We start from the raw sequence: 115,343 nt of genomic DNA on the forward strand, positions 1-115,343 counted from the left end.
GGGGCAACGAACCCAACGCCATGGCAAGGCTGGTCATGAGAATGGGACGCAAACGGAGACGCGAAGCTTCCAGCACGGCATCGAGCCGCGTCATGCCCTCTTCACGTTTTTGGTTGGCAAACTCCACGATGAGGATACCGTTCTTCGTCACCAGACCGATCAGCATGATCATGCCGATTTCTGAAAAAATATTCAGGGTTTGTCCAAAAATGAAGAGCGCAATAAATGCTCCGGCAAGTGCCAATGGCACGGTGAACATGATGGTGAGTGGATCGACAAAACTTTCGAACTGCGCAGCCAGAATAAGATAAATCAGCACGAGCGCCAGCAAAAAGGCAAACAAAATGTTGCTGGAACTTTCAGCATAGTCGCGCGAAGTTCCGGCTAACGATGTTGTGAATGTATCGTCGAGCAATTGTGTCTTGATCTCTTCCATCACCTTGATGCCATCGCCAATGGTTTTTCCCGGAGCCAGACCGGCAGAGACAGTAGCCGATTTGTAGCGGTTGAAGTGAAAAAGCGAGGGTGGTGTGGTGGATTCCTCCACGGTCACCAGGTTGTCGAGCGACACCAGCTGACCTGAGTTGGTGCGCACATACAAGCTCTTCAAATCGTCGGGGTCGTCGCGATCCAGACGTGCCACCTGGCCCATCACCTGATATTGTTTTCCTTCTTTTGTGAAATAGCCAAAGCGCAGGTTGCTATACGCCAGTTGCAACGTCTGGGCTATATCCTGTACGCTTATGCCCAGCTGTGCTGCCTTCAGGCGGTTGATCTCCACCTTGAGCTCGGGTTTATTAAATTTCAAATCGATGTCCACGCCCTGCAGCACGGGGTTGTTGTTTGCGGCTTCCAGGAATTTTGGCAGCACCTGTTGCAGTTTTTCAAAGTTGTTGTTCTGAATCACAAACTGCACCGGCAAACCTCCACGGCGATTCACAGATATGGTCTGTTCCTGAATGGGAAACGAACGACCCTGTGGAAAACGTCCAAGGTTTTTGCTGACTGCGTCAACAATCTGCTGTTGCGAGCGCGAACGATCGGGCGGGTCGGATAATGTGACACGAACAAAACCGCTGTTGGCCGAACCCGAACCTGAGAAACTCGGCGCCGTTACCGACAAGGCGGTTTTATATTCAGGAATGGAATCCTGAATGTAGGTCACCATATCCTGAACGTATTCATCCATATAGTCATAGGACGTTCCCTCTACGGCCGACATCTGCAAGCGGAACTGGTTACGATCTTCCATGGGCGCCAGTTCAGATTGCATGTTCATCCAAATGTATATAGCAGCACCGAGGCACACTCCAATGATTACAAACGACACCCACCGCACACGCATGAACGACGCCAGCATTCTGCTATAGCCATTTTCCATGCCTGCAAAGAACGGCTCGGTGACGCGATAGAACCACGAGTGTTCATGATGACTGCGTGTGAGCTTCACACTGAGCACGGGTGTGAGTGTGAGCGACACAAAACACGACACCAACACCGCACCCGCCACCACAATTCCAAACTCACGGAAGAGGCGTCCAACAAAACCCTGTAGAAAAAGAATGGGCAGGAACACCACGGCCAGCGTGATAGAGGTGGAAATGACTGCGAAGAAAATTTCTTTCGAACCTTCGAGCGCTGCCTGATATTTGTTCATGCCCTGCTCGAGTTTTTTGTATATGTTTTCCGTCACCACAATACCATCGTCCACCACAAGACCGGTAGCCAACACGATGCCCAGCATGGTGAGCACGTTGATGGAGAAGCCCAGCAGGTACATGATGAAGAACGTAGCAATGAGCGACACCGGAATGTCGATGAGCGGGCGGATGGCGATGATGAAGTCGCGGAAGAACAAGTAGATGATGAGCACCACCAGCAGAAACGAGATGATGAGCGTTTCTTCCACTTCTTCGATAGACCGGAGAATGAAGATGGTCTGGTCCATGGCGATGCTCAGCTGGATGTCTTCCGGAACTTCTTTCTTGATCTGGTCGAGGCGTTTGTAGAATTCGCTGGCGATCTCCACATAGTTAGAACCCGGCAACGGCACAATGGCCAAACCGATCATGGGGATGTTGCTTTCGCGCAAAATAGACTCTTCATTTTCCGGACCCAGCACGGCCTCGCCAATGTTCTTCAGACGAATGTCGCCCTGCGGTGTCGATTTGATGATGACATTTTCGAAGTCGTCTTCCGTATAGAGTTTTCCGAATGTTCTCACGGTGAGCTCAGTGGCATTGCCCGATATTTTTCCGGAAGGAAGTTCAACGTTTTCTTTGTTGAGTGCGGCCTGCACATCCAACGGTGTGAGGCTGTAGGCGCTCAGCTTCGAGGGGTCGAGCCAGATGCGCATGGCGTATTTTTTTTCGCCCCACACCTGCACACTGCTCACGCCAGGTATGGTTTGAAGACGTTCGACCAACGTGTTGTTACAATATTCCGCGAGCTGTAGCGGATTTCGCGTGCTGCTTTGCACCGTCATGGAAATGATGGCGTCGGAGTTGGCATCGGCTTTCGACACCACGGGGGGATTGGTGAGATCCTGTGGAAGCGAGCGCGACGCCTGCGACACTTTGTCGCGCACGTCGTTGGTGGCGGTCTCCAGATCAACGCCAAGTTCGAACTCGATGTTGATGTTGCTGTTGCCCTGGCTCGACGACGAGGTGATGTTCTTGATGCCGGCAATGCCGTTGATGGATTTCTCGAGCGGCTCGGTGATCTGCGATTCGATGATGTCGGCATTGGCACCCGAATAGTTGGTGCGCACGTTCACGTTGGGCGGATCGATGGCGGGATAATCGCGAATGCCCAGAAATTTAAAACCGATGATCCCGAACAGCACAATGATGATGTTCATCACAAACGCCAGGACCGGACGTTTTAAACTTAGCTCTGATATGTTCATACTTTCAGGACGTTTGAAAAAAATGATTCGTTACCGCTGGCGCGACACCCGGGTAATCTTAATCTTTATGTTCGGCCGAATGGCCATCAAGCCTGTGGTGATCACGGTGTCACCTACTTTCACTCCTTTCAAAATCTGGACGAAAGCCGAATCGCGTATCCCGGTTTCCACAACCGTGTAGGATGCGCTGTCTTTGCGGAGCACGATAACCTGTTTGTTGCGGGCGGTGGGAATGATGGATTGTGTGGGCACCATCAAGGCCTCATCGTCTTTGCCCAATTGCAGGTTCACTTTGGCAAACACACCCGGCACCAACTCGCGGTGATTTTCGTTTACCACGGCACGCACTTTCAGGGTGCGTGTGTTTGCATCTACGCTGTTCTCGGTGGCCATCACCGTAGCTTTGTGATAGTTGTCGCCGCCATCTACTTTAAAGCTCACCACATAGCCCTTCACAATTTCTTTGGCATACTTCTCGGGAATGGAGAACTCCAGCTTCAGTTTGTCTACCTGGCGAATGGTGGTGATGATGTCGGCCGGCGCGATATATGAACCGAGGCTGATGCTGCGCAAGCCCACGGTGCCTTTGTAGGGCGCGCGGATTTCTGTTTTTGATATGGATATTTTTGTGGCTTCGATGTCGGCCCGAAGGTTCTCAACATCCAACGCACTGAGGTCGTAGTCTTGCTGGCTGATGCCGTTGATCTTTAACAGTTCGGCACTGCGCTCTTCTGTTTTTTCTTTGATCTGCAATTGCACCTGAAGTTTCCGGAGCTGTGCCTGCAGGTCTTTGTCGAACAGTTTCACCATAATAGTACCTTCGCTCACCTGGCCACCTTCCTGAATGTTCAACTGCACAATGCGGCCACCCACTTCGGCACGAATGGGTGTTTCTTCGAAGGGAAGCAACGATCCGGGCACTTCAATGTTTTCGCTCACCGAGCGTGGCGACACCACAAAACCGTCTACGGCAAGTGGTCCCCTTGCTTTCTGGGCATTCCCTCCCCCGGCACCTTCTTTTTTCTTTCCGCACGACACCAGCACCGCCAGGGTCAAACCTATTCCAACAAATCTCAAAACTGAATGCATATACGTAATGGTCTCGATAGCGTAATTAAAAAAGGGCAGATGTTTTTTCAGGAACGTGAAGAAGCCGTAGCGGAGAGAAACTGATGATGCAACGCCACAACCTGTGGAATCAACAACTCGGTTTCGTTATTAACGATGACATGATCGGCGCGTTTCATTTTTTCTTCTTCCGGCATTTGATTGCGGATGATTGCTTTTATCTGTTCGGTTGTGCGTTGCGGATCGCGCTGCAACACACGTTCAATTCTCAACGCTTCCGGAGCCACCACCACCATCACCTTGTCGAGTGTTTGATGCGATCCTGCTTCAAACAACAATGCGGCTTCCTTCAACACATAAGGAGAATTCGCGTTTTGATTTACCCACCGCGCGTAGTCTTCGCCTACCCGCGGATGCACCAAGCGGTTTAATCTTTCGAGCTTGTCCACATCGTTGAAAACCGCCTTGCTCAGGTATCCACGATTCAGGCTCCCATCCTCATGGAACGACAATTCTCCGAATTCTTTCTTGATCTGTTGCACGAGTATTCCATCGGTGGTCATTAGTTCTTTCGCGTGGCTATCAGCATCATACACGGGAATACCCAAGGCCTTGAATATGCTGCACACCAGGCTTTTGCCCGATCCGATGCCGCCTGTGATGCCAACTTGAAGGGGGTGTGCCACGGCGCTAGAATTTGACATAAACAGAGTCGAGACCCACCACGCGCGAATAGGGTGGAAGCCCTGTGAGGTAGGGCAGAATTCGTTGCTCGCCCCGTGCAAAATTTTTGAGGTCAATCACCGCCTTCACCGAGTCGAGATTAAACGCTTTCACTTCTTTTTGCGGAACGGCCACGATGCAGGGAATTTTTTTTCGCTCGATAAAAGCCCACGCGCGCTTCGGTGCATTGATCACTTTCAGCGAAACCGAGTCGGTCACTTCCATCAGCTGATCGACCGAGAAGGTCACCGACACCGTGGGCGGGTCGCGCTTGATGAGTTCGTCGTTCAAAAATTTAACTTCCACATCGTCATGAAAATTTTCGTCGAGGTTGCGCTCCTGAAGTTTCAGGTATACGGGATCGCCCAGGCTGCGGATAAGCTTTTGGGGTCCTTCAATAAACACCGAGTCGGGCACAATGGAAACGGGGCTTGTCATGGCAAAACCACCGCGAAACAAAATGGAGGGCGAGTCGAGCCGCAGCTTCACCCACCGCGTGGCCTTGGGTTCGATGGCCAGGTGAAGCGTGTCGGTGATCACAAAGTTGATTTGAAATTCTTCGAGCTGTGTAGAGAACAAGGCGGGGAGCGCGCTGCCCACAATCTTCTTCACATCGGCCGGCCGGTCGAGGGGAATGACCAACGCGGGCACCTTGAGGCCGGCACTGCGGCGAAAAAGATTCCACCCGATGCCCGACACGTTGATGCGCACCTGACGGGGCAAGGGACGCACGGGCACAAAGTTCTCGTGGTCGTAATCAAACGCTAACGGAAAATTAATGTTGGTGGTGTAGTTCTTGTTGAGCGCATTAAAAAACCAGAACACCATCGCTGCAAAAATGCACAGCAAAATGGCGTTCCAGTTTTTCCGGTTGAAGCGAAGGATGTTGAATATGGATTTGAAAAAACTCATTGCTTAAACCCGCCGAATTATTTTCACAGTCCACATGCGTTCCATTCACAGCGCACCGCCGGGAGGTTATTCCCTTGTTAAATTTTTAGCGGCCTATTTTTTTGCGTTGGCTGCCTTGGTGGCTTCCAGCGAAATGGCAGACCGGTTGAACTTGATACGTCCGCCTTTTTCCACTTCAAGGATAAACGTTTCCGAATCAATCTCTGCTATATAACCATGAGCGCCGCCGATGGTTACGATATAATCACCTTTCTTGATCTCGTCGATGAATTTCTTTTGGTCTTTGGCTTTCTTCTGCTGCGGGCGGATCATGAAGAAGTAGAACACGATAATGATACCCGCAAACACCAGAAGTTGTGGTTGGAACCAGCCCTGTGGTTGCGCTTGGGCTTGCAATACGATTGAATACATATGTTGATTTTTTAAGGGGTCAAAGGTATCTCAATTAAAACAAACATCCCAACCTGCCCGGGCAGATTGGGATGCTCTATGCTATTGGGTGACTGCTGCTTACTTGGCAGGGCCGGCTGCAGCCTTGGGTGTTACCATCGCTTTGAAGCGCAACACGGTCTGTTTAGGCCAGGTGTTGGCTGTTACGGTCACCGTTTTGTTCTGAATCTGTGCTTTGCCGTTGCTGTCGAACTTGGCCTTCACAAAGCCTGTTCCGCCCACGGGAATGGGATCTTTTGTCCAGTCGGGCACCGTGCATCCGCAAGAGCCTTGTGCGCCCTGGATGATGAGGGGTGCTGCACCAGTGTTCTTGAACGCGTAGGTGTATTCCACCACGTCGCCTTCGTTAATGGTGCCGAAGTCGTGGTCCATGGTTTTAAATTCCATGGTGGGCAGCGGACCTTCGGGTTTTGCTTCCGGGGCCGGGCTGGTGGGCGCGGGGGTCGACACGCCGGGAGTTACAGTGGGTGTCGCTGATTTTTTTCCTTCCAATTCGGCCAAACGGCTTTCGAGCTGGGCAATTTTTTTCTCCGCATTCTTGTCCTTGCAGGCGGTGGTCATCACGGCCACAAACGCCAGGAGCATGACAGACTTCACTACATACTGTTTCATATTCATTTCTGATTTATCGATTCTATAATTTTTTTTACGCTTTAATGCTTACGCCTTCTTGCCACGGATTTGTTCCAGCAGTTCGTCCACATCTTCCAGCAGGCGCTCGGCTTTGTTCTTGGCTTCGTCCACCACTTTCTGTCCCTGCGATTTTGCTTCACTGGTGAGCGGCGTTTCCTTTCCCGACACAAAATCGTTGATCAGGTCCTGGAGCATATTACGGTACTTGTCAAGTTGGAATGACAACTTTTCGCGGGTATTCGTTCCCTTGTCGGGCGCATAGAGAATGCCAAGGATTGCTCCGGCTGCCGCTCCGAATAAAAAAGCCATCAGTGTGTTTCCGCTCTTTTTGCTCATAAAGGTTTAAAATTAATTAGGGTTCCTCCGCAAATTCAAAATTTTAACAATTTTTAACAAATCGACCTTCTTTCTTCCCGGATCTTCAGGCGATTGACGCGTCGAAAAGGATGCTTACTTGTTGTCGATCAACCCGCGACCGCTCTTTTTCATGGTGCCGGTGTCTTTCAGGTCTTTGGCAATCACATCCAGGATGCCGTTGATGAACTGGCGGCTCTTGGGTGTGCTGTAGTTTTTGGCAAGCTCAATGTATTCGTTCATGGAAACTTTCACCGGAATGTTGGGGAAGATGAGCAGCTCGGCGATGGCCATTTCCAGGATCACCCGGTCGGTGAGCGGCAAACGGTCCACTTCCCAATTGCGTGTGTTGTTGGCGATCAGGTCCTTGTATTTCACGTCGAGGCCAGCCGACGTGTCGTAGAGGTTTTCAATAAACTGCTTGTCGTCGTCCCAGTTGATAGACAGGGTGTGCAGTGTCAGCGGTGTGTTCGCTTCGGGATCGTATGACTTAATGGTTTTTTCGACCATGCCCTTCACAATGTCTTTATCTTCGGCCCAACGCAACACTTCTTCTTCGAAGAAATCGTTGATCACGGTTTTGCCGAGCACCACTTTTTTGTAGAGGTGGTTCACAAATTTTTTCTGATCATCGAGCGACGGGCTTTTCTTGTCGAGGTAGTTCAGGTATTCATTTTCCTGACGCACCACATCGCGGAACCACACTTTCACACGGTCGGCTTTGTCTTGCCAGTGGCGGCCCAGCTTCAGCGCGTCTTTGCGCAGGGCTTCGCTTTCCACAAGGCCTTTGATCCAGAGGTTGCTCACAAAGTTTTTGTGGCTCACCTTTTTGTCGGCCGCGGCCAGTTCGGCAAACACGGGCACCAGGTTGAGCACCTCGATGTATTGATCGTAGATCCGCTCTACTTCACTCACCAGGTTCTTGCGAAAGAAATCGGTGTCTTTTTTAGATTGCTTGGTGTAGAAAAGGAAACAGTCGTTCACCACCTTTTTCACTTTCACATCTTCGTGATCGACGGAAGTTTCGTGGTTGGCGAAGGCGGTTTCAAAAAGTTTGGTGGCTTTTTTCTTCTGGGCGTTCAGGGCGGGTTTGTCCTGCACCTCCATGGAGTTTAAATCGGGAAGAAAGGCTTCGGCGATGTTTTCGAGGCACAATTCATAGTTCGCATCCTTGCATTGCTGCAGGGCGAAAAGGTTCTGCATCACTTTGATTCGAAGGCTTCTTCTGTTAAGCATGGGAAAGAACAGCGTTAATTAAAAAAATTGCATCCGAGTGGTTTGCCCTTCTCCGAAAGCGGGCGCAAGCAAGTTCAAACGGTTGTTATGTCCCATTGTTATTCCACCAAAGGCAACGGGGGCACAAAAATAAAACATCCCGTCAGGTTTCACTAACGGGATGCAGATTTGTTTCACGATAACGTTTTCATGGGCACGCCATCGCCCCAGGCCTTGACCTAGCGCGACACCTTCACCAGGCTCATGTCGGCAATACGCTTTTCGCACAGCTTGATGGCCGCTTCCTGGCTCGACAGCTTTTCTTGCGACGCCAGGTTTAGGATGCTCAAACACGTGTCGTAGATCTTCTCGGTTTGCTCCATCACACGCTGACGGTTGTAGTGGCCCAGGTATTCGTTGTAGACATTGATGAGGCCCCCGGCGTTGATGAGGAAGTCGGGTGCGTAGGCGATGCTGCGGTCCACCAGCATGTAGCCGTGGCGCATTTCGTCTTTCAACTGGTTGTTGGCGGCACCGGCAATGATGCTGCACTTGAGGCGTGCAATGGTGTCGTCGTTCACCGTGGCTCCCAGGGCACAGGGAGCATAGATGTCCATGTCGAGGTCATAAATGTCGTCCTGGCCCACGGCTTTCACACCGTGCTTGCGCACCACATCGGCCACTTTGTCGGCATAGATGTCGGTGATAAAGACCGACGCATTTTCTTTCACCAGATGTTCCACCAGGTGCATGCCCACTTGCCCGATGCCTTGCACACCGATCTTCTTTCCGGCGAGGCTGTCGTTGCCATACACTTTCTTGGCGGTTGCTTTCATGCCCAGGTAAACGCCATAGGCCGTAACGGGCGAAGGATCGCCTCCGCCACCCATCGATTCGGGAAGACCGGTCACGTGTTTTGTTTCCATGGCCACATATTCCATGTCGGCCGTTTTCATGTTCACGTCTTCTGCCGTGATGTATTTTCCATTGAGGCTGTTCACAAATTTTCCGAAGCGACGCAGGAAGGCTTCTGTCTTCATGGTCTTGGCGTCGCCAATGATCACCGCTTTGCCACCGCCCAGGTTCAGTCCGCTGATGGCCGCCTTGAAGGTCATGCCGCGCGACAGGCGCAAAACATCCGTGAGTGCTTCCTGTTCTGAAGCATAGTTCCACATGCGCGTTCCTCCCAGTGCAGGTCCCAGCACCGTGTTGTGAATGGCAATGATGGCTTTGAGGCCGGTGGCCGCATCCTGACAAAACACGACTTGCTCATGACCCAGTTGTGCCAGCGTGCCGAAGATGCCCGCGTGCTGCACTTTTTCAAGTTCTTTAATTTCCATCGGATTTGTTTTACGTTTGATTGTTGTAGTTTTAAATCCCTGTGAAAGGAGCCCCTTTATCTAAAGGAATACGCAAAATTACATCGTTTCAAACGTTTGCGAGAACTATTGGAAGGATATTTCGTTTTACAGATTGCCCACCAAATTTTTTTGAATGAAAGAATTAAAGTACCTCAATAAATACCTGTTAAAATATAAATGGCATCTCCTCCTCGGAACGCTGTTCGTCATCATCTCCAACGTTTTTCAAATCATTCCGGGCATCATCGTGCGTCACTCCATCGATCTGGTGGTCGACAACATTCGTATCTATCAGGCCTTTCAGGGCACGCCTCAGCAACAGGACTATTTTAAAGTGTTTGCCTTTGGCATCCTTATTTATGCAGGACTCATTTTGCTGATGGCATTGCTGCGTGGCCTCTTCCTGTATTTTGTGCGACAAACCCTCATTGTGATGTCGCGCCTCATTGAGTTTGATTTGAAGAATGAAATTTTCGAACACTATCAAACGCTTCCCCTCAGCTTCTATAGACGCAACAACACCGGCGACCTCATGAACCGCATTGCCGAAGATGTGGGCCGTGTGCGCATGTATCTCGGTCCTTCTATTATGTATGGCCTCACACTCTTCACGCTGTTCCTGATTCTCATCCCCATGATGTTTCAGATCAACGCCGAACTCACGTGGTATGCACTCAGCCCCTTGCCGTTTCTTTCCATCAGCATTTTTCTGGTGAACAATAAAGTGGAGAAACGTTCAGAACAAATTCAGAAAAGCCAATCGCGCTTGTCCACGTTTGTGCAGGAAGCGTTCAGTGGCATCCGGGTGCTCAAGTCGTTCAACCGCGAGAAACAGTCGCTCTCCAAGTTTGAACTGGAAACCGACATCTATCGCAAGCAGTCGTTGAAGCTCACCAAAGTGCAATCGCTTTTCTTTCCGCTCATCATGGCCCTCATCGGCATCAGCACCATTCTCACGGTCTATGCCGGCAGCATGCAGGTCATTAAGGGCAACCTCACGTTTGGCAACATTGCGGAGTTCATCATCTACGTGAACCTGCTCACGTGGCCCGTCGCCAGCCTGGGGTGGACCAGCAGCCTGGTGCAGCGTGCCGAAGCATCGCAGAAACGCATCAACGAATTTCTGAAGATCCAAACCAACATTGTTTCCGAACAACACCTGGAGCGCGAGCTGAAAGGAAAAGTGGAATTCAAAAACGTGAGCTTCACCTATCCCGACACGGGCATCAAGGCATTAAAAAATATTTCGTTCACCATCCGGCCCGGCGAGTCGCTGGCCATCATCGGCACCACGGGCTCCGGCAAAAGCACCGTGTCGTCGCTGGTGTCGCGCATGTATGATGTGCGTGAGGGTGAAATTCTGATCGACGACACGCCCATTGCCTACTACGATCTTCACAGCTTAAGAACCCAGATCGGTTATGTGCCGCAGGATGTTTTTTTGTTCAGCGACACCATCTATAACAACATCGGCTTCGGCATCAAAGACCCCGAAGAACACAAAGTGATTCAGGCCGCCAAAGACGCCGATGTCTACGAAAACATTGTGGGCTTTCCCAACGGGTTCAGCACACGCGTGGGCGAACGGGGCATCACGCTCTCGGGCGGCCAAAAGCAGCGCGTGTCTATTGCCCGCGCCATTGTGCGCGAACCCAAAATTCTGATGCTCGACGACGCCCTTTCGGCCGTGGACACAAAAACGGAAAACAACATTCTCAACAGCCTGAAGCGCATCATGCAGGGCCGCACCACCATCATCATTTCACACCGCGTGTCGTCGGCCAAGCTGGCCAACAAAATCGTGGTGCTGGTCGATGGCAATGTGGTGGAAGAAGGAACACACGACGCGCTGCTGGCACGCGACGGCATGTATAAGGATCTGTATGAAAAACAAATGCAGCTCGACGAGGCCGAAGCCAAAGACTGAAAATCTGTCGAAAGAAAATTTCTTTGAAGCTTAGAATATAAGGCGCGCACCCACGGCGCCAAACGGTCGCGGCGTGAACCGGTCGGCGAGTTCCATCATGACGCTCACTTCGCCATACACCATCAGCGGGATGTCTTCGAACGTGTATTCCACACCACCAATGCCCTCGGGACCAAAGTCGATGTCGGTTTTTGTTTTGGAAAGAATTTGAGATGGCACTGTTCGTTCATCGTAGGTGTAGCGCACGCTGGCAAATTTCACCATGGCGCCAAGTCCCCAATACCAACTTGCCTTGCCCTCGTCGATGCCATCGACCTGGAGGTCGTAGTGAAAAAGATAACGCGCCTGCAAATACAGCGCACTCTTCAGGTCGTGCGAGAGATAGTCGACATTGTCGAAGTAGTGATCGAATGATTTTTTATAGTACGACCCACCCCATCCCGGAGGTGCCACGCCTACGCCAAATTCAATAGCCCGGTCGTTGTCGAAATATTTCTTATAGTTCACGGCCAGCGGGTTGCCCAGGCGCACACCCACCGCTTGCTTTTGTTGTGCCCATGCCGCAGTTGTTCCCAAAAGGAATAGAAAAACGCTGAGTCGTTTCATAAAAAAGTAAGAATCAAAAATAAGTGAGTATCAGAAAATATAGCGCAGTCCTACGCCGCCTTCGGCACGACGCCAGCCCGGATCGGCCTGGATGTCGGCAAAGTATTCCAGCTCCATGAACGCGGAGATCGGAATTTTGAAATTGGCGTATTCAATTCCCACGACAGCCTGCGGCCCCATGGTGAAACGCGTGCGTTCGAAGCGACCGAATTTGTCGGGTGAAAAAACGTCGGCTTTATAGGTGTAGTCGTACTGCAATTTGGTGTTCTTCCACTCCCAACCTGCCCCCACATAAACCTGCAGTCCTTGCGACACCATGGAGGCGTCGATGTGATAGAGCAGTTTCACTTCGCCGATGATGTCGGACAGCACTTTGTGGGTATAATAGTCGATGGAGGCGTCGCTGGTGGCGAAGGTGTCGCGGATGACGTATTGATCAAATTTTTCGCGGAAATAGCGGTTGTAGAGGCCGCTGGAGGCTTTTCCGACGTCTATGGCAACAGCCATTTTCTTGTTGAAATAATATTTGTAAGTAACGGCAAAGGGGTCTCCCAGTTTAATGCCTAGCCCCTGGTAAGGATATTTGCTGGTCACAAAAATGGGGCATATCGTTTTGGCTTTTGCGCCTCTGACCTTATTCGCCGGCCCGTAACGTTCGCGGGTATACATGCTTTTGCCGCCATTGTAGATACGTGCCTTCTGTGGGAAGGTCGTAAGCGCGGAAAGGCACAAGCCCAGGACGATGAGAGTTTTTTGAAAGTGCATTAAGGACAAATATAAACGTTTTGTCATTCTCAGCAGGACTTCAAACGTTTATTGCGCCGATGCCTAACTCAAACAAACTCCTTATACTGCATCTTGTGGAGCTGGGCATAAAACCCTTCCTGCACCAACAGGTCTTCGTGACGTCCGATCTCCTTTATTTCGCCGTGGTCGAGCACGATAATCTTGTCGGCCTTCTGGATGGTTGACAGGCGGTGGGCAATCACGATGGACGTGCGGCCGTTCATCATTTTGGCAATGGCCTGCTGTATCATTTCTTCCGTCTCGCTGTCGACCGACGAGGTGGCCTCGTCGAGAATCAGGATCTTGGGATCGTAGACCATGGCACGGATAAACGATATCAGTTGGCGTTGCCCCACACTGAGGGTTGCGCCGCGTTCCATCACATTATAATTAAGTCGCCCCGGCAGGCGATCGATAAACTTTCGCGCGCCCACAAGGTCGGCGGCGTGCCACACCATGTCTTCTGTCACTTCCGGATGCCCCAGTGTGATGTTGTTGAAAATGGTGTCGGAAAAAAGGAACACATCCTGCAACACCACCCCTATGTTTTTTCGCAACGCACCCAGGTCGTAGGCCTTGATGTCGACGCCGTCTATCTGAATGGATCCACGGTTGATTTCATAGAACCGGTTCAGCAGGTTGATGATCGACGACTTGCCGGCGCCGGTAGCCCCCACGATGGCCACGGTTTGGCCCGGGTGGATGTCGAGGGTTATGTCTTTGAGCACATAGTCGGGATCGTTGTAGGCAAACCACACGTGATCGAATTTCACAGCACCTTGCACATGGTCGGGTTTAAGCGCGCCGTTTTCCTGCACGTGTTCTGTGGCATCCAGCAAATTCATGATGCGGCTCGAGCTCACAATGCCCATCTGCAACGTGTTGTAACGGTCGGCAATCATACGAATGGGCCTAAAGAACATTTGAATGTACATGATGAACGCTATGAGCTTCCCAATGGTGAGCCCGGTAGCTTCGTAGTTAACAATGCCTTTCGCACCATACCACACCAGCAACCCGATGCCTGCGGCGGCAATGATTTCGGCCACGGGATAATAGATTGAATAATAGAGCACCGAGCGCAAGTTTGCCTGCTTGTGGTCTTCGTTGATCTCCTTGAATTTTTCGAACTCGCGTTTCTCGCTGCCGAAAATCTGCACGATGTTCATGCCCGTGATGTGTTCCTGCACAAACGTGTTGAGGTTGGCCACCGCGTTGCGCACATCGTTGAACGCTACTTTTATTTTCTCCTTAAACACATAGGTGCTGATAAGCAATAGGGGTATGGTTGACAAGCTGAGCAACGCCAGGCGCCAGTCCTGATAGAACATGAAGCCGAGAATGAACACGATTTGCAACAGATCGCCCACCATGGCCGCCAGTCCTTCGCTAAATACATCGGCCAGCGTTTCTACATCGGAGATGGTGCGCGTCACCAACCGGCCGATCGGGGTCTTGTCGAAAAATGTCAAGCGCAGGCTGATGATGTGTTCGTATAGTTTTGCGCGGATGTCGCGGATCACCTGCTGGCCAAGCCAGCCCGACACGTAGGTGTGAATGTATTGCGCAATAGATTGAAAGATGAGCAGCCCGAACAAAATCCACATCATGTTCACCATGGCACCGTAGTCGCCAAAGGCCACGTCGTGGTCGAGTGTGTATTGAATGAGGAAAGGGCGCGTGGGGGTGAGCACGCCCAGCACAAAGGTGAGCACCACCACCACGGTAAACCGCCACCGGTAGGGCGTCACAAACTTCATCAGGCGCCGAAGCACCGACCAGTCGATGATGTTTCCACTGCTTACTTTTTCTTTCTCCACCGTGTAGTTTCCTCGTTATGCGTTGTGGTCGGAGCCATTGAACAGCCCAGGCCTTAAATTTCTTTCACAAACATCGAAGGCGGATATTTCACCTTCGATAGATACAGGCCGTAGGGAGGCACGTTGGCGCCGGCTTTTTTACGGTCGTGGCTTTGAATGATGGCCTGAAATTCTTTCACCGTGGTTTTTCCCGTTCCCACATCCAGCAGCGTTCCCACCACCGCGCGCACCATGCCCCGCAGAAACCGGTTGGCTGTGATGGTGAACTCCAACCCATCGCCATCGTCGCGCCACGATGCCTTTTTGATGTCGCAAAGAAAGTGATTTACATCCGTTTTCACCTTGCTGAAACACTCAAAATCATGCTCGCCCACTAATAACGCAGCGGCCGTGTTCATGGTTTGAACATCGACGGTCTTAAAATAATGCCACGCGAGCTCGTTGCGAAAGGGATTTTTTTTGCGGGTGATGCGATAGTGATACGTGCGCTCCACGGCGTCGTAGCGCGCACTGGCGTCGTCTTTCACGCGGCGGATCGATTGAATGGCGATGTCGCGCGGCAAAAAGGAGTTCACTTTCTGGATGAGCGATTCCGTTTCGAAAGGCTTTTCGATGTCGCAGTGAAAAAACTGTTGCTCGCAATGCACGCCCGTGTCGGTGCGGCCGCTTCCCACAATTTTGACTTCTGTGCGAAACATCTTCGACAGCGTGTCTTCCACCACCGCCTGGATGCCGGTGGCGTTGGCCTGACTTTGCCAGCCTGCATAATTTTTACCGTTGTAGGAGATCTCGAAGAAGTAGCGCATCTCGGAATATCAGGAAGAGGGATGTGTAATGCTAAAAAAGTTGTGCGTATTGATGATGTGCGATAAATGTCCAGGCCTGTCTAAACGAAACGTCGCCATCAACTCAATATCTCATATACCACGGCGGCGCCTTGCCCCACGCCAATGCACATGGTGGCCAATCCATATTTCACACCGCGCTTGCGCATCTCGTGAAGAAGCGTGCCGCTGATGCGAACACCACTGCACCCCAGCGGATGGCCCAGCGCGATGGCCCCGCCGTTCACATTCACGATGTCGGGATTGAGACCCAGATCTTTGAGACACGCCAGCGACTGCGACGCAAAGGCTTCATTCAATTCTACCAGACCAATGTCGTTAATGGAAAGGCCCGCGCGCTTCAGCGCTTTTTGTGTGGCGGGCACCGGGCCTACGCCCATATAGGCCGGATCGACACCGGCCACGGCCATCGACACAACCCTCGCCATAGGCGATAGCTTATAGTGTTTCACCGCGGCTTCGCTCGCCACAAGGCACGCGGCGGCGCCGTCGTTGATGCCCGAAGAGTTTCCGGCGGTGACGGTGCCGTTCTCCTTAAAGGCAGGCTTCAGAGTGGACAGCTTTTGCAGGGTTGTGCCCCGGGGATGCTCGTCTTTTTCAAACAAGGTGAACTCGTCTTTGCCGTGCGGAATGCTGATGCCCACCAACTCTTCGCGAAACCTTCCAGCTTCATGGGCCGCGATGTATTTTGTTTGGGATTGAAAGGCAAACTCGTCCTGTGCCTCGCGGCTTACCTTCCAGGTGGACGCTACGTTCTCTGCCGTCTCGCCCATGGAATAAGGATAGTAGAGCGACGACAATTGAGCATTGATGAAGCGCCAGCCCAGCGTGGTGTCGAAGAGTTGGGGGTTGCGCGCGAAAGGTTCGTGGGCTTTGGCCATCACATAGGGCGCGCGGCTCATGCTTTCCACACCGCCGGCAATGTATAGGTCGCCATCGCCGTGCATCACAGCGCGGCTGGCGTCCATGATGGCTTGCAGACCCGAGGCGCACAAACGGTTCACGGTGACGCCACCAACTTCCACGGGCAGGCCCGCCAACAGCAGGGCCATGCGGGCCACGTTGCGATTGTCTTCGCCCGCCTGATTGGCCGCGCCAAAGATCACGTCTTCGATGCGCTTCGGGTCAACGGCTTCGTTGCGCTCCAGCAGCTTGCGGATTACGTGTGCCGCCAGATCGTCGGGCCGCACAGACGCGAGCGATCCCCCATACTTGCCGATGGGCGTGCGAAGGATGTCGATGATGAAGGCCGTGTTCATGGTGGACGTGCTGGAAAAATTCGAAAGCTTTACACGATGAATTTTATTTACTTTGCCGGCAAGTTAAAGCAACGCACCTATGTGGCAAAGAATTCAAACTGTATTTCTGGTAATCGCAATCATCGCCCTGTTGGGCAGCGTGGTGTTCCCCATCTGGTTTCTGGAACAAAACGGAGAGCAACACGTGCTCACCGCCTTCTATTATAAAGTGGGCGACAACTATCAATATAATCCCTATTCGCTCACCGCCATCCTTGCCGTTGCCTCGGCCACCGTGGCCCTCATCGAGATCACAAAATATAAAAACCGCCTCACCCAAATGAAGCTTGGCGCCCTCAACTCGTTGTTTATGGCCATGACCATTGGGTTTGCGGTTTACTTCGCCATTCAAATGATCAATTCGCTGCAAGCGGGTGGTCAGTATGGGCTGGGCCTGTGGCTTCCGGGCATCGCCGTGATCTGCAACCTGGCTGCCAACTTCTTTATCCGCAAAGACGAGCGCCTGGTGCGCGACTCCAACCGGCTTCGCTAAGCTCTGACATCCTGTCACACCCGGTGTGCTGGAACAAAGTTTGCCATCCCTGTCATTCACAGGGATTTTTTATTATTTCCCGTCATTGTTATCCTTAACCAGAAAAAACTGAACATATGGCAGCCGTAACAGAAGAAAAAGGTACCATCTCGATTCACACCGAGAACATTTTCCCCATCATCAAAAAGTTTCTCTACTCCGACCATGAGATCTTCCTCCGCGAGCTGGTGAGCAACGCTGTTGACGCCACGCAAAAGCTGAAGAAGCTTGCCGCACTGGGCGAATTTAATGGCGAGCTGGGCGACCTCACCATCGAGGTGAGCTTCGACAAAGACAAGAAGACCATCACCGTGAGCGACAAAGGCCTTGGCATGACCGGTGAAGAGATCAAAAAATACATCAACCAGATCGCCTTCTCGGGTGCTGCCGAGTTTGTGGAAAAATTCAAAGACAAAACCGACGCCAAAGACATCATCGGCAAGTTTGGTCTGGGTTTCTATTCCGCCTTCATGGTGGCCGACAACGTGGAGATCATTTCGCGTTCGTTTAAATCGGCCGAAGACGAAGCGGCCCGCTGGATTTGCGACGGCTCAACAGAGTTTCAACTCTCCGCCGCCACCAAAGCCGAACGCGGCACCGACATCATCCTGCACGTGAATGCAGACTCCGAAGAGTTTCTGGACGAGTGGAAACTGAAAGGTATACTCGACAAATATTGCAAGTTTCTTCCCGTCGAAATCAAGTTCGGCACCAAATCCGAAAACGAGGAAGACGGTGTGGACGAAGCCGGCAAACCCAAATACAAAACCGTTACCACCGATCGCATCATCAACAACCCTTCGCCCCTGTGGGTGAAGTCGCCCAGCGATCTGAAAGACGAAGACTATCTCGCATTCTACAAAGAACTTTATCCCTTCTCGGAAGATCCGTTGTTCTGGATCCACCTCAACGTGGACTACCCGTTCAACCTCACCGGCGTGCTTTACTTCCCCAAGGTGAAGAACGACTTCGAGATGCAGAAAAATAAAATCCAGCTCTACTCACGCCAGGTGTTCATCACCGACGAGGTGAAAGACGTGGTGCCCGATTTCCTCATGATGTTGCACGGCGTGCTCGACTCGCCCGACATTCCGCTGAACGTTTCGCGCAGCTACCTGCAAAGCGACGCCAACGTGAAAAAGATCAGCGCCCACATCACAAAGAAAGTGGCCGACAAACTGTCGGAGCTCTACAAGAAAGATCGCGCCGACTTCGAGAAGAAGTGGGACGACATCAACATCTTCGTGAAATACGGCATCATCAGCGACGAAAAATTCTATGACCGCGCCAAGGACTTCACGTTGTTGAAAAACGTGGACAAACAATATTTCACGTTCGACGAGTACAAAGAAAAAGTGAGCGCGACCCAAACCGACAAGGACGGCAACGTGATCTACGTCTACGCTTCCGATGCGGGCAAGCAAGACAGCTTTATCCAGGCGGCCAAAGCCAAGGCCTACGATGTGCTGTTGCTCGACGGCGTGCTCGACAACCATTTCATCAACACCCTGGAACAAAAACTGGAAAAGGTGCAGGTGAAACGTGTTGACAGCGAAACGGCCGACAAACTTATCGACAAAGACGAAAAACTGGAGAGCGTGCTGAGCGACACCGAGCAGGAGACCGTGAAAGGTGTGTTCGAAAAAGCCATTAACAGCAAAGCCATGACCGTGGCCGTTGAGTCACTTTCACCGCAGGATCTGCCGGTGGTCATCACCATGAGCGAATTTATGCGCCGCATGAAAGACATGGCGAAGTTGGGCGGCGGCGGTGGCTATGCCTTCATGGGCAACATGCCCGACAACTATAACGTGTCGGTGAACGCCAACCACCCCATCATCCAGAAAATTCTGAAGGCCGAAACCGACGACCAGAAAGCACGCCTGGCCAAACAAGCCTACGACCTGGCCCTGCTATCGCAAAACATGCTGACGGGCGCGGACCTTACCAACTTTATCCGCCGCAGCGTGGATATGGTTTCGTAAGAAACTTGTCGACCAAAACGATCATTCAAACCCCCGGAGTTTCAGAAAGCCCGGGGGTTTATTATTTTTACAATATCACAAACGCCCGACCGTTAAATTCCCTATGAAATTGCTTCGGAAAATATCGTTCCTCGCCATGCTCGTGCTGCCCGCGCTGTCGTGGGCGCAACAGCAGCCCGAAGAGCAACCGGAACAGCGCTTCACCATCGACACGCCCGCCAGCCTCGATTTCACGAAAGAGGAAGAACCCGTGAACACGGGCAAGAAAAAGAAACCCAAGAAAAAAGTTTTCTACGGAGTGAAAACCAAGAAGGGATTCACCCGCAAAGGCGTTGACGACAAAGTGACCTATGAGCTCTTCTTTTACCTGAAGAAACCCGAGAAACCGCAGACGTTCGTGCGCGACATCTATTGGTATGACTATACCCGCCGCGAGATCAGACGCACCACCACCTTTGATCCCGAAAAGGGTGTGTTGCTGCACGGCCCCTACGAAAAACGTCAGGGCGATGTGGTGCTGGAGAAAGGCATCTTCTACAAAGGCACCAAGCACGGCCGCTGGATGAAATATCATCGCGACAGCGTGCTCTATGACAAAGAGAAATTTTATCGCGGCTGGCCACGCGAATCGACGGTGACGTATTACGATCCGCACGAGCGCAAGCACATGAAAGAAATGACGCCCATCGAGTTTGGCGAGAAAGAAGGCTACTACTATTTCTTCCACGAGAACGGGCAGCTTGCCGTGCAGGGCGAATATCAGTGGGACGAAAAAGTGGGCGACTGGACCGAATACTACGCCAACGGGAAACGCAAAAAAATTGTGGCCTATCCCAAAGAGCCGTTCGACGAAAAGATGCAACCCTATGTGAAAGCCGAATGGAACGACAAGGGCAAAGAAATTTACCGCAACAACAAAATGGCGAAGTGACCCTTCGCCATTTTCTTTTCCCCGCTGCTGTCCTTCAAAATTTTACGCACCCGGCCCGCGCAGCTGAATCTTTTTTGCCAATTTGCGACCACCAGTTTCTTTAACCTTTCCCGCCATGCCCATTCCCGACAGGACCACGATCGAAGCCGCCCACGAACGCATCAAGCCCTACATCCACCACACCCCGGTGATGACCTCGGCAGGGGTTGATGAAGCCGCGGGGTGTCACATTTTTTTCAAGTGCGAAAATTTTCAGAAGATCGGAGCCTTCAAGGCACGGGGCGCCATGAACGCCGTGTTGTCGTTGTCTGATGCCGAGCGCGCCAAAGGTGTGGGCACGCACTCGTCGGGCAACCACGCGCAGGCCCTGGCACGGGCGGCGAAAATTATGGGAACAAAGTCCTACATCGTTATGCCCCGCACGGCGCCGGAAGTGAAGAAGCGCGGTGTGCGCGGTTTTGACGGTGAAATTTTTGAATGCGAGCCCACACTCGCAGCGCGCGAATCGACACTGGCCGAGGTGGTGAAAAAAACCGGCGCCGCCGAAATTCATCCCTTCAACAACTATGAAGTGATTGCCGGCCAGGCCACCGCCGCCAAAGAACTGTTCGAAGAAGTGAACGACATCGATGTGATCATCGCGCCCGTAGGCGGTGGCGGACTGTTGAGTGGAACGGCTCTGGCCACAAAATATTTTTCGCCAAAAACAACCGTGATCGCGGCCGAACCCGAAGGCGCCGACGACGCGTTCCGCTCCATGCAAAGCGGCAAGATCGAACCCTCCCAATCTAACTCCATCGCCGACGGCCTGCTCACTTCGCTGGGCGACAAAACATTTCCCATCATTCGCGAGAACGTGAAGGAAGTGATCACCGTGTCGGACGCCGAAATTGTTTCGGCCATGCGCCTGGTTTGGGAGCGTATGAAAATTGTGGTGGAGCCGTCGTGTGTGGTGCCACTGGCGGCCGTGCTGAAATCGAAAGCAAAATTTGCAGGCAAACGCGTCGGCATCATTCTCTCCGGTGGCAATGTGGATCTGGAACGGGCGCTGAAGCTCATGACCGAATGAAACTCGACACGCACCCTTTCGAACGCTACCATCATCCGTTGTTGCCGCAGCAAAAGTTTTTGATGCGGCAGGCACGCTATGGGTTGTTCACCGTAGTGCTCATTGTGGCCTCGCTTCTCGTTGGCGTGTTGGGCTATCATTTTTTTAACGAGTTGTCGTGGATTGATTCGCTCGTGAACGCTTCCATGATCCTCACGGGCATGGGACCCGTGGACCCGCTAAAAAACGATGGCGCAAAATGGTTTGCGTCGTTCTATGCCATCTTCAGCGGCGTGGCCTTCCTCAGCATCGTGGCCATTTTTTTGTCGCCGCTCGTGCACCGTTTTCTTCACAAGTTTCATCTCGACGATGGCAAAAAATAGAAAAACCATCGCCTTTCGACGATGGTCTTTCACACCTGTAAACTAAAATCGTCCGTCTATTTCGCTTTGAACTGATCGAAGCGCGACGGTATATCTTTCTTTGGAAAAACGTTGTTCTTCATTTCTGTGTCGGCCAACTCGAAGTTGGGATCGAGCACAATGTTAGTCACTTCTTTTTCTTTGATGAAAACTTTTGTGATCGTGTTCTCATTGGTTCGCCAGATTTCTGCGGGGATGCGCTCAATTTCTTTCGACCCGTCTTTGTAGGTCCACTCAATGACCAGTGGAGTAACCAACCCTCCCACATTTTTAAACTTCAACTGATAAATGTTTTTGCCCTCCAATCGCTGGCGGATGGCGTTGTCGTCGGTTTGGCTTCTGAACTCACCCTTCAGGGCTTCGGAAGTGTTGGTGAGCGTGAGCGGTTCGGGTCCCTGGCTGAAATCGTTCTTGCCGTCTTTTTCGGTGGCGAGGTCGCCGCGTTTTGTCTTCAGTTGTTTTTTTTCCGGATCGGCGGTTTCATTTTTCAATTGATACCACTTCACATCGGCCAGGTCAACATCCACATTGTCGTTGGTATAGAACCAGCCACGCCAGAACCAGTCGAGGTCCACGGCCGAGGCGTCTTCCATGGTGCGGAAGAAGTCGGCAGGTTTGGGATGCTTGAAGGCCCAGCGCTGGGCATATTCCTTAAACGCCCGGTCGAACAGTTCCGGACCCATCACCGTTTCGCGTAGCACGGTGAGCGCCGCCGAAGGTTTGGAGTAGGCATTGGGCCCAAACTCCGAACGCCGAATGTTGTCGGACGTGGTCATGATCGGTCGCATCTGGCTCTTGTCGCCGCGCATAAACGGAACGATCCCTTTAGGCGTGCCGTGTGTGCCGAACAATTCGGGATAGCGTGTGCGAATGGTTTCTTTTTCCAGGAAGGTATTCAACCCTTCGTCCATCCACGACCATTGGCGTTCGTCGGAGTTCACAATCATGGGAAAGAAATTGTGACCCACTTCATGCACCACCACCTCCACGAGGCCGGTGAGTGTTTGTTTGGAGTATTCCCCTTTTTTGTCGGGACGTTCGCCATTGAAACAAATCATGGGATACTCCATGCCCTGGTGCGCTGTGTGCACCGAGTAGGCCACAGGATACGGATAGTCGATGGTGCGGCTTGAATAGAGTTCCAAAGCGTTCTTGATGGCCTTGGTCGACTCGCGTTCCCAAAGAGGATTGCCTTCTTTTGGATAGAGCGATTGCGCGAGCGGCGTGTTGTTGCCCACCTTCACCGCCTGTGCGTCCCAGATAAATTTGCGCGATGTGGCAAACGCAAAGTCGCGCACATTGTCGGCGTGAAATTCCCACGTGCTCTTCTTAGTCGACTTTGTTTTTTCTTTTTGCGTCGCTTCTTCCTGCGTCACAATAAGCACGGGCTTGTCGAACGTTTTCTTTGCGCGCTCCAGGCGTTCCAGTTGTTCTTTGGTCAACACATCCTTGGGATTCTGAATGGTGCCCGTGGCGCCCACAATGTGATCGGAAGGAACTGTGATGCGAACTTTGTAATTGCCAAACACAAGGGCAAACTCTCCCTGACCCAAAAACTGTTTGTTCTGCCAGCCCTGGTAGTCGTCATACACACACATGCGGGGAAACCACTGCGCGCAGGTATACACATAGTTGTCGTCGTCGGGAAAATATTCGTAGCCGCCACGACCGTCATACACCTGGTGGTTGTACTCGGTATAGCTCCATGCCACGCTGAACGTAAATTTCTCGCCGGTCTTCAACGGTGCCGGCAAGTCAACACGCATCATGGTGTAGTTGATGGTGTGAGGCAGAGTTTTACCCGTTGCGTCTTTCACGTGTTGAATGGTGTAGCCTCCGGTGTAGTCAGACACGGCCACACCTGTGGTGTTGTCGAAGAAACTGGCGGGGATTGAATCTTTCACCACGCCTGTTTTTGTTTCGCTGGTCATGCTCTTGGGCGCAAAGATGTTCTGGTCCAGTTGCAGCCACAAAAAATTCAGGGCGTCGGGTGAGTTGTTATAGTAGGTAATGCTTTCGGTGCCGGTCAGCTTTTGTGTTTTGTCATCAAGCTCCACGCTGATCACATAGTCGGCACGTTGTTGCCAGTAGTTTTGCCCCGGTGCGCCGGAGGCTGTGCGGTAGCTGTTGGGTGTGGGGAGTGTTTCTCCCAGCTGTTCAAACTTTCCCTTCCATTCCGGTTGCTGTTGGGCTTGCAGTGTGTGTGTCAGGCCCAGGGCAACGATCCAAACAAAAATCCTCTTCATCACTTTTCTTTCTTATTTAGAGCTGTCTTTATAAAAACCGAAGCGTGCCGGAAACAAATCCGGCACGCATCGGGTCAATGCTGTTTATCTTTCTGCGGTTCACCATCGCGGGTGAACTACTTCGTTTTCTTTTTGAACTCGTCGAACTTCGTTTCGGCCTGACGCTTGGGGAACACGTTGTCCTGCACGTTAATGTCGGAGATTTCAAAATTAGGATCCAGCACAATGTTCACCACTTCTTTCTCCTTCACAAACACCTTCGTGATCTTCTGTTCGTTCACGCGCCAGATCTCGGCGGGAATTTTGTCGATCTCTTTCGTGCCGTCTTTGTAGGTCCACTCGATGATGACCGGCATCACCAGGCCACCTTTGTTCGACAGCGTCACTTCATAGATGTTTTTGTTGTCGAGCTTCTGCATGATCGCCTTGTCGTCTACGCGGCTGGCGAATTCGCCATTGAGACGCGGGTCGGTTTCGATGAGGCTGAACGGCTCGGGGCCATTGTTGAATGAATCATACTTCTTGCCATCGCCTTGCGCGAGGTCGCCTTTCTTGGCCGTCACGTCTTTCTTCTCCAGCACAGGCTGCGAGGTGCGGAGGCGATACCATTTCACCTGGTCGATCGATTGGTCAACATTGTCTGTGGTATAGAACCAGCCTTTCCAGAACCAGTCGAGGTCAACGGCCGACGCGTCTTCCATGGTGCGGAAGAAATCGGCAGGCTTGGGATGCTTGAACGCCCAACGCTGCGAATATTCTTTAAAGGCCTTGTCGAAAAGCTCGGGGCCCATAATGGTTTGACGCAGCATGAACAACGCTGTGGCAGCTTTTGCATATTGCTCGGAGCCAAACTGGATCACTTGCTCGGAGTTCGTCATCAAGGGACGCATCTGGCTTTTGTCGCCCTTCATGTAGGGAACCAGATCGGCGGGCTTGCCGCGTGTGTAGTTCAATTCAGGATAGCGTTCCAGTTCGGTGAGCAACTGCACGAAGCTGTTCACTCCTTCGTCCATCCAAGTGGTTTGGCGTTCGTCGTTGTTCACAATCATGGGAAAGAAGTTGTGGCCCACTTCATGCACCACCACGCCAATCATGCCTTGTTTTGTTTTTGTGCTGTAGGTGCCGTCTTTGTTGGGACGACCAAAGTTGAAGCAGATCATGGGATACTCCATGCCGATGCTGGCCGCGTGCACCGAGATGGCCACGGGATAGGGATAGTCGAGCGTGTAGCGTGAGTATACTTCCAGGGTGTTCTTCACTGCCTTTGTCGATTCTTTCTCCCACAGCGGGTTGCCTTCTTTGGGATAGAACGACATGGCTAAGGGTGTCTTGCTGCCGATTTTCACGGCTTGTGCATCCCAGATAAATTTACGCGAGCTGGCAAACGCAAAGTCGCGTACGTTCTCGGCGTGAAACTCCCATGTTTTCTTTTGGGCCGATTTTGTTTTTTCTTTTTGTGTGGCTTCGGCCTGTGTCACAATCACCACGGGGGCGTCGTAGGTGGTCTTTGATTTTTCGAAGCGTTCAATTTCTGTTTTTGTCAAAACGTCGGCAGGGTTCTTCAACACACCGGTGGCGCCAATGATGTGATCGGCCGGCACAGTGATGCGCACTTTGTAGTCGCCAAAGGGAAGCGTGAACTCGCCGCGGCCCAGAAACTGTTTGTTCTGCCAGCCTTCGTAGTCGTCATACACACACATGCGCGGGAAGAATTGCGCGATGGTGTAAACATAGTTGCCGTCTTCCGGAAAAAATTCAAGACCGCTGCGTTGGCCATACACGCTGCGGTCGACGATGTTGAACGACCACTCCACGTTGAACGAATATTTTTCGCCGGTGCGCAACGGCTGTGGAAGATCCACGCGCATCATGGTGTTGTTGATGAAAAACGGAAGGGGTTTGCCATTCACTTCTTTCACACCTTTCACATTGTAGCCTCCTTTGAAATCGGAAACCTGCACGGCATAGGTCTTCGCTGCTGCTGAGTCTACCACAGCGCCGGTGCCGGTAGTGTTCAGCGAATTTTCGGATGCAATGATGTTTTGATCCAATTGAAGCCACAGATACTTCAACACATCGGGCGAGTTGTTGGTGTAGGTGATGGTTTCGGTTCCGCTGATGCTTTGATTGTTGTCGTTCAACTCCACACTGATCACATAGTCGGCCTTTTGCTGCCAGTATTTTGTGCCGGGTGCGCCCGAACCGGTGCGATACTCGTTGGGCGTGGGAAGCGTTTGTTCAAGCTGCTCGAACTTGCCCTGCCACTGCGGCGCCGTTTGCGCAACCGCTACGTGAGCGAGTATGACGAGCGCATACATCAAAACATGTTTCATAGAAAAATATATTAGGTTAATGAGTTCTACTTTTGAATCCAAAACATATGGTCCTTCATGAGGATGAGGGCTATGCCCGCCACCGCCGATGATATAACCATCTTCCAGTCTCTCCTGTTCACATTAAACAAATCGACCAGGATAAAACAAACCGACATAAACAACACCACGATGATGATCTGCCCAAACTCCAACCCTAGGTTGAAGGCCAGCAACGGGGTGAAAATGTTTTCATGTTTTCCCAGAATGCTGCGCAGGTAGTTCGAAAAACCGAGTCCGTGCACCAGTCCAAAAAACAGGGCATAGAAATAATTCATCTGCATCGCTCCCCCCGACAAATTGTTTTCGTTTTTGAAAAGGTTTGATACCGCGGTGATGAAGATGGTGAGCGGAATAAGAAATTCGATGAGGTCGGCCTTCACGTTCACAATGTGCAGCGTTGACAGGCCCAGGGTGATGGAGTGCCCAACGGTGAACGCCGTTACCAGAATGAGAATCTGTTTCCAGTCGCGTGTGATGTAGAGTGCGCAGAGCGCTACGATGAAGAGGATGTGGTCGTATCCGTTTGCATAGTCCAGGATGTGATCCTTGCCCAACATGAAATACACTTGAAATTCCGTCATAAACGCCAATCTGTCCCTGGAAAAGAGAGCAAGTATAATAGATATTTTTTATTTACGGAATGACAAATGAGCAACCGGATGGCTTTTTACGATGAGCGGCAAAGCTAGTTTGCGCACCCTGATATTATTCGAAATTAGGCTCGGTATTTTATTCGGTATTTTAGCGGAAAGCATAATCTTTGTGCCGTTCCCAACTTCAAACGAATGCTCTCACTTTTTGGCTTCATCTCGACACTGCAAGGGCTGCTTTTTTCGGTCATGCTTCATCCCCTTCACGTTTCGGTGACCGAAATTGAAATGGACGAAAAAGAAAAACGACTCGAGATCATGATGCGCGTTTTTGCCGACGACCTGGAGACGTCGTTGCGCGAAGACTTGAAACAACCCGCGTTCGACATCGAGAAACCCGATGCCACAGCCCTGGATGCCATCGTGGGCAGCTACCTGAAAAAACATTTCACACTCACCCTCGACAACAAGGCGCACGCGCCAAAATATCTCGGCCACGAACTGGAAGGCGACGCCTATATTTTTTACATCGAAGTGACCGGCGTCAAAAAATGGAAGACCATTCAGGTGCGCAACGACATCATCATGGAAGCGTTCGATGACCAGTCGAACCTGGTTCATGTGACGGTGCGCGGAACCGTGCGGAGCCTGCGCCTCACCAAAAGTGTGCCGGCCGATAAGCTCACATTCGATGTGAAGTAAAATCGTGCGCCGGATGCGGCGCACCATAGCGTAAAAAGTCCCATCTTCGCGGGAAAATTTCCTTGGCTTATGCAGAAGATCCTTGTGGCCGTGATATTCCTCGGCGTGTTGCTTGCGGGTTGCAATCGTGAGAAAGACGAATGTGTGTTTGTGCCGCCCGTCGAAGACAAGGTCACGCTCTCGGTTCAGCAATTCCAGGATTCACTGGTCAACCTAACCTCGAAAGAACAGATGGTGGGTTTGCTCACGCGGCAGCCGCTGCTGCGCGACTATATTTTCAGGCGCACCGAATATCCCTCCGATTCTGTTTTCATCAACGACCTCTACGCCAAGCTCAGCAGCCCGCACATGGACACCCTGGTGCTGGAAACCAAGCGCGTGTTTGGCGACCTCTCGGGCCTGACACAACAATTTGAAGAAGCCTTCAGCAACCTGAAATATTATTATCCCGACTTCACACCGCCCAAAATTCAAACGGTTGTTTCAGGTCTTGAAACCGACATGCTGGTGTCGGACACCCTCATCATCGTGAGCCTCGATTTCTATCTGGGACAAGGCGCAAAATACCGGCCCAAGATGTATGACTACCTGCTGCGCAAATACGATCCCAACGACATCGTGCCGTGTGCCATGCTCATCTACGGCATCAGCGATCGCTTCAACAAAAATCTTTCCGGCGACAAAACCGTGCTGGCCGACATGATGGCCTTTGGCAAATCGTTCTACTTCGCCAAACACATGCTGCCCTGTGTGGCCGACAGCGTTTTCATTTGGTATACACCCGACGAAACCCGTGGCTCGCGCAACAACGAAGACCTCATCTGGGCGCGCTTCATCGACAGCCAGGTGTTGTATGCCACCAGCCACAAAGTGAAACAGGACTATCTCGGCGAACGGCCCGTCACGATTCAGGTGGGCGAAAAATGTCCGGGGCGCATCGGGCAATGGGTGGGCTGGCAGATCGTGAACAAATATGCCGAAACACATCCCGACGCCACGCTGCCCCAGGTGATGAAGGCCGCCAACGCGCAAAAACTCTTCAAGGACTCGAACTACAAACCGAAAAAGCGATAACCTTTTAGGCGATAAAGCCAAAAGCTCAACTATCTTTGACGGTCAAAAAATCATCCAATCAAATTATACCATACTTATGCGCCAAAAAATTGTAGCAGGCAACTGGAAAATGAACAAGACCCTCGAAGAAGCCAACATCCTGGCTTCCGAAATCAAAGGCATGGTAGCCGATGAAGTGAAGGGCGATGTGAAAGTTATTTTCTGCGTGCCCTTTCCGTATCTGGTTCCCCTCAAAAATCTTTTGGGCGCGGATCCACGCATTTCCCTTGCCGCACAAAATTGCAGCGAACACGAGTCAGGTGCCTACACCGGCGAAGTGTCGGCAGCGATGCTGAAATCTATCGGTATACCCTACGTAGTGTTGGGTCACAGCGAACGTCGTCAGTATTTTGGTGAAGACGGAAAATTGCTGGCCAAGAAAGTTGATGTGGCATTGAAGCACGGTCTCTTGCCGATCTTCTGCTGCGGCGAACCATTGGAAGTGCGCGAAAGCAACGGCCACGAAGCACTCGTGAAAAAACAAATTGAAGAAAGCCTCTATCACCTCGATGCGGCGGGCATTCAAAAAGTAATTATCGCCTACGAACCCGTTTGGGCCATCGGCACCGGCAAGACGGCAACATCGCAGCAGGCACAAGACATGCACGCCGTGATCCGCAGGTCGCTGGCCGCAAAATATGGCGAAGCGGTTGCCAACGAAATCACCATTCAATATGGCGGCAGCGTGAATGCAGCCAACGCCAAAGAACTCTTCTCGCAACCCGATGTAGACGGTGGTCTGGTGGGTGGCGCGTCGCTGAAGTCGCGCGAGTTTGCCGACGTTATCAAAGCCATGTAAATTCATTTCGGCGCCGGCAGCGTTTCGCTTGCCGGCGCTTTTTCTTTTTCCCTGATTTCTTTTCCGGTTTTTCCCATCACGCCATTTCTGTTTCTCTATGTACTACTCTCGTCTGCAGGTGATCTGCGATCTCGATTTTTCTGAACTCATCATGGCCGAAGTTGCCGAAGCGGGGTTCGACACGTTTATGGAAACAGAAAAGGGATTCGAGGCTTATGTGGAAATGGAGAAGTATGACAAAGAATACTTGCAGGCCATCAAAGACAAATATGCGGCCCTCACCCCCGTGGTGTTTTTTCAGGACCGAATCCAGAAACAAAACTGGAATGAAGAGTGGGAAAAAAATTACGAGCCCATCATTGTCGACGACCGCTGCCTGATTCGCGCCGACTTCCATAAGATCGAAAAGAAATATCAATACGAACTCATCATCACACCCAAGATGTCGTTCGGCACGGGCCATCATCAAACCACCTACCTGATGATAAAAAGCCAGATGGACATCGACCACCAAAACAAACGCGTGATGGACGCCGGGTGTGGCACATCCATCCTGTCGGTGATGGCCTCGAAGCTCGGCGCGCGCGAAGTGGAAGCCTTCGACATTGACGACTGGAGCGTGAGCAACGGCCAGGAAAACATCGACGTGAACGGCTGCACCAACATCCACCAGCAGCAAGGAAAGCTGAGCGACCTCACTTTCGAAGGCACATTCGACATCATTCTCGCCAACATCAACAAAAACGTTTTGCTGGACGAGATCAAACTCTATCAAGGCTACCTCGCCCCGGGCGGTCATCTCCTCCTCAGCGGATTCTTTACCAGCGACATCCCCGACCTGTTGCAAGAAGCATCACCCTTCGGCCTTCGCGAAGTGACGCGCGACGAACGTGAGCAATGGGCTTCGTTGCTGTTGCAGAAGTAAACGAAATCGATTTCCCATTTACGGCACGTGTGTGAAACGCACAAGATGAATCGCGCCTAAAAATTATACAGGAGGTTTATAATGCTTCGTGGCATCCTGTATCTTACAGATGATTCATTTTCCCCTTGCCCTATGAAGCCTTTGCTACGCATTCAATTGTCGGCCATGATGTTTCTCCAGTTTTTCATTTGGGGCTCATGGTACGGGCAAATGAGCAAGTACCTCACCAACCAACTGCATGCCACCGGCGACCAGGTGGGAAGTGTCTATGCCGCGTTCTCATTTGCCATGATGGCATCGCCTTTTTTTGTCGGGCTGCTTGCCGATCGCTATTTCGCCGCACAAAAAGTGTTGGGCGTGCTCAACCTGCTGGGCGCGGCCATGCTGTTCGTGCTGGTGAATACCACCGACCCCGATGCTTTTTTCTGGATCATGCTGGTGTATTGCTTCACGTTCACACCCACCATTGCGCTCACCAGCTCCATCGCCATGCAGCAAATGAGCAATCCGCAAAAAGAGTTTCCGTCCATTCGTGTGTTTGGCACAGTGGCCTGGATCGTGGTGGTGAATTTTATCGGCTTCATGTCTTTGGGCGATAAGGTTGCCATCTTTCAAATCTCTATGATCGCGTCTGCCCTGCTGGGTGTGTTTGCGTTCTTCCTTCCCAACACACCGCCATCGTCTACCGACGCGGCAAGTTTTGCACAGATTATCGGCAAGGATGCGTTTGTGCTTTTCAAAGATCGTTCGTTCAGCATTTTCTTTCTGTCGTCCATTCTCATTTGCATTCCGCTGTCGTTCTACTATACGTGGGCCAACCCTTCGCTCACCGATTCCTACAAGGCTGCGTTTCCAACCGCAGACCCGACAGGTTTTAACATCGAAAACAAAATGTCATTGGGGCAGGCATCGGAAGTGATTTTTCTTTTGCTCTTGCCGCTGGCCTTTCAGAAATACGGTGTGAAAAAAATTCTCATCATCGGCCTGGTGGCATGGATCACGCGGTTCCTCTTTTTCGGCTATGGCTCGGCCGACACGTCGTCGTGGATGCTCTATGCTGCCATCCTGCTTCACGGAGTGTGCTACGATTTCTTTTTTGTGACAGGACAAATCTATACCGACCTGAAGGCGGGCGAAAAAATTAAGTCGCAAGCCCAGGGTCTGATCTCGCTGGCTACCTATGGCGCCGGCATGTTCATCGGTTCCATTGTGGCCGGCAAAGTGAAAGATGCCTACACCTCGGGCGACCCGGCCATCACTAACTGGACCAATGTGTGGCTGGTGCCGGCGGGCATCGCCGTGGTGGTGCTGCTACTGTTTGTTTTGTTCTTCCGCGACAACACGCGGAAGGCGACCGGCTGAGAAAATCAAAACTATTTCATAACGACAACTACAACCAACGCCAACGAACTATGAACATCGCCATGCTAGGCTCGGGCTTTATCGGCCGGTTCTATGCCGAATCCATTCAAGGCTACCGAAGCAAAGACAAAATTGTGAGCATCTATTCCCGTCGCGAAGAAAGCACGAAGAAATTTGCCGACGACTATAACGTTGCGTTCTCCACCACCGTCATGGAAGACGCCATCAACCGCCCCGAGGTAGACGTGGTGTGCATTGCACTGCCCAACAACCTCCACGAAGAAGCCGTGATGCTCTGCTGCAAACACAAAAAGGCAGTGATCACCACCAAGCCCCTTGGCCGCAACGGCGAAGAAGCCAAACGCATGCTGCTGGCCGTAGAGAAAGCCGGCATCTTCAATGGCTATCTCGAAGATCTGGTATACACGCCCAAGTTCATCAAGGCACAGGAGAGTGTGAAGAAGGGCGCCCTGGGTCGCATCCTCTGGGCCAAGTCGCGCGAAACACACCCCGGCCCCCACAGCGATTGGTTCTGGGATATCGAACAAGCTGGCGGCGGCTGCATTCTTGACCTTGGCTGCCACTGCGTGGAAATTACCCGTGGCTACATCGGCAAAGACATCCTGCCCGTGGAAGTGATGTGCTGGGCCGACACGCAGGTGAAACCCATCGATGCCGAAGACCACGCCATTGGCCTGATCAAATACGAGAACGGCGCCATCAGCCAGTTTGAGGTGAGCTGGACTTTCCGCGGTGGCCTCGACCTGCGCGACGAAGTGATGGGCACCGAAGGCACCATCTGGATCAACAGCTTTATGCGCACCGGCTTCGAAATTTTCACCACCGGCAAAAGCGGCGACTACCTGGCCGAAAAATCAGAGAGCGATTCGGGCTGGATTTTCCCCGTAGGCGACGAGCTGAACGAGCTGGGCTACAACCACATGTTCATGGACATGTTCCAATCGATCGAGCAGAACAAAGAACCCAAAGAAACTTTCTACGACGGCTATGTAGTGAACGTCATTTTGGACGCCGCCTACAAGTCGGCCAAAACAAAACTATGGGAACCCGTGAAGCTCGACATCTGGCGCGGCCGCACCGGCGTTTCCAAAGACAGCCACCTCGAAGAATACGATGCCGAACATTATCTGGTGAAGGAAGAAGTGACACACTATGGCGCCAAAAAACTGATTCTGAAAAATAAAGCAAGTGGCAAAATCATTCAGCGCACACTCTGATGGCTAGCGGAAAAGTGAAGCGAATTTTTCGCCGAGTATAGCGCGCGAATATTTTCTTTCGGCCAGCAGGCGTGATGCTTGCTGGCTTTTTTTTAGCCGCTCCACATCGTCGAGGAAGGGTCTTATTTTAGTCACGAAGTCTTCGGGATGCTGGCGGTCCACATACACGCCGCATTGGTTCTGCTCAATTTCTTCGCGTATCCAGCCCCCAAAATTCACCACCATGAGCTTGCCCGCCGCAAGACCATCGAAGTATTTGTTGGGCGAGCCCGTTTCCAGAATGGGCAGCGGCTTGTAGCACACAAACGACGCATCGGTCACGTTCATAACCTCCTTCACCCCTTCCCGATTTTGAAAGGGAATAAACGAAAAATTAGCAAGACCAAGCTGTTTCGCGACGGTCTTCAGGTTTTCGAGCACAGCGCCATCGCCACACACCACAAAATGAACGGGCAGCGATGCTTTCTGTGAGGCGCGTGCGCAGTCCATAAAATAATCGAGGCCATTGGCCAGCCCCACGGCGCCGATATAGGACACCACAAATTTTCCGGCCACGCCAAATTTCGCCTCCAAAGCCGGGTCTTTCACCGACGGCTGGTAGAATTCCGTGTCGGCCATGTTGGGTACCAGGTGCACGGGTGTGCCGGGTGTTTTCTTCACGATTGCCTCCTGTATCATGGGCGAAAGTGCCACCACCGATTGGGCGCCCCGATAGGTGGATTTCTCGAGGTCGTAGAGAAATTGTTTGAAAAAATAGTTCTTCACAAACCCCATTTGTATGGGGGCGTCGGGCCATAGATCGCCCACTTCAAAAATGTAGGGAATGGCATAACGCGTCTTCAGCAGTCGTGCAGCCAGCCCCACCGTTAGCGGAACAGAAATGGCATAACAAACCCCAATGCCTTCAAGCTTCGCCGCCAGACTCACCGCCGCCCGCACATAGCGCAGAAAAGCCATGCTTCGTTTGCCAAACCCGAAGCGATTGTCGTAGGCAATGGGCAGGTAGTGCACTTCAATTCCCTCTACGCCCCGCTTCACGTACGCTTTCTCGTTGTGCGCCGTGATCACCACCGGTGTGTGGCCGGCGACCACCAGGGCTTTTGCCAGATAGTACGACCGCAGGGCTCCACCGGACTGAGGCGTGTTGAAATGCTGGTGAAGAATCAAAACTTTCACGGTGCAAAGAAAACAATGTTTCACAGCCCGGCCGCGCACCGTCCGCATTTTTGTGCCCCCAACCGGTCGTCCTGAAACGGTTTTATTTTATGGGCCTCACGTCGTAGTTTCAGGACAAACCAAAATTAGTATATGAACAAACCCCTGATCACCCTTCTGCTGGCGACGCTCGCGCTGGGCGCCGCGCATGCCCAAACAAAACTCTTCAACGGAAAAGACCTCACCGGCTGGAAGGTGGCCGGCACCGAAAAATGGTATGTCGAGAAAGGCGAACTGATCTGCGAGAGCGGTCCGGACAAGCAATATGGCTATCTGGTATCTGAACAGGAGTTCAAAAACTTCGAATTGACCGTAGAATTCAAGCAAGAGTCGAATGGCAACAGCGGTGTGTTTTTTCACAGCTCCGTGGAAGGCACGAAGATCAGCGGGTGGCAGGCCGAGGTTGCGCCCCTCAACAAACACACCGGCGGCATCTATGAAAGCTATGGCCGTGGATGGCTGATACAGCCCAAACCCGAGCTGGAAAGCAAATTAAAGGAAGGTGATTGGAACCGCATGGTTGTGCGGGTGCAAGGCGGCGAAGTGAACACGTTTTTGAACGGCGTTCAGATGATCACCCTGAAAGATGATAAGATCGGGGAAAGTACAGGAAAAATAGCGCTACAGATACACGACGGTGGTGGTGTAAAAGTGCGTTGGCGCATCGTTGAGGTGAAGGCCTTATAAAAGAAACATCCGGGAAGGGCCTTAGCGCCCTTCTTTGCTTTGCCCGACGCTGCGGGCGTAGCTCATGATGTTCAATACGGTGCCGGCCGAAGGTTCAAGCTGCGCGGCATCCATGTTCTTTTTCAGGACATACAGCTCATTATAAAGAGCTTGCAAATCGCTGTCACAAATGAGGGCTTTGTCAATCTCCCTCGTCTCCTTCTCCGTAGTCTCGTGGTATAAATACCTGATCAAGTCCGTTTGAGTAAAAGTTTTTATCATTGGCTCTGTGTTTCACCATCTTTTTCCGCAGATTGATGAGTGCATAGCGCATTCTTCCCAATGCCGTGTTGATGCTCACCCCCGTGCGTTCCGCGATCTCCTGAAAGCTCATTTGTAAATAATGCCGCATGATGAGCACTTGCTTCTGTTCTGTCGGCAGTTCTTTGATGTAATCTCTGAGCTTCGTTCGTGTATCTTTAAAAATCTGCTTCTCTTCAATCGACTCTTCTGCAAACTCCATAGAGTTAAAGAGTCGGCTTCCGTCTTCCAGTACTACCTCGGGGTAACGTTTGTTTTTTCTGAAGTTGTCGATCGCCAGGTTATGCGCGATGCGGCTGATCCACGGCAAAAATTTTCCTTCCTCGTTATAGCGGCCACCACGGATGGTGTTGATCGCTTTGACGAAGGTTTCTTGCAAAAGATCTTCTGCGGTGTACCGATCTTTCACAATCAGGTAAATCGCTGTATAGATCCTGGATTTATGCCGGTGTAGGAGCATATCGAAAGCTTCTTCGTTACCGTTTTGATAGAGCGACACGAGCTGGGAGTCGCTTAATCTGCTGTCAATCATTCTTTCTCACTTTAAGGTAACGTAGAGATCTGTTTCGATATTGTTTTGGGTTAGTGGAACAAATAGGTTTGAAAAGATAGAAATATTTTGAATCAGCGCAAAAAATTTTCAAAAAATTCTTGCCTCTCATACAATTTCTTTAGCTATTTGCTCGCAAATTCTGCGTCTTCAATAGTATGGCCATCAGCAAGAAAAAAGTTATCAAAAGTCTCGAAAATCTCTCCGAAGACCTTCAGGAGTTGATTCGCGACCAATATCCAAACGGATATGAGGGAAGCATCACACGCATCACCAATGCCAAGCGTGAACCCATCTTTGTTTTCCCCCTGGAAACCGAGGATGCCACGTATCTGGTAAAGGTGCCCGCCACCAAAAACAGCGATGGCGAATATGATGTGGAGTCAAAAGGAGGAGAGCCCGCGGGCGACTTCGAAAAAGAGGACGACAATTTCGACAATAGCAGCGACGACTTCGAAGGCAACTCTGCCGAAGGCGATGGCGACGACTATGACGAAGAGGGTGGCGGCCGCCGCGGGCGCGAAGCCAGCTACGATCCGGACTTTGACAGTTGATTCGAAAGAATATTTCATAAAAGTGAACACCATTCCCACGGATGGTGTTTTTTGTTTCCGCTGCATCCTCTCCACATTCGAGTGAAATGACGGCTGAACGCCGCGGGATTTTTTCGTCGATTTTTTTTGTGCCCCTTGTCTTGTGAATCAGCAGGGCAAGGCCCATTTTCGTTTACTTTGAATGACCACTAAAAAACAATCCGTGTCTAAGACCCTCGCTGCCAAAACAAACGATTCTCACCTCGACGACCTTGACCCTCGCGAATTCATCATCATCAAACGGGCGCGGGTCAACAACCTGAAAAATCTGAGCGTGGCCATACCACGCAACAAGCTGGTGGTCATCACCGGGCTGTCGGGCTCCGGAAAATCGTCGCTGGCATTCGACACGCTTTTCGCCGAGGGGCAACGCATGTATGTGGAAAGTCTTAGCGCCTATGCCCGCCAGTTTCTGGGCCGCATGGAAAAGCCCGAGGTGGACTATATCCGGGGTGTGTCGCCGGCCATTGCCATCGAACAAAAGGTGAACACCCGGAACCCCCGCTCTACCGTGGGAACCACCACCGAGATCTACGACTACCTGAAACTGCTCTTTGCCCGCATCGGAAAAACCTATTCGCCCATCAGCGGCAAGGAAGTGAAACGCGACACGGTGACGTCGGTGATCGATTTTGTGAACAAACTGCCCGTTGGCACCCGTGTGATGGTGGCTTGCCCGCTGCACATAAAAAAGGGCCGCAAGCTGGCTGATGAGCTGAATCTGTTATTGAGTAAAGGTTTTGCAAGGGTTCTTATCAACGGCGAAGTCAAGTTTATTGAGGAGTTGGCGGCCCCGGCCGAGGGTGGCAAGAAAAAGAAGGCCGCCGCCGCGTCAGACGACCTTGTGGAGATTCTTATCGACCGGGCGTCGGTGAATCCCGAAGACGAAGACACCACGTTCAGGCTATCCGACTCCGTGCAGACGGCCTTCTTTGAAGGTGAGGGCGATTGCCTGATCTATGCCGAGGGCCAGGACAAAACCCGATTCTCAGACCGATTCGAACTGGACGGTATGCGGTTCACCGAGCCGTCTATTAACTTCTTCAGTTTCAACAACCCGTTTGGCGCCTGCCAGACCTGCGAAGGTTTCGGGAAAGTGCTGGGCATCGACGAAGACCTGGTGATTCCGGACAAGTCGCTGTCGGTCTATGAAGGCGCCATTGCGCCGTGGCGGAGCGAAACCATGAGCGAATGGCAGAAGCCATTGTTAAAGAACGGCATCAAGTTCGATTTCCCCATCCACCGCCCCTACAACGAACTGACACGTGAGCAGCAGGACGTGCTGTGGAATGGCAACACCTACTTCGAAGGCATTCATAGCTTCTTCAAGTCTCTCGAATCCAAAACATACAAGATTCAATACCGTGTGCTGTTGTCGCGCTATCGCGGCCGCACCAATTGTCCCGATTGCCGTGGCACGCGTCTGCGCAAGGACGCCCAGTATGTGAAGATCGCGGGCCTGTCCATCACCGACCTGGTGCTGATGCCCATCGAAGACATGCTGGCACTTTTCCCCACGTTGTCGCTGCCGGAATTCGATAAAAAAATATCCGATCGCATTCTCACCGAAATCACGTCACGCCTGGAGTACATGGCCAAGGTGGGCCTTGGTTATCTCACCCTGAACCGCCTCACGTCCACGCTGTCGGGAGGCGAGTATCAGCGCATCAAGCTGGCCACGTCGCTGGGAAGCGCGCTGGTGGGGTCTATGTATGTGCTGGACGAACCCAGCATTGGCCTGCATCCCAAAGACACCGACCGCATGGTGGGCGTGCTGAAGTCGCTGCGCGAGCTGGGCAACACCGTGATTGTGGTGGAGCACGAAGAAGAAATTATGCGGGCGGCCGATCAGATCATCGACATCGGGCCGGATGCCGGAAGCCATGGCGGCGAACTGGTGTTTCAGGGCTCGGTAGACGACATCGACGGCAAGGTTAACTCACACACCACCGACTATCTCAGCGGCCGCGAATCTATTGCCGTGCCCAAGGCGCGGCGCAAGTGGAAAGATTCCGTGACGGTGGCCGGCGCCAGAGAAAACAACCTGAAGAACCTGACGGTGAAATTTCCGCTGGGCATTTTAACGGTGGTGACGGGCGTGAGCGGCTCGGGAAAATCGACCCTCATCAAAAAAATTCTATACCCGGCCATGGGGCGCCTCTCGGGCACCGTGTCGGAAACGCCGGGCAAATACGACAAGCTGGAGGGAGACTTTGCGCGCATCACGCAAGTGGAGTTTGTGGACCAGAATCCTATCGGCAAATCGTCGCGTTCGAACCCCATCAGCTATGTGAAAGCCTACGATGCCATTCGCACGCTCTATGCCGACCAGGCGTTGTCGAAGCAACGCGCCTACAAGCCTTCGCATTTTTCATTTAACGTAGAGGGTGGACGCTGTGAAACCTGTCAGGGTGAAGGCGAGATCAAGATTGAAATGCAGTTCATGGCCGACATCTATCTGAAGTGCGAAACCTGTCAGGGCAAACGCTTCAAGCAGGAAGTGCTGGAGGTGGAAGTGAACGGCAAAAACATTTCCGACATCCTGGACATGACGGTGGAAGACGGTCTTGAATTTTTTAAAGACAAGAAACCCATCTACGAAAAAATCCTTCCCCTGAATGAAGTTGGGTTGGGCTATGTAAAGCTGGGGCAATCGTCAAACTCCCTGAGCGGCGGCGAAGCGCAACGCGTGAAGCTCGCTTCTTTCCTCGGCAAAAACTCAACCGAAGGCAACATCCTTTTCATCTTCGACGAGCCCACCACGGGGCTTCACTTTCACGACATCTTCAAACTGCTGAAGGCCATCAACGCCTTGGTAGACGAGGGGCACTCGGTCATCATCATCGAACACAACCTGGAGGTGATTAAGTGCGCCGACTGGATTATTGATCTTGGTCCTGAAGGCGGCGAGAAAAAAGGAGGAACGCTTATGTTCGAAGGCACGCCGGAAGAAATGGTGAAGAAAGGAAAAGGATATACGGCGGAGTTTTTGAAAAAGAAGCTGAAGGGCTAGCTCATTTGCTAAAGCTTTGTAACGCGCTTTGGTGAAAATAAAAATGGAGGTCACAAATTGTGACCTCCATTTTTATTGTGTCATTCCAAATAAGGGGATGGAAAGCTGATTGAACAAGGTCAAATTTTTAGCGAACGGTTTTACCAAGTGAACTCGATAATCACACCTGCCGCGCTATCAACGCTTCTGTGAAAGATCTTATCGCTTTCTTGTTTTCGTCGCGACCATTCACGGCCTCAAGGCTGCGGAAACCTTTGGCAAAATAATAGTCAATTTTCTTCTCGGTGAGCGATTGAATTTCAAGTGCGTCGTAGAGTGACTTTACGGCTGTTACTTTCTCCTGCTTTTTGAATTTTTTGGCCGTCAGCCATGTGTTCAGTTCTGTTTTCTGGCGGCCTTTTGCTTTTTCGAGTGCCTTGATGAGCAGGAATGTTTTTTTATTGGCAATGATGTCGCCGCCCACTTGTTTGCCGAATTTTTTTGGATCCGCGTAGGCGTCCAGCAAATCGTCTTTCAGTTGAAAGCCGATGCCGATGTTGGTGCCGAACGCTCTCAGTGCGCGACATTCCTTTTCGTCGGCACCCGCCAGAATTGCTCCAAGCTCCAGACTGAAACCCAGCAGCACGGCGGTCTTCAGCCTGATCATGTTGATGTATTGTTCTTCCGAAACGGTAGGCTTCGACTCAAACTCCATGTCCCATTGCTGGCCTTCGCATACTTCGGATGCGCACTTGTTAAACGCTTTCAGTACGCGGTGCAGTTTGCCGGCATCCAGCGACAGCAACATGTCGTAGACTTTCACCAGCATCACGTCGCCCGAGAGGATGGCGGTGTTCACGTTCCACTTTTTGTGCACGGTCATTTTTCCACGACGCAGGGGCGCCTTGTCCATGATGTCGTCGTGCATGAGGGTGAAGTTGTGAAAGGCTTCTACGGCAACGCCATAGCGCACCACCTTTTTCACATCCGATTTATAGAGCGAATAGCCCAGCAGCACCAGCATGGGCCGCAGGCGTTTGCCGCCCAGGGCCATCAGGTAGCGAATGGGTTCATAGAGCGAAGCCGGTTCTTTTCCGAAATGCTGTTTGCTTATTTCTTGTTCGATCCACTGCTGATAGCGGGATAGGGAAGACTTGGACGCCATGGGTTATTCTGCTTCGGGCTCGTTAACTTTTGGAGCAAACACAAGGTCGATCAGACGTTTGTCGATGTCGGTTTTCTTCACCAGCACCCGCACGCGGTCGCCCAATGTATAGGTCTTGCGCGTTTTGCGTCCGGAGATGCGATAGTTCTTCTCGTCGAATTCGTAGAAGTCGTCGGTCATGTCTACCATGCGGATCATGCCTTCGCATTTTGTTTCCACAATCTCCACATAGATGCCCCACTCGGTCACGCCAGAGATAAGTCCGTCGTATACTCTCTTCTCGGCCGAAGCCATGAACTCCACTTGTTTGTATTTGATGGAAGCGCGTTCGGCATCGGCGGCGCGTTTTTCTCTTTCCGAAGAGTGCACACACTTCAGTTCATATTCATTTTTGCTCACGGGCTTTCCTTCGTCGAGATAGTGTTGCAGCAGGCGGTGCACCATCATGTCGGGATAGCGGCGAATGGGCGATGTGAAGTGCGAATAGTGCTCGAACGCCAACCCAAAGTGTCCTTTCACATCGGTGGAATATTTTGCTTTCGCCATGGTGCGAATGGCCAGTTGCTCCAGGATGTTCTGCTCGGGCTTGCCTTCAATTTCCGTCATCAGCTTGTTGAGCGACGAGGAGATTGAGTTTTCGTCAATGGTCATTTTGTGACCAAAGCGTGTGGCGAACACCGAAAAGTCTTTCACCTTTTCCGGATCGGGATAGTCGTGGATGCGATACACAAACGTGTTCTTCTCCTTGCCCTTGTGCAGGTTATAGACATAGGTGGCCACTTGCTTGTTGGCGAGCAGCATAAATTCTTCGATGAGCTTGTGGGCATCTTTGCGCACTTTGGGAATCACTTCCAGGGGTTTTCCTTTTTCATCGAGCCTGAACTTCACTTCGGTGGTTTCGAAGTTCACGGCGCCTTTCTTGAAACGGTCTTTGCGCAGTTTTTTTGCCAGCGTGTTCAACAACACCAGCTCTTCCGAAAGCTCGCCTTTGCCGCTCTCCAAAACTTCCTGTGCGCCTTCATAGCTGAATCGCTTGTCGGAGTGGATGATGGTGCGGCCAAACCATTCTTTTTTGATCTGTGCCTTGTCGTCCATTTCGAACACGGCGGCAAACGTGAGCTTGTCTTCGTGTGGACGAAGCGAGCACAGTTCGTTCGACAGTCGTTCGGGCAACATCGGTATGGTGCGGTCCACCAGATAGACCGATGTGGCACGGTCGAAGGCTTCCTGGTCGAGCACGGAGTTCGGTGTCACATAGTGTGTCACGTCGGCAATGTGCACGCCGATTTCATACAAGCCGTTGTCGAGCTTGCGGAACGAGAGCGCGTCGTCAAAGTCTTTGGCATCTTCGGGGTCGATGGTGAACGTGGTGATCTCGCGAAAGTCCCAACGTTTTTTGATCTCCTCTTTGGTGATGTCTTCGTCTATTTTCTTCGATTCGTTTTCAACGTTTTCGTTGAAGCGGAAGGGCAAATCGAACTCGGCCATGATGGAGTGGATCTCCGCTTCATTTTCACCGGCTGCGCCCAGCACCTCCACAATCTTTGCTTCGGGCTTGCGGTCGTTGTCGGCCCACGAGGTCACTTCAATCACAACCTTGTCGCCGGTTTTTGCACCGTTAATGTTTTCGGGATAAACAAAGAAGTCGGTATGCATCTTCCGGTGATCGGGCACCACGAAGGCGAAGTTTTTTGAAAGCTCCACCTTGCCTGCATAACGCGTTCGGTTACGACGCACCACTGACGTTACTTTCCCCTCGGGGTGTTCGCCGTGGCGTGTCGGGAAAACGGTGACCGTTACGGTATCGCCATCTACGGCCGAGCCGAGGTCTCTTCCTTTCACATAGATGTCTTTCTGATCGCCACCCAGTTTCACGTAGCCAAAACGCGAGCTCACATGGTCTACCACACCCGTGAGGGCTTCGGCTTTGTGATTGGTCACGTAGGTGCCGTTGCTCAGTTGCTGCACGGTGCCTTTTTCTTCGAGGTCGTCCAGAATCTGGCCGGCCATTTTGGTGTCGTCTTTTTTCTTAAGACTTAGTTTCTTGGTGAGTTGTTTGTAAGAATAGGCTTTGCCGGGGTTTTCGCCCAGCACGGCGAGGATGGCCGCTTCTAATGTTCCCCGCTTGTTTCCGCTATTTTTAGATTTCTCTTTTGTGTTTTTCTTTTTACTCATTGTTGTGTTTTTCACATGTGTCACCACAGGGAAAATGCTTTCCGGTGACAAATTGTTATTGATTTTTAATTTACTAAAAGATTGAATTGATCTGGGGAGGAGGGGCAGGGCTGGTCTGCACCTTGAGAGTATGGTTTGAGGATCATTGGGCTTCGCCGTTGCCCTGCTGGTGTGCCGTTAGGTAGCTCTGGACATCGCATCATGTCCGGGGTATCCAAACTTATTTCTTCAAGCATAACTCGCCGGCCGCGGTCATTCAACATTGTTTTATGGGTACGAAGGTACAAAATTTTTTCGTACGCATCTTCATGCCCGTTTTTGGTGCTCCTGGGGGACGATCGCCGATGAGGGATTAGTCGGAGTGTTTGTGAACCAGCGGCTGACTGATGAACACGCTTCTCATCTTCAGATACAACTGGGCCAGCACCACCACATCGCGCACGCAATAGTCTTTTATCTTCTCCAGGTTTTTGTCTTCATAATACACCTTGTTCACCTGACTGCCGTCCATGTCGCTCTTGCTGGATGGCACCTGGAAAATGGCCGCCAGCAGATCGAGCGAGGTGAAGTGTTTATAGTCGCCAAACTTCCACATCTCCATGGTGTCGAGGTGCAACACTTCCCACGGTTTCTTGCCCATCAGGTTTAGGGTGGGCGGCAGCGGGAGGCCGTTCACTAGCAGGCGGCGGCAGAGGTAGGGATAGTCGAACTCTTTGCCGTTGTGAGCACACAGTTTCAGCACGGCCGGGTCGAGCTTTTCCACCATCATCTTAAACTCCGACAGCAGCTCGCGTTCGTCGTCGCCATAGTAGGCTTTTGTTTTGAGGCCCAGCTCTCCGTTTTCGGTATCGAAAAATTTTCCGACGGCCACACAGATAATTTTCCCGAACTCGGCGTGTATTCCGGCACGGTCGTGAAAGATGCTTTCGTCGGTTTGTTCGCTGTCGCGTTTAAAAAAATTGGCCTTGCGCGACCATTGCGTTTTCAGGCGCTCATCCAGGGCGTTGTAGTTGTCCGTGCTGGCCACGGTTTCAATGTCGAGAAATAAGAGGTCGCGAAGTTCGGGCAGCATCACATCGGGGCGTTGTTGGCTAAAAGTAGAAATTACGGCCGATCTTCAAAAATTTATTTAGGAATGTAACACACCTTCCATCTCAAGTTCCTTGATGAACGAAATGTTCTCCTCGCGGATGGAGTCGGGCACAAACACAAAACGCTTGTCGAATATTTGTGTCCCAATATAGTAGCTCACCCAGTATTCGTTGTTCAAATGAAACACGGCGGGGTCGATGAGTTCAATCAATGTGGCGCTGTTGGGCGCTATGGTGTCGAGGAAATGGCGGAGAATGGAGGTCTTTTGTTCTTCGCCGTCTTTGTGGCCGTAGCCCTTGCTGGCCACCAGCGTGTTTTCGATGGCTTCGTCGTTGTTGTTGATGAGATAGACCCTCCACTCAAAATGGTCTGCGCTATTCAATTTGCGCGCCACGGCCAGGGTCACGTTTTTTACTTCCGGGATTTTAATGTCTTTGATCATGGCTATTCCTGATTTTTAAAGTCTCTTCATTCAGTTGTTTATAATTTCCATTTCAAATAACCGGGCAATATGTTTTTGCAGCATGCCCTGCACTTCTATGACATCAACGGGCCGGCCAAGTTCTTGTTGCAGCGAGGTGACGGCCTTGTCGGTGATGCCGCAGGGGATGATGTGATTGAAATACGACAGGTCGGGATTCACATTCAGCGCAAAGCCATGCATGGCCACCCAACGACTGGTCTTGACCCCGAGCGCGCAAATTTTGCGGGCCTTGTGATCTTGTGTGTAATCAATCCACACACCGGTGAGCCCTGGAATGCGGCCCGCCTCCACGTCATATTCTTTCAACGTGAGGATCACGGCTTCTTCCAGGAAGCGCATGTATTGATGGATGTCGGTGAAAAAATTTTCGAGGTCTATCACCGGGTAGCCCACAATCTGACCCGGTCCGTGGTAGGTGATGTCGCCACCGCGGTTGATGTGATAGTAGGAAGCATCCAGGTTTTTCAACTCGTCTTCCTTCAACAGAAAGTTATTTTCCTTGCCACTTTTGCCCAGCGTATACACATGGGGATGCTGGCAGAAAAGCAGGAAGTTGTCGGTGGCCTTGTGAAGATGTTCGGGCAAATCGCGATTGCCGGCCTTGATGGCGAGAATTTTTTCGAACAGCGACGACTGATAGTCCCAGGCTTCCTTGTAGTCGATGAGCCCAAGGTCGGTTACGCTGGTTTTTTTATTGATGTTGGAATTCACGCTCAGAATTTCGCTTGATTGATTTTTTCGGTTGGATTCATGATGTAGGTGACGTACGAATGATCGGGCATCAGCTCGACAACACGAAAACCCCGGTAGGCAGTTCCCCAGTTGCCGCCAAAATGAGAGTCGAACATGTAGGGCACGCCGTCTTTCATCTTCACGTTGTCTTCTTTGTGTTCGTGGCCGTGAAAGACTCCGCGCACGTTTTTGGAGGTGCTCATCAGGCTCAGAAACTCCGGCGTTTCCAACGAGAAGCTCTCCCATTTCGACTGCGGGATGTGCACAAAAACAAAGATGTTTTTTTTCTTCTTGTGTTCGTCCAGTTTGGCTTTCATCCACGCGAGGTCGGGGCTCAGGTATTCGCCCTTCTCGTTAGACGACGTGGCCAGCAGCAGCACGTTGTTGTTCAGCACCACATCGTGGTTCACGGGCATGCCCCACACGTCGTTCCAATGCTGATCGCTCACCATGTCGTGGTTGCCTTTGGTGACGTAGTATTTCACCGGCAGTTTGTCGAGCATGGCTTTGGCGGGCGGCAGAAAATCTTTGCCGTCGTGAATCACGTCGCCGTTGATGACGCAGAAGTCCAATGGATTCTGAGCGTGAAACGAGGTGACGTTTTTGATCATCGTGTCATACATGCCCACATAGTCGGTGCCTTCCTGGCCATAGTGGCCGTCGGAAGCCACCACAAAGCGCAGCGCTGTTTTCTTGCCCAGGCGTTGTGCTTCGGCGGGCGTGAGGTTCAGCACGCTTCCGCCCAGCATCACCAGCGATGCAGACGAAACGTTTTTGATGAAGGTTCGGCGCGACAGGCTCATAAATCAGGATTTATCAATTTCAAAAGTTCTCTAAAAACGAAAGCGGGTAGAATGTCGACGAATAGAAAGTCTTTGATAACACCGTTTATTTCTCTTCGCAGGTTGTGCTATCTTCCTTCAAAGGTATTACATAGTTGTGAGCGACAAAATGAAAACCGGCACCTACGGCGAGAATCTTGCCGCTGACTTTCTCAAGGCCAAGGGCTTTGATATTGTTGCCCGAAACTACCGTCACGGACGCGCCGAAATAGACCTCATTGTGCAACGGGGCAACTGGCTCATTTTTGTGGAAGTGAAAACGCGTTCGTCAGTTTCCTTTGGCTACCCCGAAGAATTTGTTGACGAGGCCCAGGCACGACACATCTTCCACGCGGCCGAGCACTACATTTTTGCAAACGACTGGCAAGGACACATTCGCTTCGACATCGTGTCGGTGCACCTCACGTTGCCTCCGGAAATTTTTCACTTCGAAGACGCCATAAATTAACGCACGCTTAATATCTGACGGGCGTCAATAAAAAATTTAGTGCGCCTCCAGCCAGTTCAGTCCCACACCTACCTCCACTTCCATGGGCACTTCCAGGTGCACCGCGTGTTTCATGAGGCTCACAATGTTTGGTTTCACAATTTCCACTTCGTCTTTGTGCACATCAAACACCAGTTCGTCGTGCACCTGCATGGTCATTTTCGATTTCAGTTTTTCTTTGGCCAGCCAGCGGTGAATGTTCACCATCGCGATTTTAATGATGTCGGCAGCACTGCCCTGGATGGGTGCGTTGATGGCGTTGCGTTCGGCAAAACCACGCGTGGTCACGTTGCGCGAGTTGATGTCGCGCAGGTAGCGCTTTCGGCCCAGAATGGTTTCTACAAATTCTTTTTCGCGCGCGTTGTTGATGGAGTCGTCCATGTAGCGTTTGATGGCGGCAAACTCGGTGAAGTAGGACTGAATGATTTCGGCTGCCTCGGTGCGTGATATGCCCAGGTTTTGCGACAGACCAAACGCGGTGCTGCCATAGAGGATGCCGAAGTTCACTTCTTTCGCTTTACGCCGCATGTCGGGCGTCACTTTTTCGAGTTCCACCTTAAACACTTTGGCCGCGGTGGTGGTGTGGATGTCGCGCTTGTTGCGGAAGGCTTCGATCATGATCTGATCTTTCGCAAACGACGCGGCAATTCTCAATTCAATCTGCGAATAGTCGGCCGACATAAAAAGATAGTCATCGTTGCGCGCCACAAATGCCTTTCTGATTTGTCTGCCTTTTTCGGTGCGGATCGGAATGTTCTGCAAGTTCGGGTTGTTCGAGCTCAACCGGCCCGTGGCGGCCACGGCCTGACGATAGTCGGTGTGAATGCGGCCGTCGGCTTTGCTCATCATCTTGGGCAACGCGTCCACATAGGTGGAGCGAAGCTTTTCGTATTCGCGATAGTCCAGAATTTTTTTAGCGATGTCGTGCTTTGGGGCCAGGGTGGCGAGAATGTCTTCGCCCGTGGCGTACTGGCCCGACTTGGTTTTTTTGGGCTTCTCAATCAGCTTCATTTTGTCGAACAGAATGTCGCCTAGTTGTTTGGGTGAGCCGATGTTGAATTCGGTGCCGGCCATTTTGAAAATGTCGTACTGCACTTTGTCGCTTTCGCCTTTCAGCTCTTCCGACATTTTTGCCAGTGAGTCCATGTTCACCTTCACGCCTTCAAACTCCATGTTAGCCAACACATACACCAACGGCATTTCGGTGTCGCTCATGAGCTTGCTCACGCGGCGCTCTTCCAGTTCGGCCTGCAACTTCACGCGCAACTGCAACAGGTTATCGGCACGTTCGCAGAGACGGTCTTTCAGGCTTCCATTTTCCAGCAGGTCGTAGGCAAGGTATTGGGCACAGATGATGGGCAGGTCGTGCGAGGCTTCGGGTTCGATGAGGTAGTGGGCAATCATGCTGTCGAACAACGGCCCGGCTACTTCCACGGCGTTCTTTTTCATGATGATGACCGAAGCCTTCAGGTTGTGGCCCACTTTTGTGATTTGTGCGTCGGTCATCACCGGTGCGAAAATCTTTGCTGCGTTGGTCGCTTTCTCTGCCGAATCGATGGGATAATAGTAGGCTTCGTCGGGGCGGTATGAAAAGGCGATGCCGCGCCATTGATAATCGAAGTTGGCCACGTCGTCGGTAATGGTGTCGATGGCGATGTGGCGTTGTTCTTTCAACTTTGCCACGAGGCCTTCCAGTTGACTTTCGTTTTCCACCTGCGTGTATTGCACCGTCTTTGATGACAGCGATTTCCGGTCGCCGGCCAGGGCTGCTTCCTGTGTGTTTTCGGGCTGGCCAAACATGGAGAGCTGCGCCACTTTGGGTGCCACGCGGGGCACTTCGGCCATGGCTTCACCAAAGGCGCGCGCCGAGATGGACTTAAATTCGAGGTCGTTGAAAATTGGTTTCAGTTTCTCGGCATCGGGACCGCTATAGGCCAGTTCACTTTCGTTGAACGCCACAGGCACATCGGTGATGATGGTGGCGAGTTTCTTCGAAAGGATGGCCTGGTCGCCGTAGGTTTGCACCAGTTCTTTTTGTTTGCCCTTGAGGTCGGCGGCGTGGGCCACAATGTTTTCTACGGTGCCATATTGCTTCAACAACACGGCGGCGGTTTTAGGGCCAAAGCCGGGAATGCCCGGAATGTTATCGGACGTGTCGCCTTGCAAGCCCAGCATATCGATGACCTGCGACACATTTTCGATGTCCCATTTCTCGCACACTTCCTTGGGGCCAAGCACATCTACGGCGTTGCCCATGTAGGCAGGTTTGTAGAGAAACACGCAGTCGGTCACCAGCTGGCCAAAGTCTTTGTCGGGTGTCATCATATACACTTCAAAGCCTTGCTTGCAGGCCTGCGAGGCGAGGGTGCCAATGATGTCGTCGGCTTCGTAGCCATCCATTTCGAGAATGGGGATGTTGAAGCCGCGGATAATTTCTTTCACGATGGGAATGCCCGAGCGAATGTCTTCGGGGGTTTCCTGGCGGTTGGCTTTATATTCTTTGAAAATTTCGTCGCGAAAAGTTTTGGCCACGGTGTCGAAGGCAATGCCGATGTGTGTGGGGCGCTGTTTCTGCAACACTTCCATGAGGGTGTTGGTGAAACCAAAGGCCACGGAGGTGTTGATGCCTTTGGAGTTGATGCGGGGTGTTTTTGTGAAAGCAAAATGTGCGCGATAGATCAGCGCATAGGCATCGAGAAGAAAGAGTTTTTTATCGGGTTTGCTCATGTTGCAAAGTATTGTACAATTCGAAAAGAAACCAACGTTTCTTTCACGTATTGCCACCCGATTTCCGCTAATTTTTAAGTATCGGTTTCAGCACCTCACCGCTCTTGCGGGATGCCGTCAACACCAATAAAAAAGCATGAAAAAAAGCGTGACAGGATTTCTCCCGCCACGCTCCTTACCCACTATTTGACAGATTAAAGATTTTAGATCAATTGGTTATGCCTTGCTTTTTGGTGGCGGCACAGTTGTGCTCAAACGAATAGTCGTCGTCGGTGTCGAGTATATACTTGAAGCTGAGCACGTCGCCGGCCAGACTTCCCGAACCCGACAGCACGATGGTCATGGTTTTTCCTTTGAAGGTTTGATGGGGGATGTCGAATGTTTTTCCTTTGATGGTGGCTTTCACGGGCACATACATGAAGTCGCCAAAGTTGCTGATCTCCACAAAGGCGCCACCGTCTTTCGACGTGGTGATGGTCACTTCATAGGTTTCGATCTCGTCATACTCGTCGGTGTCGGTCACGGTGTAGGTTCCCGCAAGCTTCGACGCATCGGCCGAGAAATCTTCGGCGGCTGCATCGTCTTTGCTACAGCTGCTGAGAATAAGGGCTACAATAAAGATTACAATGCCTACCAGAAAAGGGTAGAGCGAATCAACGGATGTGAATTTGCTGGCCAACGTGAGGGGAGAAGAGGGGGTCATTTTTTTCATAATCGTGTGAACTTTGTTAATAGGGTGATTTGATTGCTGCGCGCTCCGAAACAAATTCTGAGCTCGTGATCAAATACGGGAAGGTTGCTGCTTTGGCTGGGCAAAAGGGTTAACAAAAGGTTTACACCCCCAACTTTGGGGGTTGACCATGCGTCTACAAAAACCCTGCGAAACTTGGTTTTCAAGGTTAAAAAAGTCTTTTTTGTTCAATGCACACGTTTCCGGAGAGGAAACGGCCGCCCCAAACCATAAAAATCTTTTTTGTTCATGAACCCCATCCAACAGTTTGTCCGCTGGGAAGCCGAAAAGCCTGAGGCAATTTTTCTACAGCAACCGCTCGCCGGGGTGTGGAAAAAATGGACCTATCGCCAAGCCGGTCAGGAGATCCGCAGCATGGCCACCGCCCTCGCCGAACGTGGCCTTCCTCCCCGAAGCCGGGTAGGCATCCTTTCAAAAAATTGCGCACACTGGATCATGGCCGACCTGGCCATCTGGATGGCCGGACATATTTCTGTTCCCCTCTACCCCACGTTCACGGGCAACACTATTGCACAGATTCTGGAGCACAGCGAAACAAAAATTCTTTTTGTGGGCAAGCTCGACACCTGGGAAGACCAGAAGGCGGGTATCCCAACGGGTGTGGCCTGCATCGGATTCTCGACTTATTTGAAAACTCCCTTCCCCGCGTGGGAGGACCTTGTGACCACGCACCCGCCGCTGAAAGAATTTGCATCGTGGACGGCCGATGAATTGGCCACGTTAAAATACACGTCGGGCACCACAGGCAACCCCAAGGGTGTGATGCTAAATTTTGGAGCGTTTCAGTTTGTGATGAAGGAGGGCCTGAACGCCATCGATGTGAAACCCGGCGACAACAACCGGCTGTTTTCCTACCTGCCGCTGAGCCACGTGGCCGAGCGATCGCTGGTGGAAATGACCGCCCTCTATTCGGCCTCCACCATCTATTTTTCTGAGTCGCTCGAAACTTTCGGAGCCAACCTGGCAGAAGCGCAGCCCACCATTTTTCTGGCTGTGCCCCGCATCTGGGCCAAGTTTCGCGAGAAGATCCTGGAAGCCATGCCCCAACCTAAACTGGATAAGCTCCTGAAAATTCCGTTGGTGAACTTGCTGGTGAAAAGGGCCATCAAGAAAAAACTGGGTCTTGCCAAATGCAAATGGGTGATCAGCGGCGCGGCCCCTGTGGCACCGGAACTGCTGCGCTGGTTTCAAAAACTCGACATCATCATTCGCGACACCTATGGCATGACCGAGAATCTGGCATTCTCGCACATTAACCTAAACAAGGTGAAGATCGGCACGGTGGGTCATGTGTGGCCGGGCATTCAATGGCGCCTGAGCGAACAGGGCGAGTTGCAGATGAAACACCCCGGACTGATGATGGGCTACTATAAAGACGAAGCCCTCACAAACACGGTACTGACAAACGACGGCTACTTAAAAACCGGCGACAAGGGTGAAGTGGACCGCGAAGGTTTTTTCACGATCACGGGCAGAATAAAAGATCAGTTCAAAACCGACAAAGGAAAATTCGTGGACCCCACTCCCATCGAAATGCAGCTGCTTCAAAATCCCGACATCGACCAGGCGTGCGTGGTGGGCATGGGCATTCCTCAACCTATTGCCTTGATCAATTTGTCGGCAGCCGGCAAATCAAAATCGAAAGACGCCATTCGCGACAGCATCGCGCAAACCCTTGAGCACGTCAATCCCTCGCTGGAGAGTTACGAAAAACTGGAAGCGGCCGTGATCATGCAACGCGACTGGACGGTTGAAAACGGAATGCTCACCCCGTCGATGAAACTGAAACGCAACGAGCTCGAAAAAGCAAACCTGGAAAAATATCCGGTGTGGTATAAGATGAAAACGGCTGTGGTGTGGGAATAGATTTTTACGAACACCATCCAAACGAGAAAGGCCCCGGCAAGTCGGGGCCTTTCTTTTTTCTCGCGTGAGAATATTTTTCGATTGACTATTTCAGTCGCGCCTTAAAAAATGCCAGCGTGGTTTTGTAAGCATCTTCTGTAGCCGCTTTGTCGAAGATGGGATTGCTGGGGTTGGCAAAGCCGTGATCGGCGTCATAGTTTTTCACCGTCAGGTTTTTGCCGGCGGCTTTCATGTTAGCTTCAAACTTTTTCACGATTTCGGGTGTGATGTATTTTTCGCGCGAAGCAAAGATGCCCAGCACATCGGTGTTCAGTGTTTTCAGTTTCTCCACATCATCCACGGGCATGCCATAATAGATCACACACGCCACGGCCTGCTTGCCGGCGTTGAGTGTGGCCACCAGCGACTGTCCGCCACCAAAGCACCAGCCGATGGTTCCGATTTTTGCTTTTGGTCCGGCATAGGCAATGGCGCCTTTCACAATGGCGTCGCCACGTTCCTGCTTGAATTGCTGCATATACTGTCCCGCCAATGTGCGGTCGGCGGTAGCTTTGCCGTCATACATGTCGAGGGCAATCACGTTCCCGTTGCCGAGGTCTTTGAAGAGTTCGTCAGCTTCTTTTTTGATGTGATCGTTGAGGCCCCACCATTCCTGGAAAACAAAAATCCAGTTGTCGGTTTTTGTTTTGTTCAGCACCAGGTAGGCATTGGCATCCTGCCCGTCGGGGGTTTTGTATTGAATCATTTTGCCGCCCTCCACGCTCACGTGTGTGTAGGGACGGGGCGTGGGATGTTCGCGGTTGAATTTTTTGTTGGACGCAAAGACCGCGAACTTGTCGGTCGACGATGTGTGGCACACGGTGATGCCATCCTGGCTAAACGCCCTGGCGGCGAGCAGCACGAAAAAAAGCAGTAGATAGATTTTACGCATAGTGTTTCAGGTTTTGTACACTCCTAAACCAACACGCCCCCATTTTAGTTTTCAATCTTTCCATTGACCGGTGATCACTCTGTCGTAGGTGATAAAATCGGTGTTGATCGGTTCAAATCCATTTTGGCGGAGCAGCAATGCAATCTGGGCGCGGTGATAGCTGGAATGATTCACCAGGTGAATCATGATATTTTCAACGTTGTTGATGTAGGGGTCGTTGGTGTAGTTGTGATAGGTGAGCTCGCGATCGAAGTTGTCGGTGCTCTCCACAAACTGCAACCAGCGTGTTCCAATTTCTTCGGCCATGCTCACCAGTTGTGGAAGGTTGTAGGTTCCCCAAAGTTTCACTTCGGCCGGTGGCAGACCCTGAATGCGGTGGAGCCACAGATACTGGGCGGCCACCACGTGGCCCATGATGCTGAGAATTTTTTCGTCGCTCACGTTCTGACTGGTCAGCGCACTTAACACACGCTTGTTCGCCCAATAGTTGTACTGATAGAGTTTAAGGAAATATTTTTTCATGCGTTGAGAGATTGATGACCCTGAAAACGGTCGGCAATTTAATACGGTTTTTGCATGCGACGTGTCAAATGCACGACGCGTTTTAAAAAACATTCACGCAATTTTCGAAAAAAGATTATTGAATCAGATTCTCACGTCGGCCAGTTGGTCCAGCATCCAGCCGGTCAGGCTCAGGCGTTCGCGGGTGGCGGGCAACACTTCATGTTCAATCTGATCGCTCCGAAAGCACACCAGTCGCCCCGCCACGGGAAGGGTATCTAACGTTTCTTTGTCGAGGTGCATGCGCAGCTGGCCACCTTCATTTTCGGTCCAATCCTTGTTAAGGTAACAGATAACAGAAAGGCGGCGGTGATCATTTTTTTTGAACTGATCGAGGTGCCGTTTATAGTATGCACCGGCCGGATAGACGGTGAGGTGCACCTCATAATCTTTCAAGCTCAGGAAAAGACTTTGATTGAGAAACAACACCAATTGGTTCAGCTTGTCGAGATAGGCCAGCACCGGTGCGGGCGATGTATTTTTATCGAGCCATTGAATATAGTCACCGCGGATGGCTTCGTTAATCTGCAAGCCATGGTCTTTGCCAATGCCGGCTTTTTTGAAATGGGCCATGCCCTCGCGAAAAGCGTCGAGTGTCACAATGGCGGTCACCTCGTCGGGGCTGAGGAAATTGTCGATCACGGCATATCCGTTTTCGGCTAGTCCGTCGGCAATGGCATTAAACTGGCTGTTCATTGTAACAAATTTATAAATAGAATGTCTATACTTACTACGCGATGCCATCATCCATTCTGAAACACCGTATGACTCAACCGGATACCTTTTCAAAACATTTTCGTTCAGGCTCTTTTTTCATTCCAAAAAGCCGTGCTGCATTCAGCTTGCTCCTGTTAACCTTCGTTGTGCTGCTGGCTGGCTGCAACCGGCCCCACGAAGAAATTGTGCTCCGGCAAATTCGCGATGTGGTGGTAGATGCCAACTCAGAGCCCATGCTCAGAGCAAACGCCATCTTCTTCAACCCCAACAAGGTGCGCGGCAAGTTGAAACGCATCAATGTCGACATCTATATCAACGGCAAAAAATCGGCGCGTGTCGATCAAAAGTTGAGAACGGAGATTCCGGCGCAGAAAGAATTTTCTGTGCCACTCGAAGTGAAACTCGCCATCAAGGAACTGGGCTTCATGGATACGTTGCTCGGCATGATCGGCGGCAAAAAACTCGAGGTGCGCTATCAGGGCTATCTGAAATTAACCTATCACGGATTTCCCATTCGTGTGCCGGTTGATTATACGGACAACATTCGTATCAGCTTCTAGATTCAACAAGCGTTCACAGCCTTCATAGCAAACAGAAATGTTTGTCGCATGTATTCACGCTAAACCAAATCTGGCAAAGGTCGACGTTATTGCGCTGAAGCTTACGTTTTCTTCAACCGATGTTTGCGCGCATTCCACAACGCTTCCTTTCTGATGGCGTCGTGAATGCTGGTGTTCACTTCATAGCCCACCAGCAGCACCACCGTGATGAGCTGTATCCACACCATGAGCGCAATGAGCACGCCAATGGAGCCATACACTTTGTTGTAGGTGCTGAAGTTGGTAACATAATATGAAAACCCATACGACACTCCAAGGCTGAACAAGGTTGCCAGCAGCGAGCCGATGGAAAAGAATCGCCAGTTATAGTGAATGGCCGGCCCGAAATAATAGATAAACGAAATGGCCAGGAAAAACGAAATGAAAATCGCCAGAAACCTGGAGATGTGCAGCAACGTGACCGTGAAGCTGGTGAGCCAATCAAATTCCGGCAAGTGGGCCATCACATAGTTCAGCATGAATTGCCCCACAATGAGCAGAATGATGGCGAGAAACAAAACGATGGCCATGTTGATGGTGAGTCCCGTGGCGATGAGCCTTGTTTTGAGCCCGCCACGGTTTTCGTTGGTGCGATAGCAGGCGTTGAATGCCCGCATAAGCGCCATCATGCCGTTGGTGGAAAGGTAGAGCGAAAACACAAACCCCAGCGACAACAAGCCTCCCCGTTGGTTGCTCACAATATCGAGCACGGTCGACGAGATCACTTCATACATGCTGGGCGGCATTTGTTCGCCCACAAAGTTCATGATGCTGGTGGTGTTGATCTCGGGAAAATAGTCGGTGATGTAGGGAATGAGCGTGAACAGAAAAATGATGGCCGGAAAAATGGCGAGAATAAAGTTGTAGGCCACGCCGTTGGCCCGGTCCAGAATCTCATCGTCCATGAGGTTGTGGAAAAATATTTTCAGGATTTTATAGAGTGAAACATTCTCGTGCTTTTTGAAGCGCACCCTTTTCAGCCAGGCGATGAGGAGGCTGCCCGGGCTCCAGTGAAGCAGAAATCGTTTATACTTATATCTCATTTAAAAAACGGCTCCAAAACGTTTGCCATAGCTTGCGGCGGCCGGCAGGGTCGGTTCGTCTGCTTATCAACAAAGGCCAACAGCGTTTCGCCCTGGTGAATGAGTTTATTTTCTTCGTTAAAAATTTCGTACTCAAACCGGATGCGCACCGTGGGCTTTTCGCGCAGCGTGGTGACAATGCGCAGCAGCTCGTCGTAGCGGCCGGGCGCAAGATACTTCGATTTATTCTCCAACACCGGCATGATGATGCCCATTGCTTCTATTTCGCGATAGGTCAGTCCCAGCTGGCGCAAACTTTCCACACGCGCCACTTCATAATACATGGCATAGAATCCATAATAGACATAGCCCATCTGGTCCGTTTCGCCATAGCGTACGCGTATGCTGGTTTCGGATTGATACATGCCTAGTGCTGTTCCTGTTTTCTCAACGCTTCACCTTTCTCCTGCTCGATGGTGAGTGCCTTCTGATAGCGGGCCGCGTTGCGCATGTGCTCTTCGTAGCTGTTGGTGAAATTGTGGAAGCCCGAAAAATCTTCGCGGGCACACATGTAATAGTAGTTGGTCTCGGCACGGTTCAGCACCGCATCGATAGAACGGATCTCCGGCAAATTGATAGGACCCGGAGGCAGCCCGGGATATTTATAGGTGTTGTAGGGCGAGTCTATTTGTTTGTGGCCGTTCAGCACGCGCTTCAGGGTGAAGTCGCCCACGGCAAAAACCAACGTGGGGTCTGCCTGCAGGGCGATGCCTTTGCTGAGACGGTTCAGGTAGAGGCTTGCAATGATGGGGGCTTCTTCGGGTTTGATGCTCTCGGCCTGCACAATGGAGGCCAGGGTAGAAACTTCGATCGGTGTGTAGCCCAGCGCCTTTGCTTTTTCCTTGCGGGCTTCCGTCCAGAACAAGTCGTATTCCTTGTGCATGCGGGCCACCAGGTTTTGGGGCGTTATGTTGTTGTATACTTCGTAGGTGTTGGGGATGAACATGGCCATCACCGTTTCTTTGTTGAAGCCCGAAGAATTGTTCATGGCGAAGGCGATGAGGGCCGCCTGAAATTCGTCGGGTGTCATGATGAGGTTGCGTGTGATTTTTTCGGAGAGGTCGGGAATCAATCGCACGTTGTTGAATGTTATCTTCACGGGTTCGCGCTTTTCGGCGCGCAACGTTCTTAGTGCGTCGAGGTTGGTCATGTTTTTTCGAAGCACAAACCGCCCGGGCTTCACATCGTCGGAATAGCCGGTGATGCGCGCCAGGAAACTGAACGAAATAAGGTCCTGCACAAAATCGCCTTCGTGCATTTCGGACTGAACGTCTTTGAACGTCGCTCCTTCGGCCACCAGAAACAACCGGTCGTCTTTGCCCACCAGAATGTTGGGGGTGTAGATGATCTGGAATCCATAGAAGGTGAACGAAATACCCAGAACAGATAGCAAAAGAAATAGAATCAGGCGCTTATTCGGCTTCATAGCGTAATAATAGGGTCCAAAAATAAGGAAAGGTTATTAGTTAACCGATAGTAAAACACGGCATACCCGCTTTTAGGTTTCCGGGATGCGCGACCGGCATTTTTTTTGCCGCAACATGCACGATCGTTTACCCGTATGGCCGATTTATCTAACTTCAAACTTCCAATGGCAGCAGAATTTTTAACCATACATCCGCAAAATCCAGAGACGCGCAAAATTTCGAAGGTGGTAGACGCCCTTCGCGACGGCGCCATCATTGTGTATCCAACCGACACCATCTACGGCATTGGCTGCGACCTCATGAACCGGAAAGCCATCGAACGGCTGTGCCGCATCATGGACATCAAACCCCAAAAGCTCGACCTCTCGTTCATCTGCAACGACCTCAGCCACATTGCCGAATATGTGCGCCGCATCGACACGCCCGTGTTCAAGGTTTTGAAAAAAGCCCTGCCCGGTCCCTACACGTTCATCCTGGAATCGAGCAGCAAGGTTCCCAAAATTCTCGACATCAATAAACGCACGGTGGGCATCCGCATTCCCGATCACAACATTCCCCGCGAGATTGTGAAGTTGCTGGGCAACCCGCTCATCACCTCGTCTATTAAAGACGACGATGTGATCAAGGCCTACACGACCGACCCCGAAGAAATGTATGAAGACTTTAAAAATGAAGTAGACATCGTGATCGACGGCGGACCCGGTGGAAACGTTCCCTCAAGCGTTATCGATTGCACCGGCGACGAAATCACGATCATCCGTCGTGGCCTGGGCGACGTGGACAAGATCGTTTAAGAAAAAACTTTTCCTTACTGCGAGAACACTGTCTGCCCGTTCAGCAATTTCTGAATGGCGTTCTGGGTGATGGCCTTGATGTTGGCGCCCGATGTGCCACCCATGCCATTGCTCGAACACCAGTCGGTGGAGCTGGTGTTGACAATGATGCCCGACGTTTTGGTTTTCTGAACCACCAGAAATGTGGCCACCGTTTCGGCGTTGCCGCGAAAGCCGCGGTCGAAGCCCACCAGTTCTACCTTCTCAAAATTTAACGTGGCGTTGTCCACCACCGGGTAGCCGTCGGCATCGGGATCTTTCATCAGCGGAGCGCCGTCATATTCGGATGTGGGGCACGATATGATGTCGCCTTTTTTAAGGTTAAGGCCTTGCAACAGCGGCGATGTGGGCGTCACAATTTTGTAGCCGTTCCAGCCGTTGTCGGGTTTCATGCCATAGCCTCCATGGGGGAAGTCGGCTCCAAGGCTGGAGAGTATGGAATATTGCAACGACTCCTTTGTCCATTCGATGGTCTTGAGCAGTTCGTCAGTTTCCGGATCGGCGTCGTGATTTTTGTAGCAGACCAGGTTGTTTTTGTCGGCCGTGTAGCGCACCTGCCACCACATGTTGTTTCCGGAGAGCACGAGCGCATGGCCACCGTTGTCTACATAGGCATCGAAGTTTTTCCGGCCGGCGCGGGTCCAGTATTCGTTGTGGCCCACCACCACCAATATCTTGGAATCTTTCAACAAATTGGCGTCGTCCAGATCGATGTCGGCCACGTAGCCGATTTTCACATTGGTCATTTCGCTAAACCATGTTAGGCACACCGTTGAAAACGGCTGCAGGGCAATAGGCCTCAGAAAGCTGACCTGGGGTGGACGGTCTTGTGGGGAATAGAGGCTTTTGCCACCGCTCTCGCTATAGGCATTGGCCGTGTTGGAGGGATAGACGATCAGGAGATCGACCGCTTCTTTTCTGCGGACGATGAAGGGGATTTTGCCTTCAATAAAATACATCCCGCTTTTCACTTTGGCGGGAATGGGAAATTTCACCGTAGGCAAAAACCCGAACCCGTCGCGCGAGGGATTGTTGCCCACCACTTGCTGCTCGGTGAGCGGCGACGCCACCGAGAAGGCCACGTTGCCTTTCACATCATAGATGTCGAGGCGGCAGAGTTGCACCGCGGCAGGACTTTGGAGAAACGCCGTTACTTCTTCGTCGGGTGCATAAGATTGTTTGCTGGTGTATCCGAGTGTGACATTTGCGCCACAGGCATTTTTAGGAAGATCGTCGGGAGGGTCTACAACGGGTGGCGGATTAACCACGGGTTCTTCAACCTCGTTGCGACAAGAATAGAGAAACGACAATACAACAAAAAGAAGACAAGAGGTGAGAACCCCCGAGCGGCGCCATCGATTGAACATAAGAGAAAACAAGCTTGGTCAAGTTTACGGGGAATGTTGTCAAATTCAAAGTTTTCCTACATACGCCATGTCTTTATTCCACAATTTGAAGACTTGCTCCTACCTTTGGTTAACAACAAGACCCAACGCTGTTTGACTGCCCTCATCGAAACACAATATCTTCCTCCCGTGGCCTACTTCGCGGCCTTGCGCGCGGCCCACGAAATTGTGTTAGAAAAACATGAGCACTACGAGAAGCAAACCTACCGCAACCGGTGTTACATCAACACGGCCCGTGGACAGGAAACATTGATCGTGCCCACCACGGCAAAGCATGGAAAAGTTGTCATCACAGAAGTGCGTGTGGACTATACGCAGAAGTGGCTCAACAACCACTGGCGCACGTTGCAGTCGGCCTATGGCAAGGCGCCTTTTTTTGAATATTACAGTGAAGACCTGGAGAAGATTCTCTTCAAAAGGCATTCGTTTCTATATGACCTGAATTACGAATTGCTGTCAATGTGTCTCAGGTGGTTGAAGTGGGATGTGTCAGTAAAGGAAAGTTTGTCTTATACAAAATTACCCGACCAACCTAAATCAGACCTTCGATCGGCCATAAACCCGAAGAAAGCGGCAAATCTCAGCCGGTTTTACCAACCGGCTAAGTATTATCAGGTATTTGGCAACACCTTTGCAGAGAACCTAAGCATCGTTGACCTGATCTTTTGTGAGGGGCCAGAAGCTGCGCGGATTGTTCAAGTATCGACAGTCGTAAAATGAACAAATAAAAAGCGGCGGGCGTTTGTACCATATTAAATCTTCAGGATTCAATAGCATTGAACACACAAAATACTTTACATTTACATTAACCATCATTAAACTTTCTCTATGGAAGCTAAATTTTCCAATCGGGTCAAGGAAGTTATCTCACTGAGCCGGGAAGAAGCGTTGCGCCTCGGGCATGATTACATTGGAACGGAACATCTTGTTTTGGGCATGGTACGGGAAGGCGAAGGCGTGGCCGTAGGGGTGCTGAAAAAACTGGGTGTGCCGCTGGATGAACTCCGCAATGAGATCGAAAAAATTTCCAAAGGAACTGCTACACACCAGATCAAAAACCTCGCGAACATTCCGCTCACGAAGGCTTCCGAAAAAGTGCTGAAGATTACCTACCTGGAAGCCAAGATCTTCAAAGCCCAACTTATCGGCACCGAACATCTCCTCCTTTCCATACTCCGTGATCAGGACAACCTGGGCACCCAAATTCTCAATAAGTTTGACGTAAACTACGAGACTGTGAAAGAAATGTTAGAATATCAAAACGAAGGGCCCATGGCCTCTCAAGACACCGACGATCCGGACGATGACTCGTCGAAGATCTTTGGCGCGGGCGGCGCAGGTGCGCCCGGCAAAGAGAAAAAAGGAACCGAAAAATCCAGAACTCCCGTGCTCGACAACTTTGGCCGTGACCTCACTCGTTTGGCCGAAGACAACAAGCTCGACCCCATCGTGGGCCGCGAAAAAGAAATTGAGCGTGTAGCGCAAATTCTTTCGCGTCGCAAGAAAAACAACCCGATCCTTATCGGCGAACCCGGCGTGGGCAAAACGGCTATCGCCGAAGGTCTCGCCCTCCGCATCATCCAGAAGAAAGTTTCGCGTGTGCTGTTTGGCAAGCGCGTGGTGACGCTGGACCTTGCTTCGCTGGTGGCCGGCACAAAATACCGCGGCCAGTTCGAAGAACGGATGAAGGCCGTTATGAACGAACTTGAAAAATCGCCCGACGTGATCCTGTTCATCGACGAGCTCCACACCATTGTGGGTGCCGGCGGCGCATCAGGCTCGCTCGACGCTTCCAACATGTTTAAACCGGCCTTGGCCCGGGGCGAAATCCAATGCATTGGCGCCACCACGCTGGACGAGTACCGTCAGTATATTGAAAAAGACGGCGCACTTGCCCGCAGGTTCCAAATGGTGATGATCGACTCCACTACACCGGAAGAGACCATCCAGATCCTGGACAACATCAAAGAAAAATACGAAGATCACCACCACGTGATCTATACCAAAGAGGCCATCGAAGCTTGCGTGAAGCTTTCGGATCGCTACATCAGCGACCGCTACCTTCCCGACAAAGCCATCGACGTGCTGGACGAAGCCGGTGCGCGCGTTCACATCAACAACATTCACGTGCCCGAAGACATCGTGAAGTATGAAGAGGCCATCGAGGAAGTGAAGAAAGAAAAGAATCGCGTAGTAAAAAGCCAGAAGTATGAAGAGGCTGCACAACTCCGCGATCGCGAGAAAAAACTCATCGAGCAACTCGACATTGCCAAGGTGAAGTGGGAAGAAAAAACCCGCACCGAAAAATACACCGTCAACGAAGACAATGTTGCCGATGTGATCGGGATGATGACGGGCATACCCACCAAGCGTATCGCACAAAAGGAAAGCAGCAAGCTGCTGAGCATGGGCGATGAGCTGAATGGCAAAGTGATTGGCCAGGAAGAAGCCATCCGCAAACTGACAAAAGCTATCCAACGCACACGCGTAGGCTTGAAAGATCCGAAGAAACCCATTGGGTCATTCATCTTCCTGGGTCCTACCGGTGTTGGGAAAACAGAGTTGGCCAAAGTGCTGGCCACCTACCTGTTCGATAAAGAAGATTCGTTGATCCGCATAGACATGAGCGAATACATGGAGAAATTCTCCGTGTCGCGTCTCGTGGGAGCACCTCCCGGCTACGTGGGCTATGAAGAAGGCGGACAGCTGACCGAAAAAGTGAGACGCAAGCCCTACTCGGTAGTGCTGCTCGACGAAATCGAAAAAGCTCACCCCGACGTGTTCAACATCCTGCTGCAAGTGCTCGACGATGGTATCCTCACCGATGGTTTGGGTCGCCGCGTAGACTTCCGCAACACCATCATCATCATGACCTCCAACATCGGGGTGCGTGACCTGAAGGATTTCGGATCGGGCATTGGTTTCTCGACTGCGGCAAAACGCGAGAGCGACGAAGAGCACATGAAAGCCACCATTCAAAATGCCTTGAAGCGTGCTTTCAGCCCTGAGTTCCTCAACCGTTTGGACGATGTGATCGTGTTCAACTCGCTGCAGCGCGAACACATTCACAAAATCATCGACATCACGCTGGGCAAACTGTTCGATCGCATCACACAGATTGGCTACACCGTGGAGTTGACCGACAAAGCGAAAGACTTCCTGGCCGAGAAAGGATACGATCACCAATTTGGTGCCCGTCCGTTGAACAGAGCCATTCAGAAATATCTCGAAGATCCCGTAGCGGAAGAGATCCTGAAAGGCGAAGTGGAAGAAGGCGGAACCATTCTGGCCGACTACGATGGCAAAGGCGATGTGCTCACCATCAAAGTGAAGAAAGCCAAAGCTTCTTCGAAAGAGAAAAAAGAGTAACAAACTCGATCCATAAAAAAAGAAGGTGTCTCAAAAGGATACCTTCTTTTTTTGTGTTGATTTTTTTCTTGATGGTATCCTCCTCCGTGGAAGCCTGCTAGTAGCTTCCGAAAAATTTTCGGGCAAACCACTCCACGCTCACCATGAGCAGGAGTATCCAGAAAATCCATTTGAGGTTGATGAGCGAGTGATAGGATTCTTCGGAATGAATGATGCTGCGCGCTTCGGCTTTTTGGAGCTCGGCTTTCAAGGGCTCCAGGTTAGCCGCGGTGTAGAACTTGCCACCGCTGCCGGCGGAAAGTTTTCGCAGGAGGTCGAAATCGGCCGTGAGGTTTTGCAGTTCGGTTTGGCGTTGCACCACGGCAAATTGGCCTCGCACTTGTTCGGGTTTTTGATCGAGCGTTGTTTTTGACGTGTAGCGATACACACCTTCTTTCAATCCGCCGATCTGATAGCGGATGTTGCCAGGGCTGGTGGTGTAGGCATACTTTGTTTTTTTTCCGGCTTCATCCGTCAGCTCGATGTTTATGGTGTGGCCAAAAATGGGTTCGAAGATGTCGTTGTAGACCTGGCTTTCGAACACCACGGGTTCGGTATCCGAAAATTCCTGTTGAATGGGGTAGCTTCTGAATTTGCGTTTGTCTTCGGAGGTGCTGAGGTATTGCACGAGCTTGCTAAACACTTCGTCGAACGCCTGCGAGTTTTCATTTCGGTCAAACTCGTTCAGCTTCCAGCGCCACAGTCCTTCACCCAGCATGATGGCTACCTTGCGCGTGTTTTGCACATCCACCAGCAGCAACGGTTTTTCGGTGGTGAGGCTTCCCACTTTTTGAAAGAGCAATGGGGTGGCCGTTGGGGGCATGCGCACTTTGCCAAAATGCACCGACACCGGCGGATAGCTTGCCATGAGCGCGTTGGTTTCGGCCGAGATGATGAAGTGCGAGAACGCGGCGTTGGTGGCGGGCGTCACTTCGTCGTAGTCGCGGGGCGGCACTTCAAATTTCAGCGGCATGTTCTGTTTGCTCATCGCCAACAGATCGGTTTGCATACCCACAATCACAAACAGTGCTGTGGAGCTGCCCGCAAATTGCTGGAAGAGTTCGCGTGTTTTTCCGCGCAGGTCAGGCGACTGATGAAAGATGGCCAGGTCGATCTGGTCGGGACGCAAAAGGTTTGCCGGTTGTTCCTGAACACCGGGAATGTGCAACAGAAATTCGTAGTTCGGATTTTTGTCGATCACCTCGCGCAACGCCTTGATGTCGGGATGTGGCGACGGCGCCACCACCAGAATTTTCTTTTTGCCTTCCACCACTTCCACAAAAATGGAAGCGTTGTTGTTTCGGGCGTTGGTTTCTCCTTCTTTCAGCTCCACGCGCACGTCCAGTTTTTGTATGCCCTGGTCGTTGGCCTGGGGTTGAAAATCGTAGGTGAGCAGGCTGCCGGTGTTCGAGATTTTTGATTGTGTTTCCAGCACTTTGCCCGCCTGCAACAGCGATACTTTGATGGCTTGATTCGGAAGATTTTTCACCATCACCTCCACACGCACCGGAAACTTGTTTCCCTGATACACAATTTTGTTGTAGGCAATGTTCTTGATGAGGATGTCGGTGCGCTCCAACGTGTCGCCTATGCCCACGGTATAGATGGGGAAGTTGTAGGTAGTGTAGAGCGGCGAGATGCCTCCGTTATAAATTCCGTCCGACACCAGGATGACGCCGCCGATGCGGCTGCCTTCGAAGCGGTTCACAATTTTCTTTAATGTGCCACCCAGGTCCGAGAGTGTGGCGTTGAAGGTGGGGCGTTCAATTTCCTTTCCGGCCAGGTCCGTCACACGGGTTTCGTAGCCTTTGTCTTGCAGCAACTGTTGTGTTTCGGCCACCTTTGTTTCCAGTTGGTGTCGGGTAGTCGAATCCGTGGTTTCCTTCACGGAGGTAGAGTTGTCGTAGACCACCAGAAAAAGCGGGCGTTCAAATAGGTTGGAGATCTGTTTCACCACGGGCCCGAGCAGCAGGAACATGAGGAAGAAGGCGAGCACGGCGCGGCATCCAAAAAGAATCCGGTTCCACATTTTGCTCCACGGATGGCTGGTGCGGTAGAGCAAAAAGGCAAAGCCCAGGCCCAATATCACACAAACCAGAATGTAGGCCGGCGACGATTCGAATATGATGCGTTGTTGGTGCATGTGGGGTCAAGATAAACTAATAACCATATTTTTCCTTCCAGCGCGTGCGCAGGTATTTGCGCAGCTCGTCTTCGCGGGCGTTGTTGCCCGGCTCATAAAATTTGGTGCCTCTCAATTCGTCGGGCATAAATTCCATCGACGCGAAGTTGCCTTCGTAACTGTGGGCATACTGGTAGCCTTTTCCATAGTCCATGTTCTTCATGAGCTTGGTGGGCGCATTGCGGATGGCCAGCGGCACAGGCAGGTCGCCGGTTTGCTGAATGGTCGCCATGGCTTTGTTGATGGCCTCATAGCTGGCGTTGCTCTTGGGTGAACTGGCCAGATAGACGGCGCACTGTGCCAGAATGATGCGTGCTTCGGGGTAGCCAATCACGTTCACGGCGGTGAAGGTGTTGGTGGCCATCACCAGCGCCGTGGGGTTGGCGTTGCCAATGTCTTCGGAGGCCAGAATCACCATGCGGCGGGCAATAAACTTCACGTCTTCGCCGCCTTCCACCATGCGGGCCAGGTAATAGACGGCCGCGTTGGGGTCGCTTCCGCGCACCGATTTTATGAAGGCCGATATGATGTCGTAGTGTTGTTCGCCGCTCTTGTCGTAGATGGCAATGTGTTTCTGGGCAAGCTCCATCACCAGGTCGTCGGTGATCACCACATCGCCTTCTACCGAGTCGCAGATCAGCTCCACGAGGTTCAGCAGCTTGCGGCCGTCGCCTCCCGAAATGTTTAGCAGGGCCTGGTGTTCGATGATGTTCACAGTCCGGTGTTTCAGCTCTTCGTCGCGGGTCAGGGCCTGGCGCACCAGTTCCATGAGCTGGTCTTCGCCGAGTGGACGAAGTGTGTAGACCTGGCTGCGCGAGAGCAACGCCGAGTTCACTTCGAACGACGGATTTTCGGTGGTGGCCCCAATGAGGGTGATGGTTCCTTTTTCTACCGCCCCGAGCAACGCGTCTTGCTGGCTTTTGTTGAAGCGGTGAATTTCGTCTATGAATAAGATGGAGCGCGGCGACAATTTTGCTTTTTCAATCACCTCGCGAATGTCTTTCACACCCGAGCTGACGGCGCTGAGGGTGTGAAACGGTTTTTTCACTTCGTTGGCAATAATGTTGGCGATGGTGGTCTTGCCCACGCCGGGGGGTCCCCACAGGATCATGGAGGGAATGTTGCCGCTTTGGATGGCCTTGCGGATCACACCGGTGGGCCCGGTGAGGTGCTCCTGTCCCACCAGCTCATCGAGCTTCCTGGGGCGCATGCGCTCTGCAAGAGGTTGTCGCGAGTGTGTTAGCATGGCAGGATTTGGTGTTAGTCGATAAACAGATTCAACTGCATTTGAGTCTTCCGGTTTAAACGAAAAAATGTCGCCCGAATTTCTTCCGGAAGGCGATGATTTAAAGTTTTGAAATTACGGAAAAGTGAAGAGAAAAAGTCGCTAGGGCAAATAATGATGAATGGTATCCAGCAACAGCGCGCGCTCCACGGGTTTGGCCAGGTAGGCGTTGAATCCTTCCGACAGAAAACGTTCTTCGTCTTCGGGCAGGGCATAGGATGTGACGGCGATCACGGTGATGCCGGCCGTTTTTGGATTGGCCCGGAGGATGCGCAAAATTTCCACGCCGTTCATCTGGCCGTTGCCCAGATTGATGTCCATGAGAATGATGTCGAACGTTTCCTGCTCCACCATGGCCAGGCACGACACCGCGTCGGTGGTATGGGTCACCTCATAGTGTGGCCGCAACAATTTTTTCATCACCAGCGCGTTGATGGCATCGTCTTCCACGTAGAGAACTTTTTTCATAGCATTTTGTAGGCGGGTAACACAATTTCAAAAACGCTGCCTTCATCTTTGGCGGATTGCACCCGAATTTCTCCCCCCAGCAGTTCAATGTATCGTTTGGATATCGACAGACCTAATCCCGTGCCTTCATAGTTGCGGCTTCGCCCCGAGCTTTCCTGTTCGAACGAGTTGAAGATGCGCGGCAAAAATTCTTCGGAGATGCCTATGCCCGTGTCTTTCACTTTGATAAAGATCTTGTCCTTCATGCGCGTGGTCGACACCTCCACGCGACCCTTGTCGGTGAATTTAATGGCGTTGCCCACCACGTTGTAGACCACCTGATAGAGCATATTCTCGTCCGACAAGCAGAATAACTGCTCCCGGGAGGCGCTGAAGGAAAACTGAAGTCGCTTGTTTTTTGCCAGCGTTTCAAGTGGCGCAATGCACTCGCGAAGCAGCACGTTCACATCGATCACGTTCAGCTTCAGTTGTTTTTGTTCGGCTTCGATGCGGGCCAGGTCAAGGATGCTGGTGATGGTGCTCAGCAACCGCCTGCCGCTCTGTTGCTGAAGCTGCACATAGTTTTTTATTTCCGGATTGTCGGTCTCCATTTCAATCACCTGGCTGATGCCGAGAATGCCATTGATAGGCGTGCGAATTTCGTGCGACATGTTGGAGAGGAAATTGGTTTTGAGCCGATTCATCTCTTCGGCCAACTCCTTGGCTGTGCGCAACTCTTCTACCGACGTGTGAAGATTTTCTTTGGCCACTTCGTAGGCCTGATGATAATGATAGATCAGGTAGGTGATGATGAAGAACACCACGCAGAACGTGATCGTCGCTTCCATAAACGCCAGCTGTTGTGGCTCGGCTTTTCCCATCTGGTAGCCGCTGTTTTTCCCCACTTGGTGCACCAGGATGGGAATGAAATGAATGATGGCATAAAAAATTCCAGCCCTGCTGCCCAGCACATGAAACGCGAACAATATGTTCAAGATGGTGAGCAAGGCCACAAAGAAATTAAAATCGTCGAACAGATAGATGTTGATGTTGTTGTTGGCCCATGAAACCAACAGCAGCACGTGGCAGATCAAGGTAATGGAATGTGTTGCCCGTATATAGAACAACGCACTGCTGAAAATGATGAGGATAACAATGGTTTTGATGAACTGGTAGTGAAACCCCCTTGCCAGATACACAAAAAAGAAAAGGACCATAGAGGCCACCGACAGCGCCACCACGTTGAACACAAGGCGTATGCTGGCCTGCTTCAGCACGTCGGATTCTGAGCGAAGGTAATCGCCAATAAAATATTCGCGAAGGAAATTCATGCCGGTTTTGTCGCGCGTCCTGTCACGTTACGCCCTGGAGTTTACGATACACAACGGTAACCCACGTCACTTGCCAATCTTCTCGTACGAGGTGATGATTCCCTTGATGAGTGAGGAGCTGAAACCCTGATGTTCCATTTCATTCAAGCCGGCAATGGTACAGCCCTTGGGGGTGGTCACTTTATCGATCTCTTCTTCCGGGTGGCGATTCAGTTTCAACAGCAGCTCGGCCGCGCCTTTCACCGTTTGTGCGGCAATGAGGTTGGCCGTCTTGGCATCGAAGCCAATCTGTATGCCGCCTTGCGTTGACGCGCGTATGAACCGGAGCGCGTAGGCAATGCCACAGGCTCCGAGCACGGTGGCGGCGTCCATCAATTTTTCGTCGATGGTGATGGAGATGCCCAGCTGGCTGAACAACTCGGTCACATAGTTCGACTGCTCGGCCGAAGCGCCCTGGTGGCAGAGGCACGTCACCGATTCCTGGATGGCGATGGCCGTGTTGGGCATGGCGCGGAACAACGGCGTGCCGTTGTCGATGATCTCCGCCAGGTCTTTGATGAGAATGCCCGTTACAACGCTGATGACAATATGCTTCGAAGGTTGAATGTTTTCTTTGAGTCCGCCCAACACTTCGCGCACGTTGTAGGGTTTCAGTGCCACGATGATGACGTCGCTGTTGCGAATGGCGGCCGCGTTGTCGCTGGTGGTGGTCACGCCCAAGGCTTTGAGGGGTGCCAGCGCCTCCACGTTGCGGCGGGTAACGGTGATTTGCCCAGGCGAAACAAACTTGCTCTTGATCAACCCCTCTGCAATGGCAGCTCCCAAGTTTCCTCCTCCAAGAATGGCAATCTTTGAATTTTTCATGATCGTTCTTTCAAATGTCTGCGTTCGTCCGCGCTTTTAATGTCTGTTATGAGCGGAGGATGAAAATTAAAATACTTTAACTTGCTATCGCAACATTCCTTCACATTAATTTCTATCCGGATGGATTTCCTCTATAAACCCTGGCCCTGGTATGTGGCCGGTCCCATCATAGGGCTGTCGGTGCCGGCCTTGCTTCTGCTGGGCAACAAGAAGCTCGGTGTGTCGTCAACGCTTCGTCAGATCTGCGCCGCCTGCTACCCGGGCAACCTCTCGTTTCTCCAATACGATTGGAAAAAAGACAGCTGGAATCTGTTTATGGTGGCGGGCATTTTGATCGGTGGTTTTCTGGGCGGCGTTGTGTTTGCCAACCCCGAGCCCGTTGCACTGGCACCGGCAACGGTAGCATGGCTTCGCGAACAAGGTCTTCACCAGTTCGACGGCCTGTTGCCGGGCGAACTGTTTCAGTGGCAGGCGTTGTTTTCGCTGCGCGGATTTTTGCTGATGGTGGTGGGTGGTTTCATGGTGGGGTTCGGCACACGCTATGCGCGCGGCTGCACGTCGGGCCACGGCATCATGGGTTTGTCGGCGTTGCAATGGCCATCGCTGGTGGCCACGGCGTCGTTCTTTGGTGGCGGCATTTTGTTCAGCTATTTTGTTTTACCCTACATTCTTGCCCTATGAAAAACCTGCTGTACCTGACCGTGGGCATCGTCTTTGGCCTGGCGCTCACCAAGGGCGAGGCCATCTCGTGGTTTCGCATCCAGGAGATGTTTCACTTCCAAAGCTTTCACATGTATGGCATCTTCATGACGGCCGTGCCCACCGGCGCACTGTCGTTGTGGCTGCTTCAAAAATTTCACGCAAAGTCGGCCGACGGCCAGCCCATCGACGCACCACACAAGCCCTATCATCACGGGGTGATTTTTGGGGGATTGATCTTTGGGTTTGGCTGGGCGTTGACAGGCGCGTGCCCCGGCCCGTTGTATGCACAAGTGGGCGCCGGCTACCTGGTGACGCTGGTCACTTTTGCATCGGCCCTTGCCGGCACGTGGGTGTATGCACGCGTGTATGCCTATTTGCCCGACTGACCCAACGCGAGGTCTGCGAAATTCTTTCTGCGTTCATCCCCTTCGTGATCTAACGAATGACAACCTTTGCAGGGCGTTGTCGTAAGACATAGATTCCTTCCTTCGGGTGGGCCAATTTTTTTATGGAACTGAAACTGCAAACCGGCTACAAACAAATTCTCGGGATGGCGTTGCCCATCTCGCTGGCCATCTTTGTGCCGCAGATCAATTTCATAACCAACAATGTTTTTCTCAGTGGTCTGGGCGAAAAGGAGTTGGCGAGCGCCGGCATCACCGGCGTTTATTACCTCATCTTTGCCGTGATTGGCAACGGGCTCAACAACGGCCTGCAAGCCCTCATTGCCCGGCGCGCCGGCCAGAACCTTCCAAAGGAAATCGGTCGCTTGTTTTTTCATGGTGTGTGGATCGCCCTGGGCATCGCAGCGTTGGGCATTGCCATCACCTATATTTTTGCGCCCACCATTTTGCGGGCCACCATTCACGATCCCGAAATTGCCACACAGGTCATCAACTTCTCCATGATCCGCATCTGGGGGTTGCCTTTGCTATACCTCTATGTGATGCGCAACGCTTTGCTGGTGGGTACCAACCAAACCCGGTTTCTGGTGTGGGGCACGCTGGCCGAAGCCGTCACCAACATTGTGCTGGACTATGGCTTCATCTATGGTCACTTCGGGTTGCCCGCCCTTGGGTTCAACGGCGCGGCCTATGCCTCTATCATTGCCGAAGCAACGGGGTTGCTGGTGATCTATGCCGTCATTCACATCAAAGGCATTCACAAGTCGTTTGCTTTTCTGGAGCAGGCCCATTTCGATTTTTCGGTGGTGAAGCTCATCCTTGTGCAATCGTCGCCTTTGATTCTGCAATACGCCATCAGCATCATGAGCTGGGAATTTTTCTATATCCTCATCGAGCATCATGGTGCCGAGTCGCTGGCCATTTCAAACACCATGCGCAACATCTTTGGGTTGTCGGGCATTTTTGCGTGGGCGTTTGCGTCTACCACCAACACCATGGTGAGCAACATCATTGGGCAGGGCCGGCAAGACGAGGTGATGGGGTTGATCTGGCGCATCGTGAAGATCAGCTGCCTGTTCTCGGTTGTCATTTCGGTGGCGCTCAACGTGTGGCCCACCTTTTTCCTGTCGTTCTATGGGCAGGGCGACGGGTTTATTGCGCACGCCATTCCCGTGGTTCGCATTGTGTCGGTGGCGGTGATCATGATGGGCTTTTCAACGGTGTGGCTGAATGCCGTGACCGGATCGGGCAACACGGTGGTGAACCTCACCATTGAGTTTATCACCATCATCCTGTATTGTGCCTATGTGTATGTGACCCTGGAATATCTGAACCTGCCCATCACGTGGGGCTGGGCTTCGGAGTGGGTCTATTGGATATCGCTGTTCACCATGTCATTCTTCTACATCCGGTCGGGCCGGTGGAAGGGAAAGAAGATATAGGCGCTGCGCTTCAATCTTACTTTCTCTTGTAATAATAGAGATACGAACTTTTACCAAGATTTTTTTCGCTGATTGTATAGAACCCGGCATCGTCGTGTGCCCAGGTGATGGCCTCGCCCTGTGGCTCGGGGTCGTATTCAATTTGCTGGGGTGCTGTGGCCAGCGCTTCCGTTAGGGGTTTGTCTCCGACGTTCCAGTAATAGATCGTCTCATAATTTTTCATGAGCATTTCCGTGCCCGATGCCGACAGGCTGGCCGACACAATCTGTGTGATGGGAAGAGAAACCAGTTTCTCGGCCGTGAGCGTATCGGTGGTTGACTGTGGGTAGGGAAGCGTATAGACGATCACCGGATTTTCGCGCTTCGACAGCACATAGATGTCTCTGGTCTTCGGGTTGATCATGAGGGCTTCCGAATCTTTGATGGCATCCGGAAATTTGAAGGTGATGGTATCGAACGACGCGAGGGTGAGGGTTTGCGTGGTTGAATCAAGGTCGGGCTCTTCAAAACGATAGAGGTGTTTCAGCGGATAGATCGCGTCGTTGTCGCCGATCTCGCCCACATAGACATATGTTTTTGTGGAGTCGGGACCGGGGCCAACGGCAATGTCTTCCCAGTCGCGGTTGGTCACGCCGGGCAGCTTGCACGTGAGTTTGATGTTCAGTTTCTGGTCGACTAAATAAATTTCGGCATCGTTTCCACTGTCGTTGTGTGTCCACAACAGGCCGGGATGTTTTTTGCTGGCCGCCAGGCCCGACAGTTCCACCAGTTTGTCGTGTGTGGCTTCGGCCAACGGTTGGGCAACGGCAAAATCGATGTTTGCGTTTTCAATCGGTTTCCGGTTTTTGCAAGATGCCAGGGCCATCACAAAAACGCAAAGAACGAGGTGCTGAAGCTTCATCCACGAGGTGATTAAAAGTGAGGCACGAAGAAAGGAATTTCCGCAGGCAATTCGAAACACTTTCCCATTAACAAATCGTGAGGCTTCCCTTGTTTTGTTAGATGGTCATTAGAAAAGGCAACGCTTCTTGTACGCCCCTTCCATTCATAAAACTTGCATTGCAATTGTTGGTGGGTTCTGCGTATTTTCCATGAACCTAACCTGAACCCGCTATGCGCACGAAACTCATTATGCTCGTGGTGGTTGTGCTCACAACCCTGCAGTGCTCTTCGCCATCATCGTCCTCGTCCGGAAACATCTCTTTCTCCATCTCTTTCACAAAAGAAATGAGCGACCAGGTCCAAGACGGCCGCCTGCTGTTGTTGCTGGCCAACAACAATGCCACAGAACCCCGCTTTCAAATCGGCGACGGGCTGTCGGCACAGCTCGTGTTTGGTGTTGACGTGGAGGGCATGAAGCCCGGCGACAATATCGTGGTAGACGAAGCGTCGGCGTTTGGTTTCCCCGTTCAACATCTCTCCGAAATTCCGAAGGGCGACTACTATGTGCAGGCGCTCATCAATCGCTATGAAACCTTCAAACTCAAAACCGGCCACACTGTGAAACTTCCACCCGACCAGGGCGAAGGGCAGCATTGGGAAAGCAAGCCGGGCAATTTCTATAGCACGCCGACCAAGGTCAGCATCGATGCCACGCAGAAGCAAACCGTGACGCTGGTGATGGACCAGAAAATTCCGGCCATCGTTGAGCCGAAAGACACGAAGTATGTTCGCCACATCAAAATTCAGAGCAAGCTGCTCACAGAGTTTTGGGGCAAGCCCATGTTTCTGGGCGCGCACGTGTTGTTGCCCGAGGGCTTCGACGAACATCCCGATGCGCACTATCCGCTCATGATCTATCACGGCCACTTCCCCTCCGACTTTGGCGGCTTTCGCGAAACACCTCCCGACCCCAAGATGGACACCACCGACTATGCCGCACGCTTTGGCATTTATGGCTACAACAAATTTCAGGAACAAGAGGCCTACAATTTTTATGAACAATGGAAAGGCAAAAAATTCCCCCGCTTCATCATCATCGAAATCCAACACGCCAATCCCTACTACGACGACTCATATGCTGTGAACTCGGCAAACCTTGGTCCCTATGGCGATGCCATCATGAAAGAGCTGCTTCCGGAAATTGAAACAAAGTTCAGGGGCATTGGTCAGGGATGGGCGCGCTTCACCTATGGCGGTTCCACCGGCGGATGGGAAGCCTTGGCCGTGCAGATGTTCTATCCCGACGACTTCAACGGATGTTTTGCGGCATGTCCCGACCCGGTCGATTTCAGATCGTATTGTCTTGTGGATATTTATAAAGACAAGAATGCTTATTGGTATGACGCGCCCTTCAAAAAAGTGCCCAAGCCATCGCACCGGAACTACCTCGGACAGATTCAGTCTACTATGCAGGAAAGCAACCACCTTGAACTGGCGTTGGGCACGCACTCGCGTTCAGGCCAACAGTGGGATATCTGGGAGGCGGTCTATTCGCCTCAAGGTGAAGACGGCTATCCAAAACGCATCTTCGACAAACTCACCGGCGACATCGATCCGACCGTGGCGGCCTATTGGAAAGAACATTACGACCTTCGTCACATTCTGGAAAGAGACTGGGCCACGCTGGGGCCAAAGCTGCAAGGCAAGATCCACATCTATTGTGGCGACATGGACAACTACTATCTGAACAACGCTGTGTATCTGATGGAAAACTTTCTGAAGAAAACACATTCACCGTTCTACAAAGGCGAAGTGGACTATGGCGACCGTGCCGAACATTGCTGGAACGGCGACCACGATAACCCGAACTACGTTTCGCGACTGCGCTACAACACCCAATATCTTCCCAAGATTCTGAAACGCATCCAGGAAAGCGCACCCAAAGGCGCCGACCTGAAGAGCTGGCGCTATTGAAACGACCCACAGCATTCCAACAAAAAACGAAAGCCGCCCCGACAAGTCGGGGCGGCTTTTTTAAGATCTATAAACTGCTGATTTCAAAGAAATCAAGAATACATTTTCGTGTGAAACATCCATCCCAGTTCCCGGCAAACCCGGAATCAGGTAGGGTTAGTTGTTTAGGCCGACATTCCAAACAGGCCGGTGTAGAGGCCCACCACGATGGCCACCACGATCCCGAGGATCAGTAAAATTCTTCGTTTCGTAAACATGTGCAAGAGGGTCATAGCTTTCTGACACTAAAAGTAGTCGAAAGGTTGGACGGCCCCTATAATTTTTCACCGACCTGCACGATATCGAAACTGAAATGACGAAAGCGCGTGCCGAGGTGAAAAGCCCTCACGCGTTTCTTCAACCATCAAACTCCCCGGGAACCGTGAGGTTACTTGGTAGAATAGCCCTTGTTGATCCCTTTCTCCACGGCGGGAATGCCGCGACGCATCCATTCGGGCATGGGCGCGCCTTTCAGGTAGTGATCGAAGAACTGACTCATCCTGATCTGGAAGTCGATCCGGTTTTCGCGTTTCACGGGCCAATGGGGTTCGCCGTTGTAGTTGAGCATCCATGCGGGCTTGTTGAGGCGGCGAAGGGCCATATACATTTCTATTCCCTGATACCAGGGCACATGTCCGTCGGCATCGTTGTGCAGCAGCAACAGGGGTGTTTCAATTTTGTCGGCAAAGAAAATAGGCGAGTTTTCTACGTAGCGCAGAGGCTTGTCCCACAACGTGGCGCCCAGGCGACTTTGCTGATGTTCATATTGAAACATGCGGCTCAAGCCGGTCTCCCAGCGAATGCCACCATAGGCACTCACCATATCGGCCACCACGGCGCCGGCTTCAGCTGCTTTAAAGAAGTTGGTGCGCGTCACCAGGTAGGCCGTTTGATAGCCGCCCCAGCTGTGGCCTTGCAAGCCAATGTTTTTTTCGTCGACAAACCCAAGCGAAAGCAGTTTGGTCACACCGGGCATCACACAATTGTAGGCACTTTGGCCGGGATAGCCCACGCGATAGACAATGTCGGGAACGAAAATGAGATAGCCGTTGCTCGCATACATGGCGCGGTTCACCGACGAGCGCAACGGCTCGGGCGACACATGCTGATGAATGCCATCGCTGTTCTTCTCGTAGTAATAAACAATCATCGGATACTTTTTCGACGCATCAAAGTTGTCGGGCTTGTAGAGCAGGCCTTGCAGCGGCACATTGTCGAGCGACATCCACTTCACAATTTCAACCGTGCCCCACAGGTACTGCTTCATCTGCGGATTGGCATCCGATAGTTTTTTTGACGACGACGGCGCAAAATTCAAATCCGACACCCACACATCGGGAAACTCCCGGAAGTTTTCGCGTGTGAAAATAATTTTGTCGACTTGTTTTGCTTTTGTAGCCACCGCATAACGATGGTCGGTCATCAGCAATCGCGTCAGCGAATTGTCTTTCAGTGAAAGTTTATAGTAGCCCGACTGTTTTGTGGTTTCGTTGAAGGCCGACAGCAACAACGGCTTGGCCGGATCGATGAAACGTTCTTCGGGATCGAGGCGGATGTAGCGAAACACAAGCTTCTGTTCGCGACCAATTTTTGTGATGTTTACCGGTGCTGTTTTGTTTTCGGGATCAACACTCCAGATGTCGTAGCGGTCATACACGAGCAACGCTTTGTCGTCGGCCGTCCAGCCCAATGCACCATAGGCGTCGGGATAGTCGGGAAGATCATTTTCTTCGTCGGCAAATCGCACGGCGATGTTTCGGGTGAGCGATGTTGTTTTTTGCGTAGCCACCGAATAGCTGAACCAGCTGGTGTCGGCAAGGTTGAACCAGCAGGCATAGCGTGCTTTCGGCGACAGGCTGGCGTTGCCTTTCACGTTAGAGAAGATCTGTTGGCGCGCGCCCGTGTTCACATCAACGACATAGGCATCGGTGTTGGTGGAAGGATCATAGAAGTCGGACCAGCGATAGGGCAGGTCGGTGTTGGCCAGTGCCACGTCGGCGTTTCCTTCATCGCCCAACACAATGGCAGGAATTTCTTTGCTGCCCAGCATCACCAGGTTCTTGCTGGCCAGGTGCACGACCGACCAATAAGACTGTTTGCGTTTCGCGTCGAGTTGTTTGTTCTGTTGCGTATAGAGCACGCTGTCGCGCGCACCCCACACTTCCACGCTCACAATTTCTTCGGGCAACAAGGTTGTGTCTTGCACCACGGGCTGGGGATTGACGCCCACAAAAAGTTTGGAGCCATCTTTTGAAAACAACGGTGCTGCATGTTCGCTCACAATCCATTTTTTGGGAAGGGCCGTCGCAGTTTCATCTACCAGCAGCGACGCTTTGGGTTCGCCCGTTTTCCAATAGAAAAGTTTTGGCAAACGTTGTGGTGCTTTGGTGGTGTCGAGGTCGGCCACGAAGGCCACCTGGGTTCCATCTTCGTTCACCGTCAGGTTTTTGAATTTGTGTTTGCTCTTGCCTTCCAGCAGCGCTGTCAGTTTTTCTGTTTGCAGGTCATACCAATACACACCGGGTTTCAGGGTGCTGTCGTTGCCCGTGGTGGCAAAGAGCAGACCTTGTCCGTATTTCGCGAACGTGAAGTCTTTCACAAAGCCAAAGGTTGTCTGCTTTCCGTCAGTGAGTTTTTTCAACACCAGGGTGTAGCCGTTGGTGTCGTTGTTTTTCCTGGGAGCTTTGGGTTTTGTTTCTTTTTTCTTCACCGTGTCGGCAACCGCGGGCTTTGGTTTGTCTTCCGGTTTTGGTTTCACTTCCTTTTTGGCTTCGAGCTGATAGGCCACCCAGCCGCCAACTTTCTCGGGCACCTTATAGGTTTTCACGTCGGGCACCTTTTCTGTTTTGCGCGAGGCAATGGTGTAGATGCCCAGGGTATCTTTCGGAAGGTCTTCCTTTTTCTTTTTCTGACGGCGCAGTTCTTTCACCACATTTTGCTGCGGCTTGATTTTGAACACGGCAAACTTGCTGTCGGCCGTGAGGTTGATTTCAGCTGCGCGTTTAATCGAGTCTTGTGCATTGGTTTTAAGATGATAGAAGATCACCTTGCCGTCGCCGTCCTGCGGGTTCACCGTGAAAGCCACCAATGTGCCGTCAGGGTTTATGGCTTTATACGGAATCTCTTTCCATTGTGCGAAGGCGTCAAACGTCAATGGCTTTTTGGGTGCAACGTTCACGGGCTTTTTTTGCGCGAACAACGATAGCGGTGCGGCCAGCATGGCCAGGGCTAAAAACTTCTTCATGTTCAAAAAGATTATGGAAATACATCTGTGACCTGCACATCGACTTGATCGCGTCAGGACAAACCGTGATTCTTGTTTTTGATTTAAAGGATTTATACAAATGCACTCTGTCCGGTGATGGCACGGCCAACAATCAATGTGTTGATTTCTTTTGTGCCTTCATACGAATAGATCGCTTCGGCATCGGCCACAAAACGGGCGATGTCGTTTTCGATGAGAATGCCGTTGCCACCAAAGAGTTCGCGCGCGTGGCTCACAATGTCGCGGGTGCGCAGGGTGCAAAACACTTTGGCCAGCGAGGCATGTTCGTCGGTGAGTTTTCCATTGTCTTGCAGCTGCGACAGGCGGCACACCATGGTTTGCATGGCGGTGAGGTTGCTCAACATCATCACCAAAAGATCCTGCACCATCTGGAAGCTGCTGATGGTGCGGCCAAATTGCTTGCGCTCGTTGGTGTAGCGAAGCGCGCTTTCGTAGGCACCACGTCCACAGCCCACGGCTTGCCACGCCACACCGGCGCGCGTCATGCGCAACACTTTGGCGGTGTCTTTAAATCCGTTGGCCTCCTGAAGACGATTTTCTTCCGACACCTCGCAGTTGGTCATGGTGATGAGCGCATTCTGCACAATGCGCAGCGCCATCTTGCCTTTTATCTTTTCGGCCTTGAAGCCGGGCGAATCTTTTTGCACGATAAAACCTTTCACATTTCCATCGTCGAGGTCGCGTGCCCAAATGATGATCACGTCGGCAAAGGTGGCGTTGCCAATCCATTTCTTCTGGCCGTTAATGATCCACTTGTCGCCTTCGCGTTTGCAGGTGCACGTGAGGCCGCCCGCTGCACCCGAGCCTACTTCGGGTTCGGTCAGGCCAAAGGCTCCGATCAGCTCCATGCGTTGCATGCGCGGCAGCCATTTTTGTTTTTGTTCTTCCGAGCCGCAATAATAAATGGCGCCCATGGCCAGTCCGCTTTGCACACCGAAGAATGTGGAGATCGAACAATCTACACGCGCCATCTCCATGGCCAAAAATCCTTCGAGCAATGCCGAGCGTCCGGGGCAGCCATAACCTTGATACGTGAGGCCGCAAATGTTGAGCTTGGCCATCTCTGGAATGATCTGGTGTGGAAATTCATCCTTCAGCCAGAACTGATTCACAATGGGCCTGATCTCGCGTTGCATGAACTCGCGCACCTGCAACACAATGGCTTTCTCTTCGGGCGTCAGCAGTTCGTGAAGGTCGTAGAAGTCGCCGTCCACTTCGGGAAACTCGTGTTTCTTTTTGCCGGCCTCCATAAACTTGATGAGCTTCTGCAAATCTTCTTGCTTCATGCTGCTCACCAGGCCCACCATTTTGTTGAGGTCAACTTTTTGCGACAGCTTTCCAATTTTTTCCAGATCAAGTTGTTGCAACAGGCCTACGGTGGCTTTAAATTTTTTGAAGATCGACATACAAAAGTGTTTAGTGGGTCGGAATTGGTTTTTCTACTTCAGGAGCTTATCGAACGTGTTGGTAGCCACATAGTGATAGTTTGGCCGTGCCTTCTCATAGATTTGTTGCGCCTTCTTTTTGCCTTCGGGTGTTTTTACCAGTTCGGTATAGAGCGGCGAGAGAAATTTGCGGCGGCCTGTGTGGATCAGAAAGTCTTCGAGCTTGGCATCGGCCGGCGCATAGTGGTTGCGGATGGTGACCGCGAGCCACACCGTCAGAATTTCGGCGTTGCCCGATGCAGTGAAATGTCCGAGGGCGTCGAGCGCTTTCAGTTGATCGGCCGTGAGTGTTTCGGGAAGGTTCTTTATGAAATGCAGCCATTCGTGTGTGCTCCACTGTTTTGTGATCGATGCATCGACGGTTGATCCGGCTTTCCATTTCGCCAGAACATCGTCCACTTTCGTGAACCGATCCGACGATGGTGTGGGGCAATTTGCAGGCAGGCCTTCCGTGAAGATCCAGGCGTTAAAGTTGGCGTCGTCGAGGGTGATGGAAAAATTGTCTTTATAATATTTTTTGATGTAAGCGATAAACGTGTCGGTGTCCACACCGTGGAAGGCGTTGGCTTTGAAATAGTCTTTCAAAAACGCATCAAACTTGTCGCGGCCGTGTTCGGTTTCGATAGAGCGCAGAAAGAAGTAGCCTTTCACATAGGCGATGTCGCTCACGCCTTCGTCGGGACTTCTGCCTTCCAGGTTCAGTTTCAGTTTGGTGTCGGCATAGTGGTTGTCGGCTTTCAGGTCTACAATGGTTTGCTTCAGATCTTGCAGCGAGAGCACGGCCAGCATTTCAGAATAGTCCACGCCATAAAGTTTCTCCATGATGCGATGTTCGAAATAGACGGTGGAGCCTTCGTTGAGCCAGAAGTCGTTCCACGTGGCGTTGGTCACCAGGTTGCCCGACCAGCTGTGGGCCAGTTCGTGTGCAATCACCGAGGTGAGTGAGCGATCGCCAGCCAGTAGGGTTGGCGTTGCAAAGGTGAGTCGCGGATTTTCCATGCCTCCAAAAGGGAAGCTGGGCGGAAGCACAATCACGTCGTAGCGTTCCCAGGGGTAGGCGCCATACAACGCTTCGGCTCCGGCAATCATCTTTTCCATGTCGGCAAATTCCCAGGCGGCAGTGTCCACCACCGACGGTTCGGCATACACACCGCTGCGGGCGCTGATGGGTTTGAAGGCAATGTCGCCCACGGCCAACGCCAACAGGTAGGCTGGTATGGGTTGCTTCATGTCGAAATGATAGGTGCCCGTTTCATTTTTCTGTTGCGGGTTCGAAGCGCTCATCAAGGGCAGCAGTTGTTTGGGCACGGTCACGTCGGCTTCGTAGGTGAAGCGCACGTTGGGCGAGTCCTGGCAGGGCACCCAGCTGCGCGCGAGAATGGCCTGCGACTGTGTGAACAAAAACGGTTCGCGTTTGCCTGCGGTTTGTTCTGGCGAAAGCCATTGCAACGCTTCTGCGTCGGGCGCAGTTTGATAGTGAATGTGCACGTGTTTCACACCGGGTTTGATGAGCACGGCCAGAGGCTGGCCCATCAACGTGTCTACATTGCCAAGTCTGAAGTCGGCGCGTTGGCCGTTGTCTATGGTGACCGAGTCAATCGCCAGGCCTTTCGTGTCGAAGATGATGATGTCGGCATCGTCTTTTGTTTCGATCTGCCACGAGGCGGTGGCCTTGATGGTGTGCGAAGCAAAGTCGACAGTGGCGTTCCATTTCAAATGTGTTACGCGGGCGTTGTCGGGCACGGCAAACGAATGGGGATCTTGTGATGGCATAACTTCAGTGTGCTTTTCGGAAGGTGAGCAACCCAGCATGAGGGTCGCGGTTAGCAGGGATAAACTTACAGCAAGATATTTCATGGGCAATAGAATTCGGTTCAAAATAAGTTCATCACACCCGGCATCCAACAACAATCTGATGAAGGGTTGTGTTTAAACGCAGGGCGTTGGAGCCGAACGAAATAACACCCGTTTTTCTTTCCGCGCTTGCCACGCAATGGTTATCTTTCCTTTGTCCTACTTTAAAAACCCAAACATCATGAAAACCACCAAAATCATCCTGACGGTCGTTGCCCTGCTGGCCCTGGCCAGCGCGCTGGTGTCGTTCAACCAGGCCGAAAAAAAACGGATTGCCACCACCAAACTCACCCAGATGGTGTCGGACTGGGAACGCGCCAAAGCCTACACCCTGGAGTACATCAACGCGGCCAACGACGATGCGATCAACTTCAAGCCCACACCCGAAATGCGAACCTTTGGCCAGCAGATGTTGCACCTTGCCGAAGCCAACTATGGTCTGGCGGCAGCCGCAGCCAGCAAGCAAAGCCCCGTGCCCTTCGGCTCACTCGAAAAATCGGATCAGTATAAAACCAAAGCGGCGGTGACCAAAGCCGTTTCCGACAGCTATGACTATGTGATTTCCACCGCCAAGGGCCTGGACGAAAAAGCACTGGGCGAACCCGTGAAGGTTTTTAACTTCGACCTGACCCGCGAAACCGCCATGGCCAAAGTGTTCGAGCATCAAACCCACCACCGCGGACAAACCACCGTCTATCTCCGTCTGAAAGGCATCAAACCTCCGGATGAAAAGTTGTTTTGATGCGAAGTCTTCAATAAAAGAAGAACCTTACTGAAAACAGAGAGGCCCCGACAAGTCGGGGCCTCTTTATTTTTTTACGTTTTTCTGAAATCACTTTCCGGTCTCGATGCTTTGATTCCACTCGTAGACCTTGTCGGATATTTCGGTGAGCAGGTTTGGACTTTTTTCCAACGCGTTGCCAATCACAATCATGTCGGCTCCGGCCTCCAGTGCGTTGAACGCTTTTTGACTGGTGTTGATGCCTCCGCCAACAATCAAGGGAACGTTGATGGACTTGCGCACGGTGGTGATCATTCTGGCATTGATTTCTTTTTCGGCACCGCTGCCGGCGTCGAGGTAGATGGATTGGAGGCCCAGCATTTCGCCGGCCATGGCCGTGCATGCGGCCAATGAATATTTGTCGTCGGGAATGGGCGTGGTGTTGCTGATGTAGGCCACCGATGTGATGCGCCCGGAGTTCACCAGAATGTAGCCCGTGGGGATCACTTCCAGTTTTGTGTTGCGAATGATGGGCGCAGCAATGACGTGCTGACCGATGAGCAACTCGGGGTTGCGGCCCGAAATGAGCGACAGGAAAAGCAACGCATCGGCTGTGGGCTCAATCTGCATGGAGTTGCCCGGGAAGAGCACCACCGGTATGGTTACATTTTCTTTGATGACCTTGACCACTTCGGCCAGGTTGGTGGTGGTGACGAGGCTTCCTCCCACGAAGAAATAGTCGATGCAGTTTTCGCTGGCCAGGTTCACAAGTTGAAGAAGCCTCGCCGGATCTTCCGCCTTGTCGGGGTCGACCAAAACCGCGATGGATTTTTTTCCTTGTTCGTGCTTGTCGCGCAGGGTTTTAAGGACGTTCATTCAGTTCGGCTTTCTTTTCGAATTGTGCCTGAATGAAGTCGCCGAGTTTTTCTTTGGCGATGCCCAGCAGAAATACCGTGGCCTGGCTGGCAATGGCCGAACCCACCTGCGACATGATGCCCGGGGCATACGTTTCCTCCACCTCTTCTACTTCGGCGGCCGGTGCTTTGGCCTGCACTACTTTTATTTTCGATGCTTTGGCTTTCGGCTTTTTAGACGAACCCGAAAACTGGCGCATCAGCACATAGGCTGCGGCCAATGTTCCGCCAATGATGAGGGCGTTGGTGATTATTTTTTCTGTCTTGGCAGAGATCAGCTTCACTTCGTCTTCCAGTTCCTGGCGGTGACGTGCCGATTTCTTCAGCAGTTCAATTTTAGGATCGTTCGATTCCAGCAGTTCCATACGCTACTTTTTCTTTTTCTTCATGATTTCAGCCAGTTGCTTTTCCAGCGACTCCGAAAGTGTGTCGCGGAACAGCACCAACAAAATTCCGATCAACAAATAGAAACCCGCCACGGTGGCAAAGCCCCCAAATGTTCCGAGCGACTCGCCGATTTTGTAGGCCACGGCGATGCTGATCAACACAATGAAGAGTGAGAACACCACGGTGAGCACCATAAACAGCAAGACCCTGGCCAATCCCTTGGCCACCTCTTCCTTCATCTCCAGCTTCATCAGCTCGATGCGGGCTTCCACATAGCCGGTGATGTTTTCGATGAGGCTGTCCAGTTTCAAAAATTTCAGAATTGAGTCCTTCAGCACAATAGTATACGAGAGGATGCAATATAGAGAGAAGATTGGAATATCGGGGAATCACTCCATCCCAAACCGGGTCAATTTTTCGACCACCGTGGGGGCTTTGCGGGGCGCCAGCACCTCGTGTTGCAGCAGTATTTTATAGGCCGAGCTCATGTAGTAGCGATGGGTCACCGAATCGGTGGCGTGGGGATAGGTGATCTGTGCCATATACACCGAATCGAAGGCCTGGCCGGCCACGTCCATGCGGGGCAAAATCTCCTGAATACACGACTTGAATTTTCCATGTTTGTCTTCGCCGTCCCAGCAAAAACCGGGGCGGGAGAAACGGAACATTTGCTTGCCCAAAAACAACGTATTGTTTTTCACCGACATCGGATAGATCAGGATGGGCTCTGTGGTCTGGTCGCCATCATAACGTGTCCACTCGCCCGACAGCGTGCGTGCATTGATGCGCACCATCACGCGATAGGGCACCACCTGGCCGGCAGCGTTCAGTTCTTCATAGCCCAGGTTATAGGTTTTCACCGAATCCTGGTTGAAGTAGATGAGCGAGAAGGGTATGAAAAAGAAGGTCACGAGAATGTAGACAAACCCGACCAGCCGGTATTTCAAAGTGAGTTTGCCAAGCCCTTCGGCCAATGCCATCGGCAACTTTCTCAGCACCGGTATCGGGAAAAACAACAACACACCAATGAAGTTGAACAGGAAGTGTGCGATGGCGATGCTAATGGCACCCGATGTGTTGGCATTGAGCATGGCCGCAATAAACGCCGTGATGGTAGTGCCCACGTTGGCACCCATGATGAACGGCGCCGCCTGCTTGAGCGATGCAATTTTTTTGGCTACAATAGGCACCACAACCGACGTGGTGATGGTGCTCGACCGGATGGCCGCCGTGGTGAGCAACCCCCACATAAAAGACTTGAATTGGTTCTTGAAAAAGAAACGCGCAAACAACTCGGGCGACTTGGCCTTGAGCAGGTTGGAGATGAGCCGGCGGAAAATGAGGATCGATCCAAACAACAACACCAGCGCCACAAAACCCAGGAAAAACGCACTGGGAATTTCCTCCAGCAGAAAATCAATGACGGGACTAAAGCCCACCCAAAAATGACTCACCGTGTTTTCGACCGGTGCCACGGTGGGCGTGAAGAAGAAACTCGATATCCACACCGACAGCGACGAGAGGAAGCCATAATAATACTCGAGCGGGAACAACACCACGGTGGTGAGGATGTTGAAGAAGTCGTGATAGGTGCCCGCGGCCACCGCGCGCCGAAATTCCTTTCGCTTGTTGATGAACCCCAGCGACACAATGGTGCTGGTGATGGTGGTGCCAATGTTGGCGCCCATGATGATGGGAATGGCACTCTGGATGGTGATGGACCCCGACGCCACCAATGCCACCACAAGCGAGGTGGTGGTGGAGCTGCTCTGCAACATGGCCGTGATGAGCAGGCCGATGAACAACCCCGTGAACGGATTGGAGGTGGCCAGCAAAATGGTCTCGGCCACATTCTTGCCCAGGTGCTGCAACGACGAGGTCATGAGGTCAAGCGCAAACAGGAACAAGAGGAAGGCACCGGCTATAGACAGCACGATGCGGAGGTTACTCCAGGCTTTATGATTCGACTCGGTGAGTGGGGCAGGTTCCAACTTTCGTAATGTGTGCTAAAAATAATTCTAAAACCTCAGGTGTGGCCGGCTTAACAATAACTTAATGCCGTTTTCTTTTGCCTCAGCTCTTCAAGTACTCCTGCTTCAGCAGCGGGCAGATTTTATAACGCTCGTCTTTGGTGTCTTCATATAGGGCTTCGATGAGCTCATAGACATGCTTCACACCGATGCGGCGACACCACTCAAACGGACCATAAGGATAGTTGGTGCCCAGCTTCATGGCCAGGTCTATGTCGTCGCGGGTGGCCGTGCCGTCCTGCACAGTATAGTAGGCTTCGTTAATGATCATGCAGATGACACGGGGTGTGACCAGCCCCACACGATCGTCTACAATGAGGAAGTCGGTTTTAAGATCTTCACAGAGCTTGCGCAGCAGGGGCTCGTCTTCTTTTTTCCAGAGACTCACTTCCATCACGTCGCGCGTGAGAAAGGTGGGCAGACCGTTGAAGCCGAAGATGGTGCTGGTGAGGGCATGGTCGGTGAGGTGCACCAGTTCGCCAAGACTCACCTTGCACGTGTTGAGAAAAACTTTCACAGCGTGGTGGTTGTAGATCTCAAACTCGTGCACTTCCTCTTCGATGATGAAGTCGAACACGAGGTCGGTGTTGCGCAGGAATTTTTCGGCGTCGCGGTGTTCGCTCACCCGCGAGTAGGTGTGTTTGTCTCCGAATTTCTGATGACACTCCTGGAGGTTTACCTGTTCACCGATAACTAAAATATTCATGCGCGAAGCTAAATCCGTTTGACGATTCACTATTTTTGACGACTGCTAAATTAATTTTTAAACTCCACAATCATGTCAAAAACTGTTGTTTATTCCGCCAACGCACCCGAACCCATCGGTCCCTATAGCCAGGCCATCCAGGCCGGCAACATGCTTTTCATCAGCGGGCAAATTCCCATGAAGGCGGGTGCCATTGTGACGGGCACGATCGAAGAAGAAACCGAACAGGTTATGCAAAACCTCGCGGCCATCCTGAAAGCCGCCGGCCTCGACTTTTCGGCCGTGGTCAAGTCGTCGATCTTTTTGAAGAACATGGGCGATTTCCCCAAAGTGAACGAGGTCTATGGAAAATATTTCACCCAGGCACCACCCGCCCGCGAAACCGTGGAAGTGAGCCGCCTGCCCAAAGACGTAAATGTTGAGATTTCTTGTATCGCCATAAAATCGTGACGTTGAGGGCCTAGGCCCTCTTTTTTTTCAGAAAGGCTCACGAAAACGCGAAGATTTGTGAAGCGAATTTGGAAATTTAGGAATCGGAATTAAATTTGCACTCCCAAATCAATCACACCCACACACACCAATGATTTTTGCGGGAGTAGCTCAGTTGGTAGAGCACGACCTTGCCAAGGTCGGGGTCGCGAGTTCGAGTCTCGTTTCCCGCTCAACAAGAGGTTAAGAACCTCAACCCAAACCCCTCTCCACAAGAGAGGGGCTTGTTTTTTAAGGAGGTTTTGGAAAATCCTCCGCGGTTGCCTGAAGCATGCATGCCAGGCGAAAGAGTTTGCCCGGGTGGTGAAATTGGTAGACACGCAGGACTTAAAATCCTGTGACCCTAAAAGGTCGTGCGGGTTCAAGTCCCGCCCTGGGTACTTGAGAAAATAAATTTGATGCCCCGACAAGTCGGGGCTTTTTTATTGGCCTTTTCGGTCTCCTTCCTTTTAGCAGTCGTGTCGCGCCTTTACCTTAGTGCTGCGAAAAAATCTCCATCATGAAAAACTCCGCCTTCGTTCTGCTGCTGTTGTTGGGTGCCTGCGCGCCAAAAAAAGAAACCATTGTCATCACCCAAACCAACGTGCGCGATGTGCTCACCCAATATGGCAAAGACAATCCGGAGACCGAGGTCACCATCGAGACCCGCCTGGGCAACATGCGCCTCAAACTTTATGACGACACGCCGTTGCACCGCGCCAACTTCATCAAGCTCATCAAAGACGGGCAGTATGACGAAGCCGATTTTTATCGCATCGCCAACGGCTTCATGATTCAGGGCGGAAACCTGAACAAAAAACTTAACTACCGTGTGCCTGCCGAATTCAACCCGGCACACTTTCACAAAAAAGGTGCGTTGTCCATGGCCCGTGTAGACGAAAACAATCCAAACAAGGAATCGTCGGCGGCGGAGTTTTTTATTGTGCAGGGCACCACCTACTATGAGGAAGACATTGTGGCCGCCGAAAAAACGCTGGGCATTTCGCTAACACCCGAGCAACGACAGACCTACGTGACGCTGGGCGGCTATGTTGACCTGGACCAGAAATACACCGTGTTTGGCGAAGTGATTGAAGGCCTGGACGTGATCGACAAAATTGCGCACGAAAAGGTCTACGACCTGGAGAAACCCCTTCAGAAAATTCCGATGGTCGTGAAGGTGGTTGAGAAAAAATAAACGTTCTAATTTCTTTCAAGCATGCGTGCCCGGCTGTTTGCGCAGCGAGAGCACGAACACGATGGTTAACCCGATCAGCAAAACGATGGCCGTGCCATTGATGGCCGCATAGTCGGTTGTGTTCCAGCGCAGGTAGATTCCCAGCAGCGCCCACAGCACCACCACCACAAAGGCCGTGGCCCGAAAGCGCAAGGCCACAAAGGCCGACAACGTTGCGGCTACGCACATCATCACCACCGTCCACGCTTCCGGCGAAAGAAAGCCTCCCTCCCAGCGCACCGACACCAGCAAGGCCGACACGTTGGCAATGGTGGCCACACAAATCCATCCGAAATAAAGCGTGAACGGAAGAAAGACAAAGATTTTCTCTTTCATATCGACGGCGCGATGCGATTGCAGCAGCATAAAAATCTGCGAAAGCGAAAACAGCAGCGTGAGCATGATCACCACCGAAAGTGCGGGCATGAGGTAGTGCCAGGCCAGTATCCAGCTCATGTTTAGCACGCACGAGGCCATGAACCACGGCAGCAACGTGGCAATGAAAACATCCTGCTTTCGCGACCACATCAGCACCACGAAGCCGATCAACAACACATAGATCACCGACCAGATCGAAAACGTGAGGCCTGCGGGTGTGAACAAACTGGGATAGAGATCCGAAACCTGCTTTGTGCTGAGACCATTGATGGGCAAAACATTGGCCAGCGTGTTTACAGTGAGCACGCCGCAAAAAAGAATCACACTGGCGAGCGCTAGCATGGTGTTTCTGTTCATAGTGGTGGTTATTAAAAGGGTTGTTATGGCTATAACAACGGTGTTGCGCTTAGGTTTAGGATGAACCACCGGATTTTTGTAGCACCCTTCACATCCTTTCCCGAAAAGTTCTGATGCCCGCTGTGGCGTTATGGATTCTTCCTTATTTTTAGTTCATGAACAATCCTATCACAATCCGCGACGGAAAAAAAGCGGACTTGCCCCGTGTGCTTGAGCTGGTGAAAGAGCTGGCCGAATTTGAAAAAGCACCCCACGAAGTGATCAACACGGTGGCACTCATGGAACACGACGGCTTTGGCCCCAACCCCATATATGGTTTTTTTGTGGCCGAACACAACAACCGCATCGTGGGCCTGTCGCTTTATTATTGGCGCTACTCCACCTGGAAAGGCAAACGGCTCTACCTGGAAGACATCATCGTTACCGAATCGGAAAGGGGCAACGGCATTGGCAAGCTGCTGTTCGACCGCACCATGCAACACACGCTCGACTCCCAGTGCTCGGGCATGGTGTGGCAGGTGCTCGACTGGAACGATCCTGCCATCACCTTCTACAAAAAATACGGTTCCAAGCTCGACCCCGAATGGGTGAACTGTGCGCTGGAGAAAGAACAGATTGAAAAATTGATGGACGCGAAGAAATAGTTTTTCGGATTACACAACCTTATAAAAACAAAGAGCCCCGACAGGTTGGGGCTCTTTGTTTGTGCAGGTCATGCGTCCACGTCAAAGATGGTCCACACGGGAATGCTGATGCCGCCTTTCAAAATCACGAAGTCGTCGGCATAGTCAATCACGTCGCTTTCAGTTTCGAGGGTGTCGCCGTTGGGCAAACGCATGTATAGGCTGATGGGAATGTGTTCGCAGTTGCTGAGAATCATGGCGCGTTGAAGTTTATTCTTGCGCACTTCTTTTTCTTCCTTGTTGTTGAGCACGTCTTTCGATCCGAAATAAAACAGTCTGATGTCAGAAGGGTTAATCACTCTGGTGTCTTTCATAAGCCAAAGATTTTAAGGGTTGATAAAAAAACTAAAATGGAAAAGGTTGCAAAGGAGAATCTTTGCAGGGAACACAGTTTGAGAAAACTGTAACGCGAAGCGCTTTGCGGGTCTACGTTCGCAAAGCCCGGAAAACGATATAGGCCCTGATGGGTTTGTATATCGCGGGTGAGAAACTGTTGTTGGATATTGTTCCGGCGGTGTGTGCAAAACGCATGGCCACCAGTGGAACAGCTTCTTCGAAATGCGAGACTTTCACTTCGTCGGCATCGTCTATAGAGGCCAGCACGGTGGTAATGTTTTCTTTCACAGCCTTCACCACGCTGGTCTTGCCCGGCGAAACGCACTGGCCATACGCACACAGGCTTCCCCAGAGGAAGAGCGTGCTTAAGAACAGGGCGGTGAAGTTTACTTTCATTTTATACTTCTCTTAGGGAGGTAAACGAAAGTAAATATTTTTTAGTGCAGAGTCAACGAAATATTCTGCTACTTCACGATCAAACTTCTTCTAACAACGTCATGAAGGTGACGTGACGGTTCTGGAAACGTGTGCGGTGCTGTGCAACAATGGGCGGCGCAAATTCTTCGAGATAGGTTGTGACATGATTGATGGTCTCGGCAAAAAATTGAATGCTATAGGAAACGTTGCCATCATCCTGGTCGTGCAGCACTTTATAGAACTTCCAGTCCACAAAAAAACCCGTGGCCATCACATCGGGAATGTGTTTTTCTTTTATCCAGGCGATCCACTCCGCCTCAATTTCTTTGTCTATGCCGACGGTTACATTGTATAAAAGCATATGGCAAAGGTATCGCTCTTTCGCGTCACAACATAACCCCACCCACGGGTTTCGAAATGCGGTTCATCCCTTGAAATATGCCTATGGGGGAAGAACATTTAACTTTTTAGTTTTACCCTTGTTTCAATAGGCGTCCTTAACCATAACTCCCCGTGCGAAATCTTTGTCTGTTAGCATTTGTCTTTGCCGTTTCGGTTCCTGCCGTTGCCCAAAAAGGTATTCTGAGAGGAAAAGTTTTCAATAAAATAAACAACGAAGCCATCCCGTTTGCCAACGTGCTCATTCAAGGCACGTCGCTCGGTGCCCCGGCAAACGAAAATGGCGAATACGAAATTGCCAACCTGGCCCCGGGGCTCTACAACGTTGAGGCTTCGTTTGTAGGCTTCAAACCCCTCGTGGTTTTCGAGGTGCAGGTCACCAACGCGAGACCGGCCGTGGTTGATTTTCTGTTGGAAGAAGAAGCGCAAAAGCTGGAGGAAGTGGTGGTGGTGGCCGGCAATTCATTTTTCAAATCGGACGAGTCGCCGCTTTCCCTGCGCACCATCGGCACAGCCGAAATTAAACGCACACCCGGCGGCAACCGCGACATTTCGAAGGTGGTGCGTTCGTTGCCCGGTGTCGCTTCCACGCCGTCGTTTCGAAACGACATCATCATCCGCGGTGGTGCGCCCAGCGAAAACACCTTCTATCTCGATGGCATTCAGATTCCCGTCATCAATCACTTTCAAACGCAGGGCTCGTCGGGCGGGCCCGTAGGCATGATCAACGTGGACCTGTTGCGCGAAGTCAATTTCTATTCGGGTGCCTTCCCCGCCAACCGTGGCAACACCATGAGCTCCGTGTTCGACTTCCGGTTGAAGGATGGCCGCGATGACAAGTGGACCATGAACGGCATTGTGGGTGCGTCTGACTTTGGTGTCACCTTCGAAGGACCTGTGACGCCCAAGTCGACACTGGTGTTTTCGGCGCGGCGGTCGTATCTCAAATTTCTGTTCAACATTTTCAACCTGCCCTTTCTTCCCGTCTACAACGATCTTCAATTCAAATACAAACACAAGATCGACAGCAAGAATCAAATCACGCTGCTGGGCATCGGCGCCATCGACGATTTTTCGCTGAACTATGACGCGCCCGAAAAAGCAAAGACCACCGAAGACAAAGAGGAAGCACAATACATCCTGAACCTGCTTCCCGTTTCTTCACAATGGAACTACACGGCCGGCATAAAATACGATCACTTCCGCCAACACGGCACCACCACACTGGTGGCCAGCCAAAGCGCGCTGAACAACGCCTCCATTAAATACAAAGGCAACGATGAGTCTACGCCCGACAACCTTATTCAAGACTATAACTCACGCGAAAGCGAAACCCGTGTCCGCGCCGAAGACTACTGGACGCGCAACGACTGGAAGATCAACTATGGCCTCAACTACGAGCGCGCCACCTACGACACGCGTGACTACAACAAGATTGTTACACAAGAAGGTTTTGTGGCCCGCAATTACAGCTCGCTGTTCAGCATCAACAAATGGGGTTGGTTTGCGCAGGCCAGCAACACGTTTGCCAAGAAGCTAACCTTGTCGCTTGGCGTGCGGGCCGATGGCAACGACTATTCGGGGGACATGAACAACATGTTCGATCAATTGTCGCCACGGTTCTCGGCTTCCTACGCGCTCACGTCAACCATCAATGCCAACTTCAATACGGGCGTTTATTATCAACTGCCTGCCTACACGGTTTTGGGCTATCGCGATTCGCAGACGAGCGCGTTGGTGAACCGCGACAACGGCGTGAAATACATTCGCAGCAAACATCTGGTGACGGGACTGGAGTTTAATCTTCCCAAAAATTCGCGCATCACGCTCGAAGGGTTCTATAAGTGGTATGATCACTATCCATTCCTCATCGAAGATTCTGTTTCACTGGCCAACCTCGGCGCCGACTTTGGCATCATTGGCAACGCGCCGGTGAGTTCCATTTCGCAAGGCAAAAGCTATGGCATCGAATTTCTGTTGCAACAAAAATTATACAACGGCTTCTATGGTCTGCTGTCCTACACGTTTGTGCGCAGCGTGTTTCAGGATCAGCACGGACGCTATGTGGCCTCCTCGTGGGACAATCGACACCTGGTGAGCCTCACCGGTGGAAAAAAATTCGGAAAGAACTGGGAGTTGGGGTTGCGCTGGCTCTTCACGGGCGGTGGTCCCTACACGCCCTACAATGTGCAGCAAACCATGCTTCAGCAAAACTGGAACATCCGGCCCTATGGTGTGCCCGACTATAGTCAACTGAACGCACAACGGATCTCGTCGTTTCATCAACTTGACCTTCGCATCGACAAGAAATATTATTTTTCACGCTGGAGCCTCGATGCCTATTTCGACATTCAAAATGCCTACAACCACGTCACCAAATTTCAGGACAACATCGACGTGCAACGCGACGCTAACGGTCAGCCCATCGTAGATTCTTCGAATCCGAATTATTATTTGCCGAAGTTCATACAGAGCACCTATGGCACATTGCTTCCCACGGTCGGCATTATTGTGGAGTTGTAAAAAAATCTAAAGCAGGCTCATCACGGCAAAAAAATGAAACGTGCTGCCGCCCAGCACAAACAGGTGCCAGATGCTGTGTGAATATTTCATTTTGTCTTTCACAAAGAAGAACACACCCAACGTATAGGACGCGCCGCCCAGCACCAGAAATAAAAATCCCTCAAACGACAAGCTGGTGTAAACCGGTTTGATGACGGCCACTACGGCCCAACCCATCACCACATAGAGCACGGTCGAAATCCATTCGGCTTTGCCGGTGTGAAAGGCCTTCATCACAACGCCCGCGATAGCGCAACACCACACCACGCCCAACACCGTCCAGCCCATCCATCCGCGAAGGGCCGTAAGGCAAAATGGTGTGTAGGTGCCGGCAATGAGCAGGAAGATGGCCATGTGGTCGAACTTCCGGAAAAGCTTCTTGACGCGCGGCCCCATGAGGCTGTGATATAACGTTGACATCACATACAGAATCACCAGCATGGCTCCAAAAACAGAAAAGCCCACCACGTGCCAGGCCGTTCCATAGAGCGACGCAAACACCACCAGCAACACCAGTGCAGCAATGGCCAGCAACGCGCCAACACCATGTGTGATGGCGTTGGCAATTTCTTCGGCAATCGAAACGCGGGGATGTTCAAGAGGCTGCATCGGCTTTTAGTTTTTTATGGATTTAACGGAATGCCATAATTTTTTGGTATCTTCCTCATGGAATGAAATTGCGCATCTCCTTTTTGGTAACGTTGCTTTCGGTGTTCGTTTCGATCACGGCAACGGCGCAATTCAAAAAAATCTACGCGCCAAAGTCCTTCACACTCACCGGCCTTGAAGGCAACACCCCCAAAACCGCGCCCGCACAAAAATGGTTTCTTCCCGGCCTGAAAAGCGATCGCGACCGGGTTGCCTATAAGTCAACTGTGCCTGCATTGAACATGCCCGCCAGTCTTCCCGCCAGCGACATGTATTGGATCGGGTCGGTCACCAGCCAGTCGTATAACCAAGGCAAAATTGGCCGTTATTATTATTGGGACATTCAGGGCAACCTCCGCGAGTCGTATCTTTTTCTCGACATCGCAGGCAAAAACAAGCGCGGCCTCAAGCTTGTGTTTCCCCGTCATCACGCCTTCTTCTAGTCGTTACTCTTCTCCTTTTACATAGGCACTCAGATACTGAAACGTTTCGGTGAGCGCGCCGTCTTTCGCGATGGTGCCGCGTTCGATAATGCCTTCCGGGTCGTCGACCAGCAACGGTTTCAAAATGCGGTCGATGAGGTCGCGGCCAAATTCTTCCGACGCACTGCGCGGTAGTTCGCAGGGCAGGTTGTCGACCGCCATCACGGTGGCAAATTCGGGTTTGGAAAATGCCGGCTGCACGGTGTCTGTGGTGGGATCGTAGTCATAAACCGGATCAACAATAGTGCTCGCTTGCTTGGTGCTGGGAATGGAGCCGCCGATGTCGCACGTGATGTCGGCAATCACTTTGATTCTGAAATTTGACGACAACATTTCTTCGCGCGTAAACAACACGGGCGCTTTCGGATTCCAGAACGCTCCCGCCATCAGAATGTCGGTCACCGCCGTGAAGTCTTTGAAGTGCGATGTGTAACGTTCGGGATATTGGTGAAACTCTTCGCGGTTAAAATGGCCGCCGTCTTTGCGCGTGTGATAGTCGGCGCTGGCCAGCTGCACATACACGGGTTCGTTGAAGTGGCGCGTCAGATAATCCTGCGGGCTCACTTTGCGAATGCCCGCGGTGTCTAATGTTTCCATGGCCCCTTTGCCCACGCGGCCCGCGCCGGTCAATATTATTTTCACTGCGGGCAGCTTCACTTTGCGCAGCTCCAGTTTCAAATCGTTCACATCAAAACATTCAAACGCACGACGCAAGTCGAAAGCACCATAGCGTTTGCCATAGGTCCACAAGCCATTGAAGGCACCCACAATGCCCGCATAGCGACCAAAGGCCACCAGGCGATTGCCCTGTTTGTCTTTTAGTGCTTCATAGTCGATGAGCCTGATTTTTTTTGCCAGCACCTCTTGCAACAGCTTCCGGTTGTAGGGTTGCTTTTTGATGGTGTGCGAAAAAAACAGGTAGGTCTTTCCGGCAATCAACTGCGTTAGCGGCACTTCTTTGATGCCCATCAGAATGTCGCAGTCGTCCACAGCAGGAACGGCCGCCACACCCACCGCGCTGTATTCCATGTCGCGAAAGCAACGCACTTCGCTTTGCTGGGCAAACACTTTCACGTGCGCGAAACGCTGCTCGATTTCTTCCACTTGTTGTGGAGTGAAGGGAACTCGTTTGTCGGGAGGAGTTTTTCCTTCCCGGATAAGGCCTAGACGTAGAACGCTCATGAGTGTTTTTTGTGGAAAGCACAAAGCTAACACCTATGGCACAATCGTCAAATCTTGAGGGCAGGCTCGTGGCGATGGGTGTTCTGCGCTTTGGCGCGTAATGCCTGGCGCACGTGGCGTTGCTGGTGCACCGTCACAAACTCGAGGGCGTCGCCCAGGTTCATGCGCAACAGCTTCAGGAACTCAACGGGCACGCTCCCCTGGCTCAGGTTGAATGCTGAGGCGCGGGCCAGCAAGACAAGCAGCGTTTTTTGGTGATGCAAAAATTCGTCGATCACGGCGCTGGTGAGGGCGCTGTTGGCGGGGTTCATGTGCTTCAGCGTTTTTTGTTTCTTCATGTTCGACGGATGCATCATGGCTATAAATTTCCGGCCCAGCCAGGTGGAACGTGCTTCTGCATGGGCGTCGCCCACACGGGGTTTCAATTTGTCGAGGGCATCGGCCATGCGCGCGTTGTAGTAGCGGCTGTAGCGATTCAGGTGCTCCAGGCATTCGAGTATGCTCCACGAAGTTTCACTTTCTTTCCGGTTCAGATCTGCCTGCGGCAATGCTATAAACTCGTGCGTCACAGTTTCTACCATCGTTTCGATGTTGTTGCGCAGCTTCTGAATGCGTTCGGTTGATTTCATACGTTGTTTTTTTATCAAAACTACCGGACACGCATTTCAAAAAAATTGACGGCGATCAAGATTGTGACGCAACCCGCGAATCGTCTGCATTTTTTTCGGTGGGCCGTATGCGGCTCAGGGTTTCGGGCGTCATGCGCAAATAGGATGCGATGTATTTGCGGGGAATGGTTTGAAAGATGTGTGCGCTTCGTTCCAGCAAACGCTCGTAGCGTTCTTCGGGTGTGAACGTGAGCATTTCGGTTTCGCGCTCAATCTTTCCCAGCAGGGCTTCTTCCTCCAGCATTCGCCACGCGCGTTCGATGCGCGGATACGAATCGAACAGCGCGTAGAAATGCTGACGGCCAATGGAGATCAACTCCGTTTTGGCCAATGCCTGTATATAATATTCCGACGGCAGATTCCGGATGAACGACGGGTAGGAACAAATGAGATTGCCCTCGTGTGCAAAGCCCACACAAATTTCATCGTCGCGGTGTGGAAAAAAAATGCGCATGCTTCCACTGACTACATAGAACAACGCTGCCTCCACTTGTCCTTTTTGAATAAGGAATTCGTTTCGCTTTAGCGTGGTGGGTTTGTTCCAGTGGGCCAGCAACGCCAGCGCCTCCTCGTCCGTGAGTTGGATTTTGGTATTGAAAATGGCGATGAGTTTTTCCTGCTCCGGGGTCATGCCAGGAGATTAGTCTTCGAACAGGCCACCCAGCAACGAGCTGGCTTCTTTGCCACTATTGCGTCCATAAGGAGCAAGGGCCTGCACCAACTTGCGGATGGGCATGGACTGAAGCCATACTTTGCCGGTGCCCCGCAGCGTGGCCAGGAAAATGCCTTCGCCACCAAACACCATCGAGCGCAAACCGCCTGAGCTTTGCACGTCGAAATCGATCTGCGATTCAAAAGCCACAACGCAGCCGGTATCTACACGCAGCGTTTCGTTGTTCAATGTGCGCTCTATCACCGTCCCGCCGGCGTGCACAAAAACTTTGCCATCGCCCTGAAGTTTTTGGAGTATAAAACCTTCGCCACCCACCAGGCCCGAGCCAAGCTTGCGGTTGAAGGAGATCGACAACTTGGTGCCATAGGCGGCGCACAGAAACCCATCTTTCTGAACAATCAACTCATTGCCGGGACTTTGGGAAAGATCCACGGGAATGACCGTGCCGGGATAGGGTGCCGAAAAGCCCACCTTTGCCTTGCGCGAGCCACGGTTGGTGAAGTGCGTCATGAAAAGCGATTCGCCCGTGAGCACGCGCGAGCCTGCCGAGAGCAGCTTGTCGAACAAACCCTGGCTGGGGTTTGAGCCGTCGCCCATTTTTGCTTCGAACTGTATGCCGTCTTCCATGAAGAGCATGGCGCCGGCTTCGGCGATCACCGTTTCGTTGGGATCCAGTTCCACCTCAACGATCTGAATGCTCTCTCCTTTAATCTCGTAGTCAATCTCGTGTGATCTGCTCATAGCGTTGTAATTTTTTTAAGTCGTTTTAAGAAAAAAACGGAACATGCCGGGGCTGTGTTGCTACCTGCGCAAAAAAAACCGGGCATATTGTGCCAGCGTGTATCGGAAGGGAAAGTGCTAACGGCGATTTTCAGAAACTAGTCGCCGGGAGTGAACAAGAATTTCGGAGAAGGCTATTTCTTTTTTTTCTTCTTACCCTTTTTCATGTCGTCGTAGTCGTCGCGCTCGGCCAGTTTTTTGTCGTCCACATTCTTATCAAGAAACTCGTTGAGCTTGTCGATGTTCATGTTGGCTTTTATTTCACCAAACTGGTCGATGGTGATGTCGAGGCCCTGGAGTTCTTTGTGAACGCGCGGCTTAGCCTTGGGAGTGGGTTTGCTTTCTTTTTTGGCCATGTATCAAAGGTAGCAAAAAGGCCTTAAAAACGAATTTCGCAGGGTTAGGTGGGACATTATGTCCGGGGCCGGAAAAAAACAAAGAGACGCCGCGTTAAAATCACGCAAACGTCTCTTTGGGAAGTTATCGTTTGAATTGCCGTTTCTCAGGCGTTTGCCTTCACCTTCAGGGTTTGGAGCGCAAAGCCGATGCGGTTCACCACTTCGTCTTTTCCAATAATCTCCATGATCATCATCAGGTCGGGACCGCCGCCGGCGCCCGTGATGGACAGGCGGAGTGCCTGCAGAATTTTACCGGTGCCAACGCCCAGGCTGGCGGTCACTTGCTCCAGTGTTGCCTTGGCTGTGGTGGCATCGAGTGCCGGCAGTTTGGCAACCTCGTCTTTGAAGGCCGAGATCACTTTCACCGCCTCGTCGTTCCATTTCTTGCCGGCCACGCCTTCGTCAAACGCCGCAGGGGCGGTAAACAAAAACTTGCCCTGCTCCCAGAAATCTTTCGGGAACGTGACGCGCTCTTTCATGATTGACACCACCTTGAAGGCCTTCTCTTGAGAACACGAAATGTTTTCTTTCGCCAGCGACGCCAACAGGTATTCGACCAGTTCGGCGTCGGATTTTGAGCGCAGATATTGCTGGTTGAACCATTGGGCTTTGTGAATGTCGAACTTGGCGCCGGCCTTGCCGATGCGCTCTACTGAAAACGCCTTGATCAGGTCGTCCATCGAAAACAATTCTTGCGTGGTGCCCGGATTCCAGCCCAGAAAGGCCAGGAAGTTCACTAGCGCTTCGGGCAGATAGCCCGCTTCGCGGAAGCCCGACGCTTTTTCGTTTGTGTTTGGGTCAACCCAGTCGAGCGGAAAAATGGGAAAGCCCATTTGGTCGGCATCGCGCTTGCTCAGCTTGCCGTCGCCGGTGGGCTTCAGCAGCAGCGGGAGGTGTGCAAACTGCGGCATGTCCTTTTCCCATCCCAGATATTTGTAGAGCAGCACGTGCAACGGCGCCGAAGGCAACCATTCTTCGCCGCGAATCACGTGCGAAATTTTCATGAGGTAGTCGTCCACCACGTTGGCCAAGTGATAGGTGGGCATGCCATCGCTTTTCATCAACACCTTGTCGTCTATTTGCGAGGAGTGCACCATCACCCAACCGCGGATCATGTCGTTGAGACGCACCTCTTCTTTGCGGGGCACTTTCAACCGGATCACATAGGGTGCGCCGGCGTTGAGCAGGTCTTTCACTTCGTCTTCGGTCAGCGTCACCGAGTTGCGCATCTGGGTGCGGGTAATGCTGTTGTATTGAGGCGATGCTACGCCGGCGGTTTTCAGGCGCTCGCGCATGGCCTCCAGTTCCTGTTCTGTATCGAACGCATAGTAGGCGTTGCCTTCGGCGATCAGTCGCAGCGCGTGTTCCATATACATGGGCTTGCGTTCCGACTGGCGGTAGGGTGCGTGTGGTCCACCCACGCCAATGCCTTCGTCGATCTTGATGCCAACCCACTCCAGCGCTTTCAAAATATATTCTTCCGCGCCGGGCACAAAGCGGGTCTGATCGGTGTCTTCGATGCGAAGGATCATGGTGCCGTTGTTCTGGCGGGCCAGCAAATAGTTATACAAAGCGGTTCTCACACCACCAATGTGCAGGGCGCCGGTGGGGCTTGGGGCAAATCTTACGCGAACTTCTCTCATTCCTTGGCTTCCGGTTTTTCGGACTGCAAAGGTAAAGTGAATTTGTGATTTACGACAGGTTTTCGAACATTTTGGAAGGGGTGTGGCGACTTCGTGAGCCCCGATTCTACTGGCAACCGTAGAAATTATTTTCTATTCATGACGCAGGGTATCTACCGGATTGGTGAGTGCCGCGCGAAGTGTTTGAAAACTGATCGTGGCAAGCGTTATGAAAACAAGCACCAGCGTGGGCAACACAAACATCCACACCTTGAGCTCCACTTTCAGCGCAAAGCTGTTCAGCCAGTTGTCCATGGCATACCACGCGCTGGGTATGGCAATGCAGGTGGCGGCCAAAATCAACACGATATATTCGCGACAGAGCAACACCACGATGCTGCTTTCTTTTGCGCCCAACACTTTGCGTATTCCAATTTCGCGCGTGCGCACAGATGCCGTGTAGGCCGACAGACCAAACAAGCCAAGCACCGTCACAAACACCAGCAACGCCGAAAAGAAACCGATGAGCTTGCCGAACTGAATGTCGCGCTTGTATTGCTGATCATATTTTTCGTCGAGAAAATAATAGCTGAAGGGCTGGCCGGGAAACACGTGGTGGAAAAGTTCTTCGAGGTCGCTCACCACTTGCCGCGCCGCTTTTGTTTCGATGTTGATCAGATAGAACAAACCACCTTCGGGCCGATAGGCATAGAGCACCGGCGGTATGGGATCTTTGGGCGACTCCTGGTGAAAGTCGTTCACCACACCAATCACCGTGGCGGTGTCGCCCATGAACAAAACTTTTTCGTCGATGGCATCTTCCGGTTTTTCGAAACCCAGCGTGGCCAGGGCCTGCTCGTTCACAAACAATGTTTTGCGAGGAATGCTTTGCGTGGTGAAGTTGCGTCCGGCCAGCAGCTGCAGGCCCATCACTTCCACAAAATTTTCGTCGACCCACATGCGTTGATATTGAAACGATTTCGAGTCGTCGTCTTTCGGGCGACGCACGCCGTTGATGAGGTAGATGATCGGGTCGCCCGGCACCACGTTCAGATACGTGCTGGCTTCCACTCCCGGGATGCGCATCATTTCTTTCTTATAGGTATCGACGCGCTGGTTGGCCAGCGAGTCATAGATTTCCGAATCTCTGATCACCAGCTTTTGCGACACATCGAAGCCCAACGCCTGGCTGCGCAGGAAACTGATTTGTTTGTAGATGATGAACAAACAGCTCACCAACACGATGGCCGTCACAAACGGCACCAGCACCATGGCTTTGCGCACCCAACGGCCCGAAGCCGAGGCCACAAATTTTCCCTTCAGGATCAACGACGGTTTGAAGGCCGACAGAAAAAACGCGGGATACAACCCGGCAGCCAGGCTTCCGCCCAGCAGCACACCCGTCATCACCATCCAGAATCGGATGTCGAGCACCGAAAAATTTACCTGTGTGCTAATCACGTTGTTGAACGTGGGCATCATGGCAAACACCATCACGGCCGCGATGACCCCCGCGGCAAGGTTCAGGAAAAGCGACTCCAGCAAGAACTGCCCGATAAGTTGGAGGCGGTAGCTGCCCAGCACTTTGCGGATGCCCACTTCTTTTGCACGCTCCAGCGATTTTGCCGTGGCCAGTCCCACATAGTTGAACCAAGCGATCACCAGAATGAAGATGGCCACCAAGGTGATGTATTCGATGTAGCGATGGTCGCCGTTTTGTTCAAGCTCGTTGCTGAGGTCGGAATAGAGGTGAATGCTGGTGAGCGGTTGCAACTGCCACGTCATGCGCTGATCGGTCTCTTTCAGCCAGTCGCCGGCTTGTGCCATGATGAGGTCGGGAAATTTTTGTTCGAGTGCCCTGGCGTTTGCGCCGTCGCGCAGCACCACATAGGTCATCAAACCATCGTAGCGCCAGGGAGCGTCCAGCACTTCGCGGTAGGGATGTTTTTCGAACGTGGCATACGAAATGATGATGTCGAATTTCATATGCGAATTGTCGGGCATGTCTTTGTATACACCCACCACATCAAATTCATATGTTCCGCGGAAGCTCAGTGTTTTTCCGATCGGGTCTTCGCCTTTAAAAACTTTTTTGGCAAACGACTCCGACACCACAGCGGTGTAGGGATCGCGCAACACCAGCGAATCAACGCCTTTGATGAGGGGAAAAGAAAAATAGCGGAAGAAATTTTCGGAGGCAAAACATGTGCGCTCTTCCTTGAAGCCTTCGTTCTTATAGAGAATGATGGGCGAAACTTTTATTAGCGACACATGGTCTTCCACTTCGGCAAACGAGCTCTTCAGGGCCGTGCCCGTTGCATAGCTGCCGATGGCCGAGTGAAGCGTGCGTTCGCCGCGACTGAAGCGGTCTTGCTGCACGCGATAGATGTGGTCTTTGCGAACATGAAACTGGTCAAAACTTTTTTCGTAGCTGATGTAGAGAACAATCAGCACAAAAACAGCTATACCGATGGAAAGACCGCCGACGTTGATGAAGGAATAAACCTTATTTTTGAGCAGGCTTCGAAAAGCCACCCTGATGTTATTGCGGAACACGTGTCGAAAGTTAAGGAGTTAATCGCTATCAGGGGTCGGTTCATAGCTTTATGTAAACTAAATTAACAATTATTCATGAATTCAAAATCCGATTACGATCTTATTATTATAGGCGCAGGACCCATCGGTTTGGCCTGCGGCATCGAAGCAAAAAAATCGGGTTTGAATTATCTGATCCTTGAAAAAGGATGCCTCGTTAATTCGCTCTATCACTATCCGCTCAACATGACATTCTTCTCCACGTCCGATCGTTTGGAGATTGGCGAGGTGCCTTTCATTTCGCATGGCGCCAAGCCCGTGCGCACGGAAGCGTTGGAATATTATCGCCGTGTGGCGTCAACATGGAAGCTGCATATCAGATTGTATGAGGCCGTCACCGCGTTGAAAACCGAAAACGGTGTGCACGAAATTTCCACACCCAAAGGACACTACACCGCCAAAGCCATTGTGCTGGCACTTGGTTTTTATGACTTGCCCTATTTGCTGAACGTGCCCGGCGAAAATTTGCCAAAGGTGAAACACTACTACGACGAACCACATCCCTACTATGCGCAAAACATTCTGGTGGTAGGCGCGGCCAATTCGGCGGTAGACGTGGCGCTGGAAACGTATCGCAAAGGCGCCAACGTCACCATGGTGATTCGCGAAAAACAAATTCGCGAAAGCGTGAAATACTGGGTGCGGCCCGACATTGAAAACCGCATCGCCGAAGGTTCTATCAAAGCCTATTTCGAATCCTCGATCCTCGAAATTTTCCCCACCACCGTGAAGATCAAAACACCCGAAGGCGAAAAAGTTCTGGACAACGATTTTGTACTGGCCATGACGGGCTATCAACCGCCATTCGATTTCATGAAAGCCTGTGGCATCCATTTTCAAAACGACGCTTTTCACACACCGGTCTATGACGAACACACCATGGAAACAAATGTGGAAAATCTTTACCTCGCCGGTGTGATGGTGGGCGGACTGAAAACCGGCAAGTGGTTCATCGAAAACTCGCGCGTGCACGCCACCATGATCCTGGATGCGTTAAAGAAAAAATTGTAGGTCGTGTCCTAAAGTTTCGTCACGTATATTTTCTCAGAACATTTTCCACTGCACCAACATACGACCCGCCAAACAGGTTGACGTGCACCAGAAGCGGATAGAGTGTGTAGAGATCAACGCGGCGTTCGAAGCCCGGCTGAAGCGGATAGGCATGATGATAAGCTTCATAAAATTCATTGTCGAAGCCACCAAACAGTTGCGTCATGGCCAGCTCTGCTTCGCGATGGCCAAAATAAACCGCGGGGTCCACTAAACATGGCGCGCCCTGCGCATTGGCAAGGAGGTTGCCCGACCACAAATCGCCGTGCAACAGCGCGGGCAATTCTTCGGGAAGCAACTCGGGAAGACGTTTGTATAAAGCCTCAAACATTTTTGTCCAGCGTGCATCCACGCGGTGGGCATCGCACGCCAGCTTCACCTGCACGGTAAGACGTTGCTCTATATAAAACGCTACCCATGTCGTGGTCGGTGTGTTGTGTTGTGGAAGCGAGCCAATGTAGTTTGCATGATCCAACCCAAAGCGTGCGGCCGTTACGCGGTGCAGCGCGGCCAGTTGCTGACCAAGATGTTCCCAGTATTTTTTTCCGCGCGCCGATGGTGTGATGAACTCCAGCAGCAAATATTGAAATGAACTTGTCTCGCCGGTGTGAACCACCTTCGGAATGTAAATCACACCCGGTGCGCGCAGCAAGGTCAATCCCTTCACCTCGGCTTCGAACATGCCGGGGAATTTTTGGGCTTCGTTCCATTTCAGAAAAAATTCGCCCGCCGATGTGCCCAGCTTTCCGGCTTTGTTAATGCTTCCGCCACCCACAAACGAAAAATTCGTCACGGTTGCCGGTGACGAATCTCGCTGCAAAAATTCGATGATGCCTTGTTGAACTTCGGGTGGAACTTCAGAAAGCATGATTCGGTTTATTTTTTCTTCAGGAAGGGCTTCAAGGTAACACCACCATAATATTGACGCGGCGCTGCAGCATTATAATATCGGCCTCCCACGGCGTTCAGGTCGTTGCCAAGGCTGTAGGTTTTATCCAACGCGTTGTCAACACCGGCAAAGATTTCGAACGGCAGGTTTTTCGAAAGCAATGTGCGATAACCCACGCGCGCGCCCAACAACACATACGACGCTGCATATTCTGTGTTGGCATCGTTTAATGGAATTTCGTCAACATAGTTCGCTGTGATGTTTGTATAGAATTTTTTCACTGTCACATCAAGTCCCAGCAACCCCACGTTGGGTGCAACCCCCGTGAGCCGGTTGCCCGAAAAATCAGCGCCGTCCTGCACATAGGTGTCAAAGCGATAGTGGTTGTAGGTGAAGCTTCCCCAAAAGCGAAGATAGGTGATGGCCCCCGATGCACTAAGCGTTGGCGTGTAGGACAGCGTTGCCTCCAAGCCGCGTTGTTTTGTTTTTCCGGCATTCACAAAATAGTCGGCGCCGTCGGCGGTGCGTTGAATCACGATGGTTTCGTTCAGGCTGAAATCATAGGCCGTGATGTCGGCAGCCAGTTGATGGTTCAGGGCACTGCCGCGAATGCCCACTTCATAGCTCGTGCCACGTTCTGCATTGAGACTGTTGTTGTAGGTGTTAGTAGACGGACGAACCTCTGCCAGCGATGGCGGCGAAAATCCTTTGCTCACACTGCCATAGACCGAAACAGCCTGCGTGATTTTTTTCAACAAGGCTACTCGGGGAGAAAACACGGGATCAAATTTCCGCGTCTGCTCAACAGCAGGTGTCACGATGAGCGAGGTGTATCCATACTTCAGAAAATTGGTGCTTGCCCCAATGGTCAGGAAAAACGCCGCGGGAAGCTCAAGGTCGGCTTGTGCAAAGGCCAACAGCTGGTTCGATTTCAATTTGTCGTCCGACTGAATGGCTCCGGCCACACCGGCAGCATTGGCAAATACTTTCACAGGCGATGTGAAATACTGGTATTCGCTTCCAAAAGAAATTCTCCCATTCCAGCTTTCCTTGTCGAATGCATATTGCAGGGTGAGTCGGCCACCCAGGTTGTCTTCATCTCTTTTCTCTACGTTGCGAATGGTGGGGTTCTCAAAATCTGTGGTCGCGCCATAGACCGCCGCCTTCGACGACCAATGTTCGTTCCAGGCATAGTCGTGCACCAGCCCGGCATAAATAGTTTTGTTAAACACAGCCGCGTGTTGTGCTACCGCTCCGGGAGTCTGCCCCGCTTGTGGCCGCGCCTGGCGAGGGTCTTGCTCGAACTGCGTCTTGTTCAAACCACCCGGAGTTTGATACATCAAGTCCGTGTAAAAAATAGTGGCTGCCAATGTGCTCTTCGCGTTCAGCACAAAATCAACATCGGCATTCAACGCATCACGTCGCATGGCGGTTTGCTCGCGATAGCCGTCTGCTTTCTGGTGGGCGTATTGTATGGAGGCCTTCACCTTTTCCGTTCCCACGTTAGCCGACAACTGATAGCGTTGCAAGCCATAGCTTCCCACCAGCGCCGAAAGTTGAAGCTGTGGTTCCTGTGGAATTTTTTTGGTGAGCAACACCACGCCGCCGGTACCTGCGCCATACAAACTGGCACCCGGTCCTTTAATGACCTCGGCATTCGACACCGCGCCAAAGTCGACAAGGTTCAGGTATGTGTTTCCGCCGCCGTCGGTGAGGGGCAGTCCATTCCAATACATTTTCACATTGCGCACACCAAACGGCGAACGCAACAAACTTCCACGCACGCTGAACCGATAACTTCCCGGCGAACGCTCTTCCATGCGCACACCCGGAATGGCGTTCACGGCCGGCAACAGCGACGTGTTGCTGAATCGCTCCAGGTCTTTTGTGGATACCACACCCACCGCCGCGGGCACTTCGTTGAGCGGCCGGTCGTAGGTGTAGGCCTGCACGGTCACGGCGTCGAGAACTTTTGTAGAGTCTGTTTGATTTTGTGACGACGCGGTGGTTTGCACGAGCAAAAGGCCACCCAACATCAGGAGCATAAAGGGGAGTAAAGTTTTTTTCACGTGTATCGTTATTCTGTAAGGAAAGATAGCCAAGAATTTCATTCCACGTCCCGGGTTTCGGAAGAGCGTGAAAAATGAATCACCAGCGGCATCTGCGAATTTATTTTGGCCGATCGGCAACGCTAAAAAAAATTTGACAAACAAAAGAGGCTGCCTTTTTCAAGACAGCCTCCCGTTTTTTTAAAACCCTCCGGACAAAATCCGGATGATGATTATATTTTGAATGCTTTCTTCACGGCATCCACGTAGTCAAGTTTCTCCCAAGGGAAAAGCTCAACTTTCACTTTCAATTCGCTCTTCTTGCCTTTGTTGAAGATCTTCTCTACCACTTTAGGCTCACGACCCATGTGACCATAGGCAGCGGTTTCGGCGTAGATGGGTGTTCTCAGGGCAAAGCGTTGCTCGATGAAGTAAGGACGCATGTCGAAGATCTTGGCCACTTTCTTGGCAATCTCGCCATCGCTCTGACCTACTTTAGCTGTGCCATAAGTGTTCACATACAAACCAACAGGTTGTGCCACGCCAATGGCGTAGGCCACTTGCACCAGCACTTCGTCGCACACGCCGGCAGCCACCAGGTTCTTGGCGATGTGACGGGTTGCGTAGGCAGCCGAACGGTCTACTTTAGAAGGATCTTTGCCGGAGAATGCACCACCACCGTGTGCACCTTTGCCACCATAGGTATCTACGATGATCTTACGACCGGTGAGACCGGTGTCGCCGTGAGGACCGCCGATCACAAATTTGCCGGTGGGGTTCACGTGATATTTGATGTCGTCGCCAAAAAGATTTTGAACGCGCTTGGGAAGTTTTTTCTTCACACGGGGAATCACCACGTTGATCACATCTTCTTTGATCTTCTTCAACATCACAGCGTCTTTCGCGAAGTCGTCGTGTTGTGTAGACACCACGATGGTGTCGATGCGAACGGGCTTGTTATCGTCGTCGTATTCAATGGTCACCTGCGATTTGGCATCGGGACGGAGGTAGTCAATGCCTTTGGCTTCTCTGCGGATGATGGCCATCTCGCGCAAAATGAGGTGGGCCAGATCCAACGCCAGGGGCATGAAGTTGTCGGTTTCGCTGGTCGCATAACCAAACATCATACCTTGGTCGCCAGCGCCCTGATCTTCTTTCTTCTTGCGCTCAACACCCTGGTTGATGTCGGGCGATTGTTCGTGGATGGCCGAAAGGATACCGCACGAGTTGGCTTCGAACATATATTCGCTCTTGGTGTATCCGATCTTGCGGATCACTTCGCGGGCAATGTCCTGCACATCGAGGTATGCTTCAGATTTCACCTCACCGGCTAGCACTACCTGACCGGTAGTAACAAGGGTTTCGCAGGCCACTTTGGAATTGGGGTCATAGGCCAAGAAATAATCGATGAGGGCGTCCGAGATCTGGTCGGCTACTTTGTCTGGGTGCCCTTCAGAAACGGACTCCGAGGTGAATAAATACGGCATAGGGATTTTTGGATTAAAGTGTTATAGTACAGTTTTATGAAAAATTTCGAATGGCAAATTTAGAGCGATTTGTGAGAAAGAAAAAAGTCTAGTAAATCAATCGAATTAAATGGCCAGAAATAAGAATACCGCCGGCGCCTTCGGCCATTCCACAGATACCTTCTTCCAGTGACGTACCGGCAGGGTTCGGATGGACTCTGAAGTGCCGGTAACCTCCACTGCTACGCAAAGAAGGGTGTCAGGGTTTAAATTTTTTAGCATCGCCTGGAAAAGGGAGTTGTTCCGATAGGGCGTTTCAATGAACATTTGTGTCTGGTTCTTCTGTTTCGATTCCTTCTCAAATTCTTTCAAAGCCTTGGTCTGCGCCGCAGCATCGATGGGCAAATAGCCCTGGAACGCAAACCGTTGTCCGTTCAACCCCGAAGCCATCAAGGCCAGCAACAACGACGAAGGCCCCACCAACGGCACCACCACAATGCCTTGCTCATGCGCATACTTCACGGCCAGCGCCCCGGGGTCGGCAACGCCCGGGCACCCCGATTCAGAGAGCACCCCAAGGTCGTGTCCCTGCCGCAAGGGCGCGAACAACTGTTCGAGCGCGCGCGGGTCGGTGTCCTTGTTCAGCACTTCAAAGTGAAGGGCTTCGATGGTCTCATATATTTTAAGGCTGCTTAGGTATCGTCGGGCCGTGCGTATATCTTCGGCCAGGAAGTGCGCGATGTGGGGCAACTCGTTTCGAACCTGTGCCGTTATCACCACGTGCTGCGTGCCGTCGGCAATGATGTTGGGAATGAGGTATAGTTTTCCGAGAGGCATGCAGGCGCAAAGAATTTTGAAACCCTAAAGGTGCGAATAAAAATATAATATGGGCAAGTTGCTGATGATCGTGGGTGTGATCTGTTTCATAGCAGGCCTTGTCATGACCTTTGGGCCCAAACTTCCCTGGCTCGGCAAGTTGCCGGGCGACATCGCTGTTGACAAGGGCAACGTCAAGTTCTACTTCCCCCTCACCACCAGCATCCTGGTCAGCATCGTGCTGTCGGTTCTGTTGTTTCTCTATCAGCGCTTCAAAAATCACTAAACACATCTTTTAACTCTTTCGTCATGCTCACTTGCAAACGTTCGGCTTTCTCGCTTTCCAAACGCTCAACCTATCTCAACTGTGGCTACATGTCGCCACAGCTCAAGGATGTGGAAAAGGCCGGTCTGCGCAGCCTTCGGCGCAAGCGCAACCCCGGCGACATCAAGCCCGAAGATTTTTTTAACGATACCGAAGTGTTGCGAAAAGAATTTGCCCGGCTTGTCAACGCGCCCGATCCCAAACGCATTGTGGTGGTGCCGTCTGTGTCTTATGGCATGGCCAACGTGGCGCGCAACCTGGGCATTGGCCGTGGGCAGAACATCGTGATTGCCGCCGAACAATTTCCCAGCAACTACTACCCCTGGCAACGTGTGTGTGAAGAAACCGGCGCCCAGATAAAAGCCGTGGCCCCTCCCGACGTGTTGGCAGGCCGTGGCAAAACCTGGAACACACGCATCCTCGAAGCCATTGACAGCAACACAAAGGCCGTGGCGCTGGGCAACGTGCATTGGGTAGACGGCACGTTGTTCGACCTGCTGGCCATCCGCAAGCGCACACGCGAAGTAGGTGCGTTGCTCATCATAGACGGAACACAGTCGGTAGGTGCCTTGCCCTTCGATGTGCAAAGCATTCAACCCGACGCGCTGGTGTGTGCCGGCTACAAATGGTTGTTGGGGCCCTACTCTATCGGTCTGGCCTACTATGGTGAATATTTCGACAACGGCACGCCCATCGAAGAAAGCTGGATGAACCGCGCCGGCAGCGAAAATTTTTCACGGCTCTCGCAATACAACGGCGACTATCAGCCCGGCGCCTTGCGCTACGAAATGGGCGAGCACAGCAATTTCATGCTGGTGCCCATGTTGCAGAAATCCATCTTGCAACTGAACCGCTGGGGCGTGGCCAACATTCAGGAATATTGCGGCCACATCACCCACGAAGCCGTGAACCTGTTGCGCGAAAAAGGATTTTGGATTGAAGACGAAGATGCGCGCAGCAAACATTTGTTTGGCATTCGACTACAAGGAAGAGACGCTGAGAAAATAAAAGCACTGCTTCAGAAGAACAATATCTTTGTGTCGTTCCGGGGCGATGCCATTCGTGTGGCACCGAATGTTTATAACACCGACAAGGATTTGAAAAAATTAGCTACTCTCTTATCGCGCTAGCGCATGTCTGAAAAAAAATCGTACGCCTATTTCGTGGGCGGGATTGTTATTTGCTTGCTGGGTTCTGTCTTCTTCTCCACCAAAGCCATCTTTGTGAAACTGGCCTATCGCGAGGCCACTGTCGACGCCATCACGTTGCTGGCCCTGCGCATGCTTTTCTCGCTTCCGTTCTTTGCCATATCGGCCTTTGTGGCGTCAAAAAAAACCGACAACGTCAGGTTCACGGGTCAGCAATGGCTGGGCGTTGCCGTGGTGGGCTGTCTCGGCTATTACGCCAGCAGCTTGCTTGATTTTTTAGGACTTCAATATATCTCGGCCGGCATCGAACGGCTGGTGCTTTTTGTTTATCCTACGTTGGTGTTGCTCATGTCGGCGCTGGTGTTTCGATCGAAGATAAGTCCACAGCAATGGCTGGCGTTGATCATTACCTATGGTGGTTTGTTCGTGGCGTTCTGGGGCGAAGCGCGTGTTGAAGGACAGTCGCCCGATTTCTATAAAGGCGCGGCGCTCATCTTTGTGTGTGCCGTCACCTACGCCATGTATATCGTGGGCAGCGGCAGGCTCATCCCTGTGGTGGGCGCAGCCAAGTTCAACAGCTATGCCATGAGTTTCGCGGGCATCGCCGTGCTGGTGCATTTTTTTATCACTTCGTCAAGTTCGTTGTGGAACCAGGATGCGTCAACTTATTTGTATAGCTTTCTCATGGCCATCTTTGGCACGATCATTCCGTCCTATCTCGTCACCGAAGGCATCAAGCGTGTGGGTTCCAGCAATGCCGCCATCGTGGGAAGCATCGGTCCGGTGTCGACCATCCTGCAAGCCTATTTCTTTTTGCAAGAGCCTATTCACGCACTGCAAATTGCCGGCACCATTTTGATTTTGATTGGTGTGCTCATGATCAGCCGCAAGAAGGCGAAGTGATGTTTGCATGAAACGCCGGTGCGTTTCTTTCGCTAAGGTTCGAACAAATTGTTCAGTTCCAGGTCTATGCGCCCCACAATGTCGGAGAAGTCTTCGATGCGTTCCACAAAATCCAACGCGTTCACATCAATGATCAGGAGCTTGCCCAGTTTGTACTCGCCGATCCATTGTTCGTAGTGTTCGTTCAGTTTGCGCAGGTAGTCCAGCCGCATGGAGTATTCATATTCGCGTCCACGCTTCTGAATTTGCTGCACAAGTTTGGGAATGTCTGCGCGCAGGTAAATGAGCAGGTCCGGTGGCTTCACATAGCTCACCATCGAATGAAAAATATCGAGATAGCTTTGGTAGTCGCGGTCGGTCAGGTGGCCACCCTGGTGCAGGTTCGATGCAAAGATGTAGGCATCTTCATAGATGGTGCGATCCTGCACGATGGTTTTTTCACTGCCCTGAATTTCCGTCACTTGCTTGAAGCGGCTGTTCAGAAAATAAATCTGCAGGTGAAACGCCCACCGCGTCATGTCTTCATAAAAGTCGCGCAGGTAGGGATTGTGGTCAACCGATTCAAACAACGGAATCCAGCTATAGTGCCGCGAAAGTTTCTCCACCAGCGTGGTTTTTCCGGAACCAATGTTGCCACATACGGCGATATGCTTAAGCTTGTAAGACATGCTTTCTTTTTTCAGGGCGCGAAGGTAAAGATTATTCCGCAACCACCACGGCCAGCCGGTCGCCTTTTGCATTCACGGCCAACCGTGTGATGCCCTTCAACGGCAATGTGCTGTTCACCTCAACAGGTTTCCACACGCTGTTTTTTCCCGGTGTGGTGAAAAATAATTTCTCGCCATCGCTCATAATGATGCGCCCGTCGGGTGTCCACGCCAGGTCTTCATGACCGGGCAATGTTTTGGCCAACTCTTCGGTGGTCGATTTGTCGGTTAGTTTTTTGATGGCCCAATCGTCGCCCGTTGTTTTCTGAACAAAGCTCACACCACCGGTTTTGGGAATGGCATGTAGCGAACGGCCAATGTTTTCGGCCAGCACGGCGTCTTTGCCATCCTTTAAAGAAAACCGGCGCAACGTCATCGGTTCACCCAACACAAACAGCACAATGCTCTTCGGACTTTCCCACGCGTGATAACCCACGGTGAGGCGGTCGATGAGCACCACCGGTGTGCCACCATCTATGGGATATTTGCCCAGGTCTTGCTTGCCATCGGCGCGTTGAATGATGCACGAAAGAAATTTTTTGTCGGGCGTCACCGTGGGCGAATATTCACGGTCGGGTGTCTGCGTGATCTTGCGGCGACTCATGCTGGCATAGTTGAATTCCACAATGTCGGTGCTGCCGGTGGAGTCGGCGGCCGTGTAATACAACAATGTTTTGTCGGGGTGAAAGAAAGGTTGGTTGTCATAGCCCGGGCGGTTCGTAATGTTTTCCGAACGCACCAGCGTGATGCGGTCTTTTTCCAGCGAAAGCTCGAACAAATATATTTCCGATCCGGATTGGGCTGTGGCGCTCAGGGCGCAGCAAAGCGCAGCGATAAAAGCAAAAGTTCTCATTCTCAAAGTTGTTGTGTGCATTGGCAATTAAAGTTACCTTTTAAACATGAAATATGGTGTAGTGAAAACAATCCTTTGCAGCATTAGTTTGATGATTTGTCTTGGTGCCACCGCCCAGCAAAAATACCTGCTCCAACCCGATCGCGTTTTCGATGGCGAACAAACGCACAGCGGCTGGGTTGTGGTGGTGGAAGGCAACAAAATTGCCGCAGCCGGTCCTGCTTCACAGATCGCCGTTCCCAAAGATGCAGTGGCCCTGAAACTTCCCGGGTGCACCCTGTTGCCCGGCCTCATCGAAGGCCACGCGCACGTGTTGCTGCATCCCTACAACGAAACCTCGTGGGACGATCAGGTTATGAAAGAATCAGATGCGCTGCGTGTGGCCCGCGCCACCGTGCACCTCGACAAAACATTACGCGCAGGCTTCACCACCGTGCGTGACCTCGGTTCGGAAGGGGCGGGCTATGCCGACGTAGGATTGAAACAGGCCGTGGACCAAAACATCATTGCCGGGCCACGCATGCTCGTGGCCGGCCGCGCCATTGTGGCCACCGGCAGCTATGGACCCAAGGGCTTCGACACCGACTTCACGGTGATGCTGGGCGCCGAACCCGCCGATGGAAACAATCTCGTGCAGGTGGTGCGCGACCAGATTGGCAAGGGCGCCGACATTGTGAAAGTCTATGCCGACTATCGCTGGGGCCTGAACGGCCAAAGCGCACCAACGTTCTCGATCGACGAACTGAAGCTCATTGTGGAAACGGCAAAAAGCAGTGGCCGCCCCGTTGTGGCCCACGCCTCCACCGCCGAAGGCATGCGCCGCGCCACGCTGGCCGGCGTGGAAACCATAGAACATGGCGACGGCGGCACACCCGAAGTTTTTCAGCTGATGAAAGAAAAAGGCGTAGCCCTCTGCCCAACACTGGCGGCCGGATTTTTTGTGAGCCAATATAAAGGATGGAAAAAAGGTGTGGACCCCGAACCGGCAAAGTTGAAACTGAAACGCCAAACGTTTGCCGACGCGCTCAAAGCCGGTGTCACCATTTGCGCCGGTGGCGATGTGGGCGTGTTTGCCCACGGACAAAATGTGTACGAGCTTGAGCTGATGGCCGAGTATGGTATGAACACCTCGGATATTCTGCGCTCCGCCACCAGCATCAACGCCAAAACATTTCACCTCGACTCGCTGGGAAAAATCGGTCCGGGTTTTCTCGCCGACATCCTGGTGGTGAAAGGCGATCCATCTAAAACTATTTCTAACTTACGGAAAGTAGAGTGGGTAATGAAAAACGGCGTGATCGTTAAATAATAGCAGCGAGAAAACGCACAAAAAAAATCACTTCTTCAGATAAATGGCATTGAGCCATTGAATGGCGCCCGGTGTTTTTTGCCAGGCTTCGCGTGCCAGGTGCGCATAATAGACGGCTTCATTCTTTGCACCCCGTTCAAAATATTCCTCCTGAGGAGGCAATTCTTTTTTTGATAGCAGCAGCGTCACCACGTGGTTGTTGATCTGCCGCGCTGTTTCAACCGCCTCTCTACCCGCCGGTGTGTCGCCCTCCTTTTTGAAGGAATACAGCGCCTTGGTGAAGACCGTGAAGGCAGATTGATCGGTGGGATAAAGTGCCGCCACCTGATCGAATATCTCAAACTTTGAAACCTCGAGGCTGTAGACAAAAATAAAATCGCGCACACCCTGGTTGTCGGTCGGGTTCAGCCGGATCATTTCCATCAGGATATTGAGCGCCGCTCCGGGTTCGTCGAGGTCGTGGAGCGACATGGCATAGTTCATCATGCAACGCATGAACGGTCGCGTTTCGGCGATTGTCCAAAAGCGGCCCATGTTCTCCTTGAAAAACTCAACCCCAAGTTTTTTGCGGCCGGCGTTCATGCCGTTTCGATAAAAGATGAGACGTTGCAAGGCGCTCATCGCAAAGTCGCCCATAAACTCAAAGGCCTCCACACAATCCGGATCAAGCTTGAGGGCAGAAAAAACTTTTTTGTCCGACTCCAGATTCAACCCCACCTCACGGGCCTCGTGAACCAGCCGCTGCGCTTTCTCTTCGGGTGTTGAGGCCTCCGGTTCAAATTCGGGGATAGCCTGACCTTTCAATTGGTCCAAAAATTTTTCCATCTCTTCCTTCGACTGAAAATTCTGTTTAGACAACAACCGCTGGAGGTCTTGCATCATTTTGTCGTGTTGCTTTTTACTCATCTCACTTCGGGTTTGGCTTTGAGAGATTTTATTCTACAACCAGCGCTTGCGCTTGAAATACCACAAGAAGATAAGCGACGAAAAGATCATCAGCCCAATGGCAAACGGATAGCCGCCCAGCCATTTCAGCTCCGGCATATACGTGAAGTTCATGCCATAGATGCTCGCAATCAACGTGGGCGGCATAAACACCACCGTCACCACCGTAAATATTTTGATCACCTGGTTTTGTTCGATGTTCACCAAACCCAGGAATGTGTTTTGCAGATATTCAAGGCGTTCCGAGCTAAACTGCGAGTGTTGCAGCAGCGAGGCAATGTCTTTCAAGATGATTTTGAGCCGCTCGCTTTCGATGCGGTTAAATTCCGGGATGCGCACCAGCGAGCTCACCACCCGCTGCTTCTCCGTGATGGTTTCGTGCAACAACATCACGTTCTCCTGAAGCTGCGTGATGCTGATCAGCAAATCCTGCTTGAGCGACTGCTGGGCAATCAACTCCTTACTGATGCCGTTCAGCTTCCGGTTGATGCCTTCAATAAGATCGGCGTCGCCATCGATGCGTGTTTCCAGTACCGTGAGGAAAACATTGAGGCCGTGTTCTTTTTTTTCGGCCGAGCTGCCCGACTTGAGCCGTCGCACGGTTTCGGCAAATATTTTCAGATCGCCCTGGCGGTAGGTAAACAGCAGGTTGTCTTTCAGGATAAACGTCACGCTTTGCACCGTCAGCTCGGCTTCGTTGGAAAGAAAGCTGAGGTTCATTTCCACGGTTTCGTCGGTTTCCAAAAAACGCGACGAGCTTTCGATCTCCTGCAATTCCTGCGAGGTGAAAAATTCGATCTTGTAATTCTTTTCAATGTAGTCCTTCTCCTCGCGCGTAGGCGACTGCAGGTCAAGCCAGACCACATTCTCTAATGTGCCGATTTCTTTAAAAGAGGGGTTCTTATACTGATTGATTTTCCCCTCGCCTATGGTGTACACTCGAATCATAGCTCAAACCTCGGTGCAATTTATTACCAATATTTTGATTTGACCTCGTATTTTACGCGTCGGTAATTGTCCTGTCGAAAACATTCACGATTTGGTAATGAAGCGCCGACAACTCGTGACCAACCTGTTTGCCACTCGCGGCTAACCTGAGCATTCCAACAAAGGCCACAGCCGGGGTCGGATGAACCAGGGCCGTTCGTTATTTTTAAATGATTTTGAATTTGAACCCTATGACCCTGAAAGGAAACATTCATCACTCCGTTTGTCAATGGTGCTACGGCGACATACCGTTGGAAGAGCTGGTGCTGGCGGCCAAAGCCATGGGCATCACGTCGGTGGAGTTGCTCACGGCCGACCAAT

Annotated in this window: 106 protein-coding genes and 2 tRNA genes (2 of these 108 cut by a window edge); 39 read left to right on the plus strand and 69 right to left on the minus strand. The window is 51.8% G+C overall.

Features of this window, described 5'->3' with window-relative positions; all coding sequences use genetic code 11:
• The 9 genes from JI741_RS10105 to JI741_RS10145 all read right to left on the minus strand — a co-directional run.
• A protein-coding gene (locus tag JI741_RS10105) for an efflux RND transporter permease subunit (protein ID WP_202008949.1) crosses the window boundary here: on the minus strand, positions 1-2,908 show its 5' portion. The gene continues 215 nt to the left of window position 1, outside the view; only the first 2,908 of its 3,123 coding nucleotides appear in the window; the start codon lies at positions 2,906-2,908; its stop codon lies off the left edge, out of view.
• Positions 2,909-2,938: 30 nt separating this feature from the next.
• Complete coding sequence (locus JI741_RS10110) at positions 2,939-3,997, minus strand: efflux RND transporter periplasmic adaptor subunit (protein WP_202008950.1); 1,059 nt, start codon at positions 3,995-3,997, stop codon at positions 2,939-2,941.
• A 47-nt stretch (positions 3,998-4,044) separates the two neighbouring features.
• Positions 4,045-4,662, minus strand: a complete 618-nt coding sequence (coaE, locus tag JI741_RS10115) for a dephospho-CoA kinase (protein ID WP_369411750.1) — start codon at positions 4,660-4,662, stop codon at positions 4,045-4,047.
• Positions 4,663-4,666: 4 nt separating this feature from the next.
• Entirely contained in the window at positions 4,667-5,611 is a 945-nt protein-coding gene (locus JI741_RS10120) for a YbbR-like domain-containing protein (RefSeq protein WP_202008952.1), read from the minus strand.
• A 93-nt stretch (positions 5,612-5,704) separates the two neighbouring features.
• The gene (gene yajC / locus JI741_RS10125) at positions 5,705-6,022 is read right to left on the minus strand and encodes a preprotein translocase subunit YajC (RefSeq protein ID WP_202008953.1); all 318 of its coding nucleotides are present in this window, start codon (positions 6,020-6,022) and stop codon (positions 5,705-5,707) included.
• A gap of 99 nt (positions 6,023-6,121) precedes the next feature.
• The gene (locus JI741_RS10130; protein WP_236675986.1) at positions 6,122-6,673 is read right to left on the minus strand and encodes a DUF1573 domain-containing protein; all 552 of its coding nucleotides are present in this window, start codon (positions 6,671-6,673) and stop codon (positions 6,122-6,124) included.
• 48 nt (positions 6,674-6,721) lie between these two features.
• A complete protein-coding gene (locus JI741_RS10135; protein WP_202008954.1) occupies positions 6,722-7,030 on the minus strand; it encodes a YtxH domain-containing protein in 309 nt (102 codons plus the stop codon).
• Between the two features lie 114 nt (positions 7,031-7,144).
• Complete coding sequence (gene nusB, locus JI741_RS10140) at positions 7,145-8,284, minus strand: transcription antitermination factor NusB (protein ID WP_202008955.1); 1,140 nt, start codon at positions 8,282-8,284, stop codon at positions 7,145-7,147.
• A gap of 218 nt (positions 8,285-8,502) precedes the next feature.
• Positions 8,503-9,603: a Glu/Leu/Phe/Val family dehydrogenase gene (locus JI741_RS10145; protein WP_202008956.1), complete on the minus strand. Its 1,101-nt coding sequence runs from the start codon at positions 9,601-9,603 to the stop codon at positions 8,503-8,505.
• Positions 9,604-9,757: 154 nt separating this feature from the next.
• Here JI741_RS10145 and JI741_RS10150 point away from each other — a divergent pair, with 154 nt between their 5' ends.
• Positions 9,758-11,551 carry an ABC transporter ATP-binding protein gene (locus JI741_RS10150; RefSeq protein ID WP_202008957.1) on the plus strand — a complete coding sequence of 598 codons (1,794 nt, stop codon included), beginning with the start codon at positions 9,758-9,760 and terminating at the stop codon, positions 11,549-11,551.
• A 30-nt stretch (positions 11,552-11,581) separates the two neighbouring features.
• Here the strand turns inward: JI741_RS10150 and JI741_RS10155 are convergent, their stop codons facing one another.
• The 5 genes from JI741_RS10155 to JI741_RS10175 form a co-directional block, all read right to left on the minus strand.
• Complete coding sequence (locus JI741_RS10155; protein ID WP_202008958.1) at positions 11,582-12,157, minus strand: hypothetical protein; 576 nt, start codon at positions 12,155-12,157, stop codon at positions 11,582-11,584.
• A gap of 30 nt (positions 12,158-12,187) precedes the next feature.
• Positions 12,188-12,751: a hypothetical protein gene (locus tag JI741_RS10160; protein ID WP_202008959.1), complete on the minus strand. Its 564-nt coding sequence runs from the start codon at positions 12,749-12,751 to the stop codon at positions 12,188-12,190.
• A gap of 239 nt (positions 12,752-12,990) precedes the next feature.
• Positions 12,991-14,763 (minus strand): ABC transporter ATP-binding protein, encoded by a 1,773-nt coding sequence (locus JI741_RS10165; RefSeq protein WP_202008960.1) that lies wholly within the window; start codon positions 14,761-14,763, stop codon positions 12,991-12,993.
• 53 nt (positions 14,764-14,816) lie between these two features.
• Positions 14,817-15,569 carry a tRNA pseudouridine(38-40) synthase TruA gene (gene truA / locus JI741_RS10170; protein ID WP_202008961.1) on the minus strand — a complete coding sequence of 251 codons (753 nt, stop codon included), beginning with the start codon at positions 15,567-15,569 and terminating at the stop codon, positions 14,817-14,819.
• A 98-nt stretch (positions 15,570-15,667) separates the two neighbouring features.
• Complete coding sequence (locus JI741_RS10175; RefSeq protein WP_202008962.1) at positions 15,668-16,867, minus strand: thiolase family protein; 1,200 nt, start codon at positions 16,865-16,867, stop codon at positions 15,668-15,670.
• Positions 16,868-16,946: 79 nt separating this feature from the next.
• Between JI741_RS10175 and JI741_RS10180 the strand changes: the two genes are divergently transcribed.
• The 5 genes from JI741_RS10180 (at position 16,947) to JI741_RS10200 (ending at position 21,785) form a co-directional block, all read left to right on the plus strand.
• The gene (locus JI741_RS10180) at positions 16,947-17,399 is read left to right on the plus strand and encodes a DUF4293 domain-containing protein (RefSeq protein WP_202008963.1); all 453 of its coding nucleotides are present in this window, start codon (positions 16,947-16,949) and stop codon (positions 17,397-17,399) included.
• A 116-nt stretch (positions 17,400-17,515) separates the two neighbouring features.
• The gene (gene htpG, locus JI741_RS10185; protein WP_202008964.1) at positions 17,516-19,423 is read left to right on the plus strand and encodes a molecular chaperone HtpG; all 1,908 of its coding nucleotides are present in this window, start codon (positions 17,516-17,518) and stop codon (positions 19,421-19,423) included.
• A 103-nt stretch (positions 19,424-19,526) separates the two neighbouring features.
• Positions 19,527-20,354: a toxin-antitoxin system YwqK family antitoxin gene (locus JI741_RS10190; RefSeq protein ID WP_236675987.1), complete on the plus strand. Its 828-nt coding sequence runs from the start codon at positions 19,527-19,529 to the stop codon at positions 20,352-20,354.
• Positions 20,355-20,469: 115 nt separating this feature from the next.
• Positions 20,470-21,423: a pyridoxal-phosphate dependent enzyme gene (locus tag JI741_RS10195; RefSeq protein WP_202008965.1), complete on the plus strand. Its 954-nt coding sequence runs from the start codon at positions 20,470-20,472 to the stop codon at positions 21,421-21,423.
• A complete protein-coding gene (locus JI741_RS10200; protein ID WP_202008966.1) occupies positions 21,420-21,785 on the plus strand; it encodes a hypothetical protein in 366 nt (121 codons plus the stop codon). Before JI741_RS10195 ends, JI741_RS10200 begins: the two co-directional genes overlap by 4 nt.
• Before the next feature lie 56 nt (positions 21,786-21,841).
• On the opposite strand, the gene JI741_RS10205 is transcribed toward JI741_RS10200, so the two are convergent.
• The 3 genes from JI741_RS10205 to JI741_RS10215 form a co-directional block, all read right to left on the minus strand.
• Positions 21,842-24,070, minus strand: a complete 2,229-nt coding sequence (locus JI741_RS10205) for a M1 family metallopeptidase (protein ID WP_202008967.1) — start codon at positions 24,068-24,070, stop codon at positions 21,842-21,844.
• Between the two features lie 116 nt (positions 24,071-24,186).
• On the minus strand, positions 24,187-26,403 hold the full coding sequence (locus tag JI741_RS10210) for a M1 family metallopeptidase (RefSeq protein WP_202008968.1): 2,217 nt from the start codon (positions 26,401-26,403) through the stop codon (positions 24,187-24,189).
• 26 nt (positions 26,404-26,429) lie between these two features.
• Positions 26,430-27,026 (minus strand): HupE/UreJ family protein, encoded by a 597-nt coding sequence (locus JI741_RS10215; RefSeq protein WP_202008969.1) that lies wholly within the window; start codon positions 27,024-27,026, stop codon positions 26,430-26,432.
• Positions 27,027-27,230: 204 nt separating this feature from the next.
• On the opposite strand from JI741_RS10215, the gene JI741_RS10220 reads away from it, so the two are divergent.
• From JI741_RS10220 to JI741_RS10245, 6 genes are all read left to right on the plus strand, one after another.
• Positions 27,231-27,737 carry a DUF6702 family protein gene (locus JI741_RS10220; protein ID WP_202008970.1) on the plus strand — a complete coding sequence of 169 codons (507 nt, stop codon included), beginning with the start codon at positions 27,231-27,233 and terminating at the stop codon, positions 27,735-27,737.
• 69 nt (positions 27,738-27,806) lie between these two features.
• On the plus strand, positions 27,807-28,811 hold the full coding sequence (gene gldB, locus JI741_RS10225; protein ID WP_202008971.1) for a gliding motility lipoprotein GldB: 1,005 nt from the start codon (positions 27,807-27,809) through the stop codon (positions 28,809-28,811).
• 76 nt (positions 28,812-28,887) lie between these two features.
• Positions 28,888-29,649: a triose-phosphate isomerase gene (tpiA, locus tag JI741_RS10230; RefSeq protein WP_202008972.1), complete on the plus strand. Its 762-nt coding sequence runs from the start codon at positions 28,888-28,890 to the stop codon at positions 29,647-29,649.
• 97 nt (positions 29,650-29,746) lie between these two features.
• Positions 29,747-30,574, plus strand: a complete 828-nt coding sequence (gene prmA / locus JI741_RS10235; RefSeq protein ID WP_202008973.1) for a 50S ribosomal protein L11 methyltransferase — start codon at positions 29,747-29,749, stop codon at positions 30,572-30,574.
• Between the two features lie 132 nt (positions 30,575-30,706).
• Positions 30,707-31,936 carry an MFS transporter gene (locus JI741_RS10240; RefSeq protein ID WP_202008974.1) on the plus strand — a complete coding sequence of 410 codons (1,230 nt, stop codon included), beginning with the start codon at positions 30,707-30,709 and terminating at the stop codon, positions 31,934-31,936.
• A gap of 50 nt (positions 31,937-31,986) precedes the next feature.
• Positions 31,987-33,174 (plus strand): Gfo/Idh/MocA family protein, encoded by a 1,188-nt coding sequence (locus tag JI741_RS10245; RefSeq protein WP_202008975.1) that lies wholly within the window; start codon positions 31,987-31,989, stop codon positions 33,172-33,174.
• 3 nt (positions 33,175-33,177) lie between these two features.
• Here JI741_RS10245 and JI741_RS10250 read toward each other — a convergent pair whose 3' ends face one another.
• The gene (locus JI741_RS10250; protein ID WP_202008976.1) at positions 33,178-34,350 is read right to left on the minus strand and encodes a glycosyltransferase family 4 protein; all 1,173 of its coding nucleotides are present in this window, start codon (positions 34,348-34,350) and stop codon (positions 33,178-33,180) included.
• Between the two features lie 132 nt (positions 34,351-34,482).
• Here JI741_RS10250 and JI741_RS10255 point away from each other — a divergent pair, with 132 nt between their 5' ends.
• Entirely contained in the window at positions 34,483-35,076 is a 594-nt protein-coding gene (locus tag JI741_RS10255; RefSeq protein ID WP_202008977.1) for a 3-keto-disaccharide hydrolase, read from the plus strand.
• A gap of 21 nt (positions 35,077-35,097) precedes the next feature.
• On the opposite strand, the gene JI741_RS10260 is transcribed toward JI741_RS10255, so the two are convergent.
• Both JI741_RS10260 and JI741_RS10265 read right to left on the minus strand, forming a co-directional pair.
• Positions 35,098-35,310 (minus strand): hypothetical protein, encoded by a 213-nt coding sequence (locus JI741_RS10260; protein ID WP_202009969.1) that lies wholly within the window; start codon positions 35,308-35,310, stop codon positions 35,098-35,100.
• Positions 35,258-35,908 carry an RNA polymerase sigma factor gene (locus JI741_RS10265; RefSeq protein WP_202008978.1) on the minus strand — a complete coding sequence of 217 codons (651 nt, stop codon included), beginning with the start codon at positions 35,906-35,908 and terminating at the stop codon, positions 35,258-35,260. The genes JI741_RS10260 and JI741_RS10265 overlap by 53 nt, the downstream gene beginning before the upstream one ends.
• A gap of 176 nt (positions 35,909-36,084) precedes the next feature.
• On the opposite strand from JI741_RS10265, the gene JI741_RS10270 reads away from it, so the two are divergent.
• Positions 36,085-36,480 (plus strand): hypothetical protein, encoded by a 396-nt coding sequence (locus JI741_RS10270; RefSeq protein WP_202008979.1) that lies wholly within the window; start codon positions 36,085-36,087, stop codon positions 36,478-36,480.
• Positions 36,481-36,661: 181 nt separating this feature from the next.
• Positions 36,662-39,532, plus strand: coding sequence for an excinuclease ABC subunit UvrA (gene uvrA, locus JI741_RS10275; RefSeq protein WP_202008980.1), 2,871 nt, complete (start codon positions 36,662-36,664; stop codon positions 39,530-39,532).
• A gap of 160 nt (positions 39,533-39,692) precedes the next feature.
• Here uvrA and JI741_RS10280 read toward each other — a convergent pair whose 3' ends face one another.
• From JI741_RS10280 to JI741_RS10305, 6 genes are all read right to left on the minus strand, one after another.
• On the minus strand, positions 39,693-40,676 hold the full coding sequence (locus JI741_RS10280; protein WP_202008981.1) for a polyprenyl synthetase family protein: 984 nt from the start codon (positions 40,674-40,676) through the stop codon (positions 39,693-39,695).
• A 3-nt stretch (positions 40,677-40,679) separates the two neighbouring features.
• Positions 40,680-42,851 carry a ribonuclease R gene (gene rnr / locus JI741_RS10285; RefSeq protein ID WP_202008982.1) on the minus strand — a complete coding sequence of 724 codons (2,172 nt, stop codon included), beginning with the start codon at positions 42,849-42,851 and terminating at the stop codon, positions 40,680-40,682.
• 352 nt (positions 42,852-43,203) lie between these two features.
• Positions 43,204-43,923, minus strand: a complete 720-nt coding sequence (locus tag JI741_RS10290; RefSeq protein ID WP_202008983.1) for a 3'-5' exonuclease — start codon at positions 43,921-43,923, stop codon at positions 43,204-43,206.
• A 57-nt stretch (positions 43,924-43,980) separates the two neighbouring features.
• On the minus strand, positions 43,981-44,385 hold the full coding sequence (locus JI741_RS10295) for a hypothetical protein (protein ID WP_202008984.1): 405 nt from the start codon (positions 44,383-44,385) through the stop codon (positions 43,981-43,983).
• 30 nt (positions 44,386-44,415) lie between these two features.
• A complete protein-coding gene (gene lipB / locus JI741_RS10300; RefSeq protein WP_202008985.1) occupies positions 44,416-45,138 on the minus strand; it encodes a lipoyl(octanoyl) transferase LipB in 723 nt (240 codons plus the stop codon).
• A 2-nt stretch (positions 45,139-45,140) separates the two neighbouring features.
• A complete protein-coding gene (locus JI741_RS10305) occupies positions 45,141-45,962 on the minus strand; it encodes a metallophosphoesterase family protein (protein WP_236675988.1) in 822 nt (273 codons plus the stop codon).
• A 136-nt stretch (positions 45,963-46,098) separates the two neighbouring features.
• Between JI741_RS10305 and JI741_RS10310 the strand changes: the two genes are divergently transcribed.
• On the plus strand, positions 46,099-46,449 hold the full coding sequence (locus JI741_RS10310) for a YraN family protein (RefSeq protein ID WP_202008986.1): 351 nt from the start codon (positions 46,099-46,101) through the stop codon (positions 46,447-46,449).
• A 36-nt stretch (positions 46,450-46,485) separates the two neighbouring features.
• On the opposite strand, the gene polA is transcribed toward JI741_RS10310, so the two are convergent.
• Together polA and JI741_RS10320 are read right to left on the minus strand one after the other, a co-directional pair.
• Positions 46,486-49,215, minus strand: coding sequence for a DNA polymerase I (polA, locus tag JI741_RS10315; RefSeq protein WP_202008987.1), 2,730 nt, complete (start codon positions 49,213-49,215; stop codon positions 46,486-46,488).
• Positions 49,216-49,423: 208 nt separating this feature from the next.
• Positions 49,424-49,927: a hypothetical protein gene (locus JI741_RS10320; protein ID WP_202008988.1), complete on the minus strand. Its 504-nt coding sequence runs from the start codon at positions 49,925-49,927 to the stop codon at positions 49,424-49,426.
• 267 nt (positions 49,928-50,194) lie between these two features.
• Here JI741_RS10320 and JI741_RS10325 point away from each other — a divergent pair, with 267 nt between their 5' ends.
• Positions 50,195-51,832 (plus strand): AMP-binding protein, encoded by a 1,638-nt coding sequence (locus JI741_RS10325; protein ID WP_202008989.1) that lies wholly within the window; start codon positions 50,195-50,197, stop codon positions 51,830-51,832.
• Between the two features lie 85 nt (positions 51,833-51,917).
• Here JI741_RS10325 and JI741_RS10330 read toward each other — a convergent pair whose 3' ends face one another.
• From JI741_RS10330 to JI741_RS10340, 3 genes are all read right to left on the minus strand, one after another.
• Positions 51,918-52,763: a dienelactone hydrolase family protein gene (locus tag JI741_RS10330; protein WP_202008990.1), complete on the minus strand. Its 846-nt coding sequence runs from the start codon at positions 52,761-52,763 to the stop codon at positions 51,918-51,920.
• Between the two features lie 51 nt (positions 52,764-52,814).
• Positions 52,815-53,285 carry a DinB family protein gene (locus JI741_RS10335; RefSeq protein WP_202008991.1) on the minus strand — a complete coding sequence of 157 codons (471 nt, stop codon included), beginning with the start codon at positions 53,283-53,285 and terminating at the stop codon, positions 52,815-52,817.
• 123 nt (positions 53,286-53,408) lie between these two features.
• On the minus strand, positions 53,409-54,020 hold the full coding sequence (locus JI741_RS10340; RefSeq protein WP_202008992.1) for a 2OG-Fe(II) oxygenase: 612 nt from the start codon (positions 54,018-54,020) through the stop codon (positions 53,409-53,411).
• A gap of 146 nt (positions 54,021-54,166) precedes the next feature.
• On the opposite strand from JI741_RS10340, the gene JI741_RS10345 reads away from it, so the two are divergent.
• Positions 54,167-54,601, plus strand: a complete 435-nt coding sequence (locus JI741_RS10345; RefSeq protein WP_202008993.1) for an LEA type 2 family protein — start codon at positions 54,167-54,169, stop codon at positions 54,599-54,601.
• 101 nt (positions 54,602-54,702) lie between these two features.
• Here JI741_RS10345 and JI741_RS10350 read toward each other — a convergent pair whose 3' ends face one another.
• Genes JI741_RS10350 through mltG form a run of 3 tightly spaced genes read right to left on the minus strand, consistent with a single transcriptional unit; the run spans position 54,703 to position 57,148 of the window.
• Complete coding sequence (locus JI741_RS10350) at positions 54,703-55,683, minus strand: YihY/virulence factor BrkB family protein (RefSeq protein ID WP_202008994.1); 981 nt, start codon at positions 55,681-55,683, stop codon at positions 54,703-54,705.
• A complete protein-coding gene (locus tag JI741_RS10355) occupies positions 55,680-56,087 on the minus strand; it encodes an acyl-CoA thioesterase (RefSeq protein ID WP_202008995.1) in 408 nt (135 codons plus the stop codon). The genes JI741_RS10350 and JI741_RS10355 overlap by 4 nt, the downstream gene beginning before the upstream one ends.
• Positions 56,088-56,089: 2 nt before the next feature.
• Positions 56,090-57,148, minus strand: a complete 1,059-nt coding sequence (gene mltG / locus JI741_RS10360; RefSeq protein WP_202008996.1) for an endolytic transglycosylase MltG — start codon at positions 57,146-57,148, stop codon at positions 56,090-56,092.
• A gap of 165 nt (positions 57,149-57,313) precedes the next feature.
• Here mltG and JI741_RS10365 point away from each other — a divergent pair, with 165 nt between their 5' ends.
• Positions 57,314-57,943 carry an L-threonylcarbamoyladenylate synthase gene (locus tag JI741_RS10365; protein ID WP_202008997.1) on the plus strand — a complete coding sequence of 210 codons (630 nt, stop codon included), beginning with the start codon at positions 57,314-57,316 and terminating at the stop codon, positions 57,941-57,943.
• A 14-nt stretch (positions 57,944-57,957) separates the two neighbouring features.
• Here the strand turns inward: JI741_RS10365 and JI741_RS10370 are convergent, their stop codons facing one another.
• Complete coding sequence (locus tag JI741_RS10370) at positions 57,958-59,250, minus strand: N,N-dimethylformamidase beta subunit family domain-containing protein (protein WP_202008998.1); 1,293 nt, start codon at positions 59,248-59,250, stop codon at positions 57,958-57,960.
• Positions 59,251-59,481: 231 nt separating this feature from the next.
• Between JI741_RS10370 and JI741_RS10375 the strand changes: the two genes are divergently transcribed.
• Complete coding sequence (locus JI741_RS10375) at positions 59,482-60,108, plus strand: WbqC family protein (RefSeq protein ID WP_202008999.1); 627 nt, start codon at positions 59,482-59,484, stop codon at positions 60,106-60,108.
• Positions 60,109-60,216: 108 nt separating this feature from the next.
• Positions 60,217-62,757, plus strand: a complete 2,541-nt coding sequence (locus tag JI741_RS10380; RefSeq protein ID WP_202009000.1) for an ATP-dependent Clp protease ATP-binding subunit — start codon at positions 60,217-60,219, stop codon at positions 62,755-62,757.
• A 97-nt stretch (positions 62,758-62,854) separates the two neighbouring features.
• Here JI741_RS10380 and JI741_RS10385 read toward each other — a convergent pair whose 3' ends face one another.
• From JI741_RS10385 to proC, 5 genes are all read right to left on the minus strand, one after another.
• On the minus strand, positions 62,855-64,939 hold the full coding sequence (locus tag JI741_RS10385) for a VWA domain-containing protein (RefSeq protein ID WP_202009001.1): 2,085 nt from the start codon (positions 64,937-64,939) through the stop codon (positions 62,855-62,857).
• 16 nt (positions 64,940-64,955) lie between these two features.
• A complete protein-coding gene (locus tag JI741_RS10390) occupies positions 64,956-66,224 on the minus strand; it encodes a replication-associated recombination protein A (RefSeq protein WP_202009002.1) in 1,269 nt (422 codons plus the stop codon).
• 141 nt (positions 66,225-66,365) lie between these two features.
• Positions 66,366-66,731: a response regulator gene (locus JI741_RS10395; protein WP_202009003.1), complete on the minus strand. Its 366-nt coding sequence runs from the start codon at positions 66,729-66,731 to the stop codon at positions 66,366-66,368.
• Positions 66,728-68,041 carry a sensor histidine kinase gene (locus JI741_RS10400; RefSeq protein ID WP_202009004.1) on the minus strand — a complete coding sequence of 438 codons (1,314 nt, stop codon included), beginning with the start codon at positions 68,039-68,041 and terminating at the stop codon, positions 66,728-66,730. Before JI741_RS10400 ends, JI741_RS10395 begins: the two co-directional genes overlap by 4 nt.
• 66 nt (positions 68,042-68,107) lie before the next feature.
• Positions 68,108-68,905 (minus strand): pyrroline-5-carboxylate reductase, encoded by a 798-nt coding sequence (gene proC / locus JI741_RS10405; RefSeq protein ID WP_202009005.1) that lies wholly within the window; start codon positions 68,903-68,905, stop codon positions 68,108-68,110.
• A gap of 120 nt (positions 68,906-69,025) precedes the next feature.
• On the opposite strand from proC, the gene JI741_RS10410 reads away from it, so the two are divergent.
• From JI741_RS10410 to JI741_RS10420, 3 genes are all read left to right on the plus strand, one after another.
• A complete protein-coding gene (locus tag JI741_RS10410) occupies positions 69,026-69,586 on the plus strand; it encodes a YeeE/YedE family protein (protein WP_202009006.1) in 561 nt (186 codons plus the stop codon).
• Positions 69,583-69,993, plus strand: a complete 411-nt coding sequence (locus JI741_RS10415) for a DUF6691 family protein (protein WP_202009007.1) — start codon at positions 69,583-69,585, stop codon at positions 69,991-69,993. Before JI741_RS10410 ends, JI741_RS10415 begins: the two co-directional genes overlap by 4 nt.
• A 122-nt stretch (positions 69,994-70,115) precedes the next feature.
• Positions 70,116-71,453: an MATE family efflux transporter gene (locus tag JI741_RS10420; RefSeq protein WP_202009008.1), complete on the plus strand. Its 1,338-nt coding sequence runs from the start codon at positions 70,116-70,118 to the stop codon at positions 71,451-71,453.
• A gap of 16 nt (positions 71,454-71,469) precedes the next feature.
• Here JI741_RS10420 and JI741_RS10425 read toward each other — a convergent pair whose 3' ends face one another.
• Positions 71,470-72,354: a hypothetical protein gene (locus JI741_RS10425; protein ID WP_202009009.1), complete on the minus strand. Its 885-nt coding sequence runs from the start codon at positions 72,352-72,354 to the stop codon at positions 71,470-71,472.
• A gap of 212 nt (positions 72,355-72,566) precedes the next feature.
• Between JI741_RS10425 and JI741_RS10430 the strand changes: the two genes are divergently transcribed.
• Positions 72,567-74,309: an alpha/beta hydrolase gene (locus JI741_RS10430; RefSeq protein WP_236675989.1), complete on the plus strand. Its 1,743-nt coding sequence runs from the start codon at positions 72,567-72,569 to the stop codon at positions 74,307-74,309.
• A gap of 427 nt (positions 74,310-74,736) precedes the next feature.
• Here the strand turns inward: JI741_RS10430 and JI741_RS10435 are convergent, their stop codons facing one another.
• The 3 genes from JI741_RS10435 to JI741_RS10445 form a co-directional block, all read right to left on the minus strand.
• A complete protein-coding gene (locus JI741_RS10435) occupies positions 74,737-77,592 on the minus strand; it encodes an alpha/beta hydrolase family protein (RefSeq protein ID WP_202009010.1) in 2,856 nt (951 codons plus the stop codon).
• Positions 77,593-77,684: 92 nt separating this feature from the next.
• Positions 77,685-79,040 (minus strand): acyl-CoA dehydrogenase family protein, encoded by a 1,356-nt coding sequence (locus JI741_RS10440; RefSeq protein WP_202009011.1) that lies wholly within the window; start codon positions 79,038-79,040, stop codon positions 77,685-77,687.
• Positions 79,041-79,073: 33 nt separating this feature from the next.
• Entirely contained in the window at positions 79,074-80,852 is a 1,779-nt protein-coding gene (locus tag JI741_RS10445) for a M1 family metallopeptidase (protein WP_236675990.1), read from the minus strand.
• 262 nt (positions 80,853-81,114) lie between these two features.
• On the opposite strand from JI741_RS10445, the gene JI741_RS10450 reads away from it, so the two are divergent.
• Positions 81,115-81,675 carry a DinB family protein gene (locus tag JI741_RS10450; RefSeq protein ID WP_202009013.1) on the plus strand — a complete coding sequence of 187 codons (561 nt, stop codon included), beginning with the start codon at positions 81,115-81,117 and terminating at the stop codon, positions 81,673-81,675.
• Positions 81,676-81,765: 90 nt separating this feature from the next.
• On the opposite strand, the gene JI741_RS10455 is transcribed toward JI741_RS10450, so the two are convergent.
• The 5 genes from JI741_RS10455 to JI741_RS10475 form a co-directional block, all read right to left on the minus strand.
• Positions 81,766-82,530, minus strand: coding sequence for a phosphoglycerol geranylgeranyltransferase (locus tag JI741_RS10455; protein WP_202009014.1), 765 nt, complete (start codon positions 82,528-82,530; stop codon positions 81,766-81,768).
• Complete coding sequence (locus JI741_RS10460) at positions 82,517-82,933, minus strand: hypothetical protein (RefSeq protein WP_202009015.1); 417 nt, start codon at positions 82,931-82,933, stop codon at positions 82,517-82,519. The genes JI741_RS10455 and JI741_RS10460 overlap by 14 nt, the downstream gene beginning before the upstream one ends.
• A 3-nt stretch (positions 82,934-82,936) precedes the next feature.
• Positions 82,937-83,293 carry a phage holin family protein gene (locus JI741_RS10465; RefSeq protein ID WP_202009016.1) on the minus strand — a complete coding sequence of 119 codons (357 nt, stop codon included), beginning with the start codon at positions 83,291-83,293 and terminating at the stop codon, positions 82,937-82,939.
• A 51-nt stretch (positions 83,294-83,344) separates the two neighbouring features.
• Positions 83,345-84,946: a Na/Pi symporter gene (locus JI741_RS10470; protein WP_236675991.1), complete on the minus strand. Its 1,602-nt coding sequence runs from the start codon at positions 84,944-84,946 to the stop codon at positions 83,345-83,347.
• 82 nt (positions 84,947-85,028) lie between these two features.
• Positions 85,029-85,691: a 3-hydroxyacyl-CoA dehydrogenase family protein gene (locus JI741_RS10475; protein WP_202009017.1), complete on the minus strand. Its 663-nt coding sequence runs from the start codon at positions 85,689-85,691 to the stop codon at positions 85,029-85,031.
• 72 nt (positions 85,692-85,763) lie between these two features.
• On the opposite strand from JI741_RS10475, the gene JI741_RS10480 reads away from it, so the two are divergent.
• From JI741_RS10480 to JI741_RS10495, 4 genes are all read left to right on the plus strand, one after another.
• The gene (locus JI741_RS10480; protein ID WP_202009018.1) at positions 85,764-86,141 is read left to right on the plus strand and encodes a RidA family protein; all 378 of its coding nucleotides are present in this window, start codon (positions 85,764-85,766) and stop codon (positions 86,139-86,141) included.
• Between the two features lie 139 nt (positions 86,142-86,280).
• A tRNA-Gly gene (locus tag JI741_RS10485) sits at positions 86,281-86,353 on the plus strand.
• A 121-nt stretch (positions 86,354-86,474) separates the two neighbouring features.
• Positions 86,475-86,560, plus strand: a tRNA-Leu gene (locus JI741_RS10490).
• Between the two features lie 119 nt (positions 86,561-86,679).
• A complete protein-coding gene (locus JI741_RS10495; protein WP_202009019.1) occupies positions 86,680-87,357 on the plus strand; it encodes a peptidylprolyl isomerase in 678 nt (225 codons plus the stop codon).
• Positions 87,358-87,372: 15 nt separating this feature from the next.
• On the opposite strand, the gene JI741_RS10500 is transcribed toward JI741_RS10495, so the two are convergent.
• On the minus strand, positions 87,373-88,131 hold the full coding sequence (locus JI741_RS10500) for a TspO/MBR family protein (RefSeq protein ID WP_202009020.1): 759 nt from the start codon (positions 88,129-88,131) through the stop codon (positions 87,373-87,375).
• 155 nt (positions 88,132-88,286) lie between these two features.
• On the opposite strand from JI741_RS10500, the gene JI741_RS10505 reads away from it, so the two are divergent.
• Positions 88,287-88,775, plus strand: coding sequence for a GNAT family N-acetyltransferase (locus JI741_RS10505; protein WP_202009021.1), 489 nt, complete (start codon positions 88,287-88,289; stop codon positions 88,773-88,775).
• Between the two features lie 68 nt (positions 88,776-88,843).
• Here the strand turns inward: JI741_RS10505 and JI741_RS10510 are convergent, their stop codons facing one another.
• From JI741_RS10510 to JI741_RS10520, 3 genes are all read right to left on the minus strand, one after another.
• Positions 88,844-89,128, minus strand: coding sequence for a hypothetical protein (locus tag JI741_RS10510; RefSeq protein WP_202009022.1), 285 nt, complete (start codon positions 89,126-89,128; stop codon positions 88,844-88,846).
• A gap of 112 nt (positions 89,129-89,240) precedes the next feature.
• Positions 89,241-89,546, minus strand: a complete 306-nt coding sequence (locus JI741_RS10515; RefSeq protein ID WP_202009023.1) for a hypothetical protein — start codon at positions 89,544-89,546, stop codon at positions 89,241-89,243.
• Positions 89,547-89,625: 79 nt separating this feature from the next.
• The gene (locus tag JI741_RS10520) at positions 89,626-89,928 is read right to left on the minus strand and encodes a DUF4286 family protein (protein WP_202009024.1); all 303 of its coding nucleotides are present in this window, start codon (positions 89,926-89,928) and stop codon (positions 89,626-89,628) included.
• Between the two features lie 152 nt (positions 89,929-90,080).
• Here JI741_RS10520 and JI741_RS10525 point away from each other — a divergent pair, with 152 nt between their 5' ends.
• Entirely contained in the window at positions 90,081-92,489 is a 2,409-nt protein-coding gene (locus JI741_RS10525) for a TonB-dependent receptor (protein ID WP_202009025.1), read from the plus strand.
• A 6-nt stretch (positions 92,490-92,495) separates the two neighbouring features.
• Here the strand turns inward: JI741_RS10525 and trhA are convergent, their stop codons facing one another.
• Positions 92,496-93,137, minus strand: a complete 642-nt coding sequence (gene trhA, locus JI741_RS10530; RefSeq protein WP_202009026.1) for a PAQR family membrane homeostasis protein TrhA — start codon at positions 93,135-93,137, stop codon at positions 92,496-92,498.
• Positions 93,138-93,199: 62 nt separating this feature from the next.
• Here trhA and JI741_RS10535 point away from each other — a divergent pair, with 62 nt between their 5' ends.
• A complete protein-coding gene (locus JI741_RS10535; protein ID WP_202009027.1) occupies positions 93,200-93,619 on the plus strand; it encodes a hypothetical protein in 420 nt (139 codons plus the stop codon).
• A gap of 3 nt (positions 93,620-93,622) precedes the next feature.
• Here JI741_RS10535 and JI741_RS10540 read toward each other — a convergent pair whose 3' ends face one another.
• The 7 genes from JI741_RS10540 to JI741_RS10570 all read right to left on the minus strand — a co-directional run bounded on the left by JI741_RS10540 (position 93,623) and on the right by JI741_RS10570 (position 101,537).
• Positions 93,623-94,840 carry an NAD(P)-dependent oxidoreductase gene (locus JI741_RS10540; RefSeq protein ID WP_202009028.1) on the minus strand — a complete coding sequence of 406 codons (1,218 nt, stop codon included), beginning with the start codon at positions 94,838-94,840 and terminating at the stop codon, positions 93,623-93,625.
• A gap of 47 nt (positions 94,841-94,887) precedes the next feature.
• Positions 94,888-95,469, minus strand: a complete 582-nt coding sequence (locus tag JI741_RS10545) for a DinB family protein (protein WP_202009029.1) — start codon at positions 95,467-95,469, stop codon at positions 94,888-94,890.
• Positions 95,470-95,524: 55 nt separating this feature from the next.
• Positions 95,525-96,139, minus strand: coding sequence for a Crp/Fnr family transcriptional regulator (locus JI741_RS10550; RefSeq protein ID WP_202009030.1), 615 nt, complete (start codon positions 96,137-96,139; stop codon positions 95,525-95,527).
• A gap of 9 nt (positions 96,140-96,148) precedes the next feature.
• The gene (locus JI741_RS10555; RefSeq protein ID WP_202009031.1) at positions 96,149-96,922 is read right to left on the minus strand and encodes a TIGR00266 family protein; all 774 of its coding nucleotides are present in this window, start codon (positions 96,920-96,922) and stop codon (positions 96,149-96,151) included.
• A 173-nt stretch (positions 96,923-97,095) separates the two neighbouring features.
• Positions 97,096-97,317, minus strand: a complete 222-nt coding sequence (locus tag JI741_RS10560; RefSeq protein ID WP_202009032.1) for a hypothetical protein — start codon at positions 97,315-97,317, stop codon at positions 97,096-97,098.
• Between the two features lie 146 nt (positions 97,318-97,463).
• A complete protein-coding gene (gene gltX, locus JI741_RS10565) occupies positions 97,464-99,002 on the minus strand; it encodes a glutamate--tRNA ligase (protein WP_202009033.1) in 1,539 nt (512 codons plus the stop codon).
• A 132-nt stretch (positions 99,003-99,134) separates the two neighbouring features.
• Positions 99,135-101,537: an ABC transporter permease gene (locus JI741_RS10570; protein ID WP_202009034.1), complete on the minus strand. Its 2,403-nt coding sequence runs from the start codon at positions 101,535-101,537 to the stop codon at positions 99,135-99,137.
• 75 nt (positions 101,538-101,612) lie between these two features.
• Between JI741_RS10570 and JI741_RS10575 the strand changes: the two genes are divergently transcribed.
• On the plus strand, positions 101,613-102,587 hold the full coding sequence (locus JI741_RS10575) for a YpdA family putative bacillithiol disulfide reductase (protein WP_202009035.1): 975 nt from the start codon (positions 101,613-101,615) through the stop codon (positions 102,585-102,587).
• A 19-nt stretch (positions 102,588-102,606) separates the two neighbouring features.
• On the opposite strand, the gene JI741_RS10580 is transcribed toward JI741_RS10575, so the two are convergent.
• From JI741_RS10580 to JI741_RS10595, 4 genes are all read right to left on the minus strand, one after another.
• Complete coding sequence (locus tag JI741_RS10580; protein WP_202009036.1) at positions 102,607-103,494, minus strand: fructosamine kinase family protein; 888 nt, start codon at positions 103,492-103,494, stop codon at positions 102,607-102,609.
• Positions 103,495-103,502: 8 nt separating this feature from the next.
• Entirely contained in the window at positions 103,503-105,584 is a 2,082-nt protein-coding gene (locus JI741_RS10585; protein ID WP_202009037.1) for a TonB-dependent receptor family protein, read from the minus strand.
• Positions 105,585-105,796: 212 nt separating this feature from the next.
• Entirely contained in the window at positions 105,797-107,050 is a 1,254-nt protein-coding gene (gene metK / locus JI741_RS10590; protein WP_202009038.1) for a methionine adenosyltransferase, read from the minus strand.
• Positions 107,051-107,155: 105 nt separating this feature from the next.
• A complete protein-coding gene (locus JI741_RS10595; protein WP_202009039.1) occupies positions 107,156-107,866 on the minus strand; it encodes an SAM-dependent methyltransferase in 711 nt (236 codons plus the stop codon).
• Positions 107,867-107,915: 49 nt separating this feature from the next.
• On the opposite strand from JI741_RS10595, the gene JI741_RS10600 reads away from it, so the two are divergent.
• The 3 genes from JI741_RS10600 to JI741_RS10610 are packed head-to-tail and all read left to right on the plus strand — an operon-like array spanning position 107,916 to position 110,221.
• Positions 107,916-108,131, plus strand: coding sequence for a DUF2905 domain-containing protein (locus JI741_RS10600; protein ID WP_202009040.1), 216 nt, complete (start codon positions 107,916-107,918; stop codon positions 108,129-108,131).
• 23 nt (positions 108,132-108,154) lie between these two features.
• Complete coding sequence (locus tag JI741_RS10605) at positions 108,155-109,300, plus strand: aminotransferase class V-fold PLP-dependent enzyme (RefSeq protein WP_236675992.1); 1,146 nt, start codon at positions 108,155-108,157, stop codon at positions 109,298-109,300.
• 3 nt (positions 109,301-109,303) lie between these two features.
• Positions 109,304-110,221, plus strand: a complete 918-nt coding sequence (locus tag JI741_RS10610; protein ID WP_202009041.1) for a DMT family transporter — start codon at positions 109,304-109,306, stop codon at positions 110,219-110,221.
• A 32-nt stretch (positions 110,222-110,253) separates the two neighbouring features.
• Here JI741_RS10610 and JI741_RS10615 read toward each other — a convergent pair whose 3' ends face one another.
• Positions 110,254-110,889, minus strand: a complete 636-nt coding sequence (locus tag JI741_RS10615) for a deoxynucleoside kinase (RefSeq protein ID WP_202009042.1) — start codon at positions 110,887-110,889, stop codon at positions 110,254-110,256.
• A 31-nt stretch (positions 110,890-110,920) separates the two neighbouring features.
• Positions 110,921-111,781, minus strand: coding sequence for a TolB family protein (locus JI741_RS10620; protein WP_202009043.1), 861 nt, complete (start codon positions 111,779-111,781; stop codon positions 110,921-110,923).
• 46 nt (positions 111,782-111,827) lie between these two features.
• Here JI741_RS10620 and JI741_RS10625 point away from each other — a divergent pair, with 46 nt between their 5' ends.
• Positions 111,828-113,090 carry a metal-dependent hydrolase family protein gene (locus tag JI741_RS10625; RefSeq protein WP_202009044.1) on the plus strand — a complete coding sequence of 421 codons (1,263 nt, stop codon included), beginning with the start codon at positions 111,828-111,830 and terminating at the stop codon, positions 113,088-113,090.
• Positions 113,091-113,117: 27 nt separating this feature from the next.
• Here JI741_RS10625 and JI741_RS10630 read toward each other — a convergent pair whose 3' ends face one another.
• Together JI741_RS10630 and corA are read right to left on the minus strand one after the other, a co-directional pair.
• Positions 113,118-113,996 (minus strand): hypothetical protein, encoded by an 879-nt coding sequence (locus JI741_RS10630; RefSeq protein ID WP_202009045.1) that lies wholly within the window; start codon positions 113,994-113,996, stop codon positions 113,118-113,120.
• Between the two features lie 33 nt (positions 113,997-114,029).
• Complete coding sequence (gene corA / locus JI741_RS10635) at positions 114,030-114,983, minus strand: magnesium/cobalt transporter CorA (protein WP_202009046.1); 954 nt, start codon at positions 114,981-114,983, stop codon at positions 114,030-114,032.
• 230 nt (positions 114,984-115,213) lie between these two features.
• Between corA and JI741_RS10640 the strand changes: the two genes are divergently transcribed.
• Positions 115,214-115,343: the 5' end (the start) of a hydroxypyruvate isomerase family protein gene (locus JI741_RS10640; RefSeq protein WP_369411752.1), read on the plus strand. Its footprint extends 638 nt past the window's final position; the window shows 130 of its 768 coding nt (coding positions 1-130); it begins with the start codon at positions 115,214-115,216; its stop codon lies beyond the right edge, outside the window.

This window comes from Chryseolinea lacunae (assembly GCF_016735595.1).
GTDB lineage: Bacteria > Bacteroidota > Bacteroidia > Cytophagales > Cyclobacteriaceae > Chryseolinea > Chryseolinea lacunae.

Excerpts from the sequence above, each read along its gene's own strand:
- JI741_RS10180 (WP_202008963.1), top strand. The coding sequence starts at position 16,947 with ATGTGGCAAAGAATTCAAACTGTATTTCTGGTAATCGCAATCATCGCC.
- JI741_RS10365 (WP_202008997.1), top strand. The coding sequence starts at position 57,314 with ATGGCAGCAGAATTTTTAACCATACATCCGCAAAATCCAGAGACGCGC.
- JI741_RS10380 (WP_202009000.1), top strand. The coding sequence starts at position 60,217 with ATGGAAGCTAAATTTTCCAATCGGGTCAAGGAAGTTATCTCACTGAGC.
- JI741_RS10135 (WP_202008954.1), bottom strand. The coding sequence starts at position 7,030 with ATGAGCAAAAAGAGCGGAAACACACTGATGGCTTTTTTATTCGGAGCG.
- JI741_RS10620 (WP_202009043.1), bottom strand. The coding sequence starts at position 111,781 with ATGAGAACTTTTGCTTTTATCGCTGCGCTTTGCTGCGCCCTGAGCGCC.
- polA (WP_202008987.1), bottom strand. The coding sequence starts at position 49,215 with ATGAGCAAACCCGATAAAAAACTCTTTCTTCTCGATGCCTATGCGCTG.
- JI741_RS10155 (WP_202008958.1), bottom strand. The coding sequence starts at position 12,157 with ATGAAACGACTCAGCGTTTTTCTATTCCTTTTGGGAACAACTGCGGCA.
- JI741_RS10460 (WP_202009015.1), bottom strand. The coding sequence starts at position 82,933 with ATGGAACTGCTGGAATCGAACGATCCTAAAATTGAACTGCTGAAGAAA.
- JI741_RS10395 (WP_202009003.1), bottom strand. The coding sequence starts at position 66,731 with ATGAAAAAAGTTCTCTACGTGGAAGACGATGCCATCAACGCGCTGGTG.
- mltG (WP_202008996.1), bottom strand. The coding sequence starts at position 57,148 with ATGAAGCCGAATAAGCGCCTGATTCTATTTCTTTTGCTATCTGTTCTG.
- htpG (WP_202008964.1), top strand. The coding sequence starts at position 17,516 with ATGGCAGCCGTAACAGAAGAAAAAGGTACCATCTCGATTCACACCGAG.
- JI741_RS10245 (WP_202008975.1), top strand. The coding sequence starts at position 31,987 with ATGAACATCGCCATGCTAGGCTCGGGCTTTATCGGCCGGTTCTATGCC.
- JI741_RS10605 (WP_236675992.1), top strand. The coding sequence starts at position 108,155 with ATGCTCACTTGCAAACGTTCGGCTTTCTCGCTTTCCAAACGCTCAACC.
- JI741_RS10535 (WP_202009027.1), top strand. The coding sequence starts at position 93,200 with ATGAAATTGCGCATCTCCTTTTTGGTAACGTTGCTTTCGGTGTTCGTT.
- JI741_RS10195 (WP_202008965.1), top strand. The coding sequence starts at position 20,470 with ATGCCCATTCCCGACAGGACCACGATCGAAGCCGCCCACGAACGCATC.
- JI741_RS10610 (WP_202009041.1), top strand. The coding sequence starts at position 109,304 with ATGTCTGAAAAAAAATCGTACGCCTATTTCGTGGGCGGGATTGTTATT.
- JI741_RS10555 (WP_202009031.1), bottom strand. The coding sequence starts at position 96,922 with ATGAGCAGATCACACGAGATTGACTACGAGATTAAAGGAGAGAGCATT.
- JI741_RS10475 (WP_202009017.1), bottom strand. The coding sequence starts at position 85,691 with ATGAATATTTTAGTTATCGGTGAACAGGTAAACCTCCAGGAGTGTCAT.
- JI741_RS10210 (WP_202008968.1), bottom strand. The coding sequence starts at position 26,403 with ATGAAACATGTTTTGATGTATGCGCTCGTCATACTCGCTCACGTAGCG.
- JI741_RS10615 (WP_202009042.1), bottom strand. The coding sequence starts at position 110,889 with ATGTCTTACAAGCTTAAGCATATCGCCGTATGTGGCAACATTGGTTCC.
- JI741_RS10515 (WP_202009023.1), bottom strand. The coding sequence starts at position 89,546 with ATGAAAGTAAACTTCACCGCCCTGTTCTTAAGCACGCTCTTCCTCTGG.
- JI741_RS10455 (WP_202009014.1), bottom strand. The coding sequence starts at position 82,530 with ATGAACGTCCTTAAAACCCTGCGCGACAAGCACGAACAAGGAAAAAAA.
- JI741_RS10290 (WP_202008983.1), bottom strand. The coding sequence starts at position 43,923 with ATGCTGCCCGAACTTCGCGACCTCTTATTTCTCGACATTGAAACCGTG.
- JI741_RS10150 (WP_202008957.1), top strand. The coding sequence starts at position 9,758 with ATGAAAGAATTAAAGTACCTCAATAAATACCTGTTAAAATATAAATGG.
- JI741_RS10630 (WP_202009045.1), bottom strand. The coding sequence starts at position 113,996 with ATGAGTAAAAAGCAACACGACAAAATGATGCAAGACCTCCAGCGGTTG.
- gltX (WP_202009033.1), bottom strand. The coding sequence starts at position 99,002 with ATGAGAGAAGTTCGCGTAAGATTTGCCCCAAGCCCCACCGGCGCCCTG.
- JI741_RS10400 (WP_202009004.1), bottom strand. The coding sequence starts at position 68,041 with ATGAATTTCCTTCGCGAATATTTTATTGGCGATTACCTTCGCTCAGAA.
- JI741_RS10130 (WP_236675986.1), bottom strand. The coding sequence starts at position 6,673 with ATGAAACAGTATGTAGTGAAGTCTGTCATGCTCCTGGCGTTTGTGGCC.
- JI741_RS10190 (WP_236675987.1), top strand. The coding sequence starts at position 19,527 with ATGAAATTGCTTCGGAAAATATCGTTCCTCGCCATGCTCGTGCTGCCC.
- JI741_RS10280 (WP_202008981.1), bottom strand. The coding sequence starts at position 40,676 with ATGGCGTCCAAGTCTTCCCTATCCCGCTATCAGCAGTGGATCGAACAA.
- gldB (WP_202008971.1), top strand. The coding sequence starts at position 27,807 with ATGCAGAAGATCCTTGTGGCCGTGATATTCCTCGGCGTGTTGCTTGCG.
- JI741_RS10215 (WP_202008969.1), bottom strand. The coding sequence starts at position 27,026 with ATGACGGAATTTCAAGTGTATTTCATGTTGGGCAAGGATCACATCCTG.
- JI741_RS10580 (WP_202009036.1), bottom strand. The coding sequence starts at position 103,494 with ATGCTTTCTGAAGTTCCACCCGAAGTTCAACAAGGCATCATCGAATTT.
- JI741_RS10175 (WP_202008962.1), bottom strand. The coding sequence starts at position 16,867 with ATGAACACGGCCTTCATCATCGACATCCTTCGCACGCCCATCGGCAAG.
- prmA (WP_202008973.1), top strand. The coding sequence starts at position 29,747 with ATGTACTACTCTCGTCTGCAGGTGATCTGCGATCTCGATTTTTCTGAA.
- JI741_RS10350 (WP_202008994.1), bottom strand. The coding sequence starts at position 55,683 with ATGAGATATAAGTATAAACGATTTCTGCTTCACTGGAGCCCGGGCAGC.
- JI741_RS10330 (WP_202008990.1), bottom strand. The coding sequence starts at position 52,763 with ATGCGTAAAATCTATCTACTGCTTTTTTTCGTGCTGCTCGCCGCCAGG.
- JI741_RS10255 (WP_202008977.1), top strand. The coding sequence starts at position 34,483 with ATGAACAAACCCCTGATCACCCTTCTGCTGGCGACGCTCGCGCTGGGC.
- JI741_RS10520 (WP_202009024.1), bottom strand. The coding sequence starts at position 89,928 with ATGCTTTTATACAATGTAACCGTCGGCATAGACAAAGAAATTGAGGCG.
- JI741_RS10205 (WP_202008967.1), bottom strand. The coding sequence starts at position 24,070 with ATGAAGAGGATTTTTGTTTGGATCGTTGCCCTGGGCCTGACACACACA.
- JI741_RS10510 (WP_202009022.1), bottom strand. The coding sequence starts at position 89,128 with ATGAAAGACACCAGAGTGATTAACCCTTCTGACATCAGACTGTTTTAT.
- JI741_RS10480 (WP_202009018.1), top strand. The coding sequence starts at position 85,764 with ATGTCAAAAACTGTTGTTTATTCCGCCAACGCACCCGAACCCATCGGT.
- JI741_RS10340 (WP_202008992.1), bottom strand. The coding sequence starts at position 54,020 with ATGAACAGCCAGTTTAATGCCATTGCCGACGGACTAGCCGAAAACGGA.
- metK (WP_202009038.1), bottom strand. The coding sequence starts at position 107,050 with ATGCCGTATTTATTCACCTCGGAGTCCGTTTCTGAAGGGCACCCAGAC.
- JI741_RS10110 (WP_202008950.1), bottom strand. The coding sequence starts at position 3,997 with ATGCATTCAGTTTTGAGATTTGTTGGAATAGGTTTGACCCTGGCGGTG.
- JI741_RS10560 (WP_202009032.1), bottom strand. The coding sequence starts at position 97,317 with ATGGCCAAAAAAGAAAGCAAACCCACTCCCAAGGCTAAGCCGCGCGTT.
- JI741_RS10575 (WP_202009035.1), top strand. The coding sequence starts at position 101,613 with ATGAATTCAAAATCCGATTACGATCTTATTATTATAGGCGCAGGACCC.
- JI741_RS10420 (WP_202009008.1), top strand. The coding sequence starts at position 70,116 with ATGGAACTGAAACTGCAAACCGGCTACAAACAAATTCTCGGGATGGCG.
- JI741_RS10320 (WP_202008988.1), bottom strand. The coding sequence starts at position 49,927 with ATGAAAAAAATGACCCCCTCTTCTCCCCTCACGTTGGCCAGCAAATTC.
- JI741_RS10385 (WP_202009001.1), bottom strand. The coding sequence starts at position 64,939 with ATGCACCAACAACGCATCATATTCGAATCGTCGCCGGCCTACATTCTG.
- JI741_RS10120 (WP_202008952.1), bottom strand. The coding sequence starts at position 5,611 with ATGAGTTTTTTCAAATCCATATTCAACATCCTTCGCTTCAACCGGAAA.
- JI741_RS10270 (WP_202008979.1), top strand. The coding sequence starts at position 36,085 with ATGGCCATCAGCAAGAAAAAAGTTATCAAAAGTCTCGAAAATCTCTCC.
- JI741_RS10430 (WP_236675989.1), top strand. The coding sequence starts at position 72,567 with ATGCGCACGAAACTCATTATGCTCGTGGTGGTTGTGCTCACAACCCTG.
- JI741_RS10425 (WP_202009009.1), bottom strand. The coding sequence starts at position 72,354 with ATGAAGCTTCAGCACCTCGTTCTTTGCGTTTTTGTGATGGCCCTGGCA.
- JI741_RS10410 (WP_202009006.1), top strand. The coding sequence starts at position 69,026 with ATGGATTTCCTCTATAAACCCTGGCCCTGGTATGTGGCCGGTCCCATC.
- JI741_RS10505 (WP_202009021.1), top strand. The coding sequence starts at position 88,287 with ATGAACAATCCTATCACAATCCGCGACGGAAAAAAAGCGGACTTGCCC.
- JI741_RS10550 (WP_202009030.1), bottom strand. The coding sequence starts at position 96,139 with ATGACCCCGGAGCAGGAAAAACTCATCGCCATTTTCAATACCAAAATC.
- truA (WP_202008961.1), bottom strand. The coding sequence starts at position 15,569 with ATGCGCTACTTCTTCGAGATCTCCTACAACGGTAAAAATTATGCAGGC.
- JI741_RS10305 (WP_236675988.1), bottom strand. The coding sequence starts at position 45,962 with ATGAGCCTGTCGCGCCGAACCTTCATCAAAAACGTTTCGTCTGCATCG.
- JI741_RS10335 (WP_202008991.1), bottom strand. The coding sequence starts at position 53,285 with ATGAAAAAATATTTCCTTAAACTCTATCAGTACAACTATTGGGCGAAC.
- JI741_RS10265 (WP_202008978.1), bottom strand. The coding sequence starts at position 35,908 with ATGATTGACAGCAGATTAAGCGACTCCCAGCTCGTGTCGCTCTATCAA.
- proC (WP_202009005.1), bottom strand. The coding sequence starts at position 68,905 with ATGAAAAATTCAAAGATTGCCATTCTTGGAGGAGGAAACTTGGGAGCT.
- JI741_RS10445 (WP_236675990.1), bottom strand. The coding sequence starts at position 80,852 with ATGCCATCACAAGATCCCCATTCGTTTGCCGTGCCCGACAACGCCCGC.
- JI741_RS10390 (WP_202009002.1), bottom strand. The coding sequence starts at position 66,224 with ATGCTAACACACTCGCGACAACCTCTTGCAGAGCGCATGCGCCCCAGG.
- rnr (WP_202008982.1), bottom strand. The coding sequence starts at position 42,851 with ATGAGTAAAAAGAAAAACACAAAAGAGAAATCTAAAAATAGCGGAAAC.
- trhA (WP_202009026.1), bottom strand. The coding sequence starts at position 93,137 with ATGCAGCCTCTTGAACATCCCCGCGTTTCGATTGCCGAAGAAATTGCC.
- JI741_RS10600 (WP_202009040.1), top strand. The coding sequence starts at position 107,916 with ATGGGCAAGTTGCTGATGATCGTGGGTGTGATCTGTTTCATAGCAGGC.
- JI741_RS10495 (WP_202009019.1), top strand. The coding sequence starts at position 86,680 with ATGAAAAACTCCGCCTTCGTTCTGCTGCTGTTGTTGGGTGCCTGCGCG.
- JI741_RS10145 (WP_202008956.1), bottom strand. The coding sequence starts at position 9,603 with ATGGAAATTAAAGAACTTGAAAAAGTGCAGCACGCGGGCATCTTCGGC.
- corA (WP_202009046.1), bottom strand. The coding sequence starts at position 114,983 with ATGATTCGAGTGTACACCATAGGCGAGGGGAAAATCAATCAGTATAAG.
- JI741_RS10355 (WP_202008995.1), bottom strand. The coding sequence starts at position 56,087 with ATGTATCAATCCGAAACCAGCATACGCGTACGCTATGGCGAAACGGAC.
- JI741_RS10625 (WP_202009044.1), top strand. The coding sequence starts at position 111,828 with ATGAAATATGGTGTAGTGAAAACAATCCTTTGCAGCATTAGTTTGATG.
- JI741_RS10545 (WP_202009029.1), bottom strand. The coding sequence starts at position 95,469 with ATGAAATCAACCGAACGCATTCAGAAGCTGCGCAACAACATCGAAACG.
- JI741_RS10595 (WP_202009039.1), bottom strand. The coding sequence starts at position 107,866 with ATGCCTCTCGGAAAACTATACCTCATTCCCAACATCATTGCCGACGGC.
- JI741_RS10500 (WP_202009020.1), bottom strand. The coding sequence starts at position 88,131 with ATGAACAGAAACACCATGCTAGCGCTCGCCAGTGTGATTCTTTTTTGC.
- JI741_RS10220 (WP_202008970.1), top strand. The coding sequence starts at position 27,231 with ATGCTCTCACTTTTTGGCTTCATCTCGACACTGCAAGGGCTGCTTTTT.
- JI741_RS10440 (WP_202009011.1), bottom strand. The coding sequence starts at position 79,040 with ATGTCGATCTTCAAAAAATTTAAAGCCACCGTAGGCCTGTTGCAACAA.
- JI741_RS10435 (WP_202009010.1), bottom strand. The coding sequence starts at position 77,592 with ATGAAGAAGTTTTTAGCCCTGGCCATGCTGGCCGCACCGCTATCGTTG.
- JI741_RS10450 (WP_202009013.1), top strand. The coding sequence starts at position 81,115 with ATGAAAACCACCAAAATCATCCTGACGGTCGTTGCCCTGCTGGCCCTG.
- JI741_RS10325 (WP_202008989.1), top strand. The coding sequence starts at position 50,195 with ATGAACCCCATCCAACAGTTTGTCCGCTGGGAAGCCGAAAAGCCTGAG.
- JI741_RS10200 (WP_202008966.1), top strand. The coding sequence starts at position 21,420 with ATGAAACTCGACACGCACCCTTTCGAACGCTACCATCATCCGTTGTTG.
- JI741_RS10295 (WP_202008984.1), bottom strand. The coding sequence starts at position 44,385 with ATGATCAAAGACATTAAAATCCCGGAAGTAAAAAACGTGACCCTGGCC.
- nusB (WP_202008955.1), bottom strand. The coding sequence starts at position 8,284 with ATGCTTAACAGAAGAAGCCTTCGAATCAAAGTGATGCAGAACCTTTTC.
- JI741_RS10240 (WP_202008974.1), top strand. The coding sequence starts at position 30,707 with ATGAAGCCTTTGCTACGCATTCAATTGTCGGCCATGATGTTTCTCCAG.
- JI741_RS10540 (WP_202009028.1), bottom strand. The coding sequence starts at position 94,840 with ATGAGCGTTCTACGTCTAGGCCTTATCCGGGAAGGAAAAACTCCTCCC.
- tpiA (WP_202008972.1), top strand. The coding sequence starts at position 28,888 with ATGCGCCAAAAAATTGTAGCAGGCAACTGGAAAATGAACAAGACCCTC.
- uvrA (WP_202008980.1), top strand. The coding sequence starts at position 36,662 with ATGACCACTAAAAAACAATCCGTGTCTAAGACCCTCGCTGCCAAAACA.
- yajC (WP_202008953.1), bottom strand. The coding sequence starts at position 6,022 with ATGTATTCAATCGTATTGCAAGCCCAAGCGCAACCACAGGGCTGGTTC.
- JI741_RS10415 (WP_202009007.1), top strand. The coding sequence starts at position 69,583 with ATGAAAAACCTGCTGTACCTGACCGTGGGCATCGTCTTTGGCCTGGCG.